Genomic DNA, 114,705 nt, shown 5'->3' on the forward strand with positions numbered 1-114,705 from the left:
CAGCTGCACGCTTCAGGCCACGCTGAGCACGCAAGGCGCTATCCAGAGACTCCCTGAATGATCATCATCCGGACTGCGCGGTGCGCAGCCAGGTAACCTCTGCCCGGCGAGCGTTCGTGAAACCTGACTGACCGGTTATACCGGGACAATGCATGTTTGGGTGGTTTTGATTGGTGTGCTGAATGCGCACTATAGCGCTACCGAAATCGGACGAGACACGAGTCTCTGCAAGGAGCATGAGATGGGAAGATCCACCTGGCGGCCGGACCATATTCCGGATTTGAGCAATAAGACCATTTTGGTGACCGGCGCGAACAGTGGTATTGGGCTGGAGGCCGTCAAGCTGTTTGCGGCCAATGGCGCGCAGGTGATCATGGCGTGCCGGAATGCATCCAAAGCGCAAGCTGCGGCCGAGCAGGTGATGGCCGAAACCGCGGGCGCCAGTTTGGAGATCATGGCGCTGGATCTGGCTGATCTGGCCTCCGTTAAAGAATTTGCGCAGGAGGTTAGTGGCCGTTTCGACAAGGTGGATGTGCTGCTCAATAATGCCGGCTTGATGGCGCCACCACTGCAGCGCACCAAAGACGGATTTGAGATTCAGTTTGGCACCAATCATCTTGGCCATTTTGCGCTGACAGGGCAGCTACTGCCGGTCTTGGAGGCGGCACCGGCACCACGCATCGTGCAGATATCCAGTGTGGTGCATCGGGGCGGCAAGATCATGTGGGATAACCTCAATGCCGAGAAATCCTACTGGCGCTGGCCGTTCTATGCGCAGAGCAAACTGGCGAACCTGATCTTTGCTCGTGAGTTGCATCGACGCTTACTGGCGGCCGGTTCCCCTATCCGGGCCTTTGCGGCTCACCCCGGTTACTCCGCGACCCATTTGCAGGATACCGTACCAGGCGGAGGGTTATTCAACGCGATGATAGCGCAACCCGCTGAGATGGGGTGCCTGCCGGGTGTGATGGCGGCGACCAGTGCGGATGTGCAGGCCGGGGAATATTACGGACCCGATGGCAAGCTGTTGGAGCTACGTGGCTATCCGGCCAAAGCCTATGCCCGCCGGATCGCCGATAACCCGGAAGTCGCACAGCGGTTGTGGCAGGTATCGGAGGATATGACAGGGGTTCACTATCTGAACCCCTGATTGCGGACCGTCGTTCGAGAACCGGGTCAGGTTCTCGAACGAGGGTTCAACAGCCTGTTAGGGGGTGACCACATCCCCGTCTTCGATCCGCAGGCGTTCGCCAGGCTTCTTGTCCAAGCGGATGGTGTCTTCGTTGTCATTGAAGACGTAGGTCACTTCGTAGCCTTCGGTCTTGCTACGGCTTTCCATGACGGTGCGACATTGTTGTTCGGTCACGGTTTCGGTGTTGCGTTGTTGCATCCCTTTCTGGATCTGGTTGCCCGCCACGCCACCGGCAATGGCCCCGCCGGCCGTGGCAGCATCTTTGCCGCTGCCGCCACCAAATTGATGACCAACCACCCCACCGATAACGGCGCCAACAACGGTGCCCGTCACGCGATGCTGATCTTTGGTGGGTTTTTGCCGTGTGCTGGTGACATCCTGACAAACCTCCCGGGGTTCTTCCCAGCGTTCAACAATGGGTTCCACCTTGGTGACGGTGGCGTATCCGGATTTGGCTGGCGTCATGGCCTCGTAGGCGCCGTACCCGACCCCTGCAATAGCCACGGCACCTGCGATACCCAGACCGGCAATAGCTGCGCTTTTCATGGCTCACTCCTTATTTCGGTTATTTCCGGTTTGGAGTGCAGGGCGGAGCAATCCGTTCGTGGACAGTTGCAAAAGAATGTTAAGGAGCTATTCAGAGGCTCCTTAAGGGCCATGTTCAATAACGCCGCAATGCGTTTTTGTGCAGCGCCGGGGGATCAGGTTAAATGGCGCGGTGCGAGGCATGAATGAACAGGGGACAGTCGTGACGCAACGAGACCAGCAGCTGGAAGCGGAGTACTTCCATCTCACTCACCTGATTGATTCTTTCGATCAGAAATCCCTGACGATCAAGGCCTGGAGTGTCACGCTTGCCGGCATTCTGGCCGGATCGGGCGCGTTCTTTGATCGTCCGTCCCTGCTTTGGGTGGGGATGCTGGGTAGCCTGATGTTCTGGCTGGTGGAAGGCCACTGGAAGGCGTTTCAGTCGGCGCACTATGCGCGCATAGAAAAAATTGAAGCGCACTTTCGTGGTGAGGTGGATGACATCGCGCCGTTCCAGACCGCCGATAGCTGGGAGCGTAGCCGGCGCGCCGGGGGAAGCCGTGAGTTGTTGCGGATCCTTGGGTGGCGCCACGTGTTTCTGCCCCATGGGCTGATGGCACTGTCGTTGTTGGTGGCAGGTTTGCTGCTGTAGGCGTGGCAGAGGCCGGCGCCCACAGCAGCGGGCAGGGTCAGGCAGCGGGTTCGCTGGTGGTCGGGGCGTATTGGTTGGCATCGGTGGTGTATTCGGCATGACCGTAATCCACCAGCAGTTGCTTGATGCGTTTGACCAGAATGCGGTCGGCAACCTTGTTGGCCACCGGAATATCCTGCAGGGTGCGATAGGCCAGCAGGCGCGGCATGATGAAAAGATTACCGACGCTGAACAGGGCATAGTCCAGCGCGTCGGGTGCCACGCCCATCTCTTCAGCCTTTGATTTGTCCTTCTTGCCGAGAAACGCCTGGGTAAAGAACACTTTCGAGAAACTGCGCTCCACCGCGTTGTGAACCTTGCTGATCAGCTTGTCATCCTTGGGACGATAGACGGACATGGTTGCCCGCGTCAGCTCACCACAGGTGCTGTCGTCATACCCTTCACGCAACGTGCCGGAATAAGTGAGCATGGTGTCGATGATGTCCGGGGCTTCTGCGGGTAGCAACTCTGCAGGCAGACCGAGCAGAAAACACTCGTAACGCGACAGTTCCACGATCGCCCGTTCTTGCCGGGTGAAATGTTTGCGGCCCTTGCGCATGGCCTTGAACGCCGTCAGGTAGGCGGGCATGGTGCCGGCCGGCATCTGGTCTACCTGCGGGATAGGTATGCCGTAGACCGCGGGATCCCAGGGGCCGCCCTTGTCGGTGGTCGCCCGCTTGATGATGTTGAAACGCACCATGGAGTGCATCAGGCGCACCATGGCGGCCGCCTTGAAACCTGGGCCAAAGCGTTCCAGAGCGCCAGGCAGGGTGGCGGTGGTGAAGAAACTGGCGGTCTCATTGATCCGCTGGTTCACCGACTCGTTGGCCAGGGTGCCGGTGATGGCCATGGGCAACCCGGAGTACTTGTTCATGAAGGTGGCGACGAACGCGCCACGGATAACATAGGGTGCCAGGTTGACCATCTGGTTACGGCTCAGGCGCGCGCCCTCGCGGACCAGATCCATGTCTACCCAGTCCGGTGTCGCTTCCATGGCCTGAATGAAATCGCTCAGTTCCTGGGGCGGATTATCTACCGCATCCAGTCCCTTGTCGCAGGCGGTCTTGAGCATGGTGATCAGGTTGCGGAACCCGTATTCGGGCATCAGCGCGGCATATGCATCGGCCACATTGTCACCGAGCAGGGTATAGGCGCGGGCCCGTTCCACTTTTTCCTTGTCGGCCAGAATCTTGCCCCGGTACTTGCCTGCGAATTTTTCGGGCAGGGCGCTGCGGGTGTGGATGTCGTCGGTAAAACGCTCCGGGGTGACATCAAAATCAATGTCGCCATACAGGGAGGGAATCCGGGTTTTCTGTGCACGCACCTGTTCCCAGAGTGCATCCAGAGACTGTGTCATTACGACCTCGTTGTGAAAGCGCGATATTGCCCTTATACATAGCGTTTACGCGGGGTCGGTGACAATGACCGAAGATTTCACGTAGAGAACTTGCGGGTTTTTGGCCTGCAATGACAGGGAGATTGGCGGGAAAGGAAACAGTGAGGTTGAGAGTGTTCACTTTGCGTGTCGCGGGCTGACGCTCCTCCCGCCAGGGAGGGCGTCAGTGAGGCACCTCAGCCGTTGCTCATGGCGTCCTTGTAGAGTGACTTGCGCGGGCTGGCGAAAACCTGCCGCAGCATGGGTTCGAAGTAATCCAGTGGCAGAATCTCTCCATCCGGATTGAACGCCGGAGAATCGTACTTGCTGACGAATTCCAGCGTTTGCCGATAGAAGGGATGTTCGCGAAAGTGCTCGCGCATGTCCCTGTCCATGCCCAGATAATGGAAGAAGTAATACCCCTGGAAAATGGCGTGATGCTTCACCATCCAGTGATTGGCTTCGCTGACAAAGGGTTCCAGCAAAACCGCTGCCACGTCGGCATGGTTGAAGGTGCCAAGGGTATCGCCGATGTCATGCAGCAAGGCGCAGACGACGTATTCATCGTCCTTGCCGTCGCGATGGGCGAGGGTGGCGGTTTGCAGGCAGTGTTGGAACCGGTCGATCCTGAACCCGCCGAAATCGCCTTCCAGCAGCCGCAGGTGCGCCATGATCCGGTCCGGCAGTCCTTTGCTGAACTCGCCAAAATTATCGGCAATGATCTTCCAGTCCTCGGCCTGGCCGTCCTTCATGTGGGTGAAGGCGGCGCGGGGTTGTGTCATGTCGTTCATTGCGGTGGCCCTCAGTCTGCATAACCGGGGTTTTCCCGGTCCAGCTTGCGGAGCAGGCCCGGCCAGGCCAGGTTGCCCCCCATGCCTTTGGTGACCTGAGAGGCCTGTTGTTTGATGGTGTTGACGATGCCATCAGGAATCGGGGTCAGCGGGCGATTGCCCGATAAGGCCTGTAGCTGGATCTCACAGGCCCGTTGCAGGATGAACATGTTGAGGAAGGTGTCCGCCACGGTGCTGCCCACCGTGAGCAAGCCATGGTTACGAAGAATCATGAAGTTGGTGCTGCCCAGATCGGCCTGCAGGCGGGCTTTTTCGTCATCGCGCAGTGCGACCCCTTCATAGTCGTGATACGACAACCCTGAGAGCGGAAACAGGCTTTGTTGTGACAGAGGAAGCAACCCTTCTTTCTGTGCTGACACGGCCACGCCGGCGGTGGTGTGGGTGTGCATGACGCAGACTGCATCCTCACGTACGGCATGAATGGCACTGTGAATGGTGAAGCCCGCCGGGTTGATGTCGAAATCGCCGGCGTTGAGCTTGTTGCCGTCCTGGTCGACGCGCACCAGGCTTGATGCGGTGATTTCGTCGAACATCATGCCGTAGGGGTTGATCAGGAAATGGTGCTCATCGCCCGGGATTCGGGCGGACAGATGGGTGAAGATCAGATCATCCCAACCATACAAGGCCACTAATCTATAGGCAGCGGCGAGGTCCACTCGCAGTTGCCACTCTTCGGGGCTGACATCCGCTTGCTTGGAGGTGATGGCGGCTGGGTCAAGTTTTACCTGGCTGTTCATTGTAGCGCTCTCCCTGGAGACAGGTTGTTGTGGGTGTCACGGTGTTCCCCGTGATGTGTCGATACGACATGACTGGAGTGTAGGCCGCTTTTTCTTGGCAAGACTGTCAACCTGTTTACAATTAGCGCATGTCTATTGCTCTTGATGCCTTGCAACACTGCCCCCTGTTCGCCGGTTTTCCCGAAGCGGCACTGGACGAGGCTGCACGTCATGCCCGTATCCGCCATTTTCAGGCGGGTGAGGTGATCTATGAGAAAGGGGAACCCCAGACATTCCTGTGCGTCATCGCCAGAGGAATGGTGCGGATCAATTCGGTCAACCAGGAAGGTCGGGAATCGGTCTTGATTGTGTTTGATCAGGGGGCCTGGGTGGGCGATGCGGTCTTCGCGCCTGGTGCCGACCGGGTTTACGGGGCCACGGCACATACGCAGGCAACACTGGTGGAATTACCCGGGGCATATTTTCGGGACCTGATGAGTCGCTACCCGCAGTGCTATCCGGTCGTGCTCGAGTGCATCAGCCGTCGGCTCTGGTCGGCCATGACGGTCATCCAGGAAGACGCCTTGCGCGGGACCACGGTCAGGATCGGGCGGCGGTTGTTATTTCTGTGCGACATGCAGCGCGGGGGTGCAGAGCCGGGCGGTCCGGTCACCGTGCGGCTGACCCGTGAGCACATCGCTAACATGATGGGGATGACCCGCCAAGGGGTTCATCGCACGCTTAAGCAGTTTCAGCGTGAGGGGTTGGTTGAGCTGGGTTACGGGCAGGTCACCATTTGCAGCGAAGATGCCTTGCGACGCTATCTGGATTGCTGTCCAGATTAAGGTAATTCTTTTGGCTAACAAAAATATTTTATAGGCGATTAAAATTAATACCTTTGGCTATTTTTAATCGGCGAATGGTCTATTCCTTTTTCGTGTTATAGCGTTTTCTTCCTCAAATCCCGTTGACAGATTTTAAGTTAAATTACTTAGACGTTTTAAGTCACATTTTAACGAAAAGCCCGTAGAGCAGGGGCTCCTTCGTGGCTAGGATTCTCTCCGATTCATGGAAATAAGAAGAAAGTCTTACTTCTTGTGGCGGCCAAATGGAAGGGCTGCGTTCATTGGCATAAGGAGAGTTTTCAGGAATAAAAAATGTGTTCTTTATATAAAACGTTTGTCTTTATTTTTACCCTCAATGTGATCGGTTGTGGCGGTAGCGGCGATTCCCCTGCCGCGGTTTCTTCGGAGAACGAGCAGACCAGTGTGGCTGTGACGTCGCCGGGTTACGGCAAAGAAAGTCAGGAGTCTGTCAGTAGCGGGAGTGACAGCGCACAAGCTGCGGGCAAGGAAAAGTTTGCCAAACCCTTTTCTTCAAGTGTGCTGCAATATGAAGTGACGGATGGAAAGATCGGCAAGGTGACCACTGATAGTGAGACCCTGCTGACCTACCCTGAAATGGACTACTTCTATTTTGAAAACGGTAACGTGGTGTTCGATCTGACGCGGGAAGGTTCCCCCAAGAAACGCTCAGAGTTGCGTCAGTTTCCGGAGTGGTCAGTGGGTGGGAATCATCGTATGACGGCGGCAATGACGCTCAGTGATTCCACGATAAATGAATACACCTGGATGCAGCTGCACCGTAAGGAAAAAACCTCTGTCAAACCGCCGTTGCGCCTGACCTGGGCAAAGGCGCAAAGCATTGGAGGTAAAGTGTACAAGGATTATCTGGTGGCGGTGTTTTATCACGAAAAAGGCGGCTACAAGAAAGTGCCATTGATGCCTCGGCCAGACGCGGAAATGACGGCTGAACTGCATGCCTATAACCATCAGGTATTCATTACTCTGAATGGTAGCCTGGTGCACGTGGAAAATGTGTCGGGCTGGGCGGACTACAAGTGTTATTTCAAGGCGGGGTTATACCTGTCTGGCAGTGCGGCGGCAGAAGGACGTGCCAGGGTCGGCATGAGCCAGCTTGCGTACAGCCATCAGTAGTGCAAGGAGTTTTCAGAGGCTCCCAAGAACAAGGCAGGCACCAACACGCTGGGTGGTTGGTGCCTGATTGCTTTCATAACAGAAGAAAAGGGTGAGCAGGTTAGCGCACCTCCATCCCGGGTTCGGCGCCGTTATCGGGGCTGAGAACGTAGATGTCTTCGCCACCGGGGCCTGCGGCCAGGACCATCCCCTCAGAGACGCCAAACTTCATCTTGCGCGGTGCCAGGTTGGCGACCAGGACGACCAGTTTGCCTTCCAGCTGCTCCGGTTGATATTTGGCCTTGATGCCGGCAAAGACATTGCGTTCGCCCAGCTCTCCCACATCCAGGGTGAGTTGCAGCAGTTTGTCGGCGCCTTCTACGTGAGCGGCCTTGGCAACGCGCGCCACGCGCAGTTTGACCTTCAGGAAGTCATCAATGCTGATGGTGTCATCCACCGTGTCGCCCGCCTTGTTGCTGGCTTTCGCCGGGGCTCTCGAAGCCTTGGAGGCGGCCGTAACCTCCTTTGAATCACTGAGCATGGCTTCGATCTGGCTGCTTTCTACCCGGCCAAGCAAGGGCTTGAACTTGGCAATGTCATGCTCCAGCAGAAGCTGCCCGGCATCGTCCCAGCGGAGCGGGTCGATCTGCAGAAACGCCTCTGCCCGCTCGGCCAGTGCCGGCAATACCGGCTTCAGGTACAGCACCAGCAGACGGAAGACATTGATGGCGGTGGTGCAGATGGCCAGCACTTCCTGTTCCTTGCCTTCTTCCTTGGCCAGTGACCAGGGAGCCTTGTCGGCGATGTAGCCGTTGGTATGGTCGGCCAGCGCCATGATTTCCCGCATGGCTTTGCCAAACTCACGCTGTTCGTAGAACTCGGCAATCCGCGGTGCGGCTTCCTGCACCTCGCGAACCAGCAGTGGGTTATCCAGCTCGGCGCTCAAGGTGCCGCCAAACTTTTTCACGAAGTTACCGGTACGGCTGGCGATGTTCACCAGTTTACCTACCAGATCTGAATTCACCCGCTGGACAAAGTCTTCCAGGTTGAGGTCAAAGTCATCCACACGGCTGGAAAGCTTGGCAGCAAAGTAATAACGCAGGTATTCGGGGCTGAGATGATCCAGATAGGTTCGGGCCTTGATAAAGGTGCCGCGGGACTTGGACATCTTGGCGCCGTTCACGGTGACAAAGCCATGGCTGTAGATAGCCGTTGGTTTGCGCAGACCGGCACCGTCCAGCATGGCCGGCCAGAACAGACCGTGAAAATTGATGATGTCCTTGCCGATAAAGTGATAGAGCTCGGCGTTGGATCCCTCTGCCCAGTAGTCGTCGAAGCTGAGGCCTTCGCGGTCGCAGTAGTTCTTGAAGCTCGCCATGTACCCGATCGGGGCATCCAGCCAGACATAAAAATACTTGCCGGGGTAACCGGGGATCTCGAAACCAAAATAGGGCGCTTCCCGGGAAATGTCCCAGGGTTGCAGGTCTTCGATCCATTCCTGCAATTTGTTGGCGACTTGCTCCTGCAAAGCGCCGGAACGGGTCCACTCGCGCAACAGCGGCTCGAATTTGGGCAAGTCGAAGAACAGCTGGGTGGTGTCCTTTTCTACCGGGGTGGCGCCACTGACGGCAGAGTAGGGCTCGATCAGCTCTGCGGGGGAGTAGGTCGCACCGCAGACTTCACAGTTGTCGCCATACTGGTCTTCCGCCTTGCACTTCGGGCAGGTGCCCTTGACGAAACGGTCGGCCAGGAACATGCCTTTCTGCGGGTCGTAAAGCTGGGTGATGGTCTTCTCGACGATGTAGCCTGCGTCTTTGTTTCGCTGGAAGACCATCTCTGACAGCGCCTGGTTTTCCGGGCTGTGGGTGCTGTAGTAGTTGTCGAAACGAATCTGGAAGTCGGCAAAGTCCTTCTCGTGATCGGCCTTCACCTGGGCGATCTGCTGTTCCGGGGTAATACCGTTCTCTTCTGCCTTGAGCATGATGGCGGTGCCGTGGGCATCATCGGCACAGACATAGGTGCACATCTGCCCGCGGAGCTTCTGGAAACGCACCCAGATGTCGGTCTGGATGTATTCAAGCAGGTGGCCCAGATGGATGGGGCCATTGGCGTAGGGCAGGGCGCTGGTCACCAGGATCTTGCGTGGCGTGTCACTCATGAGAACGGTGTCATTTATCCGGGAAATGGGGCGCCTATGATACGGCGAGACTGCACTATTTTCATCCCGTGCCTTCCGTTGGTGGGTTGGGTGGGGCCATTCGGTTGTAACGGGGCTACCGTTTTTGTGTACCACTGTGGCATGGTTGAGGTTTATCTCTCGGGTGATTCAGGGGAAAGTCCGCAATGACGCTTCGTTCACGTATCCGGTGGCTGTTGATTCTGTCAACGGCAGCCTGTGTGCTCGTGGCGCTGCTGGCGCTGGGGAGGGTCAATCACGGTTTGCTGGCCGCCATGCATCAAGAGGCGGCAGACCGGGAATTGAGTGTGGTGGAGGCTGCATTTCTTGATCAACTGTCGGTGTTGCGGGTGCGGGCTGAAGACTGGAGCCGTCAGCCGGATTATCCCCCTGGCAATCTGGGCGGGATCGGCCAGCTGGATTTGATGATCTCCCTGGATGGCCATCAGCTGGGGGGCACCCAGGGGATGAACGAAGCGGCTCTGCCGGCCTTTGAGCGGCTGGCGGTTCGCTTTGAAGAGGATGGCTGCTTTCCTATCTGGGGGGTGGTACAGGTCAACGGACGCCCGCTACTGTTCAGTACGGCTGTAGAGCAGGGGTGTCAGGCTTATCTACTCGGTATCTGGCTGGACAGTCACTGGCTTGCGTACCTGTCAGACCGGGTGGGACATGCGCTGTACGTTCGCCCTGTCCCTGAGGGCTTGCCGGTTGAGCGCGACCTGATCGAGGCCGGAGAAGCGGGCCAGCTGGGCCGTTTCCCGATTCCGGAGTATTTCGGTGGCCAACCACTTGAAGTGGTGGTGGAGCTGCCTGACGACAGTTTGGGAATGCAGAATACTGCTGTCGCGATCATGGGGATCATTCTTGGCGTTCTGGCCGGGATTACGGTGGCCGGGGTGTACTGGCGTATCCAGTCACTGTTGTTCGGGCGCCTTGGGTCCGTCCATAACGCGGTGCGTTCCATTGCCCGTGGGGGCACGCTGGATCAGCGTGTCCCGGTACTTGGCAATGATGAAATCGGCGAGTTGGCGGAAGATTTCAACGCCATGGTCGACAGCATTGATCATGCCCAGACCCAGCTCGCTTCTGCCCGCCGCCAGGCCGAAGTGGCCAGCAAGACCAAAAGCCAGTTCCTCGCCAACATGAGCCATGAGATCCGCACTCCCATGACCGCTATTCTCGGCTATGCCGAATTGTTGCGTGAAGGGCGGGGCAGTGATCAGGAGCGCCAGCATTACCTGAATATCATCCAGCAGAATGGCGATGCCCTGTTGGCGCTGATTAATGATGTGCTGGACCTTTCCCGCATCGAGGCCGGGCAATTGCATCGTGAAGAGAGCATCTTTTCAGTTCTGGCCTTGCTTGACGACATTGTTGAAAGTTTTCGCTTGCGGGCCGCAGAAAAGGGGCTGGAGCTGGCACTGATACAGGAAGATGAACTTCCCGCTGCGTTGAACGGCGATGTGTTCCGCCTGCGCCAGATTGTGGTCAACCTGGTGGGTAACGCGCTCAAGTTTACCGAGCAGGGCGCAATCCAGATCTACGCAAGCTGGCACAGTGATGCACAACGGCTGCAGATCCGCGTGGAGGATACCGGTATCGGCATCAGCGAAACGCAGCTGCAGACCATTTTTCAGCCCTTTACCCAAGCAGATGTGTCACACACCCGGCGCTATATGGGAAGTGGTCTGGGGCTGAGCATCGCCCGAGAACTGGCGCGGGCCCAAGGGGGCGATATCCGGGTGGTCAGCAACAGCCGGGGCAGTTGCTTTACCCTGGAAATGCCGTTCGAGATTGCTTCTGGCGAGGTCTCGTCTTCAGCCCCTGTCGTGGCATCGGGTGACCAGACGCTGCCCTCGCTGAGGGGGCGAGCCTTGCTGGTAGAAGATAACCAGGTCAATCGACTGCTGGTGAAAACCCTGTTGGAGCGGGCCGGGATGTCGGTGGTCGAGGCGGAAAATGGCCAGCAGGCCTGTGATCGTTACCAGGAGGATGACGGGTACGCCTTGGTGGTGCTCGACATGCAGATGCCGGTGATGGATGGCTACCAGACGGTACGGACCTTGCGGGCAAAAGGCTTTGCCGGTCCGGTACTGGCGCTCACGGCCAATGTGTTGGCGGTGGACCGTCAGCGTTGCCTGGATGCCGGCTGCGATGCCTTCATGGGCAAGCCGGTAAGAAGCCGGGAATTACTGCTGACGTGTGCTGATTTGCTGGACCAGTCGCTGGTCGAGCTGTAGTCAGGGAAGGGCAGGGCGCGGGTCAGGCGCTGCCCTTCGACATGGACAGCTGGGCCCGCTTGAGGGCTTCACTGACCTGCTGCTGGGATACCGGTTTGCTGAGGTAGTCATCCATGCCGGCATCGCGGGCTTTTTGCACGTATTCGTTGGTGGCATGCGCAGACAGCCCGATGATCCAGCAATGGGGCTGGCTGCTTTGCCGGGCTTCCATGTCACGGATCTCATGGGTGGCTTGATAGCCGTCCATGATGGGCATTTCGCAATCCATGAAGATGATGTCCCAGTAGCTGGGTTGTTCGCGCAGTAACCCCAGAGCTTGCTCCCCATCACTGACGAGAGTGGGCTGGATGCCAAGGGACTTGAGGATGCTGTCGATCACCAGCTGGTTGACCGGGTTGTCTTCTGCAACGACCACGTTCAGGTGGTTGGCCTTGTCGAGAATCACCGTTTGGGTTTCCTGCAGATGGGCGTCGTGACCGGAATCGTCCTTGCCGGTCAGCAGGCTGCGTTTGAGGGCCTGGCAAGAGAAGGGCGTCTCGATCATCAGCAGGTCTTCTGGCAGGGTTTCGCTCAGGGATTCCCCCGTGGGGTGCAACAACAGCAGGGTCGGTGACTGATAGTGGCTGCGTAGGCGCTCGACATAGTGCGGGTTTTCCATCACGGCCAGATCCGCTACGACAAAGTCCGCCGGCCGGGAGGGATTGGCCGGGTCCAGGGCGGTTTCCACATCGCGGAATTCCTGGGTCTTGGCGCCCCAGCGGCTGAGGATTTGCGACAGGCTCAGCAGCTGGGCCGGGGTGCTGGAGATGACCACGGCTGAGCGATTGCGCAGCGCCGGTTGCTGGCGCGACTTGACGGCTTCCACCGGAAGCGAGAGCCAGAACGTGGCGCCGCGGCCGAGTGAACTGGACACGCCGATGTCGCCGCCGAGCAAATCGGTGAGGCGTTTACAGATAACCAGTCCCAGCCCGGCGCCCGCATGCTTGCCACGATTGGGAAGTTCGTTGATGGTCTGGAACAAAGCCCCTTGCTGACCTTCGTCCAGACCTATGCCGGTATCGACGACCTCGATCATCAAGACGCATTGGTTCTGGTTGTTGACCGGCTGCTTGAGGGTCAGGTGCAGGGCGATATTGCCCCGCTCGGTGAATTTGAACGCATTGCTGAGCAAGTTGGTGATGATCTGTTTCAGGCGGATCGGGTCAGTGCGAATCTGGTCGGGCACCCGACTGTCGATGTGAATGTAGAGCGGCAGATTTTTCTCGCTGGAGCGCAATGCGAACAGCCTGACACAATCATCCACGATGCTTTCGACGGCAATATGCTGGTAGTCCAGCTCCAGCTTGCCGGACTCAATCCGTGAGTAGTCGAGTATGTCGTTGATTACCGTTAACAGGGATTGGGTGGACTGGTAAATGGTGCTGACATATTGGGCTTGTTGCTGGCTCAAGGGGGTCCGGCGCAGCAGGTCAGTCATGCCCATGATGCCATTCATCGGGGTGCGAATTTCATGGCTCATGGTGGCCAGGAATTCACTTTTGGCATGATTGCGAGCGCCTGCCTTGAAGGCTTCCATCTCTGCGATGGCCCGCTCGCGAATTGAATCCGAATGGGCTTCCTTGAGCCGATTGATGCGGCGGGCCAGTGCCAGAGACAACAATACGACTTCCAGGAATACGCCGACCTGTACCAGATTTTCCGTGATTGAGGTTCGCGGGATAAGCCCATATTTGTTTAGCACCATGGTGGCGGCGCCGACCATGAAGCAGCCCCAGGCGAAGGTAAAGATACGGGCATCGGGGTCGCCCGCGCGCAAGCGCAGCAGACCAATGGTAAGGATGCTGAAGTCCATCACCAGAATGGCGAACACAGAAATCGGAATCAGTGCCTGGCGACTACTGAATGGCGCTGCCAGAAACAGGATCGTACCCACCGCGACCAGGCCCCGCAGCCATACCGCCATTTTCGGTGCTTTTTCCTTTAGCGCCAGAAAATGCAGGGTAAACAGGGAAGGAAGCAATACCAGCAGCGGGAGCAGAAAGTGGATGATATAACTGCTGACGAGCGGGGAATTGGGCCACAGATAGCGTTGTGCATAGCCATGCAAAATGGCGAGAAAAAGGGTGATGGCCGTGGACCAGCAGACATACAGAAGATAGACCTTTTCCCTGACGGTAAAGAACAAAGACAGGTTATACAGAATCATGACCAGCATGCCGCCGAAAAAGATCCCTTGCACAATCGTCATATTTTGGGAGTACGCGGCAAATTGTTCTCGTGATTGCAGCGTCAGCGGCAATTGAATGCTGTGGGCAGAGGCGACCCGCAGATAGATATCACTGTTTTGACCGGCGGGCAGGGAAAGCGGAAATACCGGTGTAGGCTGCAGATTGGGGCGTAGCGAAAATTCCCGGTCCATACCGGCCTGATAGTGGGCAATCAGCGTGCCGCCTGCATCAATCTGATAGACATCAATCTCACCGAGCATGGCGTAATCCACGCGAAGCTGCCACTCATGGTGCAGATGATTCAGGTTGCGAACGGAAAAATGGAACCAGCACTGTTGTGAGGTAAACCCCAGGTTAGGGGCTTTGCCCCCGGCGGAGTGCCAGTTCAGGTCACTGCGCATCTGGATACCCGTAATGTCCGGAATATCCTCCGGAGAGGAACAAAAATATTGCAGCCCGTCATAGGGCTGTAGACTCTGTTGTTGTTCAGCAATAATCTGCGTGCCTGTACTGTCAGCTGTACTTGCAGAAGACAGGCACATCAGAAAGATGGCAACAACAAGATAAAGGGCGTATCCAGCGTCCTTGCACACTATGAATCGATCCTGGCAATAGGTAGGTAAGCTACTGAGATGCTAGCAGTGTGGGCCGGGGGGCTCAATCAAGGGGATAACAATGACAAGGATAGTGGAACGCTTCGCCGTCGGGCCGATAGTGGGGGAGGCCGGCAATACTCATGTGCGCCTGTTTGGTGCCTTGCCCCAGGGAACCCTGGCTGCCGGCAGCAAGTTTCTGTGGGGGCGTATCCGTTGGCGCCGCGAAGGTGAGCCGCAATGGTCCGACGCCCGTCGTTTTCGCTTGAATGGCAATTTTGATGGTTCCGGGGTGGTGATTCTTAATGATCTGGCGCCTGGTACCCGCTATCACTATCAGGCGGGTTGGGTTCCGGATGAAGAGCCGGCAGAACTGGATTGGTCCGCTGCCAGTGAGGGCACCTTTGTGACCAACCAGCCGGATGCAGATCAGACCCGCTTTCTGTTTGGCTCCTGTTGCTACCGGTTTGTGGGTTTTGACGGCAAGATCCAGGACGACAGAGCCGACAAGATCTTTGCCGAAATGTCTGACCTGTCCACCCGTGAAAAGCCCGATTTTGTGTTGTTTGGGGGCGATCAGGTTTACGCCGACTCCCTTTACAACATTGGTGCGGCGGATAATCGCGAAGAGTTTTCTTCCCTGTACCGGGAAAGTTTTGCCCAGCCCAACCTGGCCAGGCTGTTACGGGAAACCAACAGCTACATGATTCTGGATGATCATGAGATCGAGAATAACTGGCCGGAACGAGCCAATGCTGACCGCTGGACCAGCAAGTACCCGGCGGCCATCAAGGCGTACCAGATTTATCAGGCCTCCCATTCCCCGGCGGCCCCGCTCAATGAGGCTGGCACCTACCTGGATCGTGATCCGGATCGCTTCTGGTACACCTTTTCCCGTGGGCCTGCCGATTTCTTTGTGATGGATGTTCGTACTGAGCGGGTATTGAGCCGCTGGTCCTGGCAACGGCGCATGATCAGCGAAGAGCAGGAGCAGGCCTTTGTGCGCTGGCTGGACACGGATCCCGACAGGATCAAGGTACTGGTGACGTCTGTGGTGCTGTTTCCGGAGCAGCGCCGCCCGTTCCGTGGCAAAGATGCCTGGGAAGGCTTCCGTTATCAGCGACAGCGTTTGCTGACGGCCATGGCGCAAAGTCGCAGTCACAAGCTGGTTGTACTCAGTGGTGATGTCCATGCGTCGCTCTATGCGAACCTCACCCTCAATGGTGGCAAGCAGGTGCACAGTTGGACCTGTTCCGGCCTGTTCTGGCCCACCGCACTGATGGCGTTCCGCTGGTATCGGCCGATGATTCGGGTGCCTGGCCTGCTCTATGGCGGCTGGGGGCGTCCACTGGGGCAGGTGAATGTGCCGGGGCAGGTCTTCAGCGACAATGCGTTTTCCATGGTGGCCTTCACTGAAGAAGGGGCCCGCTTTGATCTTTATGACCGCAGACGGCGGCATGTGGCGGAGGCAAGCCAGGAAATCCGTTGGTCGTAAGCTATTGTCAGCGGCGTGTATAGCAAAAGGCTTACATGAAGTCGGGCGATTTGCGACTTAAGGCGTCGCACCAACAGGACTACAGTTAATCTCGCAAGGACGCGATAGAACACGGATGTTCAATTTCGGCCCGGTACAGCCCGCCCGCCATACCCCCAAAGATGGCGGGCGTTTCTTTTTCCCCGTTTTGCCTCTTCACATCCCATCAAGGATAATGCCCGCCCCAGAATACGGAGGCGACCATGTCTGCTAACGGTGAAGACCGCGATATCCTGAAAGCCAAACTGAACCAGGAAACCGCCAAGGCCAGCTGGGCCGAGTTGCAGCCCTTTTTTGCCCGCGGCCAGACCATCTATGTGGCGCCGGGTCTGGACCTTGTGGATGTGGCGGTGGCGTTTTCGGAAGATAACGCCGCCGAGATCAGTCTTTGGCGTGAAAAGGGGCTGGTCGACAAGGTGTCGGACCCGCAGGCAACACAGTGGTATGACGCAGACCAGACTCTTTGGAGTGTGGTGGTTATGCCCTGGGTGCTGGTACAGCCTGAGCGGCTACAGTAAGACACAAGTCCGGTCTTCCCCCGTCGTTTTTGCAAGGGTGGCAATCGTCACCAACCCCGGTATAGAGTGAACAAAAGGGCTGTGATGCCCTCACTCTGACGGATGCCGGAGGACTCGATGCAGGATGACATCGCCCAGCGTCAGGCCCTGTTGCAGGCGCAGCTGGAAAGTCTCGTCGCCGCACAGGTCAACCCCGAGGAACAAAGCCTGTTCCGTCGTTTTCTGGCCGCCTATTTCGAGATGGCCAGTCTTGCCGCGCTGACCGCACGTCCCCCTGAACAGCTTTTCCAGATGGCCTGGCAGCATTGGCAGCTGGCCCGCCACCGCGACCGCGAATTACTGATTCAGATCGAACCGCCGGCTCGTCCGGGTGACATGGCTTGCCTGCGAACCGTGGCTGACGACATGCCATTTCTGGTGGACTCGGTGGCGATGGCGGTGAGAGATGCGGGTACCGCCATCGACTGGACCATTCATCCGGTGGTGCAGCTACGGCGCGATGACAAAGGCCAGATCATCCAGGTGCAAGGGGTTGGCGACGGTGAACACCCTGCGGAATCGCTGATCCATGTCGAATTCGAGCCGCTGGGCAGTCCTGAGGCCTATGCCCGCTTGCAGGAGCAGTTGGAGCTGGTGCTGGGGGAGTTGCGGGTGGTGGTAGCGGATTATCCGGCAATGCTCGCCAACCTGCAGGCAACCCGTGAGAATCTTTCTGGTCATTTTCCGGAACGGGACCAGCAAGAACTGGAAGAAGCGGGTGCGTTTATCGAGTGGTTAAGCCAGGACCACTTTACCTTTCTTGGCTATGCCCGCTCCCATGCAGAGGCTGTGGATGATGGCATGCAACTGCATCTGGAAAATGATGCCGGCCTGGGCATTGCCAGGCATGGCAGCCGTTATGCCGATGCGGATGAGTTCATCGCCCCCCATGATGAAATGGCCAAGTACATCAGCCATGGCCGGCTGGTGGTCGTAACCAAGGCCAACGCCCGTTCTTCGATCCATCACCCTCATTACATGGATGTGATTTCCATCAAGCGGTTGGCGCAAGACGGAAGTGTAGAGGGCACGGACCGCTATATCGGCCTGTTTTCCCTGGATGCCTATATCAATCGTCCCCGGGATATTCCGCTGATTCGCCGCAAGGTGAACTACGTGCTGGAGCGGTCACGGTTGCCCGAGCGCTCCCATTCCGGCAAGCACTTGCGAGACATCATTTACCAGTTGCCCCGTGATGAATTGTTTCAGTGCAGTGAAGAAGAGCTCTATCACATCTGCATGGGCATCCGGGCCCTGCGTGACCGTCATCATTTGCGCCTGTTCATGCGCCGTGATCGTTACGGTCGCTTTTACTCCTGCATGGTCTACCTCAGTCGCGAGCGCTACTCACGTGAATTACGTGACCACGTTACCAATGAGCTGAAGAGCTTGTGTAATGGCTTGTCGGTGGAGCGCACGGTTGACTTCCTCCGTGAAGGGCTGGCGCGTATCCATTGCATTATCCGTATTCCCCAGGGAACGCATCTGGCCATGAGCGAAAGCCAGGTGGAGGAGCGACTGGTATCCGTGACGCGGTCCTGGTCGGATCAATTACGGGAGGTGCTGCACGAAGATGGCGATGAGGGAGTGAGCCTGGCGCGACGTTATGCCAGCGCCTTTCCGGTGGGGTATCAGGAAACCACGCGTGCCATGGAGGCTGCCGCTGACATTCACTACCTGTCGCAGTTGTCTGCCGACCAGCCGGTGTTGCCGTCTTTGGCGGTGGCCAGTGAGGAAGGGCCTGCCTGTCCCACCTGCTTGCGACTCTATTCCCGGGAAAAACCGATTGGTCTGTCGGATGTGCTGCCCATGCTGGAGCACTTTGGCTTGCGAGTGGTCAGTCAGGACCCGACCCGGGTGAGCGTGCGTGAAGAAGCCGATCAGTGGATCCAGGTGTTTGATGTCCGTGTCGCCGGCGATTGCGCGTTGGGTCCGGTCCAGCAGAAGCGCTATTTCGAAGAAGCCTTTCTTGTCTGTTGGCAGGGACGCATCGAAAACGATGGGCTCAACCGACTGGTGTTGCTGGCGGGGCTGGATGCCCGGCAGGTGGTTTGCCTGCGCACCCTGACAAAGTATCTGGTGCAAACCGGGCTGCCGTATTCGCAAAGCTATATGGAGCAGTTGCTGGCGGACCATGCTGTGATTGCACGGTTATTGGTGCAATTGTTCGAGAACCGTTTTGATCCTTCCTGTAGCGACAGCCAGCGCAGGGATGACGGCGTGAAACTGGCCCAGGCACTGGACCATCACCTCGATCAGGTGGCCTCTCTGGATGCGGACCGGGTATTGCGGGCGTTCCTGAGCGTTGTGCGGGCAGGCTTGCGGACCAATTTCTATCAACCGGATGAGCACGGGGATAGCAAGTCCTGGGTCAGTCTCAAGCTGGACCCGACGGTGGTATCCGAATTACCCAAACCGCTGCCCATGTTTGAAACCTTTGTGTACTCCCCGCAAATGGAGGGTATCCATCTGCGAGGCGGGCCGGTGGCCCGTGGCGGGTTGCGTTGGTCAGATCGTCGCGAGGATTTTCGCACTGAAGTGCTTGGCCTGGTCAAAGCCCAGATGGTCAAGAATGCCATCATTGTGCCGGTGGGTGCCAAGGGCGGTTTCGTGGTCAAGCAGGGGAACCCGGCGGACCGTGATGCCTGGCAGAAACAAGGGATCGCCTGCTACAAGCAGTTCATCCGTGGCCTGCTGGATATCACCGATAACCGGGAAGGGGAGACGATCGTGCCGCCCCCTGGGGTGGTGCGCCATGACAAGGATGACCCCTATCTGGTCGTGGCCGCCGACAAGGGGACCGCGACTTTCTCGGATATCGCTAACGGTCTGGCGGACGAATACGGTTTTTGGTTGGGCGATGCCTTTGCCTCTGGCGGCTCGGCAGGCTACGACCACAAGAAGATGGGCATCACCGCCCGCGGCGCCTGGGAAAGTGTGAAGCGGCACTTCCGTGAAAAGGGCAAGGACATCCAGAAGCAGCCCTTTACTGTGGCCGGTATTGGCGACATGGGAGGCGATGTCTTCGGCAATGGCATGTTGTTGTCGGAACAAATTCGGCTGGTGGCAGCGTTTAACCACCTGCACATTTTTATCGACCCGGATCCTGATCCGGCGGCCACATTCGTGGAGCGCCAGCGGCTGTTCAACACCCGTGGTGCCAGCTGGGATGATTTCGATCGTACTTGCCTGTCTGAGGGTGCAGAAGTCTATTCTCGCAGTGCCAAGAGTCTGACACTCAGTGAGCAAGCCTGCGAAGCCCTTGGGATCGCGCAGCGGACTCTGACTCCGGCTGAATTGATCACGGCGATTCTCAAGGCACCAGTGGAACTGCTCTGGAATGGCGGGATCGGCACCTATGTCAAAGGCAGCAATGAAAGCCATGCCCAGGTGGGTGACCGGGCCAATGAGGCGATTCGCATCAATGGCCGTGAACTGCGCTGCGAAGTCGTGGGCGAGGGCGGTAACCTGGGGCTGACTCAGCTCGGGCGCATTGAATATGCCCTGAACGGTGGGCGAATCAATACCGATGCCATTGATAATTCCGGCGGTGTGCATAGCTCCGACCGGGAAGTAAATATCAAGATTCCGCTCAACCAGCGCTTGCGCGATGGCCGCCTGGATCGGGACACTCGTGATCCCATGCTGGAGCGCATGACCGACGACGTGGCGAACTCGGTGCTGCGGGATAATTATGTACAAAGCCTGGCGTTGAGCCTGCTGGAATACGACGCCGAAAGTCGTCTCGACGAGCACGCCAATCACCTCCGGACGCTGGAGCGACAGGGTATCCTCAACCGGGCGGTGGAGTACTTGCCGGATGATGAAAGTCTTGGTGAGCGTCGCACCCGAGGCATGGGGCTGACCCGCCCCGAACTGTCAGTGCTGCTGTCGTACACCAAGAATGCGCTGTTTGATGCGGTGTTGGCGTCGGACGTGCCAGACGACCCGTTCTTCGATCAGGATGTGCTTCACTATTTCCCGGACGAAATGGTTCAGCACTATCGCGACGACTTGCTGCAACATGGCCTGCGCCGGGAGTTGATTGCCACGGTGCTGGCCAATGCTGTGGTTAACCGCATGGGATTTGCCTTTGTGCATCGTTTCGCCGATGAGCATGGCTTGTCCCGGCATCGTATGGTGAAAGCGTACGCCATGGCCCATGCCGTTTTTGATGGCGACCTCTACTGGGCACCGGTGGATGGTCTGGATGGGCAGGTGGACAGTCAGGTGCAGTTGCGCTTGTACGGCCGCGTGATTGGGCTCATGAAGCACATGACCACCTGGTTGCTGTTCTACAAGTGGGGGCGTCGCCCGGTGGCAGAGGCGGTGAATCGATACCGCAAGCCCATCGCCGAGCTGGAAGCCATGCTGCCAGAGGTCCTGCCGGGCAGTTACCGGGAAGAATGGCAGCAGGCGGTAGAGGGCATGGGGGACGATGGGGTTCCTGCCAAAGAAGCCCGATTGTTGGCCAACACCATGGTGCTGGGTAGCGCGCCGGATATTGTCGAGCTCGCCTCGCAGGCACAGGTGCCCCTCGCCATGGCGGCTCAGGTGTACTTCGCGGTAGGCGACCGGCTCAATATTCTCTGGCTGCTGTCGGCGATCATTGATCTGAATGTGCAAGGGAAATGGCAGGCGCTGGCCCGGGCCAATCTGCGCGAGGATACCTACCGCCTGCATCGGCAGGTGGCGGCCAAGGTACTGGAGCAGGAAGGCGATAGTGCCGATGCCCGGTTCACGGCCTGGCAGGAGAAATCCCGCAACAAGGTACAGTTCGGCATGCACCGGCTGCAGAGTCTGCAGGCGGACAGTCCCCATGATTTCATGACACTGGCGGTAGGGGTGCGTGAATTGCGCAAGTTACGCAGCCTGTAGGTGAAAACGCTCTGAGGTGACTGTGTTGATGGCCGTAATGGTGCAACAGACTTGAGCCCGGCCCCTCGCTAATATACTGTTCATATGGTCAGTATATTGAGGGGGCGATTATGCCAGCTGTCAACCGTGGCACTCTTAGCCGGATTCCCGGGCGCTTCGCCAGCCGTCACAGTGATTTGGACGAGGCGCCCCAGAATCGGCCCACCCGCTACCACCGTGAAATTGCCAAAAGTATTATTGTGACCAACCGCAGTCCGGATTTGCCTTTTTCCCAGAGCATCAATCCCTATCGCGGCTGTGAACATGGCTGCATTTATTGTTACGCGCGCCCGAACCATGCCTATGTGGATCTCTCTCCCGGGCAGGATTTCGAAAGCGAAATTTTCTGCAAGGAAAATGCCGCCGAGGTGTTGCGTGAAAGCCTTCGCAAGCCGGGCTATCAATGCCAGCCCGTCGTTCTGGGTACTGCCACCGATCCTTACCAGCCCGCCGAACGTGAGAGACGACTGACACGGGAGATGCTTCAGGTACTGGTGGATAGCCAGCATCCTTTCAGCCTGATTACCAAGAGTACCCTGGTGCTGCGGGATCTGGATCTGATTGCACCGATGGCACGGGCTGGACGTGCTTCGGTGACGGTGTCGGTCACGACCCTGGATAATCGTCTCAAGGCGCAACTGGAGCCACGTGCCAGTGGCGGCAAGGACCGACTGCGGGTCATTCGCGAGTTAAGCCGTGCGGGTGTGCCTGTGAGTGTGTTGGTGGCGCCGGTGATTCCTTTTATCAACGATCACGAACTGGAAGATATTGTCGGGCAGGTGGCCATGGCGGGGGCAGAGCATGCCGGCTATGTGGTGTTGCGGCTGCCTCATGAGGTGGGCCCCTTGTGGGAAGAGTGGCTGGCGGAGCACTACCCGGACCGGGCAGAGAAGGTCATGTCTGTGATGCGTGATTTGCATGGGGGGGCTATCTACAACAGCCGCTGGCATCAGCGGCAGTCGGGGCAGGGTGCCTGGTCACACCTGCTGCGCCAGCGCTTTGACACCGCCTGTCGTGCGGCTGGACTACAGGGGCGAGAGACTCTGGCGCTGGACACTAGCGGTTTCGTAGCGCCGGGCCCCCACGGTCAATTGGCACTCTGGGATGCTCAAAGCGCGGTGATTGGCCCACGGTGACAGGGGCTGAATGGGCTGTCGTGGTAGATTAGTTACCCAAGGTTACTTATTGGGGTGGTGGACTCGTCGACATGCTGCCCCACGACAGTCTATTCGGGAGAGTCGCATGCATGCTGTTTTGGTTACCGGTGCCAGCGCCGGGATCGGAGAAGAATTTGCCCGTCAGTTGGCAGCAGAAGGACAGCACCTTGTCCTGGTGGCACGGCGTCTGGATCGATTGGAGGCCCTGGCCAGTGAGCTGAAGGCGCGTCATAACATCGAGGTTGCCTGTATTGCTTCAGATCTGGCAGTGGCCGGCGCGGCGCAGGCACTGGTGAGTGAGCTGGACACGCGGGGTATTACCCTTGGCGGGTTGATCAATAATGCCGGTTTTGGCGACCGCGGGGGTTTTCAGGCGTTATCACTTCAGCGGCAGCTGGATATGATTCAGGTGAACGTCACGGCCTTGGTGGATCTGACCTGGCGGCTGCTGCCGGCTCTCAAGTCCCGGCCTAACAGCTTTGTCATCAATGTGGCGTCTACCGCGGCCTTTCAGGCCGGGCCCAATATGGCGGTCTACTATGCCAGCAAGGCGTTTGTGCTTTCCTTCAGTGAAGCCCTGCATGAAGAGCTCAAGGGAGAGGGCGTTGCGGTCAGTGCCTTGTGTCCGGGCGCCACGGATTCTGAATTCGCCAGCGAAGCGAATATGACCAATACCCTGCTATTCAAGGCAGGAACCATGACCCCGCAAGCAGTGGTCAGCAAGGCGTTAGCCGGAAGACGCAAAGCCATTGTTATCCCCGGTTGGAAAAACCTGATCACCGTCTGGCTGGGCAAGGTGTCGCCACGGGCAGTGACGCGCAAGCTGGCTGGTCTGTTGCAGCGATGAATCAGTGCCGCTTCCAGCGAGCCCGCTCGCCAGAGCAGAAGGCCCTGCGGCGTGCGCAGATACTTGATGCTGCGGCGGGATATTTTTCACGACAACGATTCGAGACCATCAGTCTGGTCGATATCGCACGTCAGGCCGGTGTCACCAAGGCTGCGCTCTATCGGTATTACCCCTCCAAGGAAGCCCTGTTTCTGGCGCTGTACCTCGGTGAACTGGAAGACATGGTGGCAGTGCCATTGCCGGAGGGGCAGGCGGGCCCCATGTGGGAACGCCTCAGCGAGCTATTGCTGAGCAGACCCCTGTTCTGTCGGCTGACGGCAATTCTTCACAGTGTGCTGGAGCAAAACCTGGATGCGGATCAGGCGCGCCGGTTTAAAGCGTCGTTACTGCAACATTTCACGATTTTAGCCCAGCGGTTGTCGGATCACTTCGGGTTACCTGTCGACAAGGCCGGCACTTATCTGCTGCAGGTCCAGCAGGCGCTTATCGGTTGCTGGGCCCTGAGTCACCCTGCGCCCGTGGTGGCGGACGTTATCAAACAACCTCCCCTTGATCTGTTCCAGGTGGATTTCAGGCTAGCCTTGCAAGCCCATCTGAAAGCACTCGAAGACGCGCTATGACACTAATCAGTTCCGCCAAAAACCCCGTGGCTACCCTGTTGTTGGCTCACGGCGCAGGGGCTCCCATGGACAGCCCGTTTATGGAATCGCTGGCAGCGGCGTTGGCTGACCGGGGAATTCAGGTGGTGCGCTTTGAATTCCCCTATATGCAGCGCAGACGCGAGGAACAGCGCAAGTTTCCCCCGAATCGCGCCCCCCAACTGCTGGAGGCCTTTGCCAGGCAAGTGGCCAGCGTTGAGCGGTCAGGCCTGCCCTTGTGGGTAGGTGGGAAATCCATGGGCGGCCGGATGGCATCAATGCTGGCAGCGGAGGGCGCGAGCGAGATCGATGGTGTCGTCGCGTTTGGCTACCCGTTTCATCCTCCCGGCAAACCCGAAAACACCCGAACGGAACACCTGGCATCACTCGCGGTGCCGATGCTGATTTGTCAGGGAGAACGTGACCCTTTTGGCAAGCCGGAGGAGGTGAAAGGGTATTCGCTGGATGAAGGGATCCGTGTTCAGTGGCTGGAGGGTGGAGACCATGACTTTAAACCGCTCAAGCGCAGCGGCAGGACGCAGCAGCAGCTAATAGAGGAAGCGGCGAGTAGGGTGTTGGCGTTTATGCAGCGCGAAAGCGAAGCGTAAGTTGCGGTGTCGACCCAGTGACAGGTCGGTTGCGGAAATTGGCAAGTGCCAATTTCCGCAGCGATGAATCACTTGGCCGGTTTTTCACTGACCCACAGGTTAATGGTGCCTTCTACGACCACCGTGCCGTCGTCACGCATGGCCTTGACGGTGACAGGCAGGTCACCCGGCTTCCAGTCTTCCGGTTTTACCTCGGCAGTGGCGGTGATGTTGCTGCTGGCCTTGGCGGTGTAATTCACGTTCATGCCTTTGGGGATCCAGCGCAGGTGCTTGGGAATCGACGATTCCGCCATGGCCCCCATGGCGCACTCGAGGGCATTACAAATGGCGATCACATGGACTGTCTGGATGTGGTTCTCCACCCCTTTGCGTTTTTTGAATTTCACTTCGCAGAAGTTGGGGCGCAATTCCGTGATGACCGGAGTGATGGTGGCAAAATAGGGGGCCTTGCGGCTGAACACCATGGAAAACAGCTTGCGACCGGCAGGCAGTTTCAGTGTTTTTTCATAAAGGTTGAGCAAGTAGTTGTCACTCATGACGGTTCTCCCGTAGATATTGCCGTCATTGTCCACGCCAAGGGAGGGGCTGCAATGGGTTTAGCGCGCCATTGTCACGCTCAACTGCTACCATGGCGTCAGGATCAGAATCAGTACAAGGGGTGGGGAAGTGAAGGTCACGCAATCTTGGAAAAGCGCCAGCTGGAAGGGCAAAACACTGGTGATTCTGGCGTTGTTGTTCGTGCTGTATACCTTGGTGGGTTTCTTTGTGGTGCCGGGGCTGGTCAAGGATAACGCCCGACAGGCGCTGGCTGACCTGACGGGGCGCGACGTCACCATTTCCGAAGTGCGTTTTAACCCTCTGGTACTCAGTGCAGAGATCGATGGCTTTGCCATTGCGGATCAGCAGACTGAGGTGCTGGCCGGTTTTGATCGTCTGTATGTGAATTTTCAGCTCTCTTCCCTGTTCCGCTGGACCTGGTACTTCGACGAGATCAGCGTAGATGGTCTGACGTTACGGGCCCAGCGGAATCCCGAATCCGTTTTCAATTTCGATGATGTGATCGCTCACGCCCAGGCGCAGTTTGCCGAGGACCCGGCAGAGCCTGAGCCGGTGGGGAGCGATGAGGAAGAGGGCGGGTTGCCTAGCCTGGCTATTGCCACCATGACGCTCACCAATGGTGACCTGCGCTATACCGAGGCCACCGGCAAGGAGCCGCATCAACTGGCTTTGCCCGTGGCATTTACCGTCAGCAATTTCTCGACGGTGTCGAAGGGCGAGGGCCAGAATGATTATGCCATTCGCCTGGAAGGCCCGGATGGCGGGGTGTTCGACTGGAATGGCCATTTCGAATTCAGCCCCTTTGTTGCCAATGGCCGGTTGCAGGTGCAAGGGGTAGACCTGGTTTCACTGGCCAGGCTCGGGGCAGAACAGGTGCGCTTCACTGTGCCTTCGGGCGAGCTCGATGTGGAAGCCGAGTATGCCTTTAATGCCGAGCCTGATGCTCAATTGACGGTGAGCAAGGGCCAGGTGGTGCTGCGCGATCTGGCAATTCAGAACCCTGCGGAGGAGACCCCAAGCCTGTTGCTGCCTCAGGTAAAGGTGTCCGGTATTGCGGTGGATACCCTCTCGCAGACGGTGAACATTCCTGAGGTGCTGGTCAATCAGCCGCATATTCGGGCCATCCTGGGGAGTGCTGGCCTTGATCTGGCGACGCTGTTTCTGCCTCCGGATCCCGATGAGGCTGAAGAGCGTAAGCAGGTCGTCAAGGAAAAAGCCCAGCAGGCGGCAGAACGGATTGCTGACGCAGAAACCCTGTGGGTGGTTCGTCTGGATGCCTTGAAAGTGGACGGCAACCGGTTCGAGTTTGTGGATCGCACCCTGAACCCGGCGCAAACCGTGGTGCTGGAAGAAGGCGTGTTTACGCTCAAGGATCTGGTGGTCGGAGAAGAATCGCCGTTCAGTTGGGAAGGGGCGGCCACTGTGCTGGGTGAAGGCAAGTTGAGTCACACCGGGAAAGGCCAGCTCGCCCCATTGTCCATCAATACGTCGGCTTCCCTCACGGCGCTTCCGCTGGCGCCGTTGTCGCCGTGGCTGGAGCGGGAGATGCCGCTGCGGCTGGCGGCGGGGTCACTGGGTCTTGAATTGAACACTGTGGTGGAAGGGGAATCACCGGATATCACGGTGACAGGGGATGTCGCGGTGGACGGGGTGTACCTGCTGGAGAACGGTAGCCCGCTGCTCAAACTGAACCAGACCCGAATCAAGGGCCTGTCGTTGTCCACTGCCAACCAGCAGGTCGGCATCAACGAGATTGCGCTGACGGGTATGGATATGCTCCACCGCATTGATAATCAGGGGCGAGATGCTTCTGCGCGCATTGAGGCAGGTACCCGCCCGGCCTCCGGGGCACAGGGCAGCGAATCGTCGGCGCCCTGGCAAGTGGGCATCAAGCGCGTTCGCCTGGTGGGCAGCCAGGTACGCCATGAAGACCTGTCGGTGAGTCCGAACTTCAAGATCGGCTTGTATCAGCTTTCCGGGGTGGTCAGTAATTTGAGCACGCGTCCAGGCAGCCGGGCGAGTCTGGACCTGAATGCCCAGGTCGATCGTTATGCGCCGTTCAGTATCAAGGGCAGCCTGTCACCGGAGCCTTTGTTCACTGATATGAATGTGTCTCTCAAGAACTATGAAATGACGGGCTTGACCCCCTTTACGGGCCATTATCTGGGCTACAAGGTAGAAAAAGGTCAGTTGGGCGTGGACACGGAAGTGTCCATTGAGAATCGCCACCTGGACAGCGTCACAGATATTCAGGCAGACCAGTTTTATCTGGGCGAGAAAGTTCCGAGCGACGAGGCCGTCAAGGCGCCCGTCAAGCTGGGCCTGTCCGTGTTGCGCAGTCGTTCTGGTGAAATCACCCTGCCGGTGAAAATGTCCGGTGATCTTGATGATCCGAGCTTCAGTGTCAGTGGCATGATTCTGAAAGTGCTCACCAATATCATCGTCAAGGCTGCCACGGCCCCATTCTCTGTGCTGGCCGGGCTGGCCGGAGGGGAGAACCTGGAGCAGATCACCTTCACACCGGGCAGTGCCGAGGTGGGCCCCCAGACGCTCTCGTCTCTGGATGCGTTGTCCAAGGTGCTGGTGGAAAAACCGCACCTGAATATCGGATTGGTCGGTACTACCAACGCGGATGACCGGACAGCATTGGCGGCGCAACGTGTTGGTGATGATATTGATGGCAGTGACTGGACCAGTATTGATGTTGCGGTTCAGGACAAACGTTTGCGCCGCAAGCTGATTCGCCGCTATGAATCGGAGACGGACAAGGAGGTTGAGACGCTGGTCAGTGCGCCGTTGCCCGAAGAGGAAGAGGCCGCCGATGCGATCCTGGCCCGTGCGGCCTGGGATGCCATGGTGACCCAGGAAGCGCAGGCGGTGACCCGTGAGCAACTGGTGGAGTTGGCCCGGTTGCGTTCAGAGAATGCCAAAGCCGCGCTGGTACAGGAATTCGAGGTTGCCCAGGCCCGAGTCTATCTCAATGAATCCCGATTGGACGGTGAAGTGTCTGGCCTGACCCTGACCCTGGAAAAATAACCCATGGCAGTGGTGTGGAGTGCGGATCGCGATGGTGTGCACTACGAAGTTCGCCAGGCTGGGAAAACGCTACGCCTGTATGCCAACGGCATTCAGCATTCCGAGTTTCATCCCGGACGCTTGCTGACAGGGAGCGTCTGGGATTTGCTCTGGTTGCCGGCCCTGCTGCATGAGCCCAGCCAGTGTCGACGTGTTCTGGTATTGGGACTGGGTGGGGGGTCCCTGATTCCCCCGTTGCGCCGCTTGATTGACCCGGAGATTCTGATGGCGGTGGAGCTGGATGCGCCGCATCTGGAGGTTGCCCGCGAGGTATTTGCCATTGAGTCGTTTGGGGTCGACACCTGGCTGGCCGATGCCAGGTTATGGCTGCAGGCCTACGATGGTCCTCCCTTTGATTTGATCATTGAAGACCTGTTCGCGCCCAGCAATGATCAGGTGACTCGTGCCGTAGCGGCGGACCCTGAGTGGTTTGCCTGTCTGGCGGATAACCTGACCCCGACGGGAACACTGGTGATGAACTTCGGCGACTGGCAGGAATACCGAGATAGCCCGGTGGCTGCTGACTGGCCATTGGCCGAGCATGGTTTTGCCAGCCGTTTCCGGTTGTCCTGCAGTGATTGTCACAATGCCGTGATGGCGTTTACCCGTGAGCCCGCGCGCAGTATTCACCTGCGTCGACGTATTGCCAGCACGCCTGAATTGAACGGTTTTCTGGCGAAAAGGCGGCTGGATTACCACATCCGGCAACTGGACTGATCTCTCGCCGCTTTCTTCTGTTCTGTTTTCGCGTTTCTTCTCTGTCACTGCGTGAGCGGACTACTCAAGCAGTGACAAGGAATACAGGCTCTGGCTCTCTGCCTCGGTTAACAGCAGGGCACTGCGGGGCTTGTCATCGTGCAAGCCGATCAGGATCGCCCGGTAGGTGAGCACCGCTTTTACGTAGTCCCGGGTTTCCCGGAACGGAATGGATTCTATCCAGACATCGGCGGCCACTGCCTTGTCATCTTCTTCCAGCCAGCTGTTCAATCGATGCGGGCCAGCATTGTAGGCGGCCAGAGCCAACAGCCGATTGCCATTGAACTGTTCCAACAGGCCAGCCAGGTAATGGCTGCCGAGGGCGATGTTGAGGTCCTTGTCGTACAGCTTTTCCTGATCCGGCCGCGCATGGCCGCTGTCCCGTGCCACATTGCGCGCAGTGGCAGGCATCAGTTGCATCAGTCCGCTGGCGCCCACCGGTGAACGGGCACGTGGATTAAAGGCGCTTTCCCGGCGCGAAACTGCCATGGCAAGCCACGGATCCAGATCATTCTCGCGGCCGGCTTTTTCGAATGTCTGTCGATAGGCCGGCGGGAAACGCCAGGCGAGAGTATCCCAGGCCTTGGCCTGAATAGACGCGGCCACGGCCATGCTGTACCACTGCTGTTCAAGGGCATACTGGGCAAGCTGTCGTTGCTGCTGCTCATTGCTGTGCCACATCAGCCACATCCACTCTTCGTGGGCTGCACGGTCTTCCCCCATGTCGAGCAGCATGCCGATACGCGCTGCCGCGGGAGGGGGAGAGAAATCCTCCCCCTGGACAAAGGTGGCAGTGGAAAACTGATAGGGCTCGCCCAATTGGTCTGCTGCCAGAAAGGCATAAAAATTCCGGCCTTTGGCGGCTTGCTGCAGCAGGGTGCGGGCGGCGTCAGGCTCTCCGTTTTGTTCCTGGGCCTTGGCCAGCCAGTATTGCCAGCGTGATTCCTGCCGTTCTGTCTCAGGCATCCGCGTCACCCAATGCTCAACGCCCGGCCAGTCTTGCTCGATGATGGCGCGGCGGGTCCGCTGGATCAGCAGTTCCGCGTCGGCATGCTGATCCAGCCATTGGTCCAGCCATGGCCGGTTTTCTTCAATGCCGCGAATAGTGGAGTACCAGGCAAGGCGCCGGGCGAGTGTTTCTCGCGCGTCCACATCGGGAATGTCTTTCTTTGCGTGCTTTTCGTACCACTGGCGGGCGGCGACCGTATCCGTCTGGATCCAGCGATAAACACCAGCCTGCAATAGTGCCTGACGCTGGGTGGGGGGCAGTGAGTGCGGTAGTGACTGCAGCTGCTCCGGTGAGCGGTACAGTGTTTTCAGTCGGCGGCTGGCATCCTCATAGGCACTGCCATCCAGCTTGCGGTCCAGGTAGCGCATCAGGCTGTACTGGCCCGCTTCAAATGCCAGTTGCTGGCGCTCCCAGATCGCGGTGTCATCGATGATCGCTTTCTTCTGGGCAGCCTCGAACAGCGGGTCGCAGGCATCGGGCAGCGAGCGGCCATGGGCCCAGATGTCCCGGGCACTCTGCAAGGCCTGGGTATCACCCTGAGCCACTTTGGCGCGATAGTAATAGCATTTCAGGCTGGTGGCAGACGGTGGCTGTTGCCAGATGGCGAGCACATCGTCCCAGCGCTCGGCCTTGCCATAGGCCACCAGAGCCAGCTGTCGAATATCCGTAGGGAGCGGTGAGTCGGGGTAATCCCGGACGTAGTCATTGATCCGCTGGGGATTCAGGTTTGGTAGCGCAGCGCGCAGGCGATGAAAATCCAGATAGGCCTGCAGTGGGTGTTCGTCCCCCAGCTGCTTTTCCATTCGGGAGAGGGTCTCCCAGTCGTCATGTCGCGCTGCATCCAGTGCCTGGCGGAAGTTGCCGCTGTCCGTGGCGGCAAAAACCAACGAAGAAATCAGGTTGCAGGCCAGCAGTACTACAGCGCGGGTGAAGGGCGCAGTGCCAACCATGAGGGTCTCCACATCGTCAGAATGATTCTGATTCTACGCAAACCGGGGGGGCAGAGGGGAGAGATTGTGTAAAACTTTCGCGGGCAGTGGCTGCGGTCTCACAGGGAGTATGCGCTATACTGCAGCCCGTTTTTATTGGCAATGTTGGCGCACGAATGATGGAAAACACTACCCAGTTGTTAGTTCGGCAGGATGAGGCTTTGGCAGGCCGTCAGGTGCTTGTGGTGGAGGCCAATGATCCTGCGTTGACCGGGTTGAATATCGATGCGCAAATTCACGTGCATGCGGATGACTTTACCATCGGCGCCCATCAGTGGTCGCCACTGCCTTCGGTGGCCGATGAAGTGGATTTGCTGGTGTTGCCATTGCCCAAATCCATCGACCGACTGCGTTTCTTGCTCAATGGGTTAGCCGGTGCGCTGGGTAAACCGGTGGAGTTGTGGCTGATTGGACCCGCCAAAGGCGGCATTCGCGGGGCGCTCAAGCACCTTGAAGCCCATGTGGATGAGGTCGAGCTGGTGGATAGTGCGCGGCACTGCAAACTGTACCGTGGCATGCTACAGCCCGGTGCCAGCCAAACTCTGGAGGCCTGGGGGCAGAGTATTGCCGTGGGGGAGTTGACGGCGGTGAGTTACCCCGGGGTCTTCAGCCATGGCCGTTTGGATGAAGGGTCCCAGCTCTTGTTGGATGCCATGGCGGGTCATCGTTTGCCTTCCCCCGGCAAAGTCATTGATATGGGCTGTGGCGCCGGTGTGCTGTCGATTTCCCTGGCGCGGCAAGGCTGGCAGGTTCAGGCCGTGGATGTGAGTGCCACTGCGGTAGCGGCATGCCAGGCGAGCCTTGAGAAAAATGACCTTCAGGGTCGGGTCATGGGGGGAGACTTGTTTTCACCGGTATCCGGTCGTGTGGACATGATTGTCACCAACCCGCCGTTTCACGACCGACGTCAGCGAACCACGGACATTACCCGCCGATTGATTGCCGACGCCCCCAGACACCTGCGAGAGGGCGGTGAGATCTGGTTGGTGGCCAATCGTGAGTTGCCCTATGCCCAATGGCTCGATGATGCCTTCGGGCATGTTCAGGTGGCAGCGGAAACCAACCGTTTTCGGGTGTATCGGGCTGTCTGATCAGCGTCATCCCGTCACAGCATTAAAGCATTTTCTCTGTGGCCATCCAGGTGATGCAATTCTCGACCATGGTGGCCAGTGGGACCTGATCATTGAACCCCAGCTCCCGCACTGCCTTGCTGCCGTCGGCATGTACACGGCTGGTCACCAGCGCGACCTTCTCGGGTGTCAGTCGTGGCTCGTTGCCGGTAAACAGGCTGGCAATCGGGTAAAGCTGCCCGGCCAGTCGCAGGACGGCAGGCGGCACGGTTCTGGATGGCGCTTTGCGGCCAAGCCGGCCGGCGATGGTCTGTACCAGCTCCAGAAAACTCGCCTCTACCCCGGCAAGGATATAGCGCTCGCCGCAGGCTCCCCTTTCCTGTGCCGCCAGATGCGCGCGGGCGACTTCCTCGACGGCGCAGAAGTTGCCGCCCCCCGGCGGCACGCCTGGCAGCTTGCCATCGTTGATCAGTTTGATCATCTGTGACCAGTTGTGGGTGTCGCCGGCGCCGATGATTCCGCAGGGGTTCAGGATCACGGCATCCAATCCCTGCTTGATACCGTTTTCCACTTCCTGTTCGGCGAGAAACTTGGTGCGGTTATAGCTGATCCAGTCGCTGGCCGCGTTGGACGGTGTTTCCTCGTTGATGGGACTGTCCTGGATACCCCAGGCAGAAATGGACGAGGTGTGGATAAAACGCCCCGCCACATTTTTTAGCGCGGCGCTCACCATGGCTCGGGTGCCCATCACATTGTCACGGTACTGCTGTGCGTTACCCCGGCGCCACAGGCTGGTATTGCCCGCCACATGGAAGACCGCATCAGGGGCTGGCGGCATCACCAACGCCAGTTCGGTGGCATTATCCAGTGGCGCCTGGACGACCGATACGCCCCTGGCCTGAAGCGCGGATGCATCGCTGCGAGGCCGGATAACGGCCGTGACGTCCCAGCCGTTGTCGAGTAGCTGTTCTACGATATGCCCACCCAGAAATCCCCTGGCTCCGCTGACAAACGCGACTGGCATGTGTTTCTCCTTATTAGTGGCCATCGTTGAGATGGCTAAACGCCGTTGACGAAAAGTGTACCGCCTTTGCGCCCAAGTGTGACGAAAACTACGAGGAAGGACTGGCCAACTGGCGGCCTTTTGACTATATTCCCGTTTCTCTCGGCGGGTGTAGTTCAATGGTAGAACGGCAGCTTCCCAAGCTGCATACGAGAGTTCGATTCTCTTCACCCGCTCCACTTTCTTTTGCATCCGCCTGCTTGTGCTGCTGTCAAAGATCGACGGCAGCCTTTCCCGAAAGCCATCTCTACAGGGCGGACATCAGCTCCTGCCATCGTGTGGTGTAGGCAGGGGAGAGCTGCTGCTGCTTCATTCCCCATTCTGGTCTGTGTGCTTCCATACCCTGGGCGGCCAGCCATACCTTGCCGATCCCTTGCTGATTGATGTTGTCGAGTGTGGCCATCAGGGTGTCGGTTCGGGCGCGGGCGGGTGGGTCCAGCAAGCTGTTCTGCTGGCAACCGGGGGCGGCAATATCGTGTATCAGGATGCCGGCCTTGGCATAGCGGTAACCGTCTTGCCAGATGCCGTCCAGCAACTTGCGGGCCATGGCCAGCAGGTCCCGGGCATCGGCAGTGGGGGTTGGGAAGTGGCCTGTTGCCTGGTTGCTGTAGCGGGCTTCACCGGGGGTAAAGGGGCTGGTTTGGATAAAGAGGCTGAGCTGGGAGGCCAGGCTGTTCTGGCCGCGCAGTTTTTCACCGGCACGCCAGGCGTGGGTCGTGATGGCGTGCTGCATGATGGTCTTGTCGGTGACCCGTTCCCCGAATGAGCGCGAGCAGATGATCTGTTGACGTGGCGCCGGGATGCTCTCCAGTGACAGACAGGCATTGCCGTTGAGTTCTCGCACGGTGCGTGCCAGTACAACACTGAACTGTTTCTGTATCTGCTCAGGCTGGCACCGGGCCAGGTCCAGGGCGGTGTGAATACCCTGTTCCGCAAGGCGTTTTCCGAGCCGTCGTCCCACTCCCCAGATGTCGGTTACCGGCACCCGCTGCATCAGTTTCTGTTGCCGTATCGGCTCGTTTAGCACGACCACGCCGCCCGTGGCGGGCCATTGTTTGGCTGCATGGTTGGCCAGTTTGGCCAGGGTTTTGGTGGGGGCAATTCCCACGCAGACGCTCAATCCCTGATGGCGACCAATGGTGTGACGGATCCGTTCGCCGAGCGGTTGCAGTTGTGGCAGGGGGATGCCGCTCAGTTCCAGAAAGGCCTCATCAATGGAATACACCTCCACGGCGGGGGCCAGTTGTTCAAGGGTGGCCATGACCCGTGCAGACATGTCTGCGTACAAGGCGTAGTTGGAAGAAAACACGGTGATGCCGTGTTGTTGCACGGCATGGCGAATTTTGAATGCCGGAATGCCCATACGAATGCCGAGGCGTTTGGCTTCTGCGGAGCGAGCGACGACACAGCCATCGTTGTTGGACAGAACCACCACCGGTTTGCCGCGCAGATCCGGCCGGAACAGGGTTTCGCAGGAGGCATAGAAGTTATTGCAGTCTACCAGGGCGTACATATCACTTGCGCCGGGTCTGGTGGATGACAAAAGTGACCACGCCAAAGAGATCGAGCTGACTGTTGTCATCCAGCATCAGGGGAGGATAGGCCGGGTTGTGGGCTTTCAGGCAGGGGGTGGGGTGCAGGCACAGCTCCTTGACGGTGAATTCGCCATCCAGGGCTGCGACGACAATATCCCCGTGGCGGGCCTCCAGTGCCCGGTCGATGACCAGTATGTCGCCGGAAGAAATGCTCGCCCCGAGCATGGAATCGCCGCTGGCACGGGCAAAGAAAGTGGCATTGGGGTGTTCGATGCACAAGGTGTTCAGATCCAGCCGCTGTTCAATATGATCCTGGGCAGGAGAGGGAAAGCCAGCCGGGATGCGAGAGGCATACAGGGGACGCTCGAGTGGTGGCATCTCGTGGGCGGGAGAAAGAAGAGAGACAGGCATGGTGGGGCGCTCCGGATATACTGTTCTTATGATCAGTATATCCGAAAAGGCCCAGAGGCAATCAAGAGTCTTGTAATGAGTGAGGAGAAGAGCTTCTCAACAGCCTGCTAGACCGGGATGGTCAGATAGCGACGCCCCAGCTCGAACAGGGCACGAACTTCCAGCATTGCGTCGTGGCTGCGCAGGGCATCGCTGGCCATGCGGATCACCGGATAGCGGTGGGCCCAGGCACAACTTTGCACGTAATGGCTGCGGGCGCAGCTAGGGTTGAGGGTGTTGATGGCCAGAAAGCGCTCCTGCTCATCGTTGTACAGGACGTAGCCACGGAAAACCGCATGTTGGGGAAGGCCGACTTCATCAAGGAAGTCCGGGAGCCAGTTCTGGGTGGTGTCTGTATTCATGTTGCCCTCAATCGCGTCAAGGCCATCTGCCGATATGACCTTACGATAGGGGAGAAGTTGCACAGGGTCGGTCGGTTTTGTTTGCCGAATTGTCAGTAGTTTGTGACGGGGTTCGGGTTCTTGGTAAATGGGTAGCGTCAGCGCTGCGCGGAGAGCTGCTGCAGGCACTGGATGAGGGTGTGGCGGCGTAGGGGCTTATTGAGGACCTGGTTGATCCCGGCTTCGCGAACCAGGCGGGCATCGCTGTTCAGAGTGTGGGCGGTCAGGGCAATGACGGGGCAGGGCGGAAGCCCGGCTTGCTGTTCATACTGGCGAATGGCCCGGGTGGCATCGGGGCCGTCCAGTCCCGGCATTTCCACATCCATAAAGATGACATCAAACTGGCCACGCTGTTGCTGGTAGGCCTCCAGCGCAGCCTGCCCGTCGTCACAGATGGTGGCCTCCGGCAGGGACAGGGACCTCAGCAGGGCTTGCAGCACGGAGCGATTCACCGGGTTATCCTCGGCCACCAGCACACGGAGGGGGGGCAGGGCCGGGGAGGTTGCAGGCGCACGGGTGTCTTGTCCTGGTTGGGCCTCATGGGCCAGTAACCGGTACAAGGCTGTGCGGGTGACCGGTAGGCGAAGGTAGTGCAGCGGGGGGGAATCCATGTCTTCATGGCAGATAAAAATCGCTCTGTCCTGCCAGCCTGAAGGAGTGGCCTCGGTGCAGGTCTGGCCATGAAGCAGGTTGATATCGATGAGGGCAATGGCGGATGCCGGCGCGCTGTCGAGCATAGCCAACGACGCTCCACGTAACGGGCGGCCATTGGCCAGATTCAGCATGCGAGTCAGGGGCTGCTGCAGGGCATCCTGTTCACTGATGACCAGCTGGGGGGAACCGCCCAGGTCCGGCAGAGTGGGTTGATCGGGGGCGGGGGTCAGGGGCAGCTGCAGGGAAAAGGTGCTGCCTTTACCCGGAATACTGTCGACGGACAGGGTTCCCTGCATGATCTCGCTCAGTGAGCGGCAAACGCTCAGGCCCAGTCCGGTGCCGCCGAAACGGCGCGCGGTACTCTGATCCGCCTGGGCGAAGGCGTCGAAGATGCCGGCCTGTTGTTGTGCACTGATACCGATACCGGTGTCTTCGATCTCAATGCGCACCCCCTGGGGATGATCCAGCGCCCGGACAATGATGTGCCCCTGCTCGGTGAACTTGATGGCATTGCTGATCAGGTTCATGAGGATCTGACGTAGCCGGATCTCGTCCCCCATAATGATTTGGTGGTCTTTGAGCAGTAACTCACAGGCCAGCAACAAGTGCTTCTTTTCGGCTTGCCCGGCGTAGGCACACAGGGTGTCCTCAATGAGGCCGACCAGATTGACCGGTCGATGCTCCAGCTTCAGTTCTCCCGCCTCAATCTTCGAGAAATCGAGAATATCGTTGATGATGGCCAGCAGGTTTTCGCTGGATTGCTGCATCAGCTTCAGATAATGCGCCTGGCGGGGGTTCAGGGGAGAGCCTTGGAGCAGGTCCAGCAGGCCGATGATGCCGTTGAGGGGCGTACGGATTTCGTGGCTCATGGTCGCCATGAAAGTGTTCTTGGCATCGTTGGCGCTTTCAGCCCGAATGCGTCGCTCTTCATTATCCAGCCGCAATTCCCGCTCTTTCAGGAGTGCCTGGTCGGCGCTCTGTCGTGCCTGGATGTCTTCCAGTAATCTCAGCCGCATGGTCTCAAGCGCAGCGGCAATATTGTCCAGTTCGTCGTTGCCGGGCTCGGTTTGGCGCGGAATGGGGTGATGCAGGGAAGACAGGGTCAGTTGCCGGGTGGCATCGGCCAGTTTTCCCAGACGACGGGTTAGTAACTGGCGTAACAGGATGATAATGAGCACGGCGCTGATCAGCGCCTGCATGGCCAGAAAGATCACCAGGAAGATGGTCTGCTGACCTAGCTGTTGGTAGAGACTGTGCTGGGAAATACCCAGCTCCAGTGTGCCAAGGGGCTCAATTTCACCACTGCGCCGTTGATAGGTCAGGGCAAAACGGTGCGGTTCCTGCGGAAGGTGGGCGGCACTGTCACTGGCGCTGAGCATTTTGCTGCCGCCGTTCCAGTCCTGCCAGCGGATCACGGCATATTCCACATCGGGCAGGCTGACCAGGGCATTGAGCTGCACACGCAGCTGCTCTTCATCGAAGTTCCACAGTGAGCGGGACAGACCGGGCAGCGTGGTGAGTTCGATCTGGGCGAGATTCTGTTCCAGCCGCTGGGTGCCCTGGTGATATTCGCGTACCACAAAGAGCGCGATGCTGATCAGCATGACCAGCAGGCTGACCAACAGGATGGCCCCCGCCAACCGTAAGGCCAGCGGGTTATGCCTGGAAAAAGGGGTTAGCAAACCGCGCAAACGTTCTCTCCCTGAAACCCTTCCGACGCTGCGCGGGGTCAGGCAGGCCTACACGACAGACATCGGTACCTGGTCAAGCATACGCTCTTCGATGCGGTCCAGGCGAGCACGACAGTCGCGGAAGGTGCGGCTGATGGTGGTGGTGTTGGCAACCATGTCCACTTTGGGCCAGGTGGCTTTTTCACCGCGGCGAATGAAGGTTCGCACGTCTTCCAGGGTCGCGTTGCTCAGCACTTTCAATGCATTGAGCGGCTGGCGGGGCGGAATCATGTTGATGTCGCCCATGTATTTCTGGCCGACCATGCTTCTGGCTTTGTCGATAATCAGGCCCAGGTCGTTGGAGGCGACCCGCTTCTGCACCACATCCAGTCCATAGCGAACATTCATGGAGACGTTTTTGAGTGCCCAGTCACCGACCATGCGCAGGGTGCTCTCTGCGTGCTCGTTACGTGACAGGAAGGGCACAACGTGAGGATTCGTCTGGCTGACAATGGAATGGTTCACTCCATACAGGCGTGCCAGTCGCTGGATGGGCAGATCGTCAACGATGGAGCCATCAACAAACTTCCGCCCCGGAATATAGGGAACACGCTCACCGTCGATATTCTTGGCCCACAGGGAAACGGGTGGGTAGATACCGGGGATGGCGCAGGACGCCAGCGACGCTTTGCGAATCAACACATTGGGTGAAGTACGCCAGTTGAGCAGGCGGGCGTGCTGGTTGCGATCGTAGGGGCTGACGGTGATGTTGATTTCACGGCCGGTGTGGCGGTAGGCCTCTTCGAAGGTCATATCGAAGATGTTTTCTTCAAGACAACCTTCCAGGTGATCGCCATCCAGCACCGGGGTGCCGCGCAGCAAGCCTTTCCAGCCGATCACCTTGAAGGCTTCCAGATAGATGTTTTCCGGTTCGAGCTTGGTTTTCAGCTGTTCGTCGTTATGGGTGCCGACCACGGACGCAATGATACTGCCGGCACTGGAGCCGGAGATGACCGAGGGCAGCAAGCCCTGCTCCCACAAACAGCGGGCGACCCCGATGTGGAACAGCCCCAGGGCGGCGCCACCGGATAGCATCAGACAGCTCTGGCCAAAGGCCTGACCGGTGGTTTCGAAGAAATCGAGTTTTTCCTTGAGACCGAATTCCTTGAAGTTACTGTCGCACAGGTAGTTGAGAGCGGTGGTGACTTCGGTGAGGTAGTTTTCGATCAGGCGTTTGGTGCCGACCCGGCTGTGCTGATACAGCTTTGGGTTGGAAATATTGCCAAGGTTGCCGTGCAGGCCTTCATGGAGGTGGAAGACCAGCTTGTTGACGTCGTTGCGCTCCCGGGCCTGACGGATTTGCCACAGCCGGTTGCGGATCAGTTCGTAGTCGTAGTGGGCGGAGCGGTCGATTTCCTTCCACTCGTCAGCGCCGGACAGGCGGTCGTGTTCCTGGCTGGCCTCGTACCATTCTTCATAGGTCTGGGCGTGCTCAATGGCGCGCTCCAGCTGCTTGAGTGTGCCTTTCATGCCGGCTCTCTCCGCGGATATTTGTTGTCATTGTCTGATGTCAGTATAGCCATGGGGAGCGGTGAGAATGAAGGTTTTGTCAGACAAAAGGCCGATGTTGGGTATTCGGCCGTGAGGATTATGTGTGAATTTGCGTACCGGAGTACGGTGACACGTCAGTTGGGCTCGTCCTGCTGGCGGTACTGGCCAGGGGTCATGCCGGTATGGCGCTTGAAGCTGCGCTGGAAGGAGCGGATGTCGGAGTAACCCAGCGCTTCGGCAATGTCTGCCTGGGGTTTACGGGTCTGTCTTAACTGCAGGCGAGCTTCCTGAAGACGAACTTCGTCAAGCAGCTTCTGCCAGCTGTGCCCTTCATCTGCCAGGTGACGGTGCAGGGTACGCACATTCATCCCCAGTCGCTCGGCGATGTTTTCCTTGCGGGGCAGGGTACGGCCAATGGCATCGTGAATACACTGGCGTACCCGGCGCGCGAGCCCGGTTTCCACTCCGAGTTTATCCAGTTGGGCGATAGCGTGGGATTCCAGTGTGGAAAGTAGCAGCGGGTCTGGCTGGCGGATCGGTAGCTCAAGCAACTGGGCCGGGCCCACCAGTGCGGATACCGGTTTATTGAAGCAGACCTCACACCGGAAGATATCTTCATAGGCTGCTCGGCTGGCGTTGTCCGGTGCGGAATGCTCCAGCCAAACCTGATGAGGGGCAAGCTGGTCGTTGCCGGTAAGCCAGCGCGCGTAGCACAACCACGAGCTGAGGACGTTATCAATCAGGTGCTGGCGGGCAGGCTGGCGGGTGTAACGACAGTTCCAGCGAATTTGGGCCTGCTCCGGGGTAAGGGCGATATCCGTGGTGCCCATGTCGCCCACCAGCTTTTCATACAGGGTGACCTTGTCCAGCGCTTCGTGCAGGGTGCCCACGCTCATGGCGATATAGCCGATCACGTTATAGGAACCCGGCTGTATGAAGGCGGAGGTGCGCAGGCCGAACAGTGGATCATCGGCTTGCTGGATCAGCTGATGAAGCAGTGCCTCAAAATCCTCTCCATCGATACGGGCGTCTGGCTGCTGAAGGGTGTCCCGGGACAAGCCTGCGGTGGCCATGGCGGCAGCAATATCCAGCCCACGGTCTTCACCGTGTGCCAGATATTGCTGCAGTGCCGCCGCACTGATTTGTCCCAGATCATTCACGCAGACGATTACTCCAGTTCGAAGGTGATGCTGACGTGGGCGCTGATTTGTGTTTCACCCGGGCGGTAGCTGCTGCCTGCTGCGTCTTCTTTGGCTCGAGCCATCATCATGACCGGGCGCGGCACTTGTACATTCTGGGCTTCGATGCGAATCGCTTCACCGACACTGCGATCGGCGGCGTCGGCGATCCGTTCAGCGCGACGGCGGGCATCGTCCACAGCTTTTTCCAGCGCGCGATCGGTGTGGATGTCCACATTGCTGATCTCGGTGCCGGCGGGATGCAGGTCTTGCACATTCTGGCTGGCAAGGCCGTCGAGAAGGCGAGTGTAGACGCTCATGCCGTTTACCCGGAAGGTGACATCACGACTGACCTGATGGCCAAGCAATTTTCGCTCGGGCTGGTATTGCCACTGCGGGCTAATGCGAAGGTCGCTGGCGCGGACCTGTTTTTCGGGAATATCCAGATCGTCTGCCAGTTCCAGCATGTCGCTGACAGCATCATCGACACGATCTTTCAGGGCATCAATGTCGTCCCCTTCCTGGCGTGCGGTGGCAGAGACAAGAAAAATGTCGGGCTCTGCATGGACTTCACCGGTGCCGGTGACACTGATGGTGTCGCGGTCGATTGCCGTCCCCTGGCCGCAAGCCGTCAGGGTAAAAAGGCTGGCGCCCGCCAGCAGAATGAGGGTCATACGTTTCATGAGGTCTCCTTGTCCCGCAATGCAAACCGGAAAGTGGGTTGCACCTATTTTGCGCATTTGGTGAAAGATGGCCAGAGGCAAACGCCATCGGTTGTATTGTGATGGGGATATTCCTGGGCACCGTTACTTGGTTGTGACGCGAGTAGCCTCTATCATCGCAGCTCGAAATACGGAGGCCACCATGCATTCAGCCGAGCAACGCATTCGACAGCAACTGGGTCACTTCATTCCCGAGGACCTGGGCGTCAGCCTGGAGAGTATCGGTGCGGTTTCCAACGTGTCGGTGTCGGAATCGCAAGTGAGTGCGGAGGTGGTGCTGGGCTACCCTCTGGAGGGCGTGAGAGCGTCGTTGGAGGCAGCAATTGGAGAGCATCTGGCGGATGCCCTGGAGGGGCGGGCGCTGTCGTTGAGCCTGCGCAGCCAGATCGTTCCGCACCGGGCACAGAGTAGCCTTCCTGCCCTGGATCAGGTCGCCAACGTGATTGCGGTGGCATCGGGCAAGGGCGGTGTGGGTAAATCCACCACAGCGGTGAATCTGGCCCTGGCGCTGCAGGCAGAAGGGGCCCGTGTGGGTCTACTGGATGCAGATGTATTTGGCCCAAGTCAGCCGTTGATGCTTGGCAAGCCGGACGGCACGCGCCCTGAGGTGCTGGATGGCAAGGTCTTTGTTCCCGTGGAAGCCTATGGCTTGCAGACCATGTCCATGGGGTATCTGACGACCAAACAGACGCCGGTGGTATGGCGTGGCCCGAAAGCCAGTGGTGCGCTGGTGCAGATGATGGAGCAGACCCGTTGGAAGCAGCTGGATTATCTGCTGGTGGATCTGCCGCCGGGGACCGGTGACATCCAGCTGACCCTGGCACAGAAAATTCCGGTCGCCGGGGCGGTCGTTATCACGACACCGCAGGACATTGCCCTGCTGGATGCGATCAAGGGTGTGGAAATGTTCCGCAAGGTGGACATCCGGGTATTGGGGATTGTGGAGAACATGGCGGTGCATATTTGCTCGCACTGTGGCCATCAGGAGCATGTTTTTGGCCAGGGGGGCGGCCAGCGCATGGCCCAGGATTACGATACCGAGGTGCTGGCAGCGTTGCCGCTGTCATTGAGGATTCGTGAGCAGGCCGACAGCGGTGAGCCGGTGGTGGCAGCTTGCCCGGACAGCGAGGAAGCAGGGCTCTATCGCCAGGCTGCTCGGCGTATGGCGGCGAGGCTGTCGCTGACCAGCAAGGGAAAGCGGGCATTCCCGAAAGTGACGCAGCATTAAAAGAAGCTACAAGCTACAACGCGGAACAGGGAATAGGGTGTGAGAGGCTGTGCCCGCGCAGGAGCTCTGGGCGCGGCGGCAGAGCCTGGAACCCGGTATCGCCTGTTCCGCGTTGTAGCTTGAAGCTTGTAGCTAGTGGTCTGGCATCCGGCGTTCTGCGTCTATACCATTGAGCGCTTCATCACACTGGCCCCAACCATTTCGGAATCGAGAGGCAGCAATGACTATTAAATCGGATCGCTGGATTACCCGCATGTCCAATGAGCACGGCATGATCGAGCCGTTTCAGTCCGAACAGGTGCGGGCCGATGCCGAAGGCAACAAACTGATTTCCTATGGGGTGTCCAGCTACGGTTACGATGTGCGCTGTGCCGATGAGTTCAAGGTGTTTACCAACATCCACTCGGCCACGGTCGACCCGAAGCACTTCGATGAGCGCAGCTTTGTGGACATCAAGGGGGAGTACTGCATTATCCCGCCGAACTCCTTTGCGTTGGCGCGCACGGTGGAATACTTCCGCATTCCGAGGAATGTGTTGACGGTCTGTTTGGGGAAATCCACGTACGCTCGCTGCGGGATTATCGTCAACGTAACGCCGCTGGAACCGGAGTGGGAAGGGCATGTCACCCTGGAGTTTTCCAACACCACCACCTTGCCGGCAAAAATTTATGCCAACGAAGGGGTGGCCCAGATGCTGTTCTTCGAATCCGACGAGGTCTGCGAAACGTCTTATGGCGATCGTGGCGGCAAATACCAGGGGCAGCGCGGGGTTACCCTGCCTCGGGCGTAACCTCCTTTGCCGGCTCGGCGGATGTTTCCGGCTCGCTGTAATCAATCATGATCATGTCGGCTTTCAGGAAAGTGCTTTCGATGTGCCTTGCCTTGACCACCATGTAATCCAGAGACGGCGCAACCCAGAACAGGGTGCGCCGTTTTTTCTTGCTGTCTCCGTCGCGCTTTTTTTCCACCAGCAGGGTTTTCAACTCACCTAATGGCGTGTCGATGGTCTCTTCGTCGATAACGGCAAAATGATGGGTTCGCAACCGGTCGCCGTAGGCACTGGTGACGGTGTAGTTCTTCTCGCCGCTGGCGAACACGCAGCGCCCCCGCAACAGAATCGTCAGCTCATCGAGTGTGTTGGCCGGAATGTCCAGACTTTCCTGATCATCTTCGGACTCGTTATGCACCTTGGGTGGGTCCCACTGGAAGTCCATACGGTGGTAGCGGTGCTTGCCGAAGCCTTCAAATTCGTGGAGGTATTTACGGGTACGTGGTTGGCAGTCTCGCCACTGAAAGAAGCTCTCTTCGGTGTTGGTGAGCATGAAGGATTTGGCTTTCAGCAACATGTGATAGTTGTCGTCGCCTTCGGCAGGCTCGAGTACCAGATCGGCCTTGACCGGGGTAGGCAGCTTGTTCACATAAATGCGGAACTCCGCCGCGAAGGGCGCCAGGCTGTCGGCCAGTGTCAGCTGGCTGGCGGTGAGAAGCAGGCCAAGAAAGAAAGCACGCACGGTTAGAGCCCCTCCAGGGATTGCAGCGTCATGACATGTTCGCCGTCGTTGTTTTTCTGCAGCAACTGTACCAGAAGAAAGTTGTGGGAAGGTGCAAACCACATGAAGGTTTGGCGTTGGCTGTTGTCAGCACGGATGCGTTGAACCTTGACGGTGTCGAGAGTCTTGCCTTCAACCTTGATGGACTCGTGGCCGATGACCTTGAAATGCTGCTGCTCCTGTTTCTTTTCGTCAGCCACGTCGAGATAGAACTCCTGCTTGCCTTCGCCGAGGGCGCATTGCAGGGCAAGGCTGACAGACAGCTCATCGGTAGCGGCATCGGAGATGGGGTAGCTCAGCATGTCCTTGCCGGTGCGCTCGCTGGCCGCCACGCCGGCCTCGCGGTCCAGATGCAATTTTGCTTCCTTCACCCGGCCCAGACCTTTACGCAGGTAGCCGTAGTAGCTGCTTTGCGGAGTGCAGGACTGCCAGTTGAACAGGGCCGTTTCGCGGATCTCGCCTAGCCAGTTCTGGGCCCGCACTTCCATTTTCCACAGTCCGCCCTGCACCTGCTGAAGGCTCCGGGTGGCGGTAATGGAAAAGGGAATGCCCTCGCTTTTCAGGCGATAGTCCAGGCTGAAGGGAGAAACTGGAGGTTGGGCATGGACGCCGCCAGTGGCCACCAGCAAGGAGGCAGCCAGCAACAGTCTAAGTGGATTGATAACCCTGTGCAGGGAGAGGTTTCCCATCCAGTGTGACTCCGTTGTCGGTCAGTACCAGACGCTGTTGAGCGCGCCATTGCAGCACCAGTGGGTATAGCTGGTGCTCGCACAGTTGTACCCGTTTGGACAGGGAATCCGCGGTATCGTTCGCATTGATGACAACGCTGGCCTGAGCGATCAGAGGGCCGCCATCCAGTTCTTCGGTGACAAAGTGGATAGAGCAGCCATGGCGCTCGTCTCCCGCTTCCAGGGCGCGAGCATGGGTGTTGAGGCCGCGGTATTTGGGCAACAGGGAAGGATGGATGTTGATGAGTCGGCCAGCGTAATGCCCCACAAACACCGGCGACAGGATGCGCATGAAGCCCGCCAGCACGACGGTATCCGGCTGGTAGGGTTCGAGAGCATCCACCATGGCTTGATCAAAGGCTTCGCGGCTGTCGAACTCGCGATGATCCAGGGTCTGGGTCGGGATGCCGGCTTGTCTGGCTCGCGCCAGGCCGCCCGCATCGGCGCGATTGGATAGCACCACGCTGATGCAGGCCTGTAGCTCGCCGGCCTCGATCGCATCCAGAATGGCCTGCAGGTTGGTGCCAGAGCCGCTGATCAATACCGCCAGGCGGTAAGGCTGGGAGTCAGTCACCAATCAGGATTCCAGACCGTCCAGCACCACTTCCGGCTCGCCGTCGGCGGCACGGATTTCGCCCATCAGGAAGGCTTTCTCACCTTCGGCTTCCATCAGCGCGAGGGTGGTGTCGACTTGATCCGGAGCAACGGCGATAACCATGCCAACCCCGCAGTTAAAGGTGCGATACATCTCAAAAGCGGGGACTTGGCCTTCCTGTTGCAGCCACTGGAAGACAGCCGGGAATTCCCAGCTGCGGGTATCGATGACCGCCTGGGTGTTTTCTGGCATCACGCGGGGCAGATTCTCCGGCAAGCCGCCGCCGGTAATGTGGGCGAGGGCATGCACGTCGACCTGCTCCAGCAGCTTGAGCAGAGGTTTGACGTAAATGCGGGTGGGGGCCAGCAGGTGCTCAATCAGCGGCTTGCCGTCCAGTTCGATGTCGGTGTCTGACTGCGCCATGATACGGCGTATCAGGGAGTAGCCGTTGGAGTGGGGGCCGGACGCGGCCAGCGCGATCAGCTTGTCGCCGGCCTGCACCTTGCTGCCATCCAGAATGCCGTCTTTTTCCACCACGCCGACACAGAAGCCCGCCAAGTCGTAGTCTTCGCCTTCATACATGCCTGGCATTTCGGCGGTTTCGCCACCGATCAGGGCGCAACCTGCCATTTCGCAGCCTTCGCCAATGCCGGTCACCACGCTGGTAGCGGTTTCCACATCCAGCTTGCCGGTGGCGTAGTAGTCCAGAAAGAACAGCGGCTCCGCACCGCCTACGATCAGGTCGTTGACGCACATGGCGACCAGATCGATGCCGACCTTGTCGTGACGGCCGGTATCAATGGCCAGGCGCAGTTTGGTGCCAACGCCGTCAGTGCCGGCAACCAGAACCGGGTTCTTGTAGCGGGAAGGCAGCTCACACAGGGCGCCAAAACCGCCCAAGCCTCCCAGAACTTCTGGCCGTTTGGTGCGTTTGGCGACAGGGGCAATGCGCTTAATCAGCTCGTTGCCGGCATCAATGTCTACGCCTGCGTCACGGTAAGTCAGCGGCCGTTTGGATTCGGTCATGGAAGGCTCCGGATTGGTGAAGGCGCGTATTTTAAGAGCCTGAGGCCCATCTTTCCACTGCTGTGTGGAGGGTGAAAATCCGGTTCGCCTGCGCGCAGTGAATAGGTGATAATGGCGCGCTTCAAAGAACAGGCTGGATTTCGCACACATGCGGTTTGACAGATTACGGGTTGTGCTGGTGGCAATGCTGCTGGCGTGGGCGGTCCCGGCTATGTCCGGGGCACTGGATACAGTGGATGTGCCGGTTGCAGATCGCAGCGCGGATGCCAGAGAGGCGGCACTCAAGGCCGGGCTGGACGAAGTGCTGGTGCGCTTGAGCGGTACCCGTGATGTGCTGGATGAGCCCGTCGCCAAAGAGGCCGCCGAGCAGCTGGATCGCTGGGTAACCCGCCACGATTATCGGGATGACAGCCTGGTGGTCCATTATGACGTTCAGGGGTTGCTGGGGTTGCTGGCCTCGCGTGGCGTGCCCGTATGGGGGCTGCCTCGTCCCCGTTTGCTGGTCTGGTTGGTCGATCAGGGGGCAGGCAAGGGCGATATGGTTTCTGCCGGCCATCCTCTGTACGCCGAGGTGGAAGCCGAGGCGGCGCGGCGCGGGTTGTCACTGGTCTTTCCGCAGTGGGATAGCCAGGACAGAAACGCGCTGGCAGTGGCTGACATCCGGGGGCGTTTTGATGACCGGCTCGAGCAGGCCTCTACCCGATATCCTCATGAAATGACCGTCGCAGCGGTGCTTTACAGCGGCGCCCCGGCCACGGTGAGCTGGCGGATTCTGCAGGGTCGCAAGACGCTGGAGCAAGGGCGCCTGGAGGCGGATGATAATTCGGCAGCGGTGGCGCGGTTGGCGGATGAGCTGGCCGATACATTGGCGGGTCGCTTTGCGGTCAAGGGCAATCGTACAGAGCAGCGCACGCTACTGACCGTGAACGGTGTCGATAGCCTGTCTGCTTGGCACACCCTGGACCAAAATCTCAAAGGAATCAGCGGGATGCAGCAGGCCATGCTGATCCAGGTCTCGGATGCCTCGCTGGTCTATGCGCTGGATTTTGCCGCCGATGACAGCCAACTCCGTGATTTGCTGGAGTTATCGTCCAGCCTGCGTCCCTGTCCGGACCCGGCCGTCCCTGGCCCCCAGTGGCTGTATTGCTGGCAAGGCTGATCATGCAACAAAGTGGACAACTTCCCCTGGCCCTGCAATTACGGGAAGGGAATGACCTCGATAACTTTGTGCCGGCAGGCAATGGTGCGGCGCTGCAGGGCGTGCGTGAAGTGGTGACAGGCAATGACCGGCAGGCCTTTGTATGGGGTGTGACCGGGCAGGGCAAGAGCCACCTGCTGGAGGGCGCGGTCCGTCTGGCCCAGCAGCAAGGGTTGAGTGCGTGTTTATTGCCAGCCCAGGAGCTCATGCCTCTGAGCCCGGAAGTGCTGGAGTCCATGGAGCAGTTCACCCTGCTGGCACTGGATGATGCGGAGCACTTTGCCGGGCAGCCACAGTGGGAAGAGGCGCTTTTCCATCTTTATAACCGTCTGATGGCCAACGGTGGGCGCCTGGTGGTGACCGCCAGCGCTTCACCGGGGGCGTTGGGGCTGGCGTTACCGGATCTGGCGACCCGGCTGGCGGCCGGCCCGGTTTACCGACTCCAGACACTGGAAGAGGAAGGGCTGGAAACCCTGCTGCAGGACAGGGCAAAGGCCAGGGGGCTCAAGCTAGAGCGGGATGTGGCCCGTTATGTGGTCACCCGTAGCGAACGTAGCCCGGCAGCGCTGCTCGCTCTGCTGGAGCGCCTTGACCGACTGGCACTCGCGCAACAACGTTCTGTCACTATTCCCTTTGTCAAGGATGCGCTGGGGTGGTAAAAAGGGGCGCTTAACAGAGAAACAACAGTTTGCTACTGATATCGGCGGTAGTATTGCTCGTAATTACATGGGGTTACATTGGTGCCAACCCCGCGGGCGGAAGAACTATTAGAACAATAATGCCAGGCGTCGAGCCTGCAGGAGAACAGAATGCGCCACCTTGGGCTACGGCATTGCCTTGCTGGCTGCGCCATGATTTTCGCAGCCTCCTCCCACGCGACTAACTATGAAATCAACAGCATCGAAGATGCAATGGTCACGGTGGTGTCCCAGGGCTCAGGGGCCAATACCTCCTGGCAGGTCACAACGTCCCGGGCTGATGGCTTTTGCTCTCTTCGTGAGGCGCTGGTGGCCAGTAATTACCAGATCGCAGTAGACGGCTGTGCAGCCGGCAGTGCCAGTGATGTGATCAAGCTTGCCGAGGGGCAGACCTATGTCCTGACAGAAGGTGAGTTGGTGGTCGGCGATGGCCAAAAAATTGTCTTCACCACCGACGATACCGTTTCCCCCCCGACTACCTCGGCGACGATTGAGCCTCTTGCCAATCAGGTCCGTTTTGAATTGCAGCTAGACGCTTTTGAAGAAGCGGCAGACAAGACGCTTCCAATTATCACTTCTGAACATAATTCCCGTCTTTTCAACATCGATGATGGTGGCGCGATGACGGTGACCAATTTGGAACTCCGTGACGGTGACGCCTCTGGTGCCGGTGGGAATGGTAATGGTGGGTTGGTTATCGCCATGGGGCCGCTGATCATTGGGGAGAACGTTATCTTGTCCGGTGGTCAGGCGGTGAATGGCGGCGTGCTATACCTCCAGGAAGGTTCCGGGGTCGCTTTCCGTAATGGCGGTCGGTTCGAAAACAATACGGCCACCGGCGTGGGTTCGGTGATAGCCAGCGACGATACGTTTGACGGATCTGTTATCGGTTATTCCTTCTATATGGCCAACAACACAGCTAGCGCGGCGGCAGATGCTGCGGCCATTCACCTGGACGGCAAGCCTGATGGTCGTATTGGCCTGGAGCTTGCCAATGGCACGATCGTCGATAATGACGGTGGGGTGATCAATGTGGTGACAAACCGATTTAATTCGGTATTGGCCAATATGACCATTGCCTTTAATAACGGCGTGGCACTGACATTGGCAGAAACCACATTTGATGATCCCGCGGATGCCGAGCCGACAGATCATGTGCTGCATACGGTCATGGTCGGCAACAACGGCGGTGCTTGTGCAGGGGCGGGGCTGGATGGGTCTGGTGACCCGAATGCAGCAGCCCGGTTCCTTTACACGATCACTGATGATGCTGGCTGCCCGACACCGGAAGAGCAGGTTTCCGGTACGCCGGTTACCAATAACCCCAATACGGCCGCATCAGATGTGTTCCTTGGCAAGGACCGGCAACAATGTGACGGGGAGGGTGCCGGAGCGTGTGAGCCAATGCCAGCGGATGAGCTTGGTGGCCCATACCCGGGTTTCCTGCCCAACCCTGAGCCTGCCGCGCTCTCGGGTGACCCTATGGCCCCGAGTCTGTTCGACCGGGCTTTCCCTGAGAATGTCGCGTCTGTGGATCAGTGCGAAACCACGGATAACCGGGGTAATTCCCGGGGTGGTGCGGGTGGTCGCTGTGATGTGGGCGCAGTGGAATACCTGCGTGCCCAGGCGCAACCGGATGAGATCGATCTGATCAGTGGGCAGAGTGTTCTGGCTGATGTGGTCGCCAATGATCTGAATGACACCACCATTGATTGTGGAAGTGTTGTCGCGCCGGATGAATGCATGATCGTAGTGATCCAGCCGGAGCGGGGTTCTGCCGCTGTTGAAGTCGATGCGCAAGGCTACCCCCGAATTCGTTATACCCCCAACGGGGTGTTTCATGGTGTGGACCAGCTGCGCTATGAAGTGCATCGAGACGCCTTTTCTGGCGGTACAGATATCGGCACCAACCAAAGTGAGATCACGAATTTGGTGGCGGAGCCGGCAAGTGGGTTGGCTGAGAAAAAAAGTATTGGTGCACAAGGTGGCTTGATGTTGCTGGTGCTGGCGTTGGCAGGGGGGTTGCGTCGCTACCGCGCGGGTCTGGCTGCGCTGCTGGCCGTGTTGGCCGCCCCGGCCATGGCGGTGGATATTACGGTCAACTCCCTGCTTGATAATGCGCCGCCAATCAAGAATGACGGGCTTTGTACTCTGCGTGAGGCACTGGAAAATGCCTCGGGAGCCGGGAGTCCGGATTGCGCTTACGGTGGCAAATCTGAAGACCGGATCTTGTTGCCGGCCGGAGATATTCAGCTGCAGACGACCTTGATTGTTGAAGGTGGGAGCGTCGTGCTTGAAGGCAAGGGGGCTCAGGACGAAGACACCAGCGATGACGAAGATACTCTCACCCGGATTCTGGGCAATGGCAGTGAACGCCTGTTTGAGGTCCAGGCTCCGGTAAGCAGTGGTCATTCAGGGGTTACCTTCCGCTACCTGACATTGGAAGGGGGCGTCGCAACAGATAACGGGCAGGTGAATTCCGGCTCAGGCGCAGTCATTATCACCGGTGGCTCGGTGATTTTTGATCGGGTTGCCATTCTGGGAAATCAGGCGGACACCAATGGAGGTGTTGCGTTTGTTCGTACCAATGCAGGCAATGAGAAGCTGATCAGTTTTAATCGTGCTTATGTGAGTGGCAACTCCGCCGGCGGAGCCGGGGGCGTGGTTTCCACCACCACGCAGAGCAAGGAAGTGGTAAAGATCGCGATGATCGACAGCACTTTCGAAAACAACACCGCAGTTACTGAAGGTGGCGTCATGGATGCCAATATTTCAGCAGGCCAGTTTGCGGTGAGCAACAGCACCTTCTTCAATAACTCGGCAGCTGAAGGCTCGGTGCTGGATCTTTCTGACATGATTATCAATGCCAGCATCATGAACACTACTTTCCTGGATAATGCCGGGGGGGGTAACGGCCTTGAGCTGGGAAATGCCCCTATCGAAGTGCAGATGGGGAATAGTGCTTATTTTGGTAGTGGGGATGCTTGCTCGACAGACGCGTCACCGACAGCGTTACATGAGAGTCACTACAACGCTTTTTCCGGTGCTGCCTGCACGGCGACGACAGAGAGCAATAATCAGGTATCAGTCGGTACTGCCGCGTTGTCGGCAACGCTGGAGCCGGCGACGGGTAGTAACGTGGATTATATTCCGCCGTTCCTGCCCATGGCATCGCCGGCTAGCGACGCTATTCTGGTTGACATGGGTAACGATGAGGATGCGCTTGAGTCTGGCACCAGTGCTCCGAAACGTTGCCGTACCGTCGATCTTCGCGGCGTATCGCGGACGTCGGGTGGGAGCTGTGATGTGGGCGCCTACGAGTACCAAAAAATTACTGCAGGCGATGATGAGGGTTCAAACCAGTCACTGCCTGATCGTCGTGCGCCAGTCGATATTCTGGAAAATGACCTGGCCAGTGATGGAGGGGAAATCCTGTATCTGGATGAGGTGGATCCCACCCTTTTCAAATCCGGTATCTTTGAATTCGAACATGCTGAGGAGCAGGCTGGATCAGACCCGGTGGTTTATCAAGGGACAGGTTTTACTTACACCCAGGATATGAATGACCCGACCTTGTTTGTACTCGATACCGTCGCTGGAACCGCTAGTGAAGCCTATGATGGCGCCACTATCCAGTTTGTTTGGCGCTACTACAACGAAGACCGCACAGGGTATGACCTCAAATGTGGTGAGCCGATTTCCCAGGCGGTAATCGATGCTAACCCTGACTTGCTGGAAGACGGAGCGGTAGCCGACGAATGTGTCGTAATCTTTACGCCGGCAAAAACCGATGATTTTAATGACAGCGTTTGTCAGGCTGCCAGTGATGCACCTGTGACGACGGCCTTCCTCTACACATTTACTGACAGTGAAGGCGAGACGGTAGCGGATACGGATGCTGCGACCGTCGCACTGACTATCAGCGACAAGCCTCCCATTTTGAAAGGGCAGGCGGTGGTGAACCAGCCTGGGGCCAATGTTGTCTTCCAGCTTGATGCCCACGATCCGGATGACCCGGAAGCCGATTTTGATTGGAGCAACTATCAGATCAATGTGAAAGACGCGCCGTCTTTTGCAAAAGAAGACAGCAAGGGCGATGTGCTAAATACGGGCCTGATTATCAACCAGGACACGGGTACGGTGACCTATGTGCCGGACAGCAACCTGAGCCCGTTCAAGGACACCTTTACGTTGGAAGTGGAAGATCTGAACTGTGATGTGACCTCATCTGCAGCAACCTTTAGCGTAAGCTACCCGCAGAAGAGCGCCTCCGGTGGTGGCGGCAGTGCAGGCTGGTTGCTGCTGGGAGGAATGATGTTGCTGTTACGCCGCCGGTTTGCGGCGTAACAGGGTCCGTTTGATCAGCTCCCACACCAATGCGCCCAGTATCATGCTGAGCAGCAACATAAACAGCTTGGGTATGTCTGCCAGTGTCCAGAACAGGATGTCGATACTGGTGGGCTCCAGGTTCTGGAACACCACAATGACCAGCAGCACCAGCCCCAACAGTTGCAGCGCGCCAAGGGGATGAGCCAGCAGCCATTGTCCGGATTTCTTGCCGCCCCGGGCCAGGGCGGAGGACTTCTTGCCTGTGTTATCGAGCTTGTGATCATCCATGGCGGACTCCTTTCATTGCTGTGTGCTTTTTCCTTCTCCTTCTCACCATAGTCCAACTCGTCGCCAGCGTGCCAGCCCTCTATACTTGTTGGTCTGTAGACAAGCGGAGGTATGAATGGATATCAGTGCGGGATGGGATCTTGTTGTAATTGGCAGTGGCCCGGCAGGTGAAGCGGCGGCCATGCAGGCGGCCAAGAAAGACCTTCGCGTTGCCATTGTGGAAGATCAGCCCTCGCTGGGTGGAAACTGCACCCACTGGGGCACCATTCCCTCCAAGGCGCTGCGGCATCAGGTCCGCCAGGTAATCCGCACCCAGCGCAACCCCCTGTTGCGCGGCATCATCAACCCGCGGGAAATTCGTTGGCAGGATCTGATCGCCCGTACCCGCGAGGTCATCGATTCCCAGGTCAAGGTACGTACTGACTTCTATATCCGAAACCGGGTGACGGTGTTCGGCGGGCGTGGACGCCTGATCAGCCCTAATGAAGTACAGGTGGATGACAGGGAAGGGCGTCAGCATCTGCTCAAAACCCGCAATGTCCTCATTGCTACAGGCTCACGGCCATATCACCCTGAGGATGTGGATTTTGACCACCCAAGGGTTTACGACTCCGATACGATCCTGACCATGGATCACACCCCGCGTCATCTGATCATTTACGGTGCGGGGGTGATTGGTTCCGAGTATGCCTGCATTTTTACCGGCCTGGGGATCCGGGTTGATCTGGTGAACTCCCGTGAGCATTTGCTGGATTTTCTGGATACGGAAATTTCCGATGCTCTCAGTTACCACCTTCGCGAACAGGGGTGCACCATCCGCCAGGGTGAGCAGTACAAGCGAGTGATGGCGGATGGCGATGGCGTGACCCTGGAGCTGGAATCGGGCAAGAAGCTGCGTGCGGATGCGCTGCTGTGGTGTAACGGTCGCTCCGGGAATACTGCGAATCTGGGGCTGGAAGAGGTGGGGCTGAAGGCGAATAGCCGCGGCCAGCTCAGTGTCGACGAGCGCTACCAGACAGCACTGGAGAACATCTACGCCGTCGGCGATGTGGTGGGCTGGCCCTCACTGGCCAGTGCCTCCTACGATCAGGGGCGTTTCTGTGCGGCTGCCATCGCAGGGGATGAGATCAAACAGGTCAAGGATGTCCCAACCGGCATCTACACCATCCCGGGCATCAGCAGTGTGGGGCAGACCGAACAGGAGCTCACCGAAGCCAGAATCCCCTACGAAGTGGGGCAGGCGTTTTTCCGTAATCTGGCGAGAGCCCAGATCACGGGTGAGCGGGTCGGGATGCTGAAAATTCTCTTCCACCGCGAGACATTGGAAATCCTCGGAATTCACTGCTTCGGCTACCAGGCCATGGAAATCGTCCACGTAGGCCAGGCGATCATGCGCCAGCCCGGTGAGCAGAACACCCTGGAATACTTCATCGATACCACCTTCAACTACCCGACCATGGCGGAAGCGTATCGGGTGGCGGCGATTAATGGGATTAATCGGATACGGCGGTGATTTCAGTGAACAGTTAACAGTGAATAGTGAACAGCGACGCGATTGAGTTTTTGGGTTTTGAAACGTATGAGGCCGCGCTCATGGTTTGGGCGCGGCCTCATACGTTTCAGATCAAAACAAGGCGCTTACGCGCGCTGTTCACTATTCACTGTTAACTGTTAACTATCGATTGTTCTTCCCCGCCTCCATAAAAAACTCCCGATTACGCTGCCTCGCCTGGCCATTCTTGCGGACCAGAACGTAGGTGGCGCCGGTGCCGCCGCGGTTGGCGGGGGCGGTGTGGTAGGCGAGGACCAAGTGGCTTTCCTGTAGCCAGTGCATCACGTAGCTCTTGAGAAAGCCGGGGCGCTCGCTGTGCAGGCCCTTGCCATGGCTGATCAGGACAGTACGCTGGTTTTGTTCATGGGCCCGGCTGAGGAACTCATGGACCAGGGTGCGGGCCGCCATCAGCTTGACCCGATGCAGATCCAGCACGTCCTGGGCGTCATACTTGCCCAGCCGCAGTTTGCGGTACACCCCTTCCTGCACGCCATCCTTCTTGACCCCGATGATGTCCAGCGGGCCGACCTGCTCAACGTGCTCGGGCACGGTAAGGGGGTTGTTGTCCTGCTTGCCTTCGGTCACTGCAGAGGCACGGCGCAGTTGTTCGCGAATGCTGTCCTGGCGTCGCGGGCTGGCGTCATGATTGCGCCCGTCAGGCTTGATGGGGGTCACATCGGCCATTTCCTGGCGAAACAGGTCGTCGTCGCTGTTCATGTGCGGCCTCCAGCATGTTTGCACTGTTTTACTTGCATGGTACCCAATGGCGGCAGAAACTGGGAGTGAGGGTCCGCTCTGAGGTGATGATATGGAACGCCGACGATTCAGAAGACCGCGCCTGAGTCTCAATGTTCAGGCTTGCAGTAACGACCATGCTGTTGGGCATGTGCTGAACCTCACCGATGAAGGGGTGTGCCTGACAGGCCGAGGAGCCCCTCCTGCCGAACCGTTTCCTCTCAAATTCGAGCTTCCTCTGCCTGTGTATGGTCAGAGGGAAATCCATGTGCTGGCAGAACCACGCTGGCACGATTACCTGTCCAATGGCCATTGGCGGGGAGGGTTTTATCTGCAGGCTGATAATGATGCGATAGCGTTATTAACCACGCTGGCAGGGCGATACGGCGACCGCTGATCTCGGTTGCTCAACAGGTTCCCAAATTTCAGAAAAACCCGTAGCGGGCAGGCCAGCATGGCTGACCTGCCTGTCCCCCCACTGATTCTGAGCGGGGATTCACCATCAGAGGTGACTCGTCAGGCCGAGACCTTACTGCGGCCGTGAGTCGCGGGTTTCTCGCGACTCATTGTTCTCCTCTGAATTGTGCCGATGGCGTTTTGCGTCGCGTTTGCGGCGTTCACGATCAGCACGTTTGTGTTCTTCTTCCCATTCATCGGGCTCATAGTCATCAAAGTGTCGACGACCCATCTTGCTGCTCTCTTTCCAGCGGGTGAGTGGAGGGTTCCTGCGGATATATAGCACTAAAACGGGGAAGGGAGAAGGGCCCGGCACACCTTTGTATTCATGTGCCGGGTGAGAGCCGACTAGCGTGCGTAGGTCCGGTCCAGATAGGCCAGAATATCTGCCGATTCATATAGTGCCGTTCCGGTATTGGGATCCACCAGATAGGGGACGGCAATACGGCCGGTTTTTTCCATCAGGGTCACCCGATTACGCTGGGTCGGCTGGTAATCGGGGGCCAGGCGTTTGCGCATGGGCGGAAGCACCCAGTCCTGCCATTGGTCGCGGCCACACTGTCGCAACAGGTAGGGCAGCTGCAGCTCGGTGAGGCGTTCGCGCACCAGGCGAGCAAACGGGCTGGCCTCGAAGGAATACAGCTCCAGCGGTTGTTCCGGTGCCCGGGATTCCATCAGGTGCAAACCATGACGGGCGCGGGGCAGGGAAGCGGCGGTGGCCGCGGCGGTACGCAAGCTGCGTACCAGCCAGCGCTGCGGTGCGGGCCGACCGCCGTACTCGTTGTAGAGGTACTCAATGATATCGGCAGACTCGTACAGGGCGGCGCCCGTGTTGGGATCCATCAGGTAGGGAAACTGCTGTTTGCCGCCCAGGCGCTCCACCAGCGGCCGGTAACGGTCACCGCCTTTGGGGCAGGGGAATACCATCACATCCAGATCCAGATCCGTGAGGGCCTCACGGACCAGGCGACAGAAGGGACAGCCTTCCATTTCATACAGTTCCAGCGACTCGGCGGGAGTCTTGCGGTGGCCGCGGGTGGCAATGCCGCGGCCCTGCTGCAGGGCTGAGGAGGTCAGCGATTGCAGCACATCCAGGGTATGGGACATGTTTGTGCTCCTGTTTACGATGACCGCACCATAGCAGTTCCCCGGCGGCGGGCAATGGCTGCACAGACAGGGCCAATCTGTTTGCCCTTTCCGCTCAAGTCGCTTGTTAACTCATGTCATTGAGTGACGGGGCCGGGGCAGGCACTCTTACCGTCTTTCTATCGTGGGCAGGAAGCCTGTTTTCGCACTGCCCTTCATAACCCGTCAGCAGATCGCTGACATCTGCCTGAGGCAAGAGGAAGGTTCCATGACCGAAGCCTATATCTACGACGCGATTCGTACGCCCCGAGGCCGGGGCAAGAAGGACGGCTCGCTGCATACCGTGAAGCCGATCACCCTGGTTGTTGGCTTGATTAACGAACTGAAGGCCCGCTTCCCGAACATGGACCCGGCGATGATCGATGACATCGTCATGGGTATCGTGTCCCCGCTGGGCGATCAGGGCGGTGTGCTGCCCAAGATTGCGGCCCTGGCTGCCGGTCTGCCGGAAACCGTATCCGGTTTGCAGATCAACCGTTTCTGCGCCTCTGGTCTGGAAGCGGTCAATCTGGGTGCCATGAAAGTGCGCTCCGGTTTCGAAGACCTGGTACTGGCCGGCGGTGTAGAAGTCATGAGCCGTGTTCCCATGGGCTCTGACGGTACGCCCTGGGCGCTGGACCCGGAAACCAACTACGACACGGGCTTTATCCCGCAGGGCATCGGTGCTGACCTGATCGCGACCGTGGAAGGTTTCACCCGTAAGGACGTGGATGAGTACGCCGCCAATTCGCAGGCCCGTGCAGCCAACGCCTGGGACAAGGGTTACTTCGCCAAGTCCGTGGTGCCGGTTAAAGACATGAACGGCCTGGTGGTTCTGGACCGTGACGAGCACGTTCGCGCCGGCACCACTGCCGAAGCGCTGGGTAACCTGAACCCGTCTTTCGCCATGATGGGCGAAATGGGCGGTTTCGATGCTGTGGCACTGCAGAAGTACCACTGGCTGGAAGAGATCAACCACGTTCACACCCCGGGTAACTCCTCCGGCATCGTGGACGGTGCAACCCTGTTGCTGATGGGCAACAAGGACGCCGGTGACAAGATTGGTGCCAAGCCCCGTGGCCGCATCGTCGCCACCGCCGTGAGTGGTGCGGATCCGACCATCATGCTGACTGGCCCGGCACCGGCGGCCCGCAAAGCCCTGGCCAAGGCCGGCATGACCGCCGACCAAATCGACCTGTGGGAAATCAACGAAGCATTCGCTTCCGTGGCCATGCGCTTCATGAAAGACATGGGCATCAGCTATGACATCACCAACGTGAACGGTGGTGCCATCGCCATGGGCCACCCGCTGGGCGCCACCGGTGCCATGATCGTCGGCACTGTGCTGGACGAGCTTGAGCGTCGCGACCAGAAATTCGGCCTCTGTACCCTGTGTGTGGGTGCAGGTATGGGTATCGCCACCATTGTTGAGCGCCTGTAAGCGGCCACCGGAATTGGAGATATTGAAATGACTGAATCGACTATTCGCTGGGAAAAGGGCGCGGATAACATTGTTACCCTGACCCTGGACGATCCGCAGCAGTCTGCGAATACCATGAATGACCGTTACACCAAGTCCATGCACGACACGGTGGAGCGTCTGGAAAAAGAAAAAGCCGACATTGCTGGCGTTATCATCACGTCTGCCAAGAAAACCTTCTTCGCCGGTGGCGACCTGCGTGACCTGATCAAGGTCAAGCCGGAAAATGCCCAGGAAATGGCGGATGGCGGCAAGTTGCTCAAAGGCGATCTGCGCAAGCTGGAGACCCTGGGTATTCCGGTGGTGTGTGCCCTCAACGGCACCGCGCTGGGTGGTGGTCTGGAAATTGCCCTGTCCTGTCATCGCCGTGTTGCCCTGAACAACCCGAAAGCCCAGTTTGGTCTGCCGGAAGTGTCGCTGGGCCTGCTGCCGGGCGCCGGTGGTATCGTGCGTACCGTGCGTATGCTGGGTATCCAGAACGCGCTGATGAACGTACTGATGCAGGGTCAGCGTATGAAGGTCGACAAGGCCCTCAAGGTTGGCATCATCGATGAAGTGGTCGACTCTGAAGAAGAGATGATCGCCAAGGCCAAGGAATTCATCCTGGCCAACCCGAAGTGCCAGCAGCCCTGGGACGAAAAAGGCTACAAGATCCCTGGCGGTACCCCGTCCACCCCGAAGTTTGCTGCCAACCTGCCGGCCTTCCCGGCTAACCTGCGCAAGCAGCTGAAAGGCGCCAACTACCCGGCACCGAAGAACATCATGGCGGCGGCTGTCGAGTCTGCCCAGGTAGACGTGGACAACGCCTTCAAGATTGAAGAGCGCTACTTCATTGACCTGGTGACCGGTCAGGTTGCCAAGAACATGATCAACGCCTTCTTCTTCAACCTGCAGGCCATCAACGGTGGCGCCAGCCGTCCGAAAGATGTGCCGAAGTTCACCGCCAAGAAAGTCGGTGTACTGGGTGCGGGCATGATGGGTGCCGGTATTGCCTACGTGACCGCCATGACCGGTTCCGAAGTGGTACTGAAAGACATCTCCGTCGAGAATGCCGAGAAGGGCAAGGACTACTCCCGCAAGCTGCTGGACAAGGCCATCTCTCGCGGCAAGATGACCGAAGAGAAGAAAGAGCGGGTGCTGTCCCTGATCACCGCGACTGCCGATGCCAAGGATCTGGAAGGCGTGGACTTCGTTATCGAAGCCGTGTTCGAAAGCACCGAGCTGAAGCACAAGGTATTCCAGGAAATCGAAGACGTGGTACTGCCCGACGCGGTACTGGGTTCCAACACGTCCTCCCTGCCGATCACTGGTCTGGCCAAAGGCGTGAAGAAACAGGATAACTTCATCGGTATCCACTTCTTCAGCCCGGTAGACAAGATGCCGCTGGTGGAAATCATCTGCGGTAAGGACACCTCTCCGGAAGTGCTGGCCAAGACCTACGATTACTGTCTGCAGATCCGCAAGACCCCGATCGTGGTCAACGATGCGCGCGGCTTCTTCACCACCCGTGTCATCGGCACCTTCGCCAACGAAGGTATCGCCATGCTGGGCGAAGGCGTTTCTGCCGCGTCCGTAGAGCAGGCAGCCCAACAGGCTGGCTACCCGGTAGGCACCCTGAAGCTGATCGACGAAATCAACATGGGCACCGCCCTGAAGATTTCCAAGGCAGCGGAAGACGATGCCAAGCGTGACGGCACCCCGCCGCCTCCGCATCACCCGGCTGGCGACGTCATGAAGAAGATGGTTGAAGAGCTGGATCGTCCTGGCAAGCTGCAGGGCAAGGGCTTCTACGACTATCCGGAAGGTGGCAAGGCCAAACTGTGGCCGGGTCTGAAGGATGCCTTCGGTGACTCCACCGAGATTCCGATGGAAGACATGAAAGAGCGTATGCTGTTCATCGAAGCCATGGAAGCGGTGAAGTGCTTCGAAGAGGGCGTTATCGAGTCTGTCGCCGATGCCAACATCGGTTCCATTTTCGGTATCGGCTTCCCGGGCTGGACCGGTGGTGTGATCCAGTACATCAACCAGTATGAGGGTGGTCTGAAGGGCTTCGTTACCCGCGCCCAGGAACTGGCAGCCAAGTACGGTGACCGCTTCAATCCGCCGGCATTGCTGGTCGAGAAAGCCGAGAAGGGCGAGATCTTCGAGTAAGATCTCTCCAGGCATAAAAAACCCGGCTTCGGCCGGGTTTTTTTATGCCTGATTACTGGAGTTACGGCCAGATTCAGGGCAACTGTGTTGGCAAAGTACGGGTGTGCTCAGGCCAGCGCAGAGCTGGCGTGTGGAGAGTCGGGCATCATGCCCTGTAGCCAGCGGCGTAGCTCGCTGGGTTTCAAGGGTTTGGGCAGCAGCATATCGCCACCTGCGTCCAGACATTGCTGGCGGTAGGCATCGCTGCTGTTGCCGGAAATAAACAGAATCGGGATGGCGGGTGACTGGTTGCGTACCTCGCGGGCCACAATAAAGCCGTCCAGAACGGGCAGCTCTACGTCGGCGACCAGCATGTCAATGTCGCGCTGCTGAAACAGGCGCAGGGCTACCTCGCCGTCTGACGCCAGCACATAGTCGTGGCCCATTTCTTCGATGATGCGGCAGATAATCAGGCTGACAGCTTTATTGTCTTCAACAACAAGAATTCGCATACACGATTTGTAGCCCAAGCCCCGGTTCAGCACAAGGGTGAACGCGCTCAGGAACAAGGAATAGTGTGACAAGCTGCGACAAGTGGCACTTTTGGCCCGTCGAATTGATAGAATTGCTCTTATCTGGTCAGATTGGGGCAAAACTGTGTCAATTATCCCCAGTTTCATTATTATTGGCGTTCCACGGGCCCGCCGGCTCATGGCTGCCCGACCAACAATAATGCTGAACGGGCGAAAAGATCAGACGGTGAGAGGATAGCTGATCGATGTACCATCGCAGAACGATCAATATCAATCGAGTGGTCAAACTGCTTCAGGGGGCAGCACGTTCCGGGGCCAGTATTCCTGAACTTCTGGATCAATGTGGCATTCATCGCCAGTTGCTGGAAGACCCGGATGCCACAATTGAGCGTGATACCTTTATCAAGATGATGCTCCTGATCATGGAGCAGACTCAGGATGAGTTCCTGGGTTTTGGCCAGGGGCGCAAGTCCAAGCCAGGTACCTTTTCCATGATGGCCCATGCCGTTATCAACTGCCCGAATCTCGGCGCGGCGGTTGAGCGAGGGCTGCGTTTTTATGACCTGTTCGAACTGAGCTCGTTCCTGAGTCTGGAAACAGGTGACGACACGGCTCGTCTGGTGGTGCGCACCGATCCCCGCCTGGATTTCCGTGAGGTGATCATCGAGGCCTCCCTGTTCATCTGGCTGCGTTTCATGAGCTGGCTGGTGGGCAAGGCCATCGAGCCCCAGGAAGTGAAACTGGACTACTCGGACAGCAAAAATGATGAGGAACACCGCTTCCTCTTTGACTGCCCGATCGTCTACGGTTCCGATGAGAATGCGGTGAGCTTCAAGGCCGAGTTTCTGGAATTGCCGCTGGTACAGAACGAGCTGTCGCTGTCCAAGTTTCTCAAGGACTCGTTGGCACAGCTGTTTGACGGCAACATCCACAATGTGGGTCTGCCGGCCCAGATTCGCGCCATCATCTCCAATGAATACGGTAACAGCTTCCCGGATTTCACCGAGATCTGCGGCAAGCTGAACATGACGCCACAGACCCTGCGTCGTCGTCTCAAGGAAGCCAATACCAGCTATCAGGAAATCAAGGACTCCATCCGCAAGGATGCCTCCGTGTACTACCTGTCCAAGCCGGAACTCAGCATCGATGAAATCGCCTTGCTGATGGGCTTCAGCGAAGCCAGCTCCTTCCATCGTGCCTTCAAGAAGTGGACAGGGAAGACCCCGTCCAGCTTCCGCAAGGAGCACTTCGGCGTGACGCAGTAGCCTCTACCAGGACCCGAAATGATCGAAAACGACGCCACCACGGCGCGCCTGCTGGTGACCTGCCCGGACAAGCCGGGCATCATCAGTGCGGTAAGCACCTTTCTGTTCAACCACGGTGCCAACATCACCGATTTCGACCAGCATTCCAGTGATGCCCATGGCGGCACGTTTTTCCTGCGTCTGGAATTCCAGACGCCGGATCTGGACTGTTCCCGTGATGCGTTGAGAAACAACTTCGCCGCCCGGGTGGCGGAACCCTACGGTATGCAGTGGCAGATCAGCTACGCCAGCGAGAAGAAGCGCATGGCGGTGCTGGTATCCCGTCATGATCACGTTCTCATGGATCTGCTGTGGCGAACCTCCCGTGGAGACCTGCCGGCCACCATTCCAATGGTGATCAGTAATCATGATGACCTGCGTGATGAAGTCGAGCGGTTCGGTATCGAATATCACCATATTCCGGTGACGGCAGATAATAAGGCGGAAGCGGAAGCCGAAGCGCTGCGGTTGCTGGAGGGCAGGGTGGATGTGGTGGTGCTGGCTCGCTACATGCAGATTCTCAGCCCGGATTTCGTGTCCCATTACCCCCATCGGGTCATTAATATTCACCATTCCTTCCTGCCGGCCTTTGTCGGGGCCAATCCCTATCAGCAGGCCCACGACAAGGGTGTGAAGCTGATCGGTGCGACCAGTCACTACGTGACCGCAGATCTGGATCAGGGGCCGATTATCGAGCAGAACGTGCAGCGGGTCAGCCATCGCCACTCTGCAGCAGAACTCAAGTCGCTTGGCCAGGATGTGGAACGTCAGGTGATGCTGCGGGCGGTGCGTTGGCACCTTGAAGACCGGGTCATCGTCGACGGCAACAAGACCGTGGTATTCGTTAAATAGCCTTCTGACAGGCCGCTGAAGCCTTGCAGGCAAAGCTTCAGCGCGGCAGTAGGGGCAAGGCTCAGTTAGTGAATCGCAGCCCGATACCGAGGGTGCCGTAGGTTTCGGATTCCAGGCTGGTGTACTGGTACTCGGCGGTGAGTGAGAGTTTCTCCAGCAGTGGTACGGCTACCCCGGCGGTAACAAAGGGCGCGATGCCGCTTTGGCTGTCACTTTCCGGGGCATCGTTAACAGTGTCTACTGTTGCGCCGCCGCCATCGAGCAATACCCGACGCTGATCGTCTTCCACCTTGAAATCGTAAAGATAGGCGCCGCCTTTGACGTAGAGCCAGTAAGGGCTTTGCCAAACCGCAGCGAGAGTGAAGCCGTTCAGTTTTAGCGAAGTTTCTTCTTCAACCCGAACACTGCTGGCGCCAGCTCCCTGCTCTGAGGTAGTGGGGGGGCGGGTAAACATACTGTCTTCCCGCAACTCGCTCTGGTTGACAAAACCTGCCTCCAGCCCGAACCGACTGTTTTTTCCCAGCTCTACGCTGTTCAGCCACATGCCAATATTGATGTTCAGTCCGTCTGCGGTGTCAAAGCCATAGGGATCCATATCCGCCCGGATCATCTGGGCTTCGGCGTAGAAATCCACGTCCGGCGGTGCCAGCTCTTCTTCGGCGTGCAGGGGGGCAATCAGGGCGCCGGTCAGCGCCACGGTCAGCGGGAGTGTTGTTTTCATTATTGATCCAGCCGTTGTGATAAGGACAATGTCCCTCATTGTAACCAGCGCGAGGCAGACATGCACAGCGACTTCCTGAATTCCGGTGACGAAACCCTGTTGGGGCTATGCCGCCCGGGCTTTGAGGCGGATCTTGCCGCCGAACTCAATTTCCATGCCGCCGACAACATGGTGGCGGGCTACCCGCGCGCGACCGCCCATAGCGGCTATGTGCTGTGGCACAGCCAGCAGGGCAGTATGGCTGCCGTGATGGAGAGTGGCTTGATCTTTGCCCGCAGCCTGAGTCTGGCAATAGGGCAGTTTGCCGATATTGGTGATGATCGAATCAGCGCGCTGTGGCCCTTGCTGGAGGAAGCCGCTCCGTTTTGCGAGGTTTATCTCGACCATCCGGACACCAATGAGGGCCGCGAGCTTCAGCGTTTTCTCAAGGGGTTCCGCAAGGCCCTGGAGCCGCGCTTGCGCAAGGCGGGTCTGTTGCGCAAGAACGCAGGGCAGCGGGTTCACCTGTTCTTCAGTGATTCACATAACGGCTGGGTTTCAACCAGTCCGGCCGCGATTCCGCTGGCGGAGGGGGGCGTGCGGCGTCTGAAGTTGCCGTCAGAAGCCCCAAGCCGGTCTGCGTTGAAGGTGGAAGAGGCCCTGTTGCGGTTCTTTGGTTCCACCGAGGCACTGACCGCCCGGACGGCGGTGGACCTCGGGGCGGCCCCGGGGGGCTGGAGCTGGCAGCTGGCACGGCGGGGGATAAAGGTGCAGGCAGTCGATCACGGCAAGCTCAATGCCCAATTACTGGATGAGTACCCGGTGGAACACATCTATGGGGATGCCTTTACCTGGCGCCCGCGCTCCCCGGTGGATCTGGTGGTCTGCGATGTGGTGGACAAACCTGCCCGGACCCTCCAACAGATGGAAAAATGGCTGGTGCAAGGGTGGAGTCGCGCCGCTTTGTTCAATCTGAAATTGCCGATGAAACGCCGTTTTCAGGAAGTCTGGCAGCTGTTGGAAAAATTGTCGGCGTCGATGGAAAAGCACCCGGAGCGGGGGCAGGTGGAGATCAAGGCTGCACATCTGTATTACGACCGGGAAGAGATTACGGTCTGGGCCGCATTCCACCGGGATTACTGACGATGACTGTGACGCGCCCGGCGAAGGGGTTCTTTCTGACGTTGGCGGCGTTGTACTTCGCCCAGGCTTTGCCCGTCAGCATGCTGGGCAAAGCCATGCCGGCACTAGCCAGAGAGGCGGGATTGTCGACCCAGTGGATAGGCTTTCTCGCCTTGCCTGCGATTCCCTGGGCATTGAAATTCATTTGGGCCCCCTGGGTAGACCGTTGGGGAAGCGGGCGACCCAATCATCGCAAGCGATGGGTGCAAGTCTGCCTGCTGGCTGTGATTGCCGTATTGGGCGTAGTGGCCATGTTCCCGCGAGAATGGTTGCTGGGGCCGGGCTTTGTGGTGTTGCTCGGGCTGCTTTTCCTGCTCAACTTTTTCAGCGCTACCCAGGACATTGCCACGGATGGTCTTGCCACCCGCTTGCTGACGCCGGAATGGCGGGGGCTGGGCAACAGCATCCAGGTGAATGGTTACAAGATCGGCATGATGGCGGGCAGCAGTGCTTTGCTGATTCTGGTTGACCTGTGGGGCTGGCATTCCACCGTGGCGCTGGTGATCGCGGCCATGATGTTGGTGTTGGTCCAGGTCACTCGCTTCCAGGAGCCTGCAGAGCCTGTTAGTCACCAGCAACGGGAGCCGGTGAGTCTGAGTTGGTGGTGGCGGGAGTTGACCCGTTTCTGGCTGCGCCCCGGGCTTTTGTTATGGTTGCTGATTCTGCTGTTTTATAAAGTCGGTGACAGTTTCGGTACCCGAATGATCAATCCCTATCTGGTCGATACTGGCTGGAGCTTATCGGCAATTGGCACGCTGGAACTGTTTGCGTCATTAATGGGACTGGCGGGGGCGGCACTTGCCGGGTTGATTATGGTGCGTGTTCACCGCCGCAGGGTGTTGGTGGCCTTTGCCCTTTTACAGGCATTGTCCTTTGTGGCCTGGGCTTGGCTGGCAAGCGCGGACAACTCAGTACCGGCGACACAGGTGTGGTTGGTGGCCCTGTTTGAACAGTTTGCAGATGGCCTGTCCACAGTGGCTCTATTTGTAGTGATGATGGATTACTGTCGCAGCAGTCATGAGGGAAGCGACTACACCATGCAGGCTTCGGTGAGGCTGTTTGCAGCGGGACTCTTCACTTTGCTAAGCGGCTTTAGTGCGGCCTGGATGGGGTACGCACTGCATTTCCTGCTCGCGGGCTTGCTGTCGGCGGCGATCATTCCCGTCATCCTGATCTGGAAACCGCCGGCGTCTTAACCGGCGCTGGCATCGGGCAACGACAATTCTTGTTGCGTGCTGAAAACCACATCCTTCGCGTTGCCTTCTTCTCGCATGCCAAGCAACAGCGGCAGGGCCCGAAAGACTTGTAGGGTTAAGGTCTTCCCTTCCAGTTGTGCATGGGCCAGTGAGCTGCTTTCGGGGCCGGTGACCGACAGGGCAGGGCCGAGCGGGGTCATGGCAAGTACGCCGTCCAGGGGCGGCAAGGGCATTTCCATGCCTGGACCAAGGGAGACCAGGCCACCGTGGTAGCGCAGCGTCCCTGTGGCCTCTGCGATGGTGTTTTCTCGAATACTGAGGGAAGTGAGGGCCAGGTCCAGATTGCCGTCAGCCTGTCCCTGCGGCAGAAAGTCATTGATGAGATCTACCGGCAGTTGGGCTCGCCAATGCTGTAAGCTCCAGTCGCCCCAGTCAGCACCAATCCAGCCCTCGGCATTGATCTGCCCGGTGTGCAGAGCGAGCTGCACGCCTGGCGTCAGCCATCGCCAATCCATTTCCCAGCGAATCTGTAACGGTTTTCCTTGCCATTCCATATCGCCCTGGCCACGCCACCACAATCCCGACAGCTGCGGTCTCGGCAGGGCATCTTCATTATCAGCGGCATCGAGCAAAGCGCGGGTTACCACCGACGCAGGCATGAGCATGATCATGAAAAAAAGAAAGGCGGTCATAAAGATGGCGGTGAGACCCAGTACTGACCGTAAGGGAGGCATCGGGTTTCTCCCGGTTGTTGTTATTGGACTGCGAGGCTGCGGTAAATACGGAACAGGGGAAAGCAAGATGAAAATAAAATATGAATTTGGTCACGAAAATAAATTCGCTTTTGGTAAAAGGGGACAGGCGTTGAGCCGGTTTTTGTCATTACCGGTCAGGCGGTGGTGGTTCAGTAAAAAGGGTGCCTATGATGAAAGTGCGTGCGAGGGATTGTTGTAAAAACTAATACATAATTATTAGTGGTCGCGATTTTATTAACAACAAAGAATCATTATAAAAATGCATTTTTATTCCGGATTATTCATTTTTAGAGAGTGAGAAACGTTTCCCGGTTTAACGGTATAGATGCGTGGATGATGATCGCCTGACGTGCAGAACGGAATCTGCACATAACACCTAACAAGAAGAATCACAGGGAAGAGGGACTGAGCATGTTCAGGATAAACAGCATGGCCTATGAGGTACCGCTGGTATCGGGCCTGTATGCGCAACGGTTTATCGATTTCATGGAAGCCAGGGGAATCAGCAGAGATGCCTTGCTGGAAGGCACTGAGCTGGATGAGGTTCTTGAGGGCCCAGGTCCACTGTTGTTGTCCATCAATCAGGTCACCCGCATGATGACCTCGGCTCGCCGTTTCCTTGATGATGATATGGCGGCGTTTGAGTTTGGTAAAACGCTGGATCTTCAAGGCCATGGCTTGTTGGGTTTTGCCTTGCTCAAGCAGAAAGACTTCCGCGATCTGGCCAACATGGTGGTGCAATACCTGCGGGTGTCGTTGCCGATACTGGATATGCGTGTGTCGTGTAGTGGCGATGAAATCCGCATCGCCTTGCAGGATGTCTGGGATCTCAAGGAGCTTCGCCCCTTCTTCGTGAATATCTATATGGGCAGCATATACTCGCTTACGTCATTGATATGTCGGAAGTTTCATTTCGAGTTTGATTTTTCTGTCGATCATGAACATGAGATGTGGCAGCGGCTTGCTCCCCAGGCAAGTTTGTCGTTTTCGTCATCGGGTAATCAGGTGGTGGTACCCCTGTCCGGACGCCCGGCAAGGGATGGCAATGATGAGCTGGCATTCTATCTGGCCAGTGCCCGTTCCCGGGATGATGTCAAAGCCGATGAACACATGGAGCTGGTGGCCCGTGTCCGTGAAGAAGTGCTGCGGTATCCGGGGCGAGAGGGCACCCTTGAGCGTGTTGGTGAGCGGCTGGGCATGAGCGCGAGATCGCTTCGCCACCACCTAAAATTAGCCGGGGTGTCATTTCATGATATCCGAAATCAGGTACGCAAAACCTTCGCAACGCGCTATCTCAAGGATACCAATATGCCACTGCACAAGATCGCAGAAGTCCTTGGCTATAGCGATCAAGCCAGCTTTACCAAAGCTTACCGTGGCTGGACCGGTGCAACGCCGGGGGATATACGCCGAGGATTTCTTCAGACTCAGTCCTGACGGTTAGGGTTGCCTCACTGCTATACCCATTAACCACCATGGCGTGGTGTTTTCTCTTGCCATTTTATTGGTTATTAGCGCTTAAACGTCTTCTCTATTATTAGATGAATATACGTTTTCGTATGTGTTTCTCCTGCTGAATGCGTAAAGCATCACAGCTGTCTTTTTTAACAAACTCTGCGTCACTCCTAACAATGCACCTGCTCGGGGCTTGCGAATAATGACTGCCATGTACCCGTGGGAAGGGAAGCGTCTGCCTGTTTTTCCTGCCCATGGAGTTGCGGGTGCATGGTCGCAGGCTGGCAGGGAAGCTGTCGCCATGGCTCTGCGATAACAACACATGAATATTGAGAATAATCAATACGAGGAGTGAGTCATGACCCCCCGAAATATGAATATCGGACCGTTCCAGATGCGGTCACTGGCAGCGGCTGCCGTGCTCGCCGCCAGTGGCGCAGCACAGGCGGTACCTGTCGAAGCCGACATGTACTTCCAGTGTACTTATCCGTTGATTGGTCAGCAGCCGCTGACGGCCAACATCCAGACCGACATGCCGGAAAGCATTGGTGTGGGCGAAGCAACGGGTGCGTTCACCCTGAACATTACCGCCACCGCTGAAGGCAACACCTGGCAAGGGCTTAGCCTGGTAGGTGCCACCACAATCGAAGGGTCTGCAGAGGCGGATTCCACCGTAAGTGGTAATTCACTGAGCTTGCCGCTCACCATTCCGCTGGGTATTCCTGTCACCGACATCGCAGGCGTTTCCGGCCCGTTCGATCTGGTCGCGACCGGTGATACTCCGTCCCTGACCTTCACCGAAAGCAATGTGGGCATGGTGGATATCTTCGTCGAAGAAAACATGTCTCTGGCCATGATCGCGCGCAAGGCTGATGGCACCTATGTTGACTTCGGTTCCGCCTGGCATGATCCCAACAATCCGGAAGTGTTCCTGGTGGATTGTGTAATGGATCAGGCCCGTATGAATGACAACGGCGTGACCAATCTGCTGCACTCATTTGAAGTCGAGACTGTGGCGGTTGAGCAGAACATCGATGTAGATATGGACGAGCTGGACTTCGGCCAGGTGCAGGGTGGTCTGACCGAAATGCAGACGGTGACCATTTCCAATACGGGTGGTCAGCCACTGGGTATCAATGGCGTTTCTATTGCCGGTGCTGATGCCAGCGCCTTCATGCAGACGAACGATTGTACCACTCTGGCGCAGGGCGAAAGCTGCACCGTGGATGTCACCTTCATGCCTACCGGCGAAGGGGCTCGCAGCGCCAACCTGGTAATCGAATCTGATGATCCGGATTCCCCAACCGTGGAAGTCGCCATGAGTGGTCAGAGCGTGCTGGCACCTGAGCCGGCGATGACGGTTGACCCTGAATCGGTTTCTTTTGGTTCAGTAACGGTGGGTACCAGCAAAGACAGCTCTGTCACCATCGGCAACGAAGGCACTGCTGCTCTGACCATCACCAACGTCTCTGTTGGCGGTGCTGACAGCAGCGAGTTCATTCAGAGCAATGATTGTGTGAATGTGGCCCCGGATGCAACCTGTACCGTTTCCCTGACCTTCACCCCTGCCGGCGAAGGCGCCAAGAGCGCTACCCTGAACATCCAGTCCAATGATGCGGCCACCCCGAATCTGGACATTGCGATGACGGGCACCGGCATCTCCAATTCCCAGGAAGGCGTAGAGATGACCTATGCGCTGTCTGGCAGCACCCACATCAAGAAAGCCTACGGCGATGTCAGCCTGAGTGGCACCATTGATGCGCTTCTGGATTTGGCCAGCGGTGACTTCACTGCGGACCTGGCTCTGGATCCTTCCAGTGGTAGCTTCCGTATCCTCTACGGCTGGAAACTGGTGACTGCGGATGCCGACATCGAGTTCGAGCCGGTAGGTGAAACCACAGGTAACATCGGTGCAGGCAATGTGCTGACTGCTGAAACCCAGATGTACATCAAACTGCCGAAAGTCAAAATGAAGTTCTTCGGTATTTCACTGCCGGTAGGGGGTGGTGATGAGTGTCGTACCTCTGAGCCGGTATCCATCCAGCTGGCCAGCCCGGAAGGCGAATCCTTCGATCCGCTGGGTGCGGGTGGCAACCTGGTAGGTACCTACGATCTGCCGGGCCTGGAAAACTGTGGTGGTCTGACTGACCTGCTGAACGTCTTCATGGCGGGTAGCGGTAACACCATCGAGCTGTCCCTGGATCCGCAACTGTAATGTTCTGGCGGTGCTCTGCTTCGGCAGGGCGCCGCTCAGCACTACAGTTGTTTCGGTCTTGCTGTGCCCATCCGGGCACAGCTTCTATCTGACCTGAATGGTTGCCCAAAGCCGGGCGGTTGATGCCGGTTTTGGGCAACCATTAGTGATGGACAAAGCTTATGTCTCTTGTACATGTTGGGCCGGTGGCGACGACGGCGTTGCTGATGCTGTTGTCGGCATCGTCGGCGGCGGCCCCGGTCTCTGCCACGCTGAATTACACCTGTGTTTTTCCCCTCATCGAAGAGCAGCCCCTCAGCGTCGACATCACGTCTGAGATGCCGGACAGTCTTGCGGTTGGGCAACCCTCAGGGAGCTTCCAGATCGATGGAACCGCGACTGTTTCTGCCGAATCCTGGAATGGTCTGGATTTTGTGGGCAGCGATACGTTGTCCGGACAAGTGGATGCCCATGCCTCTGTCACTGGTAACGGACTGTCGTTACCCCTTGTGATTCCAATGGAGATCGCTGCACAGCCAATGCCTGATGAGCAGGGCGCCTTCTCTATTGTCGCTTCAGGTGAGACACCGTCCCTGACGTTCACGTCCGACAATCAAGGGGCGGTAGAAATACGGGTAGGGAACCTGGTGCTGAACCTCACTCCCCGTGACGATAATGCTAATCCGACAGGACTCGGTGATTTTCAGAGTGAATGTGTGCCGGTCACGGGTGGGGAGACTCTGCTACACACCATCACGGTGTCTGGCGATGACGCAGGTTCTACTACGTTTGGGGTAACGGGTGATGCTGTTCTGAAAGGAAAGGCGAATTGGCCCTTGGTGGGAGAGCTGGCCGTGGAAACTTCGGGTAGTAGTGTTTCGGGGAGCATGGGGCTCGAGACGTCTGCGCTGTCACTGGATATCCCGGGGCTGTTCAAAACGTTCTCTCTGGATGCGCAGGCAACGCTTGAGCCTCTTTCTTCCGTATCGGGAGAGTTGATTGATGGCGAGTTGGTACTGTCTCTTCAGGCCCGGATCCGGCTTGCCGATATTCGCCTTAAATTGTTCGGTGTGCCGATCGCCGTCTACAACGGTGAGCAATGTGTCAGCTCACAGGCAATGTCGCTATCAGCAGTGACGCCTTCCGGGCAGCATTTTGATGTTACGACCGGGGGGCAGGTGACGGGTGAGTACTCTGTGCCAGCGTTTGAAAATTGCGGGGTCATGACAGGGCTGGTCAATCTGTATCTGGCGGGGGCGGGCAGCAGCTTGTCCCTGCAGCTGGCACCGCTATAACAAAAGGGCGACAGGATGAAACGAAGAAACCGTAATCTCATCAGACTCCCGGACATCATGACGGGGCTGGTGGCGACGATATCATTCGGGTTGTTGTCGTTGGCGTCGGCAAGCCATGCCGATGACAGCTTTTATCAACCTCCATCGCCTTTTCCTGCCGGCTTGCCAGGGGATATCGTGTCCTGGCGCGAAGCGAAGGCAGGACCACCCCGTGCCCGTGAACTGGCCCATGCCTGGCAGGTGATGTACTTGTCCACCGACGGGTTGGGAAACCCGGATGTGGTAACCGGCACGGTACTGGTTCCAAAAGGTCATGACCCGGCGACCTTGCCAGTGATTGGCATGGCGCCGGGTACGGCAGGGCCGGCTTTCCGGTGTGCGCCCTCGCGGATGATCGACAAAGGTGCCTTCTATGAACAGCCGGCCATCAACGACATGCTCGAGCGAGGCTATGCCGTCGCGGTGACGGACTATGTTGGCTATCACCCGGAACCTGAGACGACTTACATTATCGGGAAGTCCATGGGGGCGGCCTTGCTGGATGTGGTCCGTGCCGCTCAGCGACTGCCAGAAAGTGGATTGTCTTCGTCTTCGGCGGTGATGTTGCGGGGGTATTCCCAAGGTGGTGGGGCGACGCTGTGGGCGGGTGAAATGCATTCTGCCTATGCCCCCGAATTGGACTTGCGAGGCCTGGCCGCCGGAGGCGTACCCGCAAACCTGGCCCAGGTGGCGCTGCCTTTGAATGGGCAAGCGGGTTTCGGGGTGTTGTTGTATGCGTTACTGGGGCAAGACAACCTGTACCCGGAACTGTCTTTGACTCCGTACCTGAATGCTCAGGGGCAACAGGCCGTTACGGAGATGGTCAGCGATATGTGTGTACTGGAATTACTGCAGGATTTTCAGGGCGTTTCCCTGGCCGATGTGACCGACGTCAACCCGTTAACCGGGCCGCGCTTGCAACGCATTGCCGAGAATGAGCTGGGCAAGGGCACGCAGTCGGTGCCTGTGTACCAGTACCATGAGGAGCAGGATGGTTTGGTCGCGTTTTCCCAGGCGCGTGATCTTAAAAACCTGTATTGCAGCAAGGGGGTAAACGTTCAGTGGCAACCGGTGGATACGCAAGGCAGCAGCGGAGTCGTGCGGCACATCAATCTGGCCTACCGGGGAAACAGCGGGGTCAATGTGTTCATCGATGAGGTGCTACAGGGACAGACGCCGTTATCCAATTGCGACGGGGGTTGAGGCGGCGAGATTGTGGGGGGCTGCGAAATCATGGCCAGCCAGTATAATGGCGGCCTGTTTTCGCAACCGGAGCCCCGTTCCATGGACGCCCAACACCACCTTGATGCCACTGGTCTGCTGTGTCCGGAACCGGTCATGATGCTCCACAACAAGGTTCGCGACATGGCCCCGGGCGAACTCCTGGAAGTCCGCGCCACAGACCCCTCCACCGAGCGAGATATCCCCAAGTTCTGCCAATTCCTAGGTCACACCCTGGAGAAACAGCAGGTTGAGGGGGAGGTGTATTGGTATTGGATCAGGAAGAAGCAGTGAACAGTTAACAGTGAATAGTTAACAGCGATGCGCGGTTAGCGCATTCAGGCTTTTTAACGTACGAGGCCGCGCCCAAGAGTTGGGCGCGGCCTCGTTGCTTACAAATCAAGCAAGCGTTGCTCGCGCAACAGTTCACTACCCTTACCGCTCTGTCGCCAACATCGCCACCGCAGCCAGCGCTTCCGGGTCCCGTTCTTTGAGTTTGTTGGCGATACCGTGCTGGAAGAAGTAGCGGAAGTGGTCTTTCTCCTGAGCAGAGGTGAGACATTGGGCGCCGGGGAGCACCGGGGTCTGTACCGGGTCGTTTTCTTCCGCAACCATGGCCGACAGGGTGCCATCCGCGTGCAGGCGCCAGCTGACCACTTCCATCAGGCTGATGGTGTGGAACTCATCGGCTGAGAATACGGCGTGAGTGCCGATGGTGTCCGGGATTTCCTGAACAGAGTGCTGCCCGGGTTGGGGTTTGCCAAAGAAGCGAACGGCGGCATCCAGCTCTTGCACTTTATGTTCCGGGGCATCCACGAACAGGTAGTCACTGCCTGGCAGGCGGTATCCTTCCCAGCGACCGTTTAACGGGTCGGCCAATGCCATTGCGGTAACGGGGCTTTTCAGCCAGGGGACCATGGCAACAGTGTCGCCATTGGCCAATCGGGCCCAGGCCAGAATCTTCAGCGAGAACAGGGTGTCAGGATGGCTGTCATTGGCGTATAGCAACTCAATGCCATCGTATTCCGGTGACAGGCGAAGTATAGGGGGCTGGGCCGCTTTGCGACGTGGAGAGAAAGGAACAACGTTGCTGTTCCCGCCAGGGTGTTGCCGGTGAGCCGAAGTCATGGGCACCTCCCGGTACGTGTCCTAGAGGGTCGCCAATGTTGTTACACCCGGCAGGGTGCTGGCACGATCACATGCCATGGCGACCGTTGGTTCACGTTAGCCTGTCAGACGCAGGCATGCAAGTTGTCGCGCAAGCGTCATGAGCGGTGGCGCGAATGCCGGACAGATGGCACCCGCAGGAGGTGGGCGACGCGATGGTCTGTGGGACCATCGCGTCAACGGAGCAAGAAACTCAGGCGCTGACGAGAGCCAGTGCGCCACTGGCGATCGGTAGCGCCATGGCAAGACGCCAGGCTAACCGCTGCTGATAGGGCAACAAAAACACCAGAGGCAAACCGGCAAAGGCAAACAGACCGATGGCCATGAACAGAGCCAGACCGGTTGGCCACACCTGCAGTACGCAGACCAGCGACACCGCCAGACAGGCCCAGCCGCTCCAACGGGCCAGCCGGGCTCGCGGCTCTGGCAGTTTGCGATCCAGAATCTGCGGCTGATGACGCTTCATTGCCAATGCCAACAGGGTCATACCGCTGAACGCCAGGCAGACAGCAAATAGCAGGATCATGAGTTTTCTCCCGCAGGCGCGGTTGTGGAAGGCGCGGTACGTTTAGCCGGTTTTTTTCGCGGTGCATGCTTGGCGGGGGCTGGCTTACGTATCAGTCGCCAAAAGGTGTAGCCACCCGCGCCAGCAAAGGCCAGACACACCAGATCGACACTGGCCAGGGCAGGGTGCTGCCACGCCACGGCAGTGAATAGATGGGAATCCGTCGTCAACACATTGATCACCGGCACGGCCAGCCACAATACGGTGCCGAGGGCGACCTGTTCCTGCCAACCGCTCCGGTTGGGGCGTAGCAGGGCATGGATCAGTGCGGCAAGCCATACCAGAAAGAACACCTGTATTTCCTGATCGCCCCGGTTTTCCAGCGTCACAGGCAGCAAACGGTTGCCGATGAAATAGGCGGCAATCGCGATCATCAAGCCAGAGATGGTCGCCATGTTGAGACCCTTCACCAGCTTCAGGGAAGAGCCCGGAACCTGGTCGCGTTTTAGTTGCTGTGTGCGCTTGTTGACCCACAGCAACATGCCAGTGATGGCCATGGCGGAGCCGGCAATGCCGAACAGGAAAAACAGCCAGCGTGTCAGCGGGTCCGCGAAGCGAGCCATGTGCAGGCTGGTGAAGACATTATAGATTCGCCAACTGGGGGAAACGGGATCTTCAGAGGGTAGCAGGGTCTCCTGCAGTTCCCCGTTTACGCCGTTATACACCTGCACCGGATCGCCCCCACGTTGACGCGCGGTAATGGCAGGGTCCCTGTCTACACGCAAGCTGATGACGGCATTATCGCGGTTCGGATTGGTGACGCCGATGCGTGTCACCGGTTTACCGAAATGGGCTTCGGTTTGTGCAATCAGGGGTTTGATGTCGACCATCTCGGCGGGGTTGCCGGGGCGCTGGGCCTCTTCTCCACCACGGGAAAAGACCTCGGAGAAAAAGTCACGCCGGTTTTCCGGATAGGCGGCATCAATTCCCCAGGGCATCAGCATGGTCATGAACAGTAGCAGGCCCGAATAAGTGATCATGAAATGGAAGGGCAAGGCCAGTACGGCCGTGGCATTGTGGGCATCCAGCCACGATCGTTGTCCCTTGCCGGGCCGGAAGGTAAAGAAATCCTTGAAGATCTTCTTGTGGGTAATCACCCCGCTGATGATCGCAATCAGCATGAACATGGTCGCCAGACACACGACCCAGCGGCCGACTTCCCGGGGTACCCCGTGCAGCTGGTAATGGAAGCGATAGAGGAAGTTGCCACCGGCGGTGTCACGCGGTTCGACCACCTGCCCGCTGTCGGCATCCATGGATACGCTTTCACCGCGATTACGGCCGCCCCCTTGTTGTTGGCGCTGCTGCAGCGGTTGCCAGCGTAGCTCGGCGACGGTGTGCCGGGCGGAGGGCAGGCTGATATCCCAGGAACGGGCGTCGCTGGCCTTGTCGTTGAGCACCGCCACTGCCATGTCCAGTGTGTTGGGGGTAAGGGTGGAGTCATGGGTTTCCGGCTCCATCCACAGGGTAATTTCTTCACGGAAGTAGGCACTGGTACCGGTAATAAAAATCGCGACCAGCAGCCAGCCCAGCAACAGTCCGACCCAGGTGTGTAGCCAGGCCATGGATTGGCGGAAGGATCCGTTCATGGTGGGCTCCCGATCAGATACAGGGCGCCAAACACCAGGCTCACTAGTGCAATCCCACCCCAGGCCCGCCAGGCGCTGCGAACAGAAAAAGCCCAGATGGCAGCACAGGCGCATAGCAGGAATGCCACCAGAATGCCGGTAATGACGGCTTCGTTACGGGGCATGGGCAAAATCACGGCCAGGGCCATGGCGCACAATGCGCTCAGGGCATAGCCTCCCAGCGCCGCGGCGAGTGTCCGGGACGTTATCGAGAGTGGAGTCATAAAGCGATACTGCGGCAAGTCAACGAAAAATGAGAATCGTTATTATCCGCGAAAACGTGCAAACAAAATGCACATTTGCTTGAGGCAAGTGTAAAGAATGTCAGTCTGATCAGGCTGCCTGGGCGGACTTGGCGTCAGCTGTAGCGTGAACAAGGGGTTGTTTCATCCGCCAGCGCAGGCGCAAGCCAAGAAGAACCGCCGCCACGGTGAGTCCGGCCACCAGTCCGATCCAGAAACCGGCTGGCCCCATGGCCGGTACCAGCCAGTCGGTCAGCCCCAGGCTGTAGCCCAGCGGCAAGCCAACGCCCCAGTACGCAAACAGGGTCATCAGCATGGGCTTGCCGGTGTCTTCAAATCCGCGCAGGCAGCCGTTGGCACACACCTGCAAGGCATCGGAAATCTGATACAAGGCGGCAAACAAGAGCAGGTAGGAGGCGAGTGCAATCACCTCCGGGTTACTGGTATAGATATGCGGGATCCAGTGGCGAGCAACCACCAGAGCGAGCGCGGCAACGACACCGACAATGACGCTGATCATTAACGCGATCTGCACGGCATTGCTAAGGCTCGCTGTATCTGCACGGCCCCGGGCGTGGCCCACGCGTACTGTGGCCGCCAGCGCAAAGCTGAGCGGCACCATGAAGATCAGGGAGGTGAAATTCAGCGCAATCTGATGGCTGGCGACGGTTTGCGCCCCCAGGCTGCCGATCAACAGCGCAATCACGGCAAAGATGCTGACCTCAAAGAAAATCGACAGGCCCACAGGCAGGCCCAGACGCAGCATGTAGCCCAGACTCGGCATTTCAAAGTGGCGCCGGCGCAGGTTCAGCGGCGCACTCCGGTAAACCGGGTGGCGATGAGTGTAGACCAACATCATCAACGCCATGCACCACATCACCAGCGAAGTGGCCCAACCGCAGCCGACGCCGCCCATGGCCGGGAATCCCAGCTTGCCGTAGATCAGGACGTAGTTGCTGGGGATGTTGATCAGCAAGCCGATCACGCTGAACACTAACACCGGACGGGTGTGATTCATGGCTTCGGTGTAGCTACGCAAGGCCAGCATGATCGCCGCCCCCGGCATGCCCCAGCTCAATGCATCCAGATAGCCGCTGACCATGGGGCGGATGGCAGGATCCACGTCCATCCAGACCATGACCGGCGCCACGCTGCGCAGGATCAGCGCGCATAGCACACCCAGGCCAAGGGCAAGCCAGAGGCCCTGCTGGGCCAGCGGGTTGATACGGTGGTAAGCTTCGCCGCCGAGATGCCGTGACAGAATCGGGGTGGCGCTCATCAGCACGCCGGTCATGAACAGGAACAGGGGCACCCAGATACTGGCGCCCACGGCAACGGCGGCAAGGTCATTGGCGCTGACGCGGCCTGCCATCATGGTGTCAACAAAGCCGTTAGCGGTCTGTGCCAGCTGGCCGCCGAGAATTGGCAGGGCGAGCGTGAGCTGGGCGGCAAATTCCTGACGGCGGGAAGACATAGGCGTGACAAATCGTATGAGTGAGACACAGGGTCGGAGCAAGGCGGCTACCATACCGCAAAGCACAACAAAGGTGCACCGTAGTGCTGACCTTGAGGCCCTTTTTCGCGCGACTTTTTTCCACGACTACGCCACGGTGCTGATAGGGGGCGCGCAGGAGCCGGTGTACCTGCCTGGCAGCCCGCACCGAATCTGCTATACGCAGGATTACTTTCGCAGTGCCTTGCACGAGATTGCCCACTGGTGTGTCGCCGGGGACGCCCGTCGCCAGCTCGAAGATTATGGCTATTGGTATGCGCCGGATGGCCGCAATGCCGAGCAGCAGGCACAGTTCGCCAGCGTGGAAGTGCTCCCCCAGGCCTATGAAGCGCTATTCTGCGCCGCCTGCGGTCACGATTTTCGGGTGTCACTGGATAACCTGAAGGGGGATGGTGGAGATGAGCGGGTCTTCGCCGAACAGGTCTGGGCTCGGGTAGAGGCTCTGCTCAAGCAGGGCGTGCCAGAGCGTGTCGAACGTTGGTGCGTTGCGTTGGCGGGCTTCTACGACCGCCAAGACCTTCCCCTGTCAGATGCCCTGCGACAAACCTTCCTGCTACCGTTGTAGGAGCGGGGGATCCACCGAGATTGGCGCGATTTCGCGGTGGAACCACCGCTCCCACAAAACCTGGGATGCCCTCATTGTGGGAGCTTGCGTGCAAGCGAATGGTCAACCTATCGTCTGCAGGCAGACTCCCACAAAAAGATTTGTCCCTGGACTACACCTGGCGATTGGCGTCTGATTTTCCTCGCAGTTCATAGCTCGCTGCTCGTAGCTAAAAAAAGGCCGCGCCCATAGGGCGCGGCCTTTTTTGTGAGGATCATGGATCCAGCTTTGCGCTCTTAACGCAGCATATGCAGGAAGTGCATGTGCTTCTCGTACTGGTCCAGAACGTCGGCGATCACCTGGTCCTTGGTGTAGCCCATCAGGTCGTAATCCTGACCCCCTTCTTCCAGGAACACTTCCGCGCGGTAGTAGGTGTCCTTGTCCGCATGTTTCCTGGAATGGTCCAGCTGACGGATGGTCAGTGACGGGCGGGTATAGCCGCGTACCCGGACACCGTAAATGAAATCTATCTCGCCGCTGTGGCTGACTTCCAGATAGGCACGGTCGTCTTCATGGCGGATATCCACTTTCAGACCGTAGGTTTCCAGTTCGGCCGCCACAGTTTCCAGTGCCGGCTTTACGGTGGTTTCCAGAAACTCCAGTACCCTGGCCCGGATCGGGAAGTTGACCATGTTCTTGAGTCGGCTCTTCCATCCGCCTGCCGGGCGTTGATGGCCCACGTTCAACTCGGGAGGGGGCGCGACTGACGCCTGCAGACTGCGCAGACGGATGTTTTCCACCTTCAGCGAGCGCAGCAAGCCATAGGCGGCAATCAGCAGCACCAGGGAGAATGGCAGGGCAGCGGCAATAGTTGCCGACTGCAGCGCGCCCAGTCCGCCGGCGAGCATCAGGGCAATGGCGACAATGCCTTCAGAGCTCGCCCAGAACACGCGTTGCCATACCGGGGTGTCGTCATGGCCACCGGACGCCAGCATATCCACCACCATGGAGCCGGAGTCGGAGGAGGTGACGAAGAACACGATCACCATCAGCGTGGCGACGCCTGAAATAAACCCAGAGAAGGGGAATTGTTCCAGGAAGTGGAACAACGCCACCGACATGTTTTCGTTCACCAGGCCGCCCAGCTCGGCAAAGGTATTGCTCATGATCATGTTGATGGCAGAGTCGCCGAACACGGTCATCCAGAACAGGGTGAACCCGGCAGGCACGAACATGACGCCCATGGCGAATTCACGAATGGTACGGCCACGGGAAATACGGGCAATAAACAGACCCACAAAGGGCGACCAGGCGATCCACCAGCCCCAGTAGAAAATGGTCCAGCCGCCGACCCATGCCTGCGGGCCGCCGTCTTCCTTGGGTTGGTAGGCATACAGGTTGAACGTCATGCTGACCAGTTCAGACAGGTAGGCGCCCACGTTCTGCATGTAGGTTTTCATCAGGAAGACGGTAGGACCGAGGATCAGCACGAAGGCCAGTAGCAGAAAGGCGAGGCCCAGATTGAGTTCAGACAGGCGCCGAATCCCTGCGTCCAGCCCGGTGACCACGGAAATCGTGGCCAGGCCGGTGATGCCGATGATCAGGAATACCTGCACGGTGTCGCTGACCGGCAGATCAAACAGATAATTCAGCCCGGCGTTGACCTGCTGAACGCCAAAGCCCAGTGATGTGGCGACGCCCAGTACTGTGCCGACGACGGCGAAGATGTCTACCGCATGCCCAATGGGCCCATAGATCTTTTTGCCAATAATGGGGTAGAGCGCAGAGCGCAATGTGAGGGGCAGCCCGCGGCGGAAACTGAAGTAGGCGAGAATCAAGCCGACGATGGCGTAGATCGACCAGGCATGCAGACCCCAATGGAAGAACGTGACCCGCATGGCCTCTTTCGCGGCGGCAATACTGTTGGGCTCAGCCATCGGCGGGCTGGTGAAATGCATGATGGGTTCGGCGACACCAAAGAACATCAGGCCGATGCCCATGCCTGCGGAGAACAGCATGGCAAACCAGGAACTGTAGCTGTAGTCCGGCTCTGAATGGTCAGGCCCGAGCTTGATTTCACCGTAGCGGCTGATGCCCAGGAACGCGACCAGAGAAATAATGATGGCCACGGTAAGAACGTAAAACCAGCTGGCTTCTTCAAGCACGGCGAGTTTCAGGTTGTTGAAAAAATTGCCTGCGGTTTCAGGGGCAATGACGGAGAAAAGTACCAGACCCATGATGATGATCAGTGAGCCGTAGAAGACAGGGGGATTGATCTTGGTCTGGATGCCCGAGGTGGGTGTGCTCTCCTGCTCGGCAGAATCTGACATAGGAAGCTCCTTGTGCAGTTGGCAATCGGGAACCCTTCTATCTCAATCGAACGTTGCGTCCTTCAGGATAGTGACACAATGCAAGGGTGCGGCCGGTCATGGCAGAAACCGGTAATCACACCGCAGAGCACAATAACAATTGCAGTCAGTGGTTCCCTTGTGCCATCACCTTAACATAGGGGTGGCCCCTGTGTTGAGGCGGTGGTTTGATGTGGTTCTCGGGAGAACGCCAGCGGCGGGTTTACAACCGGCCGCTGCGTTTGAGCATCAGATACAGCTGGTTGAGCTGGGTCGGCATCTGCTGTGGGGTTGTCGCCGTCACCAGCGCTCCGGCGTGACGCAGGCGGGTGTGCAGCTGCTGGCGGGCCTGCTGCTCCTGGGCATCCGCACATACCTGCAGGGCTTCGTCAAAGTCGCCGGGGCGGCGACGCGACAGAGCTTGCTGTTCCGGCAACAGCATGTCGGCGACCAGTACCAGATGATGCCGTCGTAACAGGCTGACGGCGGTCATCAGGTCATCGCGGTCTTCCTGTTGCAGGCGGGTAATCAGCACCACCAGGGCCCTGCGCCGGGTGTGTCGCACCAGTTGGCGGGCCGCCAGACTGAAATCACTGGCATGGTGACTGGGGTGCAGGTCATACAGCCCATTGAGCAAATGGTTGATCCCTTGCTGACCCTGAACCGGTGGTAGCCAGCGCGGCTGGTCGCCGGAGAACAGCATGGCGCCGGCCTTGTCCTTTTGCTTGAGGGCGCTGAAGGCAAGCAGCAGGGCGGCGTTAAGGGCATGGTCGAAGCCGGTCAATTCACCCACCGGCATGGCCAGACGTCGGCCACCGTCGAGCATCAACAATACCTGCTGATTCTGTTCGTCCTGATATTCGCGGCTGATCAGGCTGCGGCGCCGGGCGGTCGCTTTCCAGTCGATCTGGCGCAGGCTGTCGCCGGGGTGATACTCGCGCAGCTGGTGAAACTCCATGCCTTCCCCGCGGCGGGGCTTGAGCCGGGTGCCGGTGAGCAGAAAGGCATGGCTGGCATCCAGCGCGCCCTGGCCTAGGCGCGAGAAGTCCGGGTAAACCGGCACGGTGCAAGCCGCCGGAGACACCTTGCGGCCTCGCCACAGGCCAAGGGCACTGGGCACCCAGAATTCCAGATCCCCGAATTCCGCGGGGCCGCGTCGAGCGGGTCGGTAGCTGTAGCTCAGCTCGGTAATTTCTTCGTCGGCCGGCGAGATCAGGCAGGGCAGGCCGGTGTCAGGGTCGTCGCCGGGGTGATGATCCGCCAGCAGGGTGCCGGGTTGCAGGGAGGCGCTTGTCAGGCGAACCCGGACGGTGTGAGGTTGTTGCACCGACAGCGCGCTGGGCAGACGGCGCTCGGCCAGGGGGGCGGGCATGCGCCGCAGTCGCCAGCCATCCAGTCCTGCCACAATCAGCACCACGGCACCCAACGCCCACCACAGTGCCCGCAGCGTTTGTGCGTCGAACAACAGCAGTGGCAAGGCCAGAGCCGCCCAAATGGCGATCATGGCCAGCAGCCGACGATCGGGTTTCATTGGCGTGGCGCTTCCACCTGGTCGAGCAGGCGCGACAGTACGGATTCGGGGGTCTGGCCTTCGATTTCGGCATCGGCACTGAGTTGAATGCGGTGACGCAGTACCGGGCGGGCGACTTGCTGGATGTCGTCCGGGGTCACAAAGTCTCGGCCTTCAAACAGGGCGTGCACCCGGGCGGCCCGGGCCACCGCGATACTGGCCCGGGGGCTGGCGCCGTGGCTCAGGCCGGCAAAATCGCGGGTGGTGCGGACAATCCGCAGCGCGTAATCGAGAACCTGCTCATCAATCAGGATGCCGTCACTGAGCTGGCGCATGGCCAGAAGGCCGGGGCCATCGGTGACCGGGGATAGGGAGTCCACATCGAGGCTGGCGCGAATGGTGCCGTCGAGCACCATGTTCACCAGGCGAGTCTCGTCGTGGTGGGCAGGGTAATCAATCATGACCTTGAACAGAAACCGGTCCAGTTCCGCTTCTGGCAGTGGGTAGGTCCCTTCCTGGTCCAGCGGGTTCTGGGTGGCCAGTACCATATAGGGTTCCTGCAGGCTGAAGGCCTTGCCTTCAATAGTAATCTGCCGCTCCTGCATCACCTCCAGCAATGCCGCCTGAGTCTTGGCCGGGGCGCGGTTGATCTCGTCGGCCAGCAATAACTGGGTGAAGGCCGGGCCGCGACGGATGCGAAATTGCTCGGTCTTCTGGTCATACATGGCATGGCCGGTGACATCGGTGGGCATCAGGTCCGGGGTGAACTGAATGCGGTTGAAGTCCAGTTCCAGCACCTTGGCCAGGCTGCGTACCAGCAGGGTCTTGCCGAGCCCCGGCACGCCCTCGATCAGGACATGGCCACCGCCGATCAGGGCAATCAGCACTTCGCGGACCACTTGCTGCTGTCCAATCAGCACCTGATTGAGGCGCTGTTCAATGCCTTGCGCAAGCTGGGTGGCATCGGCAAGCGTGGAAGGGGATGTCATGACAAGCTCCTTATTGTCTGGAGTAGCTGTACGGTTTGCAGCAGGTGTTCGCGGCTTTCCGGGTCGCCATACAAGGCGAGGCGTATCTGTTCTGCTCGGGTGTCCAGCCGCCGGCCGGCCAGGGCAAAGGCGGTATCCGGGTCTGGATGCAAGCGGTTGAGCACGCTGCCGGCCTGCTTGCGCAGGTCTCGCAGCAACGCGGCGTGTAGTCGGGTGCGCCACTGGAAGTAGCCGCTGGCATGCAGGTGCTGCAGATAATCGTGATGGTCACCGTCGTTGGCGGGATGCAGGGGGCCTTGACGGGGAATCCGATACCACAGCCACAGTCCCAGCAGGATTACCAGGGCACTGATCAGCTCGGGGGCGCGGCGCCACAGCCACTGCACCAGGGGTGGCATTTCCACTGAACGCACAAACCAGACCGGGCTATCCCCGGTGAGCCAGCCAAGCAACCAGGCGTGGTCGAAATAGAGCAAGTGATCGTTGTCCCACAGGCTCAAATCGGAAAGCACCGTGATCTGGCCGTCGCCAAGGGAAAGCTGAATCAACTGGCTGCCATGCTCGTTATCCGCCCAGCCGGTCACTTCCGTGGGCCACTGGCGGTGCGGGGCGATATCGTCTTCCTCATCCCAGCTGTCATGCCAGAGAACATGGTCGCTATAGAGTTGGATGTAGCGGTCGCGTTCACTGCCTTCACCGTGCAATAGCAGGGGTTCGGGTTGTTCCGGGGCATCACAAAACAGAGAGACACAGCTTTCACGCAGGTCGTCGTTATCGCTGTTCATGCAGTAGCGTAGCGGATCGCCGGCAAACAGCGGCATGGTGGCCAAAACGGCAATCAGGGGGTCTTCTTCCAGTTCCTGAAATTCATCCTCGTCTTCGAGGCGCCAGACGGTGATGCCCAATGGGTACAACAGAGGATCATTGTCTTGCCATTGCTGCTCGCTGGCGCTGGCCTCATCGCGGTTTTCCGGCAGGGGGCGCGCTGCGACGATCAGCTCACCGCCGGTTTCGACCCACTCCAGTAACTGGCTGACCTGGCTGTCGGTCATCAGGCCGCGGCGCTTGTCAAACACCAGCACCCGGGTGTTGTCGGGCAGGGGAAAAAGGGCGGCGGCGCTGAGGATGCGTTCGCTGGGTTGCTGGCGCTGCTGTAGCCAGGCTTGTGCGGCATGATAGGGGTTGCGCAGAACCGTGCTGTCCAGTGGCATGCGGTGCACCGCGGTCACCGGTTCGGTGAGGGCGTAATACCCGCCCACCATGGCGGCGATGACGCTCGCAATGACGACCGGTAGCCACTTACCCATGGGCGGTCTCCGCTTGACCCAGCGATTGCCAACGGCTCAGCAATGCCTTGACCTCGGCGGCCTGCACCGGACGGTGGGCCCAGGCAGTGCGCACCCAGGCATTGATCAGGTCGCCAAGAAACTGAAGTGCGGGAGTGCTGCCGTGATGCTGGCGCAGGGTCCGCAGGCAGTGCTGTTCGGTACTGCCCGCCGCCAGGGGGACCGGGTAGCGCTGCAGCATGGTGGCGAGGCTGGCGCGAAGCAGCAGCGAGAGTGCGCCGCGAATATCCTCTGCTTGCAGGCAAGCATTCACCGCACTGGCGATATCGTCAGGCAGGCTCTGGCGACGGATATCCAGCCCCGCCACATGCGTTGGGATCGCGTTCTGCGGCTGGCGCCCCGGAAGCCGGAAGCCCATCTGATTGACCACCTTCAATAGCAGCCAGACCACGACGCCCGCAAAGACTGCCCACACAATGCCCCATAACAAGCCGGATGGAATACTGAACGGCTTGTCGGCGCTGCCCCGTGATTCGCTGTTGGTCAGCCATTCGAACAGCTTTTTCCAGAGTGTTTCCCAGATACTGCTGTCTTCGCTGTCTTCGTCCTGATCCTTCCATTCCCGGTAAGTGAAGGTGTCGAAGGGCATGTAATCTTCGCCGGCGAGCAGTTCGATGACCTGCTGCTGCTCATCCTTGGTGTCAGCGGGCAGTGTTGCCTGTGCCTGTGCCTGTGCCGGTGGCGTCGGCAGCAGCAGGGCGCCGACCAGCAGGGCGAGGGCGGCGCTGGTGCCGGCCCGCGCCTTGCCGATGCGGGTCAGGCCCAGCTGCAGGTCCCAGCCTTCAAGCCAGGTGCGTTTGTTCAGGTAAAGCGAAAAGCCGCAGGCCACATACAAAGGCTCGGTGATGCACATGGCCAGATACAAACAGACCGAAGCCATCAGGCTTTGCAGATTACTTTCCTCGAAGAACCAGTCGCTCAGCTCCAGATTCAACTGCCAGGGCACCAGCATGTACACCAGCGCCATGAGTGCAAACGACATGAACTGTTCCAGGTGAATCATGACCACCGTCATCAACCAGGAACGGTTGGAGGGCGCGCGGTGCAGTACCTGCAAGCGTTGGTTCAGTTGCTGGCCGCGGGCTCCTTCCAATTGCCACACCGGGGTATTGAAACTGCGTGACGGGCTGAAGCGGCGCCAGGTGAGCTGGGCAAACAGGCCCGGCAGGGCATAGCGCGGCCAGCGGCGAAACAGTTGCCGAAGGCTCAGTTCTTCAGCAAACAGGGCATGGCTGTACCAGGCCAGCAACGGCCGTTCCCACAGGGGTTTTAGCCACCAGAACAGCAGCAACGGCCACCAGGCTTCCTGCGACGTGGCAAGCCATAGCAGCAGGCCGTAGGGAATCAGGGTGAAGGCCAGCCAGGTGCGTATCACCGGCCAGGCCCAGCGACGGAACAGGCGGGTGCCGAGATCCACTGCCTGCCAGGGGCTGCGTGGAGCAAGCCGGGCGCTAGCGTTTTCGAGATCCATCCCGTCCCCCGAAAATCAGATAAAGATACAGCAGCCCCCAGCACGCGGCCCCAACCGCGTACTTCACCATCGGCTCGAACTCCCGTGGTGACCAGAATGCTTCAATAAAGGCGGCCAGCAGTAGCAGGGTAAAGACCCCGTACATGGTCGGTAAGGCATCACGGGCGGCCAGTCGCAGGGCATCCAGCCGGGTATAGGCGCCGGGTGCAATGATGGCCCAGCCCAGCCTCAGTCCGGCGCCGCCAGCCAGCACAATGGCGGTCAGTTCCGGCGCGCCATGGGCAATCACAAAGGTGAAGAAAGGCTGGTCGCCCCCGACATTAATCAGGTGTGCGGCAATGGCGCCAAAAAAGCTGCCGTTGAACAGCATTACCACAATGGCGCCAACACCGAGCAGCAGGCCACCGGCAAAGGTGCGGAAGGCGATACCGATATTGTTCTTGATGTAGAAGCCGAACATCACCACATCGTCTTCGCCGGTGCGGCCTTCATGGACGTTTACGTCACTGCCTTCCGGCTGGTACATCATCTCGATGTCAGCCAGGGAGCTTTCGTCCAGCACGGTGTAGACCATGTCCGGTTGTTGCTGCACCAGCCACCAGGCCAGGGCAATAGACAGGACAAAGCTGAGCGCGCTGATCAGGTGCCACTGCCATTGCCGGCGAACGGCCTGGGGGAAGCCATGGGCGAAGAACTGGCCAATGCGTTCTGCCAGCGGCGGGTTGTAACGATACAGCTGACGGTGGGCGCGCAGCACCAGGTTATTCAAATACTGTTGCAGCTCCAGGCTGTAGCTGCGTTCACGAGCGAGGGCCAGTTGATGGCAGAGTTGGCGGTAGTCGCCCACAAAGTGATCCAGCGGTAACGCCTTGCGGCGGCTGACGCGCACCGCTTCCAGCTGGGTGAGCTGTTGTTCCAGTGATTCCCAGCCCGGCCGATATTGTTGTTCGAAGCGGATTTGTTTCACCGCGCTCCCTCCATCAGAAAGCGGGTCACGGCCTGCAGTTTCTTCAACGCCAGCGGTGGGCTCAATTCCGGATAGGCAAGCTGCGCCAGTTCCTGCTGGCGTGCTTCGGAAAACTGCTCATGGCGTTCCTGAAAGGCCAGCAAAGCCAGTTGGTCGTCCCGATTGAGTGACCAGTCTGGTGCTTCGTTATGGCCTTGGTCGTTCTTGCTGGACGTGGCGGGGTTTTCCACATGAATGACTAGGGTGTTGGCCGCCATATCGCCAAGACGTTGAAAGCGCGGGCTGATCAGCGTGCTGACAAAACCGAGCAGGTAAAACAGGGGAAAGGCATCGGCGGTACGCAGCAGGTTGCGGATCAGGCTGCCGTTAAAGCTCAACGGGCTGCCATTGCTGTGCACCACGGCGATTCCCATCCACTTCTTGCCGGGTGTCTGGCCATGACGAAGGGCTTCAAACAGGGTCGGGTAAAACCATTCCAGCAGGAACAGGGTAATCAGCATCAGCCCGGTACCCGCTTTGCCTGCCAGGCTCAATAACAAGGCGACGATGGCAAAGATCAGCAACCGCAATAGCAGATCAATGCCGTAGGCCATGGCACGGGTGACGGGCCCGGCTAATGACAAGGTCAGCAGCGCCCCTTCCGGCGTTTCAATTTCCAGCCGGTCGTCAATCCGCATGCGGTTCCTGCGGTTGGGCGGCTTTTTGCTGGCCAACGCGAATCTGCATGGCTGCCAGCACAAACAGCATCACCGTGAGGGTGGTCTTGGCGATGGCGAGGGTGCGCACCGGCGGCGGATCGAGTAGCTGTACCGCGTAACCACAAAAATAGAACAACAGGACAAAGCACAGCCAGGTGGCCTGACGCTTGTTGCCATCTATCACTGCCGGCAGCATCACGATCAAGGGGGTATAAAGCACCGCTGCGATGATCAGGGTAGAGACCAAATGGGTGTCCGGCGGCGCCAGGCTGAACAAACCGGTGATTCCCACCAGCAGTAACAGCGCATAGGTGATGCGCAGAAGAAGCAGAATCATTAACGGGCCTTCAATTGTTTTGCCAGTTCGCCCAGGCGTTTGCCCAGGGTTCTGGCCACGGAAATTTCATGATCGGTCAGGGTCGGATCGCTGTGGGTTCCGGAAACATGGGTCGGGCCGTAGGGGGTGCCCCCCGTGGTGGTCTCGACCAGGGCGGTTTCCGAGTAGGGCACCCCGGTAATGACCATGCCGTGGTGGAGCAGGGGCGTCATCATCGAGAGCAGGGTGCTTTCCTGTCCACCGTGCAGACTGCTGGTGGCGCTGAATACGCCAGCGGGTTTGCCGATCAGCGCGCCTTTCATCCACAGTTCACTGGTCTGGTCGATGAAATATTTCATCGGCGCGGCCATATTGCCAAAACGGGTGGGGGAGCCAAGCGCGAGCCCGGCACAGCCGCTCAGGTCGTCCAGGGTGCAATAGGGGGCGCCGCTCTCCGGCACCGGGGCGGCTGTGCTTTCATGGTCGGCGCTGATGGCGGGTACAGTGCGCAGACGCGCTTCCAGCCCTGTTCCCTCGATGCCACGAGCGACTTGCCTGGCCAGGTTGGCCACGCTGCCGTTGCGGCTGTAGTAAAGCACCAGTACATAATCCGTCATGCCATCGGCCTTGTTGTTATGATTTCAGCAGGTCCAGCACATTTTCCGGCGGCCGTCCCAGTACCGCCTTGTTGCCCTTTACGACGATAGGGCGCTCGATCAGCTTGGGGTATTGAACCATGGCGGCAATGACATCGTCATCGCTGCTGTCTTTGCTCAGCCCCGCGCTTTTGTAATCGGCTTCCTTGTTGCGTACCAGATCGTGGGCTCGGCCCAGCCCCAATTGTTCGACCAGTGTTGTCAGGGTGCTCGCATCCGGGGTGTCGTCCAGATACTTTACTATGGTGGGCGCAACGCCGTTGTCTTCCAGCAGGGCCAGGGTCTGGCGAGACTTGGAACAGCGCGGGTTATGATAAATCGTGTAATCCGTCATGGCTTTGCATATTCAGTGAATTCGCCGGTCATTGTAAGCTGCCGGCCACCCGTGGCAAGGAGAAGGACGCCATTTCTATGCCGGAACCGATGGAAAAGGATGATGAGCTGATCCCGGTGCGGGCGCGATACGATTCCATTCGCGCCTTTGCCGGTTTGCTGGTGCGTCAGTTCAATGAAGACGGCTGTCGTCAGAGTGCTGCCGCGCTGACCTATACCACCCTGTTTGCCATCGTGCCGGTGATGACGGTGAGCTTTGCCGTATTGGCATCGGTGCCGGCCCTGAAAGACAAGGGCGCCCAATTCCAGCAGTGGGCATTCAATTATTTTGTTCCTTCCGCGGGCAACATGATGCTGGATCATCTTCAGTCTTTTGCCCGGCAGGCCTCCAATCTCACCGGGCTGGGGATTGTGTTTCTGGTGGTGACCTCGGTGCTGATGCTGCACACCATCGAGCAGACCCTGAATCGCATCTGGAAGGTGCGGGGCGGGCGCAAGGGGCTGACCAGTCTGTTGATGTACTGGGCGGTGCTGTCGTTGGGCCCCATCTGTCTTGGGGCGGGGCTCGCCATCTCGTCCTACCTGACATCGCAGGCGATCTTCAACGAGACCCTGACCTTTCTTGGTGGTGCACGCTTCTGGCTGACGCTGCTGCCGTTTCTGTTCACCACTATCATGCTGACTCTGCTGTATACCGTGGTGCCCAATACCAGTATCCCGTTTCGGCAGGGGGTGCTGGGGGCCGCAGTCGCGGCACTGTTGTTTGAGCTGGCTAAAGGGGGCTTTACCTTCTTCATCAAGCAGGCACCCAGCTACCAGGTGGTGTACGGGGCGTTTGCGGCGGTGCCGGTGTTCCTGTTGTGGATCTACATTTCCTGGATGATCGTGCTCGGCGGGGCGGAACTGGTGCGGGCGCTGGTGGTATTTCATGAATATCGCAGCAAGGTGCCCCGTATGCATGCCCTGATGCGCCTGTTGCATGTGTTTTGGGAGCGTCAGCAGCACGGTAAACTGCTGAGTAGTCGGGAAGTGCGCAGGGTGATGCGCCAATCCGGGATCTCGCAATGGGATGAATTCCGCAATTTGCTGCTGGATGCCCGTCTGATCCGCCGCACCGAAGAGGGCGGTTATGTATTGTCACGGGACTTGCGTAATCTGACCCTGGGGCAGCTGGTGTCCATGCTGCCCTGGCCGGCCCATACCCAGTTGCGGGTGCGCCATCAGGAGCAGATTACCCCCTGGGAGCAGCAGCTCAAAAGCCGCATGGATTCAGCCCGGCAGGAGATGATGGCGCCCCTGGATGTCTCACTGGATGCGCTGTTTCGTGACGAAAAGGCTGTCGGCAATGATCAGCGGGAGAGCTCGAATGAATAAACACGTACTGGTATCCGGCGTCGTCCAGGGAGTAGGCTACCGCGCCTGGACCCAGCGTGAAGCCGGTCGACGGGGCCTGGTCGGTTGGGTTCGGAATCTTGCCGATGGCCGTGTGGAAGCTTTGCTGCAAGGGGATGAGGATACCGTCGCCGATATGCTCGATGCCCTGCACCAGGGCCCCGCCATGGCACAGGTGACCGCAGTGGGTGTGCAGGCGAGTGATGCGCCACTGTCCAATCATTTTGAGGTACGCGGATGAAACAGGTAGAGCTGGTCAATGGAGACCTGCGTTTTCCCGCCCTGATGGCCGGCGAAGGGGAGCCGGTCATCCTGTTGCACGGTTTTCCGGACACCTATGAAAACTGGGCCGTACAGATCAATGCCATTGCCGAGGCTGGCTATACCGCCATCGCGCCGGCATTGCGGGGCTATGCGCCCAGTTGCCAGCCCGGTAATGGGGATTATTCCCTGTATGCCGCGGTAGACGATCTGATGGTCTTTGCCGCCCAGCTGGGCGGCCGGGTGCATTTGATCGGTCACGACTGGGGCGCGGCGGTGGGCTACCTGGCCTGTGCCCAGGCCCCGGAGACCTTCTGCTCGTTCAGTGCCCTTGCAATTCCGCCGCTGCGACGTCTTCCACAGGCGCTGATCAAGGTGCCTGAGCAGGTATTGCTGAGTGGTTACATGCAGTTCTTTCAGCTGCCCATCGCCCCGGAACGCTGGCTGAAACGGGGGGATCTGTCCGGGGTGGAAAGCCTCTGGCTGCGCTGGTCCCCTGATTGGGATCCGGCCATGTATCTGGATAACGCCAAACACACTCTCGCCGAACCCGGCGTGATCCCCGCCGCATTGGCCTGGTACCGCTCGCTGTTCAAGGTCTGGAAGAAAGAACACCGTAAGGCGCGGGCCTGGCTGGGCCGTGACATTGCCACCCCGACACAGATCCTGATCGGGGAAAACGATGGTTGCATGAGCCCAAGGCTGTTGGAGCACACCCTGGTGGAAAGTGATTTCACCGCCGGGGTCGAGCTGCAAACCCTTGCCGGGGCAGGGCATTTTCTGCATTTGGAAAAGCCCGAAGAGGTCAACCGGCACCTCATCCGGTTGCTCAAATCCACCGAATGTGACTGTTCCCTGTAACGAACAGGGCAAAAGCGGGTTTTCTCCTTCTGTGGGGGCTGGGCTATACTACCGCCCCCAAATTCAGTCCCAGCAGGAGTTCCCCCATGACGGTGATTCGCCAGGATGACCTGATCCAGAGCGTCGCAGATGCCTTGCAGTACATCTCTTACTATCATCCGGTGGATTTCATCCGCGCGGTGAAAGAAGCCTACGAAAAGGAAGAGAGCAAGGCCGCCAAGGACGCCATGGCGCAGATCCTGATCAACTCCCGCATGGCTGCCATGGGCCGTCGCCCCATCTGTCAGGACACCGGCATCGTCACCGTGTTTGCCAAAGTGGGCATGAACGTGACTTTCGAAGGCGACATGAGCCTCGATGACATGATCAACGAAGGGGTACGCCGCGCCTACAACCACCCGGACAACGTCCTGCGTGCCTCGGTGCTGGCGGACCCGGATGGCAAGCGCGCCAACACCAAAGACAACACCCCTGCGGTCATCAACTACTCCATCGTGCCCGGCGATACCCTGGAAATCGACGTGGCAGCGAAAGGCGGTGGCTCTGAAGCCAAATCCAAGTTCGCCATGCTCAACCCGTCCGATTCCGTGGTGGACTGGGTACTGGAACAGATTCCGAAAATGGGCGCTGGCTGGTGTCCGCCAGGCATGCTGGGCATCGGCATCGGTGGTACCGCCGAAAAAGCCATGCTGATCGCCAAAGAAGCCCTGATGGACCCCATCGACATTCACGAGCTGCAGGCCCGTGGTGCCCAGACCCGTTCTGAAGAACTGCGTCTGGAGCTGTTTGAAAAAGTGAATGCTCTCGGGGTTGGCGCCCAGGGCCTGGGTGGCCTGACCACCGTGCTGGACGTGAAAGTGGTGGATTACCCCACCCACGCCGCCAACAAACCGGTCGCGCTGATCCCCAACTGTGCCGCCACCCGCCACGCCCACTTTATTCTCGATGGCACCGGCCCGGCTGACCTGAAAGCCCCGGACCTGGAAGAATGGCCCGACATTGCCTGGGGCAACGATGAAGGCGCCAAGCGCGTTAACCTGGACACCATCACCCCGGAAGAAGTGCAGACCTGGCAGCCCGGCGATACCCTGCTGTTGTCCGGCAAGCTGCTCACCGGCCGTGACGCGGCCCACAAGCGCATGGTCGACATGATTTCCAAAGGCGAAAAACTGCCGGTGGACTTCACCAACCGCTTTATCTACTACGTAGGGCCGGTCGATCCGGTGCGCGAAGAAGTGGTCGGCCCGGCAGGCCCCACCACTGCCACCCGCATGGACAAGTTCACTCGCACCATGCTGGAAGAAACCGGCCTGATCGGCATGGTGGGTAAAGCCGAGCGTGGTGATGCGGCCATCGAAGCCATCAAGGACAACAAGGCCGTGTACCTCATGGCCGTCGGCGGCGCTGCCTACCTGGTTTCCAAAGCCATCCGCAAATCCCGTGTGGCGGCCTTTGAAGACCTGGGCATGGAAGCCATCTACGAATTCGAAGTGGAAGACATGCCCGTCACCGTAGCCGTGGATTCTGAAGGCGAATCCGTACACAAAACCGGCCCGGTCATCTGGAAAAAGAAGATCGCCGAAAAGAGCGCATAGTACGTACTACAGCTAAACGAAAAAGCCGCGCACCGCGCGGCTTTTTTATAACGAAATCCCCCAATCGCACTTGCCTCCGTAGGAGCCATGCTCGCATGGCGATCCCGAGCCAAAGCGAGGAAAAAAGTACCCCCAAGGCTTTCCCTTCCCCCTCACACAACCCCTCTGTTTTCACCCGCATACAAGTTGAATTTGTAGGATATGGCTTACATAAATTTGCTTATTGTTCGGGTAGAGTCGATTTGTGCTCTAAAAGAGTCAGATAAATATGGAACACCGCGAGTCACAGTGCCTATTGATGATTAATTTGAAAATTTTGAGGCGATAACGAGGGGAAAATGAGAGTTCATGGAATAACGATTCTAGTAGTAGCCGCTGGTCTCTCGGGCGGAGTGTTTGCTGAGTATCAAGGAAAAGGGGGAATGACAAAATTTGATGTAGCCTCTGAGGCCTATGTCTATCACTATGAAAATGGCTTTACCGGTGAAGATGCCATGAGTTGGGACCCCAATCTTCAGTTCGCTTGGTCAAGAGCTGGCGCAGCCAAGACCTGTGATGTCGCTTTTGATAAAGAGAAAGTCATTGATGGATTAATCGAGGAATACGGTGATCCTTCATTGAAAGAGGATTTTATGGAGCGATTCAAACACGATATGAATGGCATCGAGTTCCATCACCTCCAAAGCAAAAAAATTGAAGGTTTCTGTACTGCTGAACGAATCAAGGAAGTGAAATCCCTGATTTCAGACTTTGAGGCTGGGAAATTTCCAAAGCCGTTTTAAAGATATGACACTTGGGCTAGGTCCTAGCTCGTGAGTCTTCAAGACAAAGCTAACTCTAGTTTTGTGGTTGACGCATGATGCAAGACCTGGCTCCAGATGCAGGCCAGTGTCTACTTTGGGTGGAGAGGATTAGGTATCGCCATGGAGAAAGCATGAACATACTTGAAATAGCACAAACAGGTGGGGCTATTTTGGTTTCATTAGGTGGGGCTGGTGCCATTATGATGGGGTTGTCATCTTGGCTAGGAAAAGTTTGGGCTACAAAAATTCTTGAAGAGGATAAAAATAAATATAAAACGGCGCTAGAGCAGCTTAAATCTCAGTATCAGCTAGATGTAGAAAAGAACAAGTCTGTTTTTCTACGGTACTCTGAATCACAATTTAATTTATACAATACTGTCTGGGTTGCCCTGTGCGATCTCGAAAAATCGGCCGACCAACTATGGGCGGCAGCAACAAGAGCCTACGTAAAGGATTTTGCAAAATCACTATCAGAAGCCAAGCACGAAGTAAGAAAAGGGGCGCTGATAATTGAGGACGAACATTATCAGAGTCTATTAGAACTATTCGGTGAGTTTGAAGGTTTTCAGTTTGGAAAGTCCAAGCTACTTCAGCTCCGCCGTGAGAGAGAGCGCCTAGATAACCTGGATGAGTATGAAATACGCTCGGTTATTGATAATAACGGTGAAATTCGTGACCGATTTAAAATTATCCTAGATGAAGTAAAAGCTAAGTTTAGTAGTCAGCTCAAAGGCGAATACCTTGAAAATCTCTGACAAAGCGCTCATGAGGTCATGATTCAGGGTCAGGTATTGCCCCGTGCTTAAGATGGAAAAAGGAAAGACCTAACCCCGAGTTTCGAAAGCATGTTGCCGGACTGGTTTTCTACCGCGATCCAAACCCGCCGCAAATGCGGTCGTTATGTAAGGTAAGTATCGAGTTATTTAATGGGAATAATTTCTGTTATTGCTACTGTACACAGGGATAATGGCGCTGCGGATTCCGAAGCGTTGGCTGATATTTTGAAGCTAGTATCGCCAGATGTAATTTTCCTTGAAACACCGCCGGGTCAAATGGAGCATTATTTTTCAAAGGAAACTTTAGAGAGCCGGGCTATTCAGATCCTTTCTAAGCATCAACCTATAGACCTTATTCCTGTTGATATTCATGTTATGGATAAGGCTGAGATGCTCATATTTGATAGACTATTCGATTTCCTAGAGAACTATGGTGTTGAGGTTGCTAGGTCTATACATGAGCGCATTTATTCCAGTACACGCTCTCAGGGCTTTTCATTTCTCAATAGTACTGATTACATTGAATCGCAGTCTGGGCTTGAGAGGCTCGATGACCACATAGTTGAAACTAAAGGCGACGAGATCATCCAGGGCTTGTATGAAAAGTGGAAGGAGGCCCAAGCAAGTAGAGAGCACGCGATGATCGCGAACATCGCTTATTATTGCAAGAGTCAGAATTTTGATCACGCGGTCTTCTTGATTGGTGCAGCTCATATTCGTTCATTGCGCGGAATGATCGAAAGAAGCAAGGGCGATTTTATTGATACAGAGTGGCGGTTCAGTGTCTAACGGGCGGCCTAAGTAAATAACAAGGCAATGCAGTGTGTCCGCGGAGCTGGGGGCCGGTCTTGCTCCAGGCAAGACCTGACCCCGGACGCACGAGCAAAGTCCATGGAAAAAGCAATTGAGGCTGTTAAGGAATCTATTTCAGAGGTTGATGCCTATCACCAACAGTTCAAAAGAGATACTTGGGTTAAAGGTATACAGTCCCGGCTTATGCTCGATCTCAGTAGAATCACCAATGAAGAAAAAAGTGCATGACAAGCCACCCAAATTCGTTCCGGAACACGAGGGGCAGGTCTTGCTCCGTGCCTTAGACGGCAAATGACAAGTCCTTCCCCCAGTGTTCCCTTTACCCTTAATCCACGGTAGAACAGAGAAACACAACCCCAGGGATCCCGCTATGTCCATCGTTCCCCAGCCCCTTTGGCTTCGAGCCCTGTTTCTTATCGGTGTGAGCCTGCTGTTTACCCACGAGCTTGATGCCATGACACATAGTGAGTGGCGGGTGTTGCCGTTGACCAGTTGGCTGGCGCCCGATGTGGGACGAGTCGTGTTTGTGACGTTACATGTGCCGATATTCGCGCTGGTATTGGGCTGGCTGACCAGCCGCTTGCCAGAGCGGGTGGCGCAGGGGCAGTGTTGGGTGTCGGTGTTTCTGGTGGTGCATGCCGGTTTGCATGTTGCCTTCAGCGGGCAGCCGCAATACACCTTTGAGGGGATCCTCTCCAATACGCTGATCTTTGGCGCTGCGGTGTTTGGGGCTGGGTATTTGCTGGGGAATGGCTTGTTGGGGCGACGGTAGGCTTGCTGTTGTATGTTGATCGCTATGCAAGCATGAACTCCTGCACGTGATGGGTGGATTATGACGGAGATTACCTTCAGCCAGGATCAGAAAGATCGCATGGTCAGCAAGATCAAGGCGTATTTTGACTCTGAGCTGAATCAAGAGATTGGGGGCTTTGAGGCGGAGTTTCTGATGGACTTCTTCGCGGCGGAGATTGGACCCCATTTCTACAACCGGGGGCTTCAGGATGCGCAGCAGCTGCTCACAGAGAAAATGGAAGAGGTGGGCTATGTGTTGCAGGAACTGGAGAAACCAGAAGGCTAGGGATTCACTCAATCTCTAATAAGAAAAAGGACGTGTTGTGACATATCTGTTTTGGGCTCTGTCAGCCCTCAGTCTTTTGGCTGCTGTTTCATTCTATTTTCGAATGCGAAAGGTGGGGCGCCTTCTTGGAGGGCGTTACCAATCAAGAATGAACGTGTCGCTGTTGCTGTTAATGATTATTCCTTTCTTCCTTTCGCTCATTCCTGACATGGGCAATGAGGCCCTGCTGCTGGTGGCGGCGATGGGCTCGGTGCTGAGCTTTTCAGCTGGAGTGTTATTGTTGCCCGGTGTTCTGCTGGATGCACTGGAGCCGCACGGTTCTGGGGATGGCGAGCCTGCGGTTGAGAAGGCCGGTGCTGAGGAGAGCTTTGAAAACAAAGTGCAGGCAATTCGGGACCGGCAGCGATTGAAAAGAGAGTCTGGTGGGGATGCGTGATCTGCCAGTCAGCGATGCGGGTTGCCCGGAGGCAACGGCACAGTGGGTGTCTGCCGGCTGGCGATTCTAGTGGTACGCGGCTCGAGCGCTGCTCCTGCCAATAGCACAACTCGTGGTGATGGCGTTGTGCTATTTGAATGAGTCCGGGAGCCCGGCCCCGTCCCTGGGGCGCGGAGATCAATCAGCAGGCTTTCCTGGGGTCACAGTAATGAAGGCCTGTGGGCTACCCGGACGATCAATATACTGTTCATTTGGACAGTTATCAAGTCAGGCCGATGATGCCAACGAATCAGGCTCACTGGATCAATTCACAGGCCATGTGGGAATACTTCTTTTTCACCTGACTGCGGCAGACATTGGCCCCGAAGGAGGGCACCTGGTCACAAGCCTTGAGAGCGGCATAGCGCTTGGCGCACTGGCCAGCGATATCTGCGACCCCGGGCTGGGCCACGGCGGCTGACGCTTCGGTCGTTGCGCTATCTACTGCCGCACTGCTCACACCATCAGGGACGGGGCTGCTTGGTGCCGTATTGGCGCTAGCGTCAATCATGGCCGCGATTAGTGCAGAAGACAGGCCTCCTTCTTTGAGCAGGGCAATTTCATCACTACTGAAAACCTTGTAGGGCTGATTTGCGGCACGAATGCGTGAGGCGAGCAGGACATCGTCTTCGGCGCTGGACAGTCGGAGAACGTCGTAGACTTTCATGTTGGCAGGGCCAAGGAACCAGATATCGTATTCATCGGGGAGGTAAACGATATAGGTATTATCGATCGCGATGTTGTCGCGGTGAAAGGCGAGCGCCTGTTTTTCCGGCGCGAGTTCGGATAGCCGCCGCAAGGTTTCCATTCGGAAGAACGAGTCGGGATTGGCCTGAAGATACTGGCGATAGGCTTCTACTGTGCCGTCGGATACCGCGGTTTCGTAACCGGCCTGTTGGGATGTGATGAAGGCCTGAAGAGCATGCTTATGCCGGTTGAGCTGATCATGCGCCATGATTTCGTACTGTTGTTTGCCTGGGCTGCCGACCAGGTAGGCAGTCGGAAGCAGCATGGACAGGGCCGATTTGTACGCAACGTCTTCGCGATTCGCAAATAACACCTCATCCCCGGCCTTCACTTCCATCACTGTTTCCCCCTCGGTGTTCAACCAGGAGGGCAAAATCCCCAGCGTTAGAAAGTAGGGCACCATGCTTAACCAGCCGCTGTCCCGGGTATTCTCATTGCGAATGTGAACGGTCAGGTCGTCACCGTTGCCAGCGAACCAGCGTTGAATTTCGTCGTTGGCCAGCTGTGTCGGATAAGTCCGATCATTGGGTGAGGCATAGCCCCCGGCGACATCCAGTTGGACTTGGGCGTTGCCCTCAAACCCTTTCAGGGCGGCAGGAGGGGATGCGGGTGCGGCGAGTTGTCCCTGAGGGGGAATATAGCGTGTGCCTGTGCATCCCGTGATAAGCAGGCAAGCCAGTAGCGCAGGCCAGAGTGAAGCCCTGGAAAATGCAGAGTTAAGCATGGTGTTGGTTCCCTTCCCTTGTGATTCGCGGGCCCCCCGGCCCGTTAGTGCTTAATGGCATTGTGCCATGAAATTTCAGGGAATGACGTTGCGTAAGCGTTAAGGCGGCTTTGACGCTCTGCATCTGAAGGGCTTGCGGTGGCTGTGCAGCTGCGTGTGGTGGCCGTAGGGCGGAAATGGGCGAATGCCCATCTCCGCCAACATTGTCTACGGTAGACGGCGGAGATCGGCTCGCGCCGATTTCCGCCCTACGGTTGGTTTGGTGGTTAGCCGGCTTTCAGCTTGGGTTTGACGGTGATCAGCAGAGCTGGCAGCAGGGTCAGGTTGCTCAGCAGCGCCACCAGCATGGCCAGTCCGGTCAGCAGCCCGAAGTAGACCGTTGGGTTGAAGCTGGACAGGGCCAGGATCGAGAAGCCGGCGATGATGGTGAGCGAGGTGTAGTACATCGCTTTACCAATGGACCCGTGACAGCGCTTCATGGTGGCCACGTAATCGTTGTCGTTGGGCAGCTCTTCATGGAAGCGGTGGATGTAGTGGATGGTGTCATCCACGGCGATGCCGATGGTGATTGCGGTGATGGTGATGGTCATCAAATCCAGTGGCAACCCGATCCAGCCCATCAGGCCGAGCACCAGTGCAGCGGACACCAGGCTGGGAACCATGCTGATCAACGCCACAGGCAGGCTGCGGAACAGAATCAGCAGCATGATCAGGATGGCGGCGAACACGTAGCCCAGGGTCTTGATCTGTGAGTCGAACAGGCTTTGCAGCATGTTGTTGTAGAGCACCATGGCCCCGGTGAGATGCACCTGTTCCGGTTGCAGGCCGAAGTCGTTCTGCAGATCGTGACGGATTTTGGCGAGCAGGGCGTTGCGATTGAGGTTCTTGTCAGAGTCGATTACCCGGACACTGATACGCACCTGGTTGCCGTCGTCCGAGAGGTAGGGTTTTACCAGCTGTTGATGCAGGTCTGCGGGAATGAACTTGGCCAGCAGCATGAGCTGGACGTACTCCAGCGGGCCACCGTTGAGTTTGGCGGCCACTTCATAGGTGGTGGCCAGCGACAGCACTTTGCCGGTTTCCGGCAGGCTTTCGAGGTAGTCCTGGATCTCGACCAGCTGGGCCAGCCGTGCGGGGGTAAACCAGTAGGCATCTTTCAGCGATTGCGCCTGGGCGCTGTCTTGCTGTGCGAACGGATCGCTGACGTCGCCACCGGCGGCAAAGGGGTCGTCGACAGGGGCATTGTCTGCAAAGGCATCAGTGTCTTGTACAGAATTGCCACTGGCAAACGGATCACTGCCAGCGAACGGATCGCCGCCGTCGGCGAAGGGATCGCTGGCGGAATCCTCCAGCGCTTCGCCGTCCCAACCCTGGTCGGGCTGTTGGCTAGCAAAGGTGCTTTTTTCTACGTTGGGGGCATCAATGATGATGTCCATGGGGGTGGTGCCGCCAAGTTTGCGGTCGATCTGCACCATCCCCTTGTAGATTTCCGTTTCTTCCTGGAAGTAATCGATAAACCGGTTTTCTACCGTCAGCTTGCTGACGCCCCACAAAGAGCCCACCGCGACCAGCACGGCGACCACCAGCAGAACCGGACGATGGCGTTCGGTGAAGTGGGCGAAGGCGAGGGTGAGCTGGCGGCTGATGTCCTTGCCCTGGCGGGGTTTGCCCGGTGCCAGGGGAGCCAGCAGCGCGGGGAAAGCCAGGAAGCATACGGCCAGCGCCACCCCCAGCCCCAGGGTCATCATCCAGCCGAAGTCGATGACCGGACGAATGCCGCTGATCACCAGTGAGGAAAAGCCCACCATGGTGGTCAGAATCATGTAGATGCTGGGGCGCAGCATGTGGGCTGCGGTTTCCTTGATCAACCATGCCTGGGTGGCATCCGGGTTTGCCTCATGCAGTTCGCGAAAGCGCACGGTGAGGTGGATGGTGATGGACATGGTGATGATGAGTAGCAGCGAGATGTAGTTGCTGCTGATCACCGACACCTTCCAGTCCATCAGCCCCAGCAGGCCGGTCACGAGCAGTACGGTGATTGCACAGCAGGCCAGGGGCACGATGACCCAGCGCGGACGGCGGAAGATAATGAACAGGGCAATGATCAGGAAGACCAGTACCCCGGCACCGAATACCTTCAGATCGGCACGGATAAAACTGACGATATCGGTGGTGATCATGGGCATACCGCCGAGGAACAGGTCTGCCTGGTCGCGGTAGTTATCCATGATGTCGCGCACCTGGCGAATCTCGCCGGCGGTGCGTTCCTGAATGCGGCTGTTGTACTCGCTGAACGCCTGGGTGGCTTGTTCCAGCTGGGTTTCCCCATTGGCATCCAGTTCGCCATTGCGTTGTTGTTCGCGCAGGTCGTTACGCCGGTTCAACCGTTCGTAGTAGGTTGCATCGCGCTCGAAGGTCACCAGCAGCGCGGTTGTGCCTCCGTCGTCACTGACCAGCAGGTCTTCGTAGAACGGATTGACGTCAGTAAATTCGGCTTCGGCCTGCTGCAGGTCCACATCGCTGTCGGTGAGCGTACGGTAGCCGTTGGCAAGGTCGCTGAATTCGACTTGCGGGCTGAACAGCAGCGGCACGTCCAGCATGCTGTACACCGATTTCACCCGACTGACGGCTTTTAACTCTTCCTGCAGGCCCTGCAAATGGCTGAGGGTCTCGCGCTGGAACAGGGGGGCCTGGGTGGGGGAGTAGGTGACCACCAGAAAGTCACTGCCACCATACTGTTTGGAAACCTTGCGGTAATACTGCAGGTCCTTGTCGTTTTCCAGGATCAGGGAATCCGTGGAGGCGTCGATCTCGAAATGCCGGGCCTGCGTGGCGGCATAGCCGCAGGCCAGCGCCAGTAGCACCAGCCAGAAAATCGGGTGCGCCAACACCGCCTTGCAGTAGGCCTTGAACAGCCGATGGGTCATGGAAGTATCCGGTCAGCCAATCAGAACATGGCCGCGTATTCTGCGGCAAAGCGTGTGTCGAAGCGGTGAATGACCTTGCCCGCAGGCCAGCCTACCAGTGGGGTCAACAGGCCTTCGGTCCATTCTTCCTGATGCACCCGGCAGTTTCCGTTGTCATCATCGAGGAAGGTGAACCGGTGAAGGATGCGGCCCACCGGTGTATCCAGGCCCCAGGTGATGCGCTCGTTTTCCTTGTATTCGTACACCTTCACGACCACCGGAGCAGGCGGCAGGCCGGGCAGATCCACCACGAACAACAGGAAGGCGCCGCGTCGCCAGTCGCCGTTGAGCAGGCGGGCGTGGCGGACCACAGAGCACCAGTTCTGCCAGTTACTGGCCTCGGCAAACAGTTTGAAGGCTTGTTTGCGTGGTGCGCCGGTGTCGGTGACTTCATCGACAAGATAACGTTTCAGCATGATGCATCCCTGTAGTGGGCCGGGGTTCCAAAGCCCACTAGCTTACCGGGGCTGCCACCGGCATAACAGGCCAATTGTGACAACAGCGTTGACCTTGTTGGCGGGGTTTTCTAGCGTCAGGGGATAACGAGGTATGGCCATGACAACAACATTGCTTCCGGCCTCCATTCTGCCGGGTTTGCTGGAAGTGTCCTTGCGCAGCCAGCTGGACATCCAGGCCCTGTTTGAGCGCATCGGGATTGATGCGGAGATTGTGGGTCGCAGTGATTGCTACATCAGTCTGCAGCAGCTGGACGAACTGCTCTTCACCGCCTTTACCGAAAGCGAGGATCCCCTGTTTGGCCTGCATGTGGGTGCAGATAACCATTACGGCAACCTGGATTTACTGGGCACCCTGATGGCCACGGCAGCGACACTGGAGCAGGGGCTGGGCATGCTGTTTCGCTACAAGGACCTGATCGTGCCTTATCTCGAATTCGGTATGGAGCTGGTGGGCAAGTCGGTGCGCCTGTCGGTGGTCAGCCGTGAGCCAACGCTGCGATTCACGGCTACCCGCGAACACAACGATCTGGTTGTGGCGACCATGGTGGCCATTGGCCGTTCCTTGATGGCCGGGCAGTTCCCGCTCGACGAAGTGCACTTTCAGCATGCCACGCCGGTGGTGGCCCAGCGGCAGGGTTACCATGCGTTCTTCCAGTGCCCGTTGCACTTTGCTGCCCCGCGTAACGCGATTCAGTTTTCCGCCATGCTATTGGCCGAGCCTCTGCCGAGAGCCTACCCCAAATACCATGAGCGCTTGCGGCGCTCGGCGGACCAACGGCTGACCGGCCTCAGCCGAGCGGGCGGGATCACCGGCCAGGTGCTGAGCCAGTTGCGTACCCAGCTGAACGGGGGAGACCTGCACATCGAGGCCGTGGCGGCGGCATTAGCCATGACCCCGCGTACCCTGCAGCGCCGCTTGCTGGAAGAGGGCGCCCGCTTTGTGCAATTGCGGGATCAGGTTCGGCTCGACTTTGCCCGCCAGGCTCTGGCCGCTCCGGAATGCAACCTGCCGGAGTTGGCCCAGCAGTTGGGGTTTGCGGATACCGCCAACTTCTATCATGCCTTCAAGCGGTGGCAGGGCTGCGCGCCAGGCCAGTATCGACGCCAGCTGAAGGGCTGACTGCGACAATTTGCCACATTGGTTTTGTGACGCCGGGCGCTACCCTGTGGCCCGTTTGTCACTCAACGGGGAATACGCATGTCGACGACTTTCACTCGCTGCACGCTGGCAGCTGCCATTCTTGCTACTTCTGGTCTGGCCTGGGGCCATTACGACGGTGGCCGTGCGGATAGCCATGCCCCCATTTCCGTCATGGGCGACCATACCCATGCCAAGGGGGAATGGATGTTGTCCTACCGCTACATGGGTATGGGCATGAGTGGAGCCAAGTCTGGCAGTGACTCGCTGAGCACCAATGAGGCGTTCGACGAGATCCCCGGCATGGGCCCAATGAACATGAAAGCCCTGCCTTACGATATGACCATGGAAATGCACATGGTCGGCGCCATGTATGCGCCCACGGACAACCTGACCCTGCTGGCCATGTTGCCTTACAGCACCAACGAAATGACGACCAAAACCCGTATGACCATGATGATGAACACCATGGAAGACGAGTTCGATACGGAAACGTCCGGTATTGGTGATGTCAGCGTGGGCGGGTTGTACAAGTTCTATGATCAAGGTGGCTACCGTTTGCACCTGAATCTGGTGCTGGGCCTGCCGACAGGGTCTATCGAGGAAGAGGACTACATCCCCATGGCAGGGCAGGAATTGCAGCTGCCATATCCCATGCAGCTGGGCTCTGGCAGTTACGAGGCTCGTCCGGGAATTACCCTGAACAAGCAATACGCTAGCTGGAGCTGGGGCGCCCAGGCCAGCGCCAGAATTGCACTGGATGAGAACGATCAGGGCTACAAACTGGGGTCTCGAAAGTTCCTTACCGCCTGGGCAGCCAAACCGCTCGCGCCCTGGGCGTCGGTATCCGTGGCGGCCTACAAGAGCTGGTGGTCGGATATCCATGGTGAAGCGGAAGATCTGACCATTTCCCCGATGATGAACCCCGCTGCAGACCCGGAAGCCAAGGGAGGCCAGCGTCTGGATATCGGTGTTGGCCTGAACCTGCTGGGCAAGAATGGCGCACTGAAAGGGCATCGCCTGGCAATGGAATACAAGGCGCCGGTACAGGAATCCCTGCACGGCATTCAGATGGAAACGGATTACACCTTCACTGTCGGTTGGCAGAAAGCCTTCGGCGGCAAATGATTGTGTTGTCTGGGGGAAACGGGTTTTACCCTGGATCGGTATCGCGCCGCGAGCGACGATCCTACGGACTGCCTTGATGGTTTTGCGGTACAAAAAAAGCCGCGCCCGGGAGGGCGCGGCTTTTTTGTGTTCTTAATGGTGCCGGAACGCGGAATCGAACCGCGGACCTACTGATTACGAATCAGTTGCTCTACCGACTGAGCTATCCCGGCATGCCCGGCTTACGGGGCGCGCGCCATTCTAGCAGGACGCCCCGTGCAGGCAAGCAGGAATCACGCTTCCTGTTTGATGCCAGCCAGTTTGCGGGCGTGCCACTTCTTCTTCTCCACCTCCATGCCACGCAAAATCTGAATGCGCTGGGCCTGCGGGCTGCCGGCCCCATGCATGGACTCGGTGAGATAACCCACCGCATTGCGGCCCAGTGTCATGTTCTCGATGAGTCGCAGGATACGCATGCGATCTTCGGTGGGGATGTCGTCACGGCCTTTGAGGAAGCGACGGATGATGTCGCCGGCTTCTTCATTGTCCAGATCCTGTTCGCTGGGCATGGTGACCATGATGCCGCCGGCAAGATCCTGGGCCAGACGGGAGATCTCGTAGGGGAAGCGGGTCACGTTGTGCTTGCACACATTCGCCAGCATGGTGTCGTTCATGTAGATGCCGCTGGGCATCTTTTTCGCTTCGTGGGAGCTGGCAATACCGGAGGAGTAGATGGTCTCGTTGAGGTGAGTCATCTCCACCAGTTTGTCGCGAATGTGGCTGACTTTTTCCAGGCCGTTGTATTCGACGATGGAGGCAGCCGCGCCCACCATGACGTCGCCCAAGCCGGTTTTGCACACGTAGCTTGCGCGGTGGTAGGCGGTAAAGCGGGTGACTAGCTCCTGGGCGAATTCGTATTCGCCATCCATGAATACGTGCTCGTTGGGGATGAAAACGTCATCAAAGTAGACCAGCACTTCCTGGCCGCCGTACTGGGCGTTGCCCTGGTCGATATCGCCGCCTTCCAGGGCGCGGGTGTCGCAGCTCTGACGGCCGTAGATATAGGTGATGCCTTCGGCGTCGCCGGGGATCATCCCGACCACGGCGTAATCCTTGTCGCCTTCAGTCAGGTTCATGGTGGGCAGTACACAGATCCAGTGCTGGTTCCAGCCACCGGTCATGTGGGCTTTTACGCCTTTGACGTAGATGCCCTTGTCGGTGCGTCGGGTCACCCGCATGAACATGTCCGGGTCGGCCTGTTCTGCGGGGCGCTTGCTGCGGTCCCCTTTGGGGTCGGTCATGCCGGCGGCAATCAGGATGTTCTTGCGCTGCGCTTCCTTCAGAAATTCCAGGTAACGCTGGTGGTATTGGGTGCCGTGTTTCTCGTCGATTTCGTAAGTGACCGAGTGCAGCACACTAATGGTGTCCAGGCCAGTGCAACGCTGGAAGCAGGTGCCGGTAATCTGGCCCATGCGACGCTGCATCTTGTTCTTTTTCACCAGGTCCGAGGGCGATTCCACGATGTGCAGAAACCGGTTGACCTGCTGCTCGATCAGCGGTGACCAGGCCGTAGCCAGCTCGGGATCCTCGATGGCCAGGTCATAGCTGGCGCGCAGGGCATTGATGCTCGGCTTGATAATGGGGTGATCGGCGGGTTCGTCGATCAGTTCGCCAAAAAGGAACAGGCGGGTGCCACGGTTACGCAGGCTGGCCAGATAGTCGTCACCGGTCTTGATGACGGGGATACGGTCCCAGCGGTCCTGGGCGGATTCTTCGCGGGTCGGGGCAGGGGTCGCGGCGTTCATGATGCCTCCTGTGATCTTGCCGATATCGGGGCCGGCGGGTGGAGCCGCGGGCCTTTGGAATGACTTGGGGGTCTGAATCCGATGGTATACAGAGTGTAACAGGAGGCAATGACAGATTCGGACGCTGTGCTCTGCGGTCTAGTCAGGGCGGCTGTGGTGCCGGAGGGAAGGCAGATGACAGGGGCCATGGGGGAGGCCCCTGCGGAAAACGGGGTGGGTTATGCCTTGAACGTCATCGAGGCAGAGTTCAGGCAGTAACGCTGGCCTGTGGGTGGAGGACCATCGGGGAACACATGGCCCAGGTGGCCGTCGCACCGGGCGCAGCGGATTTCCACGCGGATCATGCCGTGGCTGGTGTCGCGCAGTTCACGAATATGCTCGTTATCAAAAGGCGCATAAAAGCTGGGCCAGCCGGTCCCGGATTCGAATTTGCTGGCCGAACTGAACAGCGGCAGGTCACACAGTTTGCAGTGGTAGACCCCGTCTTCCTTGTTATCGAGCAGGCCGCCACAGAACGGTGGCTCGGTTCCCTGATTGAGCAGGATACGGCGCTCTTCGTCGGTCAGGTTGGCGGCGTTTTGCTGCTTTTCGGCATCGCTCAGCGGGGTCAGGTCATAGCCGCTGGAAGACGTGGCCATCAGGCATCTCCTTTCAGTTTGTCGGGGAAGGACTGGATCAGTTTTTCCACTTTGGGTTGAGCTACCGCACGGATGTAACCCTGTTGCGGGTTACGCCGGGCGAAGTTCTGATGGTAGGCCTCGCCCGGGAAAAATGCGTCAAGGGGTTCCAGTGTGGTGACGATGGGGGCGGTGAAAGCCCCGGCGTTGTCCAGCTGCTGGATATAGGCTTCGGCCACCCGTTTTTCTTCGTCGTTGGCAGTGAAAATCGAGGAACGGTATTGGGGGCCACGATCGTTGCCCTGGCGGTCTTTCTGGGTGGGATCGTGTGCCACCGAGAAGAACACCTTCAGCAATTCTCCATAGGAGATGACCGTGCTGTCGTAGTCGATTTCCACCACTTCTGCATGGCCGGAGGTGCCGCTGCACACCGCCTCATAGTTGGCCTTGTCGGGGTCACCACCGGCGTAGCCAGACACCACGGCGTGGACACCTTCAAGGTTCAGGTAGACCGCCTCTACACACCAGAAACAGCCACCGCCGAGAACGGCTTTTTGGCGGCCGTTGGCGGGCAGGTCGATGGCAGCATCGGGGAAGCGTTCGGGGTGGATCGCGAGGGTGGTGCCGGGGATAACCGGGTTGCGCATGCCTGTGTCCTCCATGGGCTCCTGAGAGCCGCCCCGGCGGACCGGGACGGGCTGAGGAGAGCCGGTGGAGCGCAGGACGGTCAGTCCTGTTTTACCGCACCACTGGCGATCAGTTTGTCGATGGCGTCGTCGCTGAAGCCGGCGTTGCGCAGCACGGCAGTGCTGTCGGCACCGGCGGTGTTGGCAGGTTTGACCTCGCCACTGGCACTGCGGGAAAAGCGCGGTGTCGGGGCGGGTTGTACGCTGCCGTTCACAGTGACGAACGAGCCTCTGGCTACGTTATGAGGATGCGAAGGCGCTTCTTCAATGCTCAATACCGGCGCAAAGCACACATCGGTGCCTTCCATGAGCTCAGACCACTCATCACGGCTTTTCTGTTTGATGACGTCCGCCAGCTTTTGTTTCATTTCCGGCCACTTGGGCGGGTTCATCTGGTGGCCGAAATCGTCTGCCGGCAGCTCGGCGATGCGACACAGTTCAGCGTAGAACTGGGGCTCGATGCTGCCGATAGAGACGTATTTTCCGTCGGCGGTTTCGTACACTTCGTAGAAGTGGGCGCCGGAGTCCAGCATGTGGGTGCCGCGCTGGTCGGTAAACAGCCCCTGGGATTTGAGCCCGTAGAACATGGCCATGAGCGCGGCCGAGCCTTCGACCATGGAGGTATCCACCACCTGGCCTTCGCCGGAGCGTTGGGCTTCCAGAGCGGCACACACCAGGCCGAACGCCAGCATCATGCCGCCGCCACCGAAGTCGCCCACCAGGTTAAGGGGGATCGCCGGTTTTTCACCGGAGCGCCCCATGGCGTGCAGGGCGCCGGAGAGGGAAATGTAGTTCATGTCGTGGCCGGCGGCCTGGGCCAGCGGGCCAGTCTGGCCCCAGCCGGTCATGCGTCCGTAGACCAGTTTCGGGTTGCGGGCCATACACTGTTCCGGGCCAATGCCCAGACGCTCGGTGACGCCGGGGCGGAAGCCTTCGAAAATGCCGTCTGCGGTTTCGCAGAGTGTGAGTACTGTTTCGATGCCTTCCGGGCTTTTCAGGTCCAGTGCCAGGTTCTGGCGGTTGCGGAACAGCACGGTATGGCCGATGGCCGAGTGCGGGTTGCCGCCGGGGCGGTCAACGCGGATGACGGTGGCGCCCATGTCGGCCAGCATCATGCCGCAGAAGGGGCCGGGGCCAATGCCGGCCAGTTCGATAAAGGTCAGTCCGTGTAGAGGGCCTGTCATAGGGGGTATCCATTTGTCAGGAATCAGGATCAGGGAATCAGTTGTTGTTCCCTCAGCGTTTTGCGCAGCGCCTGACACTGGCTTTTGGCAATGGCAACGGTGTTGCTGGCCTCGTGGGTGGTGGCGATACCGGTCCAGATCGGCTTGCCTTGCCCGGAGATCAGCTCGGCTCCGTGCTGCCGCAGTGCATCCGGTATCTCTTCTTTTTCCAGCTTGCCACCAATGCCTACCTGCCAGGTGGGCTGGATGTCGTTGTTGTTCACATCCATGGGGTTGAGCTGGTTACCGGGCTGTGGGGGCTGCGCAGCGTCAATCAGCAGGTGGGTCAGTTCCACCATGAGAATTCTGTCCACTCCCTGCTTTTGCGCCCAGTCAAGGATGCGGTCTTTTCCGCCCTCGTACCATAACGGGATTTCCTGATGGCTGAGCAAAATGGTCAACGAATTGCCGGAAAATATTTCCTTGCAGGTGAGTTCCCAGGTTTCACGGATGTTGCCTTCCGGGGTACGGGCCACCAGCAGGAGGGTATCGGTAGCGGCGTAGGTTTTGTCGCTGGTGTAACGGGTGGCTACGTCGGTGGTGCTGGCGCAACCACTGAGCAGAACGGCGGGCAGCAGCACAGATAGCAGGGAACGCATGATGTCTCTCCTTGATCAAGGCGTTCAGTGTAGCAGTGCTGTGCCCGGCTCACAGCTACTGCAGTGCTGCAGACAACCGAACTTTGACCGGGTTGGCAGGCAGATGAACCGCCAGCTTGCACAGGCCGGTGTCGCCACCTTGTGCCGGGAACCAGCGAACCTGATAGCGGTGACCTGACGAGTGGGTCTCTCCGGTATCGAGCAGCTGCAGGGTACCGCTTTCATCGGTGATGATCTGGTCGTCACAATGGACGGCCAGCAACGGGGAATTCAGTCTCAGTTGCTCTGGAGGTTCCGCCACCAGCTGCGCTTCCCAGTAGGCGCCTGCCAGTCCGTCATCGGGATGATAACGGGGCTTGCCAACCCAGGTGCGCTCGGGCAGCGGGGCATCAGTTGGTGCAGGAAAGTACTGTCGTGTACGCAGCCGGAAGTGTTGTTCGGCGGGGATGTCATTGATGTCCTGTTGCTGCATGTCCTGGCTCAGGCGGGCGCTCTGGGCCATCAGGAAATCCAGTGTATGGGGACCATAGAGAGTGTGGCCGCCTTCGTAATACTGGTGCTGGTACTCCTCCGGGGTGACGGCATACCCGAAATAGCCGTTGGCGAGGCTTGAGACTTCGACCTTCCATGGCCGGTCGGCTGGCAGGGTCTCCATCACGGCTTCGCGTATGCGGTTACCGCTTTCAAGGGTGATCTCCCAGGGCAGTGGCACAAGTACCAGATCGTTGATCTGGATCACCTGGAGTAATGCCTGATGCGGGAATGCTTGCGCGGGTAACAGCAGCTGCAGTTTGGAGAGCATCCATTGTTTGACACCCTGGCAGTGATCGGTGAAGAGCCGCCGGGGCCAGCCTTCCTGAAAATACGGCAGCCATGAGATCGGGAAGACCTCGTCCCCGTTGGCGGCGCCGACCACAGCAGTCCCTGTGATTGCCCGCTCGCACAAGCCAAAGCGTGCGCTATCGGTCTGTTCAAGCAGGTCCAGCTGGCGGCTGGCGGTTTTCGTCATCAGCGTGGGAGAGAGCTCGGACTCCAGCTGGTGAAAGAGCTGTACAGCATGATTGCCCAGTGCTGTGCCGATGCGTTGTGCCTCTTTATCGCCTCGCAAATCTTCCTGCCAGGCTGGGTTGTTGTCTGCATGGGTCGCCTGGGCGGCGCCATGGATAAAGCCCGGCTGACGATCCACCAATGCCTGCTCCAGTTGCCGGCTGATCCAGTGCCAGACATCGGCATGGTAGGGAGCGGTAAACGGAGGGATTGCGGTGCCATGAATGGAATAGAGCGAGAGGGCGCCCGCCGGGACAAAATGGTCCCCCTCACGTTGATCAATCCGCAGCATGGTCATGGTCGGGTTGACGGCCTGCATGGCATCACTGTGTGGGGGCGTCACGAAATTGTTCTGCCAGGCCTCAAATGAGCGATTGCGGGTATAGCCATACAAATCCGCCTGGCCGGTAGCAAAACGGGCGTCCTTTCGATTGGCATGGGCGGCGATGACGGCATCGGCAATCTGTTGGCTAAGGAACTCAAACAGGGCTGGGTCAAACCCGGGACGGTTACTGCCAAACACATTATAGAAATCGCTACCCAAGTATTGGCCGGGCCCGGAATGGGTGTGTGTGACCAGCAGGCTGAGACGGTGGGCAGGCACACCGGTGGTTTCGATGAGCTCTGCGACGCGGTGATGCAGGGGCAATGAACCGCTGCCCAGATCCAGTTGCACAATGGCCAGTGGCGCCTGATCCGGGCCCTGCAAGTAGAACGCCCGGGCCTTTAATCGGGTGCGGAACCCATCTGCTTCTCTGGCCCAGGCGGAGTAGCCAAATTTTGGCAATCCCGGTGGTGGGGTGATGTCACGCTCGGCAATGCCTGCCTGGGCGGTTGAGGTTTTTGCATAGGAAGACGATTGCTCAAGGGCAATAGTCAGCGTGGTAACGGGATAAAACAGGAACGGCCACGCGGTGTGGAGTAATGCAGCAAACAGGCCCAACAGGGCAATCGCGATGCCGTATTTAGCAGGACGTTTAGGCACAGGGAAGACTCGGTTTTTATCGCAATTCATTAATTGGCACTATGGTGCAATATTGGTGCTGTACACACAAGCCTGCAATTTGGCGCTTTCGGGTAGTGAAGGATACGTAAAACAACACCCGGAAACACAAAACACCAACAACGGATTGCACACAACATTTCAGCAACGCAACGCCACGGGATCTCTGTTTTTTTTTGGCTTCCGGACTATTCCAATGATTGCACAGATCATTAATACCCAAGGGGGGTAGTCATGAACGGAAGCACTCGATTAACCACTCTGGCTCTTGGAGTAGCCTTGGCGACGCAGTCGCTGGCTGCCGAAGACAGCCAGGAAACCACGCGGCAGTACGTCGCACCCATGCTCCATTATCTGGTACTTGACGAGGACCGTGATCTTTCCCGAAACGGTCTGGGTGCAGGCCTGATTTATGGTCGCGAAATTTCCGAGCACTGGTGGTGGGAGACCGAAGGTGCCGGTTATGGCCTGGATTCCGGTGTGGAAGGCTCAGCGGATTTCTACCAGTACATCATCAGTACGGGTGTGGCCTATGCCTTCGGTGACCGTAAGGGGTTTACGCCTTTTGTTCTGGCCCAGATCGGTGGTGTCTACGAAGACGTGGTACCGGACGATGATGATGGCCTGAACCTGCATGCCAATGTGGGTGTAGGTGCGGTGACCGGCCCATTGTTTGATAACGGTCTGAAAATGCGTTTTGACGCCCGTTACATGTACGACGATTTTGACGGCATCACCGGCACACCGTCGGAAGATGAGGGTGGTTTCAACGACTGGCGTTTCTCGCTGGGCCTGGAAGTGCCTCTGGGTGTGACCAAAACGGTAGAAGTGGAAAAGATCGTTTATGAAACCCGCGAGGTAGAAAAGGTTGTTGAAGTCGCTGCTGCCGATACCGATGGCGATGGCATCCCGGACAACCGTGATAAATGCCCGAACACTCTCGCTGGCGGTAAGGTGGATGGCGATGGCTGTCTGATCAAGAATCAGACCATTTCCTTCAACAATATCGGCTTTGAGCTGAACTCTTCGAAAATCACCGCAACGTCTCGTCCCACTCTGGATCGACTGGCGGCATCCCTGAATGCCCAGACCGATTTCAATGTGGAGGTTGCCGGCCATACCGACAGCTCCGGTTCTGCGGAATATAACGAAAACCTGTCGGACCAGCGTGCGCATGCAGTGCGCCAGTATCTTGTGGACCAGGGTGTAGCGGCGGAACGTCTCACCGCTCGTGGGTATGGTGAAGTGGATCCGGTAGCCAGTAATGAAACCGCTTCCGGCCGAGCCATGAACCGTCGCGTTGAATTCCGCGTTAGTGAACAGTAGGAGAACAGTCATGAAAGTGCAGATGAAATCCCTCTCCGCCATCATGCTGGCCACCCTGCTGGGCCTCGGTCTGGCAGGCTGTGAGGCCGATGGTGATGGTGACAGTAATAACGGTGGGACTAACAACCCGCCAGTAACCCGTACCAACGATCAGGACCGTGACGGTATACCTGATAATGTGGACAACTGTCCGACCATGGCTAACGCCATGCAGGAAGATCAGGACGGCGATGGTATTGGTGACGTGTGTGATGACGACCGCGACGGTGATGGTGAAGACAACCCCACCGACAACTGCCCGCTGGTACCGAACCCCAACCAGGAAGATGCCGATGGTGATGGCATTGGTGATGCCTGTGACCAGGATAACGACCAGGACAAGGACGGTATCGATGATGGCGTAGACAACTGCCCGACCATCTTCAACCCGGAACAGGGTGATGTGGATAACGATGGTATCGGCGACGTTTGTGATGATGACGCAGATGGTGATGGTGTGCCCAACACCACCGACAACTGTGTGTACACGCCGAACGCTGATCAGGCGGACCTGGATACCGATGGTATTGGTGATGTCTGTGAAGATGACCGTGATGGTGACACTATCCTCGACACCAATGATAACTGTCTGAACACCCCGAACACCGACCAGGCGGATCAGGACGTTGACGGTATCGGCGACGTGTGTGATGACGACCGTGATGGTGATGGCGTACCCAACGACACTGACAACTGCCCGCTGACCGCCAACGCTGACCAGGCAGATAGCGATGGCAATGGCATTGGCGATGTCTGTGACGGCGGTGGCGGTGATCCCACTGACACTGACGGCGATGGCGTTCCGGATACGACCGATAACTGCCCGACCATTACCAACGCCGATCAGGCAGACGGTGATGGCGATGGCAAAGGTGATGTCTGTGACGACGACGGGTTCACTTGCTCTGCTGCTACCACCTATCAGCCTTTGACTACGGCCGATTACACCGCTGACAGCGCTGTATTGGGTGTGTGCCTCGGGTGCTCTGTAGATGACGAGGGCAATGCCATCGACAACATGAACGCCACCTTTGCGCAGATTAATATCGGGGCTGCCCTGATCTATGGTGGTGGGTATGTGAAAGCCGTAGCCAATAACCCGGCGATGGATATCAGCGACAGCATGGTGGGTTTTGTGGTGAGTGATCCTGCATCCCAGCTGCTGAACCTGGAGTTACTGGGCAACTTCACCACCATCCGCTTCTTCGATGATGGGGTTGAGGTGGATAGCGCTACGGTCGGTGGCGGTGTGCTGGATCTGGACCTGCTGGGACTGGGTGCCAACTCGGACCAGCGCTTTATCTCTGCACCGGCCCCGGCCGTGGCATTCGACTCCATCCAGCTGGACTACGCTGGCCTGGTGAATGCCAACAAGAGCTTCCGTATCCATGATATCTGTGTGGGTACGCCCTGATTGCTTACAATGAGTCAGGATTATTAAGGGGCCTTCGGGCCCCTTTTTTATTGCGCTGCCACTGCAGTCTCCTCCCACCGCGCCGTAGGAGATTCTATGTTGTCCATCCC

The 114,705-nt window shown here is 58.2% G+C and carries 98 protein-coding genes, 2 tRNA genes and 2 pseudogenes; 50 read left to right on the forward strand and 52 right to left on the reverse strand.

Features of this window, described 5'->3' with window-relative positions; translation table 11 throughout:
- Positions 1-241: 241 nt before the first annotated feature.
- Positions 242-1,150: an oxidoreductase gene (locus A15D_RS07485; protein ID WP_102791413.1), complete on the forward strand. Its 909-nt coding sequence runs from the start codon at positions 242-244 to the stop codon at positions 1,148-1,150.
- Between the two features lie 57 nt (positions 1,151-1,207).
- On the opposite strand, the gene A15D_RS07490 is transcribed toward A15D_RS07485, so the two are convergent.
- Complete coding sequence (locus A15D_RS07490; RefSeq protein WP_102791414.1) at positions 1,208-1,738, reverse strand: glycine zipper 2TM domain-containing protein; 531 nt, start codon at positions 1,736-1,738, stop codon at positions 1,208-1,210.
- A 202-nt stretch (positions 1,739-1,940) separates the two neighbouring features.
- Here A15D_RS07490 and A15D_RS07495 point away from each other — a divergent pair, with 202 nt between their 5' ends.
- Positions 1,941-2,372 carry a hypothetical protein gene (locus A15D_RS07495; RefSeq protein WP_022986249.1) on the forward strand — a complete coding sequence of 144 codons (432 nt, stop codon included), beginning with the start codon at positions 1,941-1,943 and terminating at the stop codon, positions 2,370-2,372.
- A 37-nt stretch (positions 2,373-2,409) separates the two neighbouring features.
- On the opposite strand, the gene A15D_RS07500 is transcribed toward A15D_RS07495, so the two are convergent.
- From A15D_RS07500 to A15D_RS07510, 3 genes are all read right to left on the reverse strand, one after another.
- Positions 2,410-3,768, reverse strand: a complete 1,359-nt coding sequence (locus tag A15D_RS07500) for an oxygenase MpaB family protein (RefSeq protein WP_102791416.1) — start codon at positions 3,766-3,768, stop codon at positions 2,410-2,412.
- A gap of 215 nt (positions 3,769-3,983) precedes the next feature.
- Positions 3,984-4,577: an HD domain-containing protein gene (locus A15D_RS07505; RefSeq protein ID WP_102791417.1), complete on the reverse strand. Its 594-nt coding sequence runs from the start codon at positions 4,575-4,577 to the stop codon at positions 3,984-3,986.
- Positions 4,578-4,588: 11 nt separating this feature from the next.
- On the reverse strand, positions 4,589-5,374 hold the full coding sequence (locus A15D_RS07510) for a class II aldolase/adducin family protein (protein ID WP_022986246.1): 786 nt from the start codon (positions 5,372-5,374) through the stop codon (positions 4,589-4,591).
- A 128-nt stretch (positions 5,375-5,502) separates the two neighbouring features.
- Between A15D_RS07510 and A15D_RS07515 the strand changes: the two genes are divergently transcribed.
- Both A15D_RS07515 and A15D_RS07520 read left to right on the forward strand, forming a co-directional pair.
- The gene (locus tag A15D_RS07515; protein WP_102791418.1) at positions 5,503-6,198 is read left to right on the forward strand and encodes a Crp/Fnr family transcriptional regulator; all 696 of its coding nucleotides are present in this window, start codon (positions 5,503-5,505) and stop codon (positions 6,196-6,198) included.
- Between the two features lie 312 nt (positions 6,199-6,510).
- The gene (locus tag A15D_RS07520) at positions 6,511-7,350 is read left to right on the forward strand and encodes a polysaccharide lyase family 7 protein (RefSeq protein ID WP_102791419.1); all 840 of its coding nucleotides are present in this window, start codon (positions 6,511-6,513) and stop codon (positions 7,348-7,350) included.
- 100 nt (positions 7,351-7,450) lie between these two features.
- Here A15D_RS07520 and metG read toward each other — a convergent pair whose 3' ends face one another.
- On the reverse strand, positions 7,451-9,487 hold the full coding sequence (gene metG, locus A15D_RS07525) for a methionine--tRNA ligase (RefSeq protein ID WP_102791420.1): 2,037 nt from the start codon (positions 9,485-9,487) through the stop codon (positions 7,451-7,453).
- Between the two features lie 185 nt (positions 9,488-9,672).
- Here metG and A15D_RS07530 point away from each other — a divergent pair, with 185 nt between their 5' ends.
- Positions 9,673-11,745: an ATP-binding protein gene (locus A15D_RS07530; RefSeq protein ID WP_102791421.1), complete on the forward strand. Its 2,073-nt coding sequence runs from the start codon at positions 9,673-9,675 to the stop codon at positions 11,743-11,745.
- A gap of 22 nt (positions 11,746-11,767) precedes the next feature.
- On the opposite strand, the gene A15D_RS07535 is transcribed toward A15D_RS07530, so the two are convergent.
- A complete protein-coding gene (locus A15D_RS07535; protein ID WP_233192146.1) occupies positions 11,768-14,374 on the reverse strand; it encodes a hybrid sensor histidine kinase/response regulator in 2,607 nt (868 codons plus the stop codon).
- Between the two features lie 274 nt (positions 14,375-14,648).
- On the opposite strand from A15D_RS07535, the gene A15D_RS07540 reads away from it, so the two are divergent.
- The 7 genes from A15D_RS07540 (at position 14,649) to A15D_RS07570 (ending at position 24,824) form a co-directional block, all read left to right on the forward strand.
- Positions 14,649-16,061 carry an alkaline phosphatase gene (locus A15D_RS07540; RefSeq protein ID WP_102791422.1) on the forward strand — a complete coding sequence of 471 codons (1,413 nt, stop codon included), beginning with the start codon at positions 14,649-14,651 and terminating at the stop codon, positions 16,059-16,061.
- 242 nt (positions 16,062-16,303) lie between these two features.
- Positions 16,304-16,618: a DUF2288 domain-containing protein gene (locus A15D_RS07545; protein ID WP_102791423.1), complete on the forward strand. Its 315-nt coding sequence runs from the start codon at positions 16,304-16,306 to the stop codon at positions 16,616-16,618.
- Positions 16,619-16,735: 117 nt separating this feature from the next.
- Positions 16,736-21,535 carry an NAD-glutamate dehydrogenase gene (locus A15D_RS07550; protein ID WP_102791424.1) on the forward strand — a complete coding sequence of 1,600 codons (4,800 nt, stop codon included), beginning with the start codon at positions 16,736-16,738 and terminating at the stop codon, positions 21,533-21,535.
- Between the two features lie 110 nt (positions 21,536-21,645).
- Positions 21,646-22,710 carry a PA0069 family radical SAM protein gene (locus A15D_RS07555; RefSeq protein ID WP_102791425.1) on the forward strand — a complete coding sequence of 355 codons (1,065 nt, stop codon included), beginning with the start codon at positions 21,646-21,648 and terminating at the stop codon, positions 22,708-22,710.
- A 106-nt stretch (positions 22,711-22,816) separates the two neighbouring features.
- Positions 22,817-23,578, forward strand: a complete 762-nt coding sequence (locus tag A15D_RS07560; RefSeq protein ID WP_102791426.1) for an SDR family oxidoreductase — start codon at positions 22,817-22,819, stop codon at positions 23,576-23,578.
- Entirely contained in the window at positions 23,575-24,198 is a 624-nt protein-coding gene (locus A15D_RS07565) for a TetR/AcrR family transcriptional regulator (RefSeq protein WP_022986235.1), read from the forward strand. Before A15D_RS07560 ends, A15D_RS07565 begins: the two co-directional genes overlap by 4 nt.
- Positions 24,195-24,824, forward strand: a complete 630-nt coding sequence (locus tag A15D_RS07570) for an alpha/beta family hydrolase (protein ID WP_102791427.1) — start codon at positions 24,195-24,197, stop codon at positions 24,822-24,824. Before A15D_RS07565 ends, A15D_RS07570 begins: the two co-directional genes overlap by 4 nt.
- A gap of 68 nt (positions 24,825-24,892) precedes the next feature.
- Here A15D_RS07570 and A15D_RS07575 read toward each other — a convergent pair whose 3' ends face one another.
- Entirely contained in the window at positions 24,893-25,360 is a 468-nt protein-coding gene (locus A15D_RS07575; RefSeq protein ID WP_102791428.1) for a hotdog fold domain-containing protein, read from the reverse strand.
- A gap of 130 nt (positions 25,361-25,490) precedes the next feature.
- On the opposite strand from A15D_RS07575, the gene A15D_RS07580 reads away from it, so the two are divergent.
- Entirely contained in the window at positions 25,491-28,418 is a 2,928-nt protein-coding gene (locus tag A15D_RS07580) for a DUF748 domain-containing protein (protein ID WP_102791429.1), read from the forward strand.
- A gap of 3 nt (positions 28,419-28,421) precedes the next feature.
- The gene (locus tag A15D_RS07585; RefSeq protein ID WP_102791430.1) at positions 28,422-29,174 is read left to right on the forward strand and encodes a hypothetical protein; all 753 of its coding nucleotides are present in this window, start codon (positions 28,422-28,424) and stop codon (positions 29,172-29,174) included.
- Positions 29,175-29,234: 60 nt separating this feature from the next.
- Here the strand turns inward: A15D_RS07585 and A15D_RS07590 are convergent, their stop codons facing one another.
- A complete protein-coding gene (locus A15D_RS07590) occupies positions 29,235-31,172 on the reverse strand; it encodes a transglycosylase SLT domain-containing protein (protein WP_102791431.1) in 1,938 nt (645 codons plus the stop codon).
- A gap of 155 nt (positions 31,173-31,327) precedes the next feature.
- On the opposite strand from A15D_RS07590, the gene A15D_RS07595 reads away from it, so the two are divergent.
- Positions 31,328-32,302, forward strand: coding sequence for a methyltransferase (locus tag A15D_RS07595; RefSeq protein ID WP_233192148.1), 975 nt, complete (start codon positions 31,328-31,330; stop codon positions 32,300-32,302).
- A gap of 22 nt (positions 32,303-32,324) precedes the next feature.
- On the opposite strand, the gene A15D_RS07600 is transcribed toward A15D_RS07595, so the two are convergent.
- Positions 32,325-33,305 (reverse strand): NAD-dependent epimerase/dehydratase family protein, encoded by a 981-nt coding sequence (locus A15D_RS07600; protein WP_102791432.1) that lies wholly within the window; start codon positions 33,303-33,305, stop codon positions 32,325-32,327.
- Between the two features lie 144 nt (positions 33,306-33,449).
- Between A15D_RS07600 and A15D_RS07605 the strand changes: the two genes are divergently transcribed.
- A tRNA-Gly gene (locus tag A15D_RS07605) sits at positions 33,450-33,523 on the forward strand.
- 68 nt (positions 33,524-33,591) lie between these two features.
- Here the strand turns inward: A15D_RS07605 and umuC are convergent.
- The 7 genes from umuC to A15D_RS07640 form a co-directional block, all read right to left on the reverse strand.
- Positions 33,592-34,857: a translesion error-prone DNA polymerase V subunit UmuC gene (gene umuC, locus A15D_RS07610; protein WP_102791433.1), complete on the reverse strand. Its 1,266-nt coding sequence runs from the start codon at positions 34,855-34,857 to the stop codon at positions 33,592-33,594.
- A 1-nt stretch (position 34,858) separates the two neighbouring features.
- Positions 34,859-35,290, reverse strand: coding sequence for a translesion error-prone DNA polymerase V autoproteolytic subunit (gene umuD, locus A15D_RS07615; RefSeq protein ID WP_102791434.1), 432 nt, complete (start codon positions 35,288-35,290; stop codon positions 34,859-34,861).
- Positions 35,291-35,397: 107 nt separating this feature from the next.
- A complete protein-coding gene (locus A15D_RS07620) occupies positions 35,398-35,691 on the reverse strand; it encodes a hypothetical protein (protein WP_102791435.1) in 294 nt (97 codons plus the stop codon).
- Positions 35,692-35,828: 137 nt separating this feature from the next.
- On the reverse strand, positions 35,829-38,075 hold the full coding sequence (locus tag A15D_RS07625) for an ATP-binding protein (RefSeq protein ID WP_102791436.1): 2,247 nt from the start codon (positions 38,073-38,075) through the stop codon (positions 35,829-35,831).
- 48 nt (positions 38,076-38,123) lie between these two features.
- Positions 38,124-39,584 carry a DUF3336 domain-containing protein gene (locus tag A15D_RS07630; protein WP_102791437.1) on the reverse strand — a complete coding sequence of 487 codons (1,461 nt, stop codon included), beginning with the start codon at positions 39,582-39,584 and terminating at the stop codon, positions 38,124-38,126.
- A gap of 155 nt (positions 39,585-39,739) precedes the next feature.
- A complete protein-coding gene (locus tag A15D_RS07635; protein ID WP_102791438.1) occupies positions 39,740-40,765 on the reverse strand; it encodes an AraC family transcriptional regulator in 1,026 nt (341 codons plus the stop codon).
- 8 nt (positions 40,766-40,773) lie between these two features.
- Complete coding sequence (locus A15D_RS07640) at positions 40,774-41,466, reverse strand: SIMPL domain-containing protein (protein ID WP_102791439.1); 693 nt, start codon at positions 41,464-41,466, stop codon at positions 40,774-40,776.
- A gap of 181 nt (positions 41,467-41,647) precedes the next feature.
- Here A15D_RS07640 and apbC point away from each other — a divergent pair, with 181 nt between their 5' ends.
- Together apbC and dcd are read left to right on the forward strand one after the other, a co-directional pair.
- Complete coding sequence (apbC, locus tag A15D_RS07645; protein WP_102791440.1) at positions 41,648-42,733, forward strand: iron-sulfur cluster carrier protein ApbC; 1,086 nt, start codon at positions 41,648-41,650, stop codon at positions 42,731-42,733.
- Positions 42,734-42,953: 220 nt separating this feature from the next.
- Entirely contained in the window at positions 42,954-43,523 is a 570-nt protein-coding gene (dcd, locus tag A15D_RS07650; RefSeq protein ID WP_031227096.1) for a dCTP deaminase, read from the forward strand.
- Here the strand turns inward: dcd and A15D_RS07655 are convergent.
- The 4 genes from A15D_RS07655 to purM are packed head-to-tail and all read right to left on the reverse strand — an operon-like array spanning position 43,504 to position 46,632.
- Positions 43,504-44,244 carry a DUF3108 domain-containing protein gene (locus tag A15D_RS07655; protein WP_102791441.1) on the reverse strand — a complete coding sequence of 247 codons (741 nt, stop codon included), beginning with the start codon at positions 44,242-44,244 and terminating at the stop codon, positions 43,504-43,506. The two genes, dcd and A15D_RS07655, sit on opposite strands and share 20 nt — an antisense overlap.
- Positions 44,245-44,246: 2 nt before the next feature.
- A complete protein-coding gene (locus A15D_RS07660; protein ID WP_102791442.1) occupies positions 44,247-44,972 on the reverse strand; it encodes a DUF3108 domain-containing protein in 726 nt (241 codons plus the stop codon).
- Positions 44,932-45,585, reverse strand: a complete 654-nt coding sequence (purN, locus tag A15D_RS07665; RefSeq protein ID WP_102791488.1) for a phosphoribosylglycinamide formyltransferase — start codon at positions 45,583-45,585, stop codon at positions 44,932-44,934. Before purN ends, A15D_RS07660 begins: the two co-directional genes overlap by 41 nt.
- Before the next feature lie 3 nt (positions 45,586-45,588).
- Entirely contained in the window at positions 45,589-46,632 is a 1,044-nt protein-coding gene (gene purM / locus A15D_RS07670; protein WP_102791443.1) for a phosphoribosylformylglycinamidine cyclo-ligase, read from the reverse strand.
- A 148-nt stretch (positions 46,633-46,780) separates the two neighbouring features.
- On the opposite strand from purM, the gene A15D_RS07675 reads away from it, so the two are divergent.
- Together A15D_RS07675 and hda are read left to right on the forward strand one after the other, a co-directional pair.
- Positions 46,781-47,791 (forward strand): DUF2066 domain-containing protein, encoded by a 1,011-nt coding sequence (locus A15D_RS07675; protein WP_102791444.1) that lies wholly within the window; start codon positions 46,781-46,783, stop codon positions 47,789-47,791.
- 2 nt (positions 47,792-47,793) lie between these two features.
- Positions 47,794-48,468, forward strand: a pseudogene (hda, locus tag A15D_RS07680) (DnaA regulatory inactivator Hda); the annotation flags it as partial.
- Here hda and A15D_RS17525 read toward each other — a convergent pair.
- A pseudogene (locus A15D_RS17525) lies at positions 48,418-48,543 on the reverse strand (hypothetical protein); the annotation flags it as partial. The pseudogenes hda and A15D_RS17525 sit on opposite strands and share 51 nt — an antisense overlap.
- Positions 48,544-48,639: 96 nt before the next feature.
- Between A15D_RS17525 and A15D_RS07685 the strand changes: the two are divergent.
- Positions 48,640-52,875, forward strand: a complete 4,236-nt coding sequence (locus A15D_RS07685) for a choice-of-anchor Q domain-containing protein (protein ID WP_146026859.1) — start codon at positions 48,640-48,642, stop codon at positions 52,873-52,875.
- Here A15D_RS07685 and A15D_RS07690 read toward each other — a convergent pair.
- Positions 52,852-53,145 carry a hypothetical protein gene (locus A15D_RS07690; RefSeq protein WP_022986733.1) on the reverse strand — a complete coding sequence of 98 codons (294 nt, stop codon included), beginning with the start codon at positions 53,143-53,145 and terminating at the stop codon, positions 52,852-52,854. The genes A15D_RS07685 and A15D_RS07690 overlap by 24 nt on opposite strands.
- A gap of 115 nt (positions 53,146-53,260) precedes the next feature.
- On the opposite strand from A15D_RS07690, the gene sthA reads away from it, so the two are divergent.
- A complete protein-coding gene (sthA, locus tag A15D_RS07695; RefSeq protein WP_102791447.1) occupies positions 53,261-54,658 on the forward strand; it encodes a Si-specific NAD(P)(+) transhydrogenase in 1,398 nt (465 codons plus the stop codon).
- Between the two features lie 162 nt (positions 54,659-54,820).
- Here the strand turns inward: sthA and smrA are convergent, their stop codons facing one another.
- On the reverse strand, positions 54,821-55,414 hold the full coding sequence (gene smrA, locus A15D_RS07700) for a DNA endonuclease SmrA (protein WP_022986731.1): 594 nt from the start codon (positions 55,412-55,414) through the stop codon (positions 54,821-54,823).
- Positions 55,415-55,505: 91 nt separating this feature from the next.
- Here smrA and A15D_RS17170 point away from each other — a divergent pair, with 91 nt between their 5' ends.
- The gene (locus A15D_RS17170) at positions 55,506-55,829 is read left to right on the forward strand and encodes a hypothetical protein (RefSeq protein ID WP_146026860.1); all 324 of its coding nucleotides are present in this window, start codon (positions 55,506-55,508) and stop codon (positions 55,827-55,829) included.
- 407 nt (positions 55,830-56,236) lie between these two features.
- On the opposite strand, the gene A15D_RS07710 is transcribed toward A15D_RS17170, so the two are convergent.
- Entirely contained in the window at positions 56,237-56,995 is a 759-nt protein-coding gene (locus A15D_RS07710) for a glutathione S-transferase N-terminal domain-containing protein (RefSeq protein WP_102791449.1), read from the reverse strand.
- A 247-nt stretch (positions 56,996-57,242) separates the two neighbouring features.
- Between A15D_RS07710 and A15D_RS07715 the strand changes: the two genes are divergently transcribed.
- Together A15D_RS07715 and A15D_RS07720 are read left to right on the forward strand one after the other, a co-directional pair.
- Entirely contained in the window at positions 57,243-58,454 is a 1,212-nt protein-coding gene (locus A15D_RS07715; protein WP_022986727.1) for an acetyl-CoA C-acetyltransferase, read from the forward strand.
- A 27-nt stretch (positions 58,455-58,481) separates the two neighbouring features.
- The gene (locus tag A15D_RS07720; RefSeq protein WP_102791450.1) at positions 58,482-60,644 is read left to right on the forward strand and encodes a 3-hydroxyacyl-CoA dehydrogenase NAD-binding domain-containing protein; all 2,163 of its coding nucleotides are present in this window, start codon (positions 58,482-58,484) and stop codon (positions 60,642-60,644) included.
- Between the two features lie 107 nt (positions 60,645-60,751).
- Here A15D_RS07720 and A15D_RS07725 read toward each other — a convergent pair whose 3' ends face one another.
- A complete protein-coding gene (locus tag A15D_RS07725; protein WP_102791489.1) occupies positions 60,752-61,135 on the reverse strand; it encodes a response regulator in 384 nt (127 codons plus the stop codon).
- Between the two features lie 266 nt (positions 61,136-61,401).
- On the opposite strand from A15D_RS07725, the gene A15D_RS07730 reads away from it, so the two are divergent.
- Together A15D_RS07730 and purU are read left to right on the forward strand one after the other, a co-directional pair.
- On the forward strand, positions 61,402-62,421 hold the full coding sequence (locus tag A15D_RS07730) for an AraC family transcriptional regulator (protein ID WP_102791451.1): 1,020 nt from the start codon (positions 61,402-61,404) through the stop codon (positions 62,419-62,421).
- A gap of 18 nt (positions 62,422-62,439) precedes the next feature.
- Positions 62,440-63,312 carry a formyltetrahydrofolate deformylase gene (gene purU / locus A15D_RS07735; RefSeq protein WP_102791452.1) on the forward strand — a complete coding sequence of 291 codons (873 nt, stop codon included), beginning with the start codon at positions 62,440-62,442 and terminating at the stop codon, positions 63,310-63,312.
- Positions 63,313-63,373: 61 nt separating this feature from the next.
- Here the strand turns inward: purU and A15D_RS07740 are convergent, their stop codons facing one another.
- Complete coding sequence (locus A15D_RS07740; protein ID WP_158245792.1) at positions 63,374-64,033, reverse strand: outer membrane beta-barrel protein; 660 nt, start codon at positions 64,031-64,033, stop codon at positions 63,374-63,376.
- A 60-nt stretch (positions 64,034-64,093) separates the two neighbouring features.
- Here A15D_RS07740 and rlmM point away from each other — a divergent pair, with 60 nt between their 5' ends.
- A complete protein-coding gene (gene rlmM / locus A15D_RS07745; protein WP_102791454.1) occupies positions 64,094-65,155 on the forward strand; it encodes a 23S rRNA (cytidine(2498)-2'-O)-methyltransferase RlmM in 1,062 nt (353 codons plus the stop codon).
- A 2-nt stretch (positions 65,156-65,157) separates the two neighbouring features.
- The gene (locus A15D_RS07750; protein ID WP_102791455.1) at positions 65,158-66,390 is read left to right on the forward strand and encodes an MFS transporter; all 1,233 of its coding nucleotides are present in this window, start codon (positions 65,158-65,160) and stop codon (positions 66,388-66,390) included.
- On the opposite strand, the gene gspN is transcribed toward A15D_RS07750, so the two are convergent.
- The gene (gene gspN / locus A15D_RS07755; RefSeq protein ID WP_102791456.1) at positions 66,387-67,124 is read right to left on the reverse strand and encodes a type II secretion system protein N; all 738 of its coding nucleotides are present in this window, start codon (positions 67,122-67,124) and stop codon (positions 66,387-66,389) included. The genes A15D_RS07750 and gspN overlap by 4 nt on opposite strands.
- Positions 67,125-67,574: 450 nt before the next feature.
- On the opposite strand from gspN, the gene A15D_RS07760 reads away from it, so the two are divergent.
- The 5 genes from A15D_RS07760 to tusA all read left to right on the forward strand — a co-directional run bounded on the left by A15D_RS07760 (position 67,575) and on the right by tusA (position 73,643).
- A complete protein-coding gene (locus tag A15D_RS07760) occupies positions 67,575-68,582 on the forward strand; it encodes an AraC family transcriptional regulator (RefSeq protein WP_233192150.1) in 1,008 nt (335 codons plus the stop codon).
- Positions 68,583-68,958: 376 nt separating this feature from the next.
- Positions 68,959-70,815: a choice-of-anchor D domain-containing protein gene (locus A15D_RS07765; RefSeq protein ID WP_233192152.1), complete on the forward strand. Its 1,857-nt coding sequence runs from the start codon at positions 68,959-68,961 to the stop codon at positions 70,813-70,815.
- 161 nt (positions 70,816-70,976) lie between these two features.
- Positions 70,977-72,089, forward strand: a complete 1,113-nt coding sequence (locus A15D_RS07770; RefSeq protein WP_102791458.1) for a DUF6801 domain-containing protein — start codon at positions 70,977-70,979, stop codon at positions 72,087-72,089.
- A 15-nt stretch (positions 72,090-72,104) separates the two neighbouring features.
- Positions 72,105-73,331: a lipase family protein gene (locus A15D_RS07775; RefSeq protein ID WP_102791459.1), complete on the forward strand. Its 1,227-nt coding sequence runs from the start codon at positions 72,105-72,107 to the stop codon at positions 73,329-73,331.
- 81 nt (positions 73,332-73,412) lie between these two features.
- A complete protein-coding gene (gene tusA / locus A15D_RS07780) occupies positions 73,413-73,643 on the forward strand; it encodes a sulfurtransferase TusA (protein WP_031227079.1) in 231 nt (76 codons plus the stop codon).
- 141 nt (positions 73,644-73,784) lie between these two features.
- Here the strand turns inward: tusA and A15D_RS07785 are convergent, their stop codons facing one another.
- From A15D_RS07785 to A15D_RS07805, 5 genes are all read right to left on the reverse strand, one after another.
- Positions 73,785-74,477: a hypothetical protein gene (locus A15D_RS07785; RefSeq protein WP_022986712.1), complete on the reverse strand. Its 693-nt coding sequence runs from the start codon at positions 74,475-74,477 to the stop codon at positions 73,785-73,787.
- Between the two features lie 232 nt (positions 74,478-74,709).
- A complete protein-coding gene (locus A15D_RS07790) occupies positions 74,710-75,042 on the reverse strand; it encodes a DUF3325 domain-containing protein (RefSeq protein WP_022986711.1) in 333 nt (110 codons plus the stop codon).
- On the reverse strand, positions 75,039-76,670 hold the full coding sequence (locus A15D_RS07795) for a PepSY domain-containing protein (RefSeq protein WP_102791460.1): 1,632 nt from the start codon (positions 76,668-76,670) through the stop codon (positions 75,039-75,041). The genes A15D_RS07790 and A15D_RS07795 overlap by 4 nt, the downstream gene beginning before the upstream one ends.
- On the reverse strand, positions 76,667-76,933 hold the full coding sequence (locus A15D_RS07800; protein ID WP_102791461.1) for a DUF3649 domain-containing protein: 267 nt from the start codon (positions 76,931-76,933) through the stop codon (positions 76,667-76,669). The genes A15D_RS07795 and A15D_RS07800 overlap by 4 nt, the downstream gene beginning before the upstream one ends.
- Positions 76,934-77,042: 109 nt before the next feature.
- Complete coding sequence (locus A15D_RS07805) at positions 77,043-78,425, reverse strand: MATE family efflux transporter (RefSeq protein WP_022986708.1); 1,383 nt, start codon at positions 78,423-78,425, stop codon at positions 77,043-77,045.
- Positions 78,426-78,441: 16 nt separating this feature from the next.
- Between A15D_RS07805 and A15D_RS07810 the strand changes: the two genes are divergently transcribed.
- Positions 78,442-79,029: an elongation factor P hydroxylase gene (locus A15D_RS07810; RefSeq protein WP_102791462.1), complete on the forward strand. Its 588-nt coding sequence runs from the start codon at positions 78,442-78,444 to the stop codon at positions 79,027-79,029.
- A gap of 275 nt (positions 79,030-79,304) precedes the next feature.
- Here the strand turns inward: A15D_RS07810 and A15D_RS07815 are convergent, their stop codons facing one another.
- The 10 genes from A15D_RS07815 to arsC all read right to left on the reverse strand — a co-directional run bounded on the left by A15D_RS07815 (position 79,305) and on the right by arsC (position 89,643).
- Positions 79,305-81,338, reverse strand: a complete 2,034-nt coding sequence (locus tag A15D_RS07815) for a choline BCCT transporter BetT (RefSeq protein WP_102791463.1) — start codon at positions 81,336-81,338, stop codon at positions 79,305-79,307.
- Positions 81,339-81,579: 241 nt separating this feature from the next.
- Entirely contained in the window at positions 81,580-82,887 is a 1,308-nt protein-coding gene (locus tag A15D_RS07820) for a DUF58 domain-containing protein (RefSeq protein WP_102791464.1), read from the reverse strand.
- Positions 82,884-83,855 carry a MoxR family ATPase gene (locus A15D_RS07825; protein ID WP_102791465.1) on the reverse strand — a complete coding sequence of 324 codons (972 nt, stop codon included), beginning with the start codon at positions 83,853-83,855 and terminating at the stop codon, positions 82,884-82,886. The genes A15D_RS07820 and A15D_RS07825 overlap by 4 nt, the downstream gene beginning before the upstream one ends.
- Positions 83,852-85,162: a DUF4350 domain-containing protein gene (locus tag A15D_RS07830; protein WP_102791466.1), complete on the reverse strand. Its 1,311-nt coding sequence runs from the start codon at positions 85,160-85,162 to the stop codon at positions 83,852-83,854. The genes A15D_RS07825 and A15D_RS07830 overlap by 4 nt, the downstream gene beginning before the upstream one ends.
- Positions 85,155-86,672 carry a DUF4129 domain-containing protein gene (locus A15D_RS07835; protein WP_102791467.1) on the reverse strand — a complete coding sequence of 506 codons (1,518 nt, stop codon included), beginning with the start codon at positions 86,670-86,672 and terminating at the stop codon, positions 85,155-85,157. The genes A15D_RS07830 and A15D_RS07835 overlap by 8 nt, the downstream gene beginning before the upstream one ends.
- Entirely contained in the window at positions 86,653-87,639 is a 987-nt protein-coding gene (locus tag A15D_RS07840) for a stage II sporulation protein M (protein WP_022986698.1), read from the reverse strand. Before A15D_RS07840 ends, A15D_RS07835 begins: the two co-directional genes overlap by 20 nt.
- Entirely contained in the window at positions 87,636-88,316 is a 681-nt protein-coding gene (locus A15D_RS07845; protein ID WP_102791468.1) for an RDD family protein, read from the reverse strand. Before A15D_RS07845 ends, A15D_RS07840 begins: the two co-directional genes overlap by 4 nt.
- The gene (locus A15D_RS07850) at positions 88,306-88,674 is read right to left on the reverse strand and encodes a DUF2069 domain-containing protein (RefSeq protein ID WP_022986696.1); all 369 of its coding nucleotides are present in this window, start codon (positions 88,672-88,674) and stop codon (positions 88,306-88,308) included. Before A15D_RS07850 ends, A15D_RS07845 begins: the two co-directional genes overlap by 11 nt.
- A complete protein-coding gene (gene wrbA, locus A15D_RS07855) occupies positions 88,674-89,270 on the reverse strand; it encodes an NAD(P)H:quinone oxidoreductase (RefSeq protein ID WP_022986695.1) in 597 nt (198 codons plus the stop codon). The genes A15D_RS07850 and wrbA overlap by 1 nt, the downstream gene beginning before the upstream one ends.
- Positions 89,271-89,286: 16 nt before the next feature.
- Positions 89,287-89,643, reverse strand: coding sequence for an arsenate reductase (glutaredoxin) (gene arsC, locus A15D_RS07860; RefSeq protein WP_102791469.1), 357 nt, complete (start codon positions 89,641-89,643; stop codon positions 89,287-89,289).
- A gap of 77 nt (positions 89,644-89,720) precedes the next feature.
- Here arsC and A15D_RS07865 point away from each other — a divergent pair, with 77 nt between their 5' ends.
- The 11 genes from A15D_RS07865 (at position 89,721) to A15D_RS07910 (ending at position 97,657) form a co-directional block, all read left to right on the forward strand.
- Positions 89,721-91,016 carry a YihY family inner membrane protein gene (locus tag A15D_RS07865; RefSeq protein ID WP_233192154.1) on the forward strand — a complete coding sequence of 432 codons (1,296 nt, stop codon included), beginning with the start codon at positions 89,721-89,723 and terminating at the stop codon, positions 91,014-91,016.
- Positions 91,009-91,275 carry an acylphosphatase gene (locus A15D_RS07870; RefSeq protein WP_102791470.1) on the forward strand — a complete coding sequence of 89 codons (267 nt, stop codon included), beginning with the start codon at positions 91,009-91,011 and terminating at the stop codon, positions 91,273-91,275. The genes A15D_RS07865 and A15D_RS07870 overlap by 8 nt, the downstream gene beginning before the upstream one ends.
- Entirely contained in the window at positions 91,272-92,156 is an 885-nt protein-coding gene (locus tag A15D_RS07875) for an alpha/beta fold hydrolase (RefSeq protein WP_102791471.1), read from the forward strand. The genes A15D_RS07870 and A15D_RS07875 overlap by 4 nt, the downstream gene beginning before the upstream one ends.
- 86 nt (positions 92,157-92,242) lie before the next feature.
- Complete coding sequence (locus tag A15D_RS07880) at positions 92,243-93,751, forward strand: fumarate hydratase (RefSeq protein WP_102791472.1); 1,509 nt, start codon at positions 92,243-92,245, stop codon at positions 93,749-93,751.
- A gap of 338 nt (positions 93,752-94,089) precedes the next feature.
- Positions 94,090-94,533, forward strand: coding sequence for a hypothetical protein (locus A15D_RS07885; RefSeq protein WP_146026861.1), 444 nt, complete (start codon positions 94,090-94,092; stop codon positions 94,531-94,533).
- A 152-nt stretch (positions 94,534-94,685) separates the two neighbouring features.
- Positions 94,686-95,309, forward strand: a complete 624-nt coding sequence (locus A15D_RS07890) for a hypothetical protein (protein WP_102791474.1) — start codon at positions 94,686-94,688, stop codon at positions 95,307-95,309.
- Positions 95,310-95,480: 171 nt separating this feature from the next.
- Positions 95,481-96,119, forward strand: a complete 639-nt coding sequence (locus tag A15D_RS07895) for a hypothetical protein (RefSeq protein ID WP_102791475.1) — start codon at positions 95,481-95,483, stop codon at positions 96,117-96,119.
- Positions 96,120-96,221: 102 nt separating this feature from the next.
- Positions 96,222-96,371 carry a hypothetical protein gene (locus A15D_RS17245; protein ID WP_158245793.1) on the forward strand — a complete coding sequence of 50 codons (150 nt, stop codon included), beginning with the start codon at positions 96,222-96,224 and terminating at the stop codon, positions 96,369-96,371.
- Positions 96,372-96,513: 142 nt separating this feature from the next.
- Positions 96,514-96,915, forward strand: coding sequence for a DUF6713 family protein (locus A15D_RS07900; protein WP_102791476.1), 402 nt, complete (start codon positions 96,514-96,516; stop codon positions 96,913-96,915).
- Positions 96,916-96,975: 60 nt separating this feature from the next.
- Positions 96,976-97,221 (forward strand): DUF2164 domain-containing protein, encoded by a 246-nt coding sequence (locus tag A15D_RS07905; RefSeq protein WP_022986686.1) that lies wholly within the window; start codon positions 96,976-96,978, stop codon positions 97,219-97,221.
- 37 nt (positions 97,222-97,258) lie between these two features.
- Complete coding sequence (locus tag A15D_RS07910; RefSeq protein ID WP_146026862.1) at positions 97,259-97,657, forward strand: hypothetical protein; 399 nt, start codon at positions 97,259-97,261, stop codon at positions 97,655-97,657.
- Between the two features lie 295 nt (positions 97,658-97,952).
- Here the strand turns inward: A15D_RS07910 and A15D_RS07915 are convergent, their stop codons facing one another.
- The 3 genes from A15D_RS07915 to A15D_RS07925 all read right to left on the reverse strand — a co-directional run bounded on the left by A15D_RS07915 (position 97,953) and on the right by A15D_RS07925 (position 102,549).
- Positions 97,953-99,167 (reverse strand): hypothetical protein, encoded by a 1,215-nt coding sequence (locus tag A15D_RS07915; protein ID WP_102791478.1) that lies wholly within the window; start codon positions 99,165-99,167, stop codon positions 97,953-97,955.
- A 266-nt stretch (positions 99,168-99,433) separates the two neighbouring features.
- Positions 99,434-102,094 carry an RND family transporter gene (locus A15D_RS07920; RefSeq protein WP_102791479.1) on the reverse strand — a complete coding sequence of 887 codons (2,661 nt, stop codon included), beginning with the start codon at positions 102,092-102,094 and terminating at the stop codon, positions 99,434-99,436.
- 20 nt (positions 102,095-102,114) lie between these two features.
- On the reverse strand, positions 102,115-102,549 hold the full coding sequence (locus A15D_RS07925; protein ID WP_022986682.1) for an SRPBCC family protein: 435 nt from the start codon (positions 102,547-102,549) through the stop codon (positions 102,115-102,117).
- A gap of 139 nt (positions 102,550-102,688) precedes the next feature.
- On the opposite strand from A15D_RS07925, the gene A15D_RS07930 reads away from it, so the two are divergent.
- Together A15D_RS07930 and A15D_RS07935 are read left to right on the forward strand one after the other, a co-directional pair.
- Complete coding sequence (locus A15D_RS07930) at positions 102,689-103,711, forward strand: AraC family transcriptional regulator (RefSeq protein ID WP_102791492.1); 1,023 nt, start codon at positions 102,689-102,691, stop codon at positions 103,709-103,711.
- Positions 103,712-103,789: 78 nt separating this feature from the next.
- Complete coding sequence (locus tag A15D_RS07935; protein ID WP_102791480.1) at positions 103,790-104,857, forward strand: transporter; 1,068 nt, start codon at positions 103,790-103,792, stop codon at positions 104,855-104,857.
- 136 nt (positions 104,858-104,993) lie between these two features.
- Here the strand turns inward: A15D_RS07935 and A15D_RS07940 are convergent.
- The 7 genes from A15D_RS07940 to A15D_RS07970 all read right to left on the reverse strand — a co-directional run bounded on the left by A15D_RS07940 (position 104,994) and on the right by A15D_RS07970 (position 111,798).
- Positions 104,994-105,069, reverse strand: a tRNA-Thr gene (locus tag A15D_RS07940).
- Between the two features lie 60 nt (positions 105,070-105,129).
- Entirely contained in the window at positions 105,130-106,641 is a 1,512-nt protein-coding gene (locus tag A15D_RS07945) for a 4-hydroxyphenylacetate 3-hydroxylase family protein (RefSeq protein ID WP_022986679.1), read from the reverse strand.
- A 218-nt stretch (positions 106,642-106,859) separates the two neighbouring features.
- Positions 106,860-107,279: a peptide-methionine (R)-S-oxide reductase MsrB gene (gene msrB / locus A15D_RS07950; protein ID WP_102791481.1), complete on the reverse strand. Its 420-nt coding sequence runs from the start codon at positions 107,277-107,279 to the stop codon at positions 106,860-106,862.
- Positions 107,279-107,905, reverse strand: a complete 627-nt coding sequence (msrA, locus tag A15D_RS07955) for a peptide-methionine (S)-S-oxide reductase MsrA (RefSeq protein WP_102791493.1) — start codon at positions 107,903-107,905, stop codon at positions 107,279-107,281. Before msrA ends, msrB begins: the two co-directional genes overlap by 1 nt.
- An 80-nt stretch (positions 107,906-107,985) precedes the next feature.
- Positions 107,986-109,128 (reverse strand): CaiB/BaiF CoA-transferase family protein, encoded by a 1,143-nt coding sequence (locus A15D_RS07960; protein ID WP_199175821.1) that lies wholly within the window; start codon positions 109,126-109,128, stop codon positions 107,986-107,988.
- Between the two features lie 29 nt (positions 109,129-109,157).
- Positions 109,158-109,766: a hypothetical protein gene (locus A15D_RS07965; RefSeq protein WP_102791482.1), complete on the reverse strand. Its 609-nt coding sequence runs from the start codon at positions 109,764-109,766 to the stop codon at positions 109,158-109,160.
- Positions 109,767-109,821: 55 nt separating this feature from the next.
- Positions 109,822-111,798, reverse strand: coding sequence for a neutral/alkaline non-lysosomal ceramidase N-terminal domain-containing protein (locus A15D_RS07970; RefSeq protein ID WP_233192155.1), 1,977 nt, complete (start codon positions 111,796-111,798; stop codon positions 109,822-109,824).
- A gap of 252 nt (positions 111,799-112,050) precedes the next feature.
- Here A15D_RS07970 and A15D_RS07975 point away from each other — a divergent pair, with 252 nt between their 5' ends.
- Together A15D_RS07975 and A15D_RS07980 are read left to right on the forward strand one after the other, a co-directional pair.
- Positions 112,051-113,142 carry an OmpA family protein gene (locus A15D_RS07975; protein ID WP_102791484.1) on the forward strand — a complete coding sequence of 364 codons (1,092 nt, stop codon included), beginning with the start codon at positions 112,051-112,053 and terminating at the stop codon, positions 113,140-113,142.
- 10 nt (positions 113,143-113,152) lie between these two features.
- Positions 113,153-114,595 carry a thrombospondin type 3 repeat-containing protein gene (locus tag A15D_RS07980; protein ID WP_102791485.1) on the forward strand — a complete coding sequence of 481 codons (1,443 nt, stop codon included), beginning with the start codon at positions 113,153-113,155 and terminating at the stop codon, positions 114,593-114,595.
- The last annotated feature ends 110 nt before the right edge of the window (positions 114,596-114,705 follow it).

The sequence above is a fragment of the Alcanivorax sp. MD8A genome (genome assembly GCF_002888555.1).
Lineage (GTDB): Bacteria > Pseudomonadota > Gammaproteobacteria > Pseudomonadales > Alcanivoracaceae > Alcanivorax.

Excerpts from the sequence above, each read along its gene's own strand:
- A15D_RS07885 (WP_146026861.1), top strand. The coding sequence starts at position 94,090 with ATGAGAGTTCATGGAATAACGATTCTAGTAGTAGCCGCTGGTCTCTCG.
- A15D_RS07915 (WP_102791478.1), bottom strand. The coding sequence starts at position 99,167 with ATGCTTAACTCTGCATTTTCCAGGGCTTCACTCTGGCCTGCGCTACTG.
- A15D_RS07710 (WP_102791449.1), bottom strand. The coding sequence starts at position 56,995 with ATGTCCCATACCCTGGATGTGCTGCAATCGCTGACCTCCTCAGCCCTG.
- A15D_RS07515 (WP_102791418.1), top strand. The coding sequence starts at position 5,503 with ATGTCTATTGCTCTTGATGCCTTGCAACACTGCCCCCTGTTCGCCGGT.
- A15D_RS17245 (WP_158245793.1), top strand. The coding sequence starts at position 96,222 with ATGGAAAAAGCAATTGAGGCTGTTAAGGAATCTATTTCAGAGGTTGAT.
- metG (WP_102791420.1), bottom strand. The coding sequence starts at position 9,487 with ATGAGTGACACGCCACGCAAGATCCTGGTGACCAGCGCCCTGCCCTAC.
- tusA (WP_031227079.1), top strand. The coding sequence starts at position 73,413 with ATGGACGCCCAACACCACCTTGATGCCACTGGTCTGCTGTGTCCGGAA.
- A15D_RS07535 (WP_233192146.1), bottom strand. The coding sequence starts at position 14,374 with ATGCGCAGTGACCTGAACTGGCACTCCGCCGGGGGCAAAGCCCCTAAC.
- A15D_RS07560 (WP_102791426.1), top strand. The coding sequence starts at position 22,817 with ATGCATGCTGTTTTGGTTACCGGTGCCAGCGCCGGGATCGGAGAAGAA.
- dcd (WP_031227096.1), top strand. The coding sequence starts at position 42,954 with ATGACTATTAAATCGGATCGCTGGATTACCCGCATGTCCAATGAGCAC.
- A15D_RS07750 (WP_102791455.1), top strand. The coding sequence starts at position 65,158 with ATGACTGTGACGCGCCCGGCGAAGGGGTTCTTTCTGACGTTGGCGGCG.
- msrA (WP_102791493.1), bottom strand. The coding sequence starts at position 107,905 with ATGCGCAACCCGGTTATCCCCGGCACCACCCTCGCGATCCACCCCGAA.
- A15D_RS07905 (WP_022986686.1), top strand. The coding sequence starts at position 96,976 with ATGACGGAGATTACCTTCAGCCAGGATCAGAAAGATCGCATGGTCAGC.
- wrbA (WP_022986695.1), bottom strand. The coding sequence starts at position 89,270 with ATGACGGATTATGTACTGGTGCTTTACTACAGCCGCAACGGCAGCGTG.
- A15D_RS07715 (WP_022986727.1), top strand. The coding sequence starts at position 57,243 with ATGACCGAAGCCTATATCTACGACGCGATTCGTACGCCCCGAGGCCGG.
- A15D_RS07785 (WP_022986712.1), bottom strand. The coding sequence starts at position 74,477 with ATGACTTCGGCTCACCGGCAACACCCTGGCGGGAACAGCAACGTTGTT.
- A15D_RS07810 (WP_102791462.1), top strand. The coding sequence starts at position 78,442 with ATGAGTGAGACACAGGGTCGGAGCAAGGCGGCTACCATACCGCAAAGC.
- A15D_RS07660 (WP_102791442.1), bottom strand. The coding sequence starts at position 44,972 with ATGGGAAACCTCTCCCTGCACAGGGTTATCAATCCACTTAGACTGTTG.
- A15D_RS07490 (WP_102791414.1), bottom strand. The coding sequence starts at position 1,738 with ATGAAAAGCGCAGCTATTGCCGGTCTGGGTATCGCAGGTGCCGTGGCT.
- A15D_RS17170 (WP_146026860.1), top strand. The coding sequence starts at position 55,506 with ATGGAACGCCGACGATTCAGAAGACCGCGCCTGAGTCTCAATGTTCAG.
- A15D_RS07620 (WP_102791435.1), bottom strand. The coding sequence starts at position 35,691 with ATGAATACAGACACCACCCAGAACTGGCTCCCGGACTTCCTTGATGAA.
- A15D_RS07925 (WP_022986682.1), bottom strand. The coding sequence starts at position 102,549 with ATGCTGAAACGTTATCTTGTCGATGAAGTCACCGACACCGGCGCACCA.
- A15D_RS07725 (WP_102791489.1), bottom strand. The coding sequence starts at position 61,135 with ATGCGAATTCTTGTTGTTGAAGACAATAAAGCTGTCAGCCTGATTATC.
- A15D_RS07880 (WP_102791472.1), top strand. The coding sequence starts at position 92,243 with ATGACGGTGATTCGCCAGGATGACCTGATCCAGAGCGTCGCAGATGCC.
- A15D_RS07575 (WP_102791428.1), bottom strand. The coding sequence starts at position 25,360 with ATGAGTGACAACTACTTGCTCAACCTTTATGAAAAAACACTGAAACTG.
- A15D_RS07835 (WP_102791467.1), bottom strand. The coding sequence starts at position 86,672 with ATGGATCTCGAAAACGCTAGCGCCCGGCTTGCTCCACGCAGCCCCTGG.
- A15D_RS07895 (WP_102791475.1), top strand. The coding sequence starts at position 95,481 with ATGGGAATAATTTCTGTTATTGCTACTGTACACAGGGATAATGGCGCT.
- A15D_RS07890 (WP_102791474.1), top strand. The coding sequence starts at position 94,686 with ATGAACATACTTGAAATAGCACAAACAGGTGGGGCTATTTTGGTTTCA.
- sthA (WP_102791447.1), top strand. The coding sequence starts at position 53,261 with ATGGATATCAGTGCGGGATGGGATCTTGTTGTAATTGGCAGTGGCCCG.
- A15D_RS07930 (WP_102791492.1), top strand. The coding sequence starts at position 102,689 with ATGACAACAACATTGCTTCCGGCCTCCATTCTGCCGGGTTTGCTGGAA.
- A15D_RS07865 (WP_233192154.1), top strand. The coding sequence starts at position 89,721 with ATGCCGGAACCGATGGAAAAGGATGATGAGCTGATCCCGGTGCGGGCG.
- A15D_RS07850 (WP_022986696.1), bottom strand. The coding sequence starts at position 88,674 with ATGATTCTGCTTCTTCTGCGCATCACCTATGCGCTGTTACTGCTGGTG.
- A15D_RS07530 (WP_102791421.1), top strand. The coding sequence starts at position 9,673 with ATGACGCTTCGTTCACGTATCCGGTGGCTGTTGATTCTGTCAACGGCA.
- A15D_RS07875 (WP_102791471.1), top strand. The coding sequence starts at position 91,272 with ATGAAACAGGTAGAGCTGGTCAATGGAGACCTGCGTTTTCCCGCCCTG.
- purM (WP_102791443.1), bottom strand. The coding sequence starts at position 46,632 with ATGACCGAATCCAAACGGCCGCTGACTTACCGTGACGCAGGCGTAGAC.
- smrA (WP_022986731.1), bottom strand. The coding sequence starts at position 55,414 with ATGAACAGCGACGACGACCTGTTTCGCCAGGAAATGGCCGATGTGACC.
- gspN (WP_102791456.1), bottom strand. The coding sequence starts at position 67,124 with ATGCCTCCCTTACGGTCAGTACTGGGTCTCACCGCCATCTTTATGACC.
- A15D_RS07485 (WP_102791413.1), top strand. The coding sequence starts at position 242 with ATGGGAAGATCCACCTGGCGGCCGGACCATATTCCGGATTTGAGCAAT.
- umuD (WP_102791434.1), bottom strand. The coding sequence starts at position 35,290 with ATGCCTGTCTCTCTTCTTTCTCCCGCCCACGAGATGCCACCACTCGAG.
- A15D_RS07550 (WP_102791424.1), top strand. The coding sequence starts at position 16,736 with ATGCAGGATGACATCGCCCAGCGTCAGGCCCTGTTGCAGGCGCAGCTG.
- A15D_RS07960 (WP_199175821.1), bottom strand. The coding sequence starts at position 109,128 with ATGACAGGCCCTCTACACGGACTGACCTTTATCGAACTGGCCGGCATT.
- A15D_RS07565 (WP_022986235.1), top strand. The coding sequence starts at position 23,575 with ATGAATCAGTGCCGCTTCCAGCGAGCCCGCTCGCCAGAGCAGAAGGCC.
- A15D_RS07790 (WP_022986711.1), bottom strand. The coding sequence starts at position 75,042 with ATGATCCTGCTATTTGCTGTCTGCCTGGCGTTCAGCGGTATGACCCTG.
- A15D_RS07775 (WP_102791459.1), top strand. The coding sequence starts at position 72,105 with ATGAAACGAAGAAACCGTAATCTCATCAGACTCCCGGACATCATGACG.
- A15D_RS07900 (WP_102791476.1), top strand. The coding sequence starts at position 96,514 with ATGTCCATCGTTCCCCAGCCCCTTTGGCTTCGAGCCCTGTTTCTTATC.
- A15D_RS07545 (WP_102791423.1), top strand. The coding sequence starts at position 16,304 with ATGTCTGCTAACGGTGAAGACCGCGATATCCTGAAAGCCAAACTGAAC.
- A15D_RS07935 (WP_102791480.1), top strand. The coding sequence starts at position 103,790 with ATGTCGACGACTTTCACTCGCTGCACGCTGGCAGCTGCCATTCTTGCT.
- A15D_RS07570 (WP_102791427.1), top strand. The coding sequence starts at position 24,195 with ATGACACTAATCAGTTCCGCCAAAAACCCCGTGGCTACCCTGTTGTTG.
- A15D_RS07760 (WP_233192150.1), top strand. The coding sequence starts at position 67,575 with ATGGCCTATGAGGTACCGCTGGTATCGGGCCTGTATGCGCAACGGTTT.
- A15D_RS07770 (WP_102791458.1), top strand. The coding sequence starts at position 70,977 with ATGTCTCTTGTACATGTTGGGCCGGTGGCGACGACGGCGTTGCTGATG.
- umuC (WP_102791433.1), bottom strand. The coding sequence starts at position 34,857 with ATGTACGCCCTGGTAGACTGCAATAACTTCTATGCCTCCTGCGAAACC.
- A15D_RS07975 (WP_102791484.1), top strand. The coding sequence starts at position 112,051 with ATGAACGGAAGCACTCGATTAACCACTCTGGCTCTTGGAGTAGCCTTG.
- arsC (WP_102791469.1), bottom strand. The coding sequence starts at position 89,643 with ATGACGGATTACACGATTTATCATAACCCGCGCTGTTCCAAGTCTCGC.
- apbC (WP_102791440.1), top strand. The coding sequence starts at position 41,648 with ATGCATTCAGCCGAGCAACGCATTCGACAGCAACTGGGTCACTTCATT.
- A15D_RS07510 (WP_022986246.1), bottom strand. The coding sequence starts at position 5,374 with ATGAACAGCCAGGTAAAACTTGACCCAGCCGCCATCACCTCCAAGCAA.
- A15D_RS07965 (WP_102791482.1), bottom strand. The coding sequence starts at position 109,766 with ATGCGTTCCCTGCTATCTGTGCTGCTGCCCGCCGTTCTGCTCAGTGGT.
- A15D_RS07830 (WP_102791466.1), bottom strand. The coding sequence starts at position 85,162 with ATGGGTAAGTGGCTACCGGTCGTCATTGCGAGCGTCATCGCCGCCATG.
- A15D_RS07640 (WP_102791439.1), bottom strand. The coding sequence starts at position 41,466 with ATGAAACGTATGACCCTCATTCTGCTGGCGGGCGCCAGCCTTTTTACC.
- A15D_RS07920 (WP_102791479.1), bottom strand. The coding sequence starts at position 102,094 with ATGACCCATCGGCTGTTCAAGGCCTACTGCAAGGCGGTGTTGGCGCAC.
- A15D_RS07740 (WP_158245792.1), bottom strand. The coding sequence starts at position 64,033 with ATGAAAACAACACTCCCGCTGACCGTGGCGCTGACCGGCGCCCTGATT.
- A15D_RS07690 (WP_022986733.1), bottom strand. The coding sequence starts at position 53,145 with ATGGATGATCACAAGCTCGATAACACAGGCAAGAAGTCCTCCGCCCTG.
- A15D_RS07945 (WP_022986679.1), bottom strand. The coding sequence starts at position 106,641 with ATGAACGCCGCGACCCCTGCCCCGACCCGCGAAGAATCCGCCCAGGAC.
- A15D_RS07720 (WP_102791450.1), top strand. The coding sequence starts at position 58,482 with ATGACTGAATCGACTATTCGCTGGGAAAAGGGCGCGGATAACATTGTT.
- A15D_RS07500 (WP_102791416.1), bottom strand. The coding sequence starts at position 3,768 with ATGACACAGTCTCTGGATGCACTCTGGGAACAGGTGCGTGCACAGAAA.
- A15D_RS07675 (WP_102791444.1), top strand. The coding sequence starts at position 46,781 with ATGCGGTTTGACAGATTACGGGTTGTGCTGGTGGCAATGCTGCTGGCG.
- A15D_RS07555 (WP_102791425.1), top strand. The coding sequence starts at position 21,646 with ATGCCAGCTGTCAACCGTGGCACTCTTAGCCGGATTCCCGGGCGCTTC.
- msrB (WP_102791481.1), bottom strand. The coding sequence starts at position 107,279 with ATGGCCACGTCTTCCAGCGGCTATGACCTGACCCCGCTGAGCGATGCC.
- A15D_RS07800 (WP_102791461.1), bottom strand. The coding sequence starts at position 76,933 with ATGACTCCACTCTCGATAACGTCCCGGACACTCGCCGCGGCGCTGGGA.
- A15D_RS07585 (WP_102791430.1), top strand. The coding sequence starts at position 28,422 with ATGGCAGTGGTGTGGAGTGCGGATCGCGATGGTGTGCACTACGAAGTT.
- A15D_RS07685 (WP_146026859.1), top strand. The coding sequence starts at position 48,640 with ATGCGCCACCTTGGGCTACGGCATTGCCTTGCTGGCTGCGCCATGATT.
- A15D_RS07845 (WP_102791468.1), bottom strand. The coding sequence starts at position 88,316 with ATGCGGATTGACGACCGGCTGGAAATTGAAACGCCGGAAGGGGCGCTG.
- A15D_RS07825 (WP_102791465.1), bottom strand. The coding sequence starts at position 83,855 with ATGACATCCCCTTCCACGCTTGCCGATGCCACCCAGCTTGCGCAAGGC.
- A15D_RS07795 (WP_102791460.1), bottom strand. The coding sequence starts at position 76,670 with ATGAACGGATCCTTCCGCCAATCCATGGCCTGGCTACACACCTGGGTC.
- A15D_RS07505 (WP_102791417.1), bottom strand. The coding sequence starts at position 4,577 with ATGAACGACATGACACAACCCCGCGCCGCCTTCACCCACATGAAGGAC.
- rlmM (WP_102791454.1), top strand. The coding sequence starts at position 64,094 with ATGCACAGCGACTTCCTGAATTCCGGTGACGAAACCCTGTTGGGGCTA.
- A15D_RS07730 (WP_102791451.1), top strand. The coding sequence starts at position 61,402 with ATGTACCATCGCAGAACGATCAATATCAATCGAGTGGTCAAACTGCTT.
- A15D_RS07540 (WP_102791422.1), top strand. The coding sequence starts at position 14,649 with ATGACAAGGATAGTGGAACGCTTCGCCGTCGGGCCGATAGTGGGGGAG.
- A15D_RS07595 (WP_233192148.1), top strand. The coding sequence starts at position 31,328 with ATGATGGAAAACACTACCCAGTTGTTAGTTCGGCAGGATGAGGCTTTG.
- A15D_RS07765 (WP_233192152.1), top strand. The coding sequence starts at position 68,959 with ATGACCCCCCGAAATATGAATATCGGACCGTTCCAGATGCGGTCACTG.
- A15D_RS07805 (WP_022986708.1), bottom strand. The coding sequence starts at position 78,425 with ATGTCTTCCCGCCGTCAGGAATTTGCCGCCCAGCTCACGCTCGCCCTG.
- A15D_RS07815 (WP_102791463.1), bottom strand. The coding sequence starts at position 81,338 with ATGTCAGATTCTGCCGAGCAGGAGAGCACACCCACCTCGGGCATCCAG.
- A15D_RS07870 (WP_102791470.1), top strand. The coding sequence starts at position 91,009 with ATGAATAAACACGTACTGGTATCCGGCGTCGTCCAGGGAGTAGGCTAC.
- A15D_RS07820 (WP_102791464.1), bottom strand. The coding sequence starts at position 82,887 with ATGAAACCCGATCGTCGGCTGCTGGCCATGATCGCCATTTGGGCGGCT.
- A15D_RS07630 (WP_102791437.1), bottom strand. The coding sequence starts at position 39,584 with ATGAAAGGCACACTCAAGCAGCTGGAGCGCGCCATTGAGCACGCCCAG.
- purU (WP_102791452.1), top strand. The coding sequence starts at position 62,440 with ATGATCGAAAACGACGCCACCACGGCGCGCCTGCTGGTGACCTGCCCG.
- A15D_RS07980 (WP_102791485.1), top strand. The coding sequence starts at position 113,153 with ATGAAAGTGCAGATGAAATCCCTCTCCGCCATCATGCTGGCCACCCTG.
- A15D_RS07600 (WP_102791432.1), bottom strand. The coding sequence starts at position 33,305 with ATGCCAGTCGCGTTTGTCAGCGGAGCCAGGGGATTTCTGGGTGGGCAT.
- A15D_RS07590 (WP_102791431.1), bottom strand. The coding sequence starts at position 31,172 with ATGGTTGGCACTGCGCCCTTCACCCGCGCTGTAGTACTGCTGGCCTGC.
- A15D_RS07520 (WP_102791419.1), top strand. The coding sequence starts at position 6,511 with ATGTGTTCTTTATATAAAACGTTTGTCTTTATTTTTACCCTCAATGTG.